The organism is Vibrio kasasachensis (assembly GCF_050337565.1).
Taxonomy (GTDB): Bacteria; Pseudomonadota; Gammaproteobacteria; order Enterobacterales; family Vibrionaceae; genus Vibrio; species Vibrio kasasachensis.
The window spans coordinates 57,672-161,111 of the sequence record NZ_JAKJTB010000017.1 but is presented as its reverse complement, the minus strand read 5'-3'; the positions used below and the strand labels follow the sequence as shown (position 1 = coordinate 161,111).

The window sequence follows — 103,440 nt, the reverse complement described above, 5'->3', positions numbered from 1 at the left end:
TGTGTTGCTGTTTTAGACGGCAACAAGCCACGCGTAATTGAAAACGCGGAAGGCGAGCGTACAACCGCATCTGTTGTAGCCTACACAGACAGCGAAACGCTAGTAGGCCAACCGGCTAAACGCCAAGCAGTGACAAACCCAACTAACACGCTATATGCAATTAAGCGTCTTATCGGTCGTCGTTTCGAAGACGAAGAAGTTCAGCGTGATATCGAAATCATGCCTTACAAAATTGTTAAGGCTGACAACGGTGATGCATGGGTAGAAGCGCAAGGCCAAAAAATGGCGGCTCCTCAAGTTTCAGCTGAAATCTTGAAAAAGATGAAGAAAACGGCAGAAGACTTCCTAGGTGAAGAAGTAACGGGTGCTGTTATCACTGTTCCTGCTTACTTTAACGATGCTCAACGTCAAGCAACGAAAGATGCTGGTCGTATCGCAGGTCTAGAAGTTAAACGTATCATCAACGAACCAACAGCAGCAGCGCTAGCTTACGGTCTAGACAAGTCAGGCGGCGATCGTACTATCGCAGTTTACGACCTTGGTGGTGGTACATTTGATATCTCTATCATCGAAATCGATGAAGTTGAAGGCGAGAAAACTTTCGAAGTTCTAGCAACTAACGGTGACACTCACCTAGGTGGTGAAGATTTTGATAGCCGTCTAATCAACTACTTAGTAGACGAATTCAAAAAAGAGCAAGGTATCAACCTTAAGACTGATCCACTAGCAATGCAGCGCGTTAAAGAAGCAGCAGAAAAAGCGAAAATTGAGCTTTCTTCTACTACTCAAACAGACGTAAACCTACCTTACGTAACTGCAGATGCRACTGGTCCTAAGCACATGAACGTTAAAGTKACTCGTGCAAAACTAGAAKCTCTAGTTGAAGACCTAGTACARCGTTCACTTGAGCCACTAAAAGTTGCTCTAGCAGATGCTGAGCTATCAGTAGGYGACATCACWGAYGTTATCCTAGTTGGTGGTCAAACTCGTATGCCAATGGTTCAAGCTAAAGTTGCTGAGTTCTTCGGTAAAGAAGCTCGCCGTGATGTAAACCCTGATGAAGCAGTAGCAATGGGTGCTGCAGTTCAAGGTGGTGTACTTGCGGGTGAAGTGAAAGACGTACTACTACTAGACGTTACACCTCTGTCTCTAGGTATCGAGACTATGGGCGGCGTAATGACTAAGCTWGTTGAGAAGAACACGACKATYCCAACAAAAGCGAACCAAGTWTTCTCTACTGCAGAAGACAACCAGAACGCGGTAACTATCCATGTTCTACAAGGTGAGCGTAAGCAAGCGTCATACAATAAGTCTCTAGGTCAATTTAACCTAGAAGGGATCCAAGCAGCTGCACGTGGCATGCCACAAATTGAAGTAACTTTCGACCTAGATGCGGATGGTATCCTGCACGTATCTGCGAAAGACAAGCAGACTGGTAAAGAGCAGAAGATCACGATTCAAGCTTCAAGCGGTCTAAGCGATGAAGACATCGAGAAAATGGTTCAAGAAGCAGAAGCTAACAAAGAAGCGGACAAAAAGTTCGAAGAGCTAGCATCTGCACGTAACCAAGCAGACCAAATGATTCACGGTACTCGTAAGCAAATTGAAGAAGCTGGTGAAGCGCTTCCTGCTGATGAGAAAGAGAAGATTGAAGCTGCTATCACTGAGCTTGAAGAAGCACGTAAAGGTGATGATAAAGAAGCGATCGATGCGAAAGTTCAAGCGTTAATGGCTGCTGCTCAAAAGCTGATGGAAATTACTCAGCAACAAACTCAAGCACAACACGCTGAAGATGCAGATGCTGGAGATCACTCTAAGAACGACGATGTTGTTGATGCAGAGTTTGAAGAAGTGAAATAACGCCTAAGCTCAACTATTTGTTCTCTCTAGAGTAGCTGAGCGGTATAACAACATTGGTATTTAGGGCGTAAGAGGCAACTCATACGCCCTTTTCCATGGCAGTTAGGAATAAAAGTAAGAGGCTAACATGTCCAAGCGAGACTATTACAACGTGCTAGGTGTCTCTAAAACAAATTCAGAAAAAGAGATTAGAAAAGCCTATAAAAAGCTAGCGATGAAGTACCATCCCGACAAGAACCCCGGTGATGCAACGGCAGAAGATAAATTTAAAGAAATAAAAGAAGCCTACGAGACACTCACGGATACTGACAAACGTCGACAGTACGACCAATTCGGTCATGCTGCTTTTGATGGCAGTCGCGGTGGTTTTGGTGATCACTCTCAACACAGTAATGGCGGTTTTGATGATTTCTTTGGCGGCGGTTTTAGGCAGCAAGGTGGTGGATTTAGTGGCGGATTCGGTGGTTTTGAAGACATCTTCTCCCGAAGTAATCGCGTGCAAAAAGGGCAAGACCGAGAATTTACTTTAACCGTTGATTTTGTAGATGCAGTTCAAGGTGCTGAGAAAGTCGTCGAGTTACCGATCAATGGTGAACAGAAAAAAATCAACGTGAAGATCCCTGCGGGCATCAAAGATGGCGAAAAGATTCGATTTTCTGGTAAAGGTGGTATAGGCGTAAACGGTGGTCCAGCTGGTGATCTGTTGCTTGTGATCACCACTCGCTCACATGCTTTCCTTAAACGTGATGGAGATAACCTAGTCTGCACCACTCATGTTGACATGATCACTGCAACGCTAGGGGGCGAAGCAGAAGTTCATGTGTTGGATAGCCATTTTAAACTAAAAATTCCTACGGGCACGCAAAGTGGGCGCAAGTTTAAAATTCCAGGTAAAGGTGTCACCAACCGAAAAGGAATAACGGGCGATTTATTGGTCAGCATTCAAGTGGATACACCAACAAACCTGACCGAACAACAGCAAGATCTCTTGCAGAAATTTAGATCCACACTCTAAAGCTGCCCTTATCTTAAAGAAAACGGTCCAAATTCAGGACCGTTTATAAACTCACTACCGTATCTCAGCAATTGTCATGTTGCCGCTAGGACAAGAGTGAAAGAATCGGCTATATGCCATCAAACTTTAGGTTTCTAAAATAATACTCTTTATCTCTCTCGGAGATGTCTCTCATCACTCGGCATGGATTCCCAACCGCGACGACGTTTGCTGGTATGTCTTTCATCACAATGCTTCCCGCACCAATCACACTATTTTCGCCAATGGTCACTCCAGGGAGCACCACCACATTGGCGCCAATCCATACGTTATCGCAAATAGTAATGGGGATATTAAATTGAGCAACCTTACGACGTGAATCTGGGTCTACTGGGTGCCCTGCTGTTGTCAGTGTCACGTTGGGACCGATCATGACATGATTCCCAATCATTATTTTGGTGTCATCGACCAGAGTTAAGTTGAAATTTGCATAGAAATAATCGCCGATGACAGTGTGCTTACCCCAGTTCGCATGCAATGGGGGCTCGATATAACACTCTTTCCCAGCCCCACCCAATAAGCTGCGCGCCAACTCATCACGTAATTTAACTTCGCTTGGTCTTGAATGATTAAAATCGTAGAGAACCTCCAAGCACGCTCGTTGTTCTTCAAATAGTAATGGGTCATCACAATAGTAAATTTGACCACTGTGCATTTTTTTTCGGCAATCCATACTGCTCATCCCAGATGACTTAATTACTAAATTACTAAATTACTAAATTAACGCAGCGTACCTAAAGGTGTGCCGGATATGATGCTCTGCTTACCAATTTTATATAAACAGTGACATTGTAACTCGTGGTCTTCTGGTAACTTCGGGTGATTGAAGTCCATGCAAGTATTGACCATGCCTAAGCGTTTCATCACCATTTGTGACGGGATGTTTACTTTGGCGGTAAATGAGTAAACATCATCAACACCCAATACAAAAAAGGCGTAACGAATGGCTTGCTCAGCCGCTTCAGTTGCGTAGCCTTTATGCCAGTGTTGACTTGCCGTGCGCCAACCAATCTCGAGCATTGGTGCATTAGGGAGCCCACTTTCACCATCTTGTGCATTCAAACCAACAAAACCGATAAACTCACGCGTACTTTTGAGCTCTACCGCCCAAAAACCCCAGCCATTCTTATCAATCAGTGCGCGGATCCGATCAGCCAATTGAAAGCTTTCAGATTCCGTAAGCACGCTGGGGAAATATTTCATCACTTCTGGGTCGGCGCACATACGTGCAAAGTGAGGATAATCCGCATCCTGCCACTGCCTAAGTATTAATCGTTTTGTTTCTAACATACAGCCTCATAATTCGCTGGTTAACTTAGCTATATTCAGCTTTGATCCAGAAGAAAACTAATTTCATAACAATATGATAGCAGTAACGGTATTCGAAATTTAACGGTTTCTAATACTAAAGTAGAGAAAAGGGATACTCGACGCATAAATCTGCTTAATTAATACGACAAAAGATTATGGGCTGTCATCACGCAGTAGAAATGTCACAAAGCCATCTTTAAAACAACGTCATTCTGCTACCCTTCTCACTTATTGAGTTGATTCAGGTCTCCAAGCCAACCAAATGAATCGACGAGAAACGACTCCGCTTGCGATTCTATGATCTCACCATGGGACATAATAATTCGCTGTGGATGCCAAGAGAGAATCGTCAACATATGTTCGCGGGCGATCTTTTTATGAAATTGAAACGTCAATCGCCAGTCTAGTGGCATCTTTCCATTTGGTGAGAGTATACCAACTACTTTGGCGATGTTTCTTTGCAGCGGTTTAAATCTCTGTGGATCAAAGTTCTCAATCAGGTCCGTCACTATCAGCGTGTTCGTCTCTTTATGGAGGAAGACACTTTCTTGCATTACTGATGAACCAGTAAACAACAAATGCTCTATCTCCTCATCCCAAGGAAACGTCGCAGATTCCGCTAAAGAGTTTTCAAAACGTAAATCCTGCCTTTTTTTTATGACTTGCGCGGTACCGTAGGTAAGCGCCTGTGGATATTGTGCCTGCCATTCACCAACAAATAAGTGATGCAAATGATTAGGCGCGATAAGAAAACAAACATCGCCTAATTGATCTATTTGTTCTTTTAAATAAGGATTCAATGCAATTGGGCTGTGCACCCAAAGCCGACCGTCGTTTAAACGGATAACGGTCATACGAGTGGAGAAAGGTAACCCTAAAAACGGCACATCTTTGCCATCAAATATCCATACGTTGGGTTGAATCTCATACATAACATTTCCCTCTACACTAACGGTGATACTTCAGCATACACTTCCTTGTTAAGGATTGTTTTCGCAATCTTATTTGCCACACTAATGTATGATTAATAGGGATGGGCTTCACATTTTCCATTGATATTTCTCAGCTAAACGTAACAACCGCGTTTGCTCTTTCTCAAATAGACATTGCAGCCATTGCAGCAAGTCCGCAGAGATCTCGCTCTGTTGAGGAATATACGCAAAGTACTGCCACGCACTTGATCGAATAGGCGCCAAATTTGGAGTACGCAAATAGCCTCTTTCTAGTTCAGGTAACACCAGAAGCAAATCCGTTACGGTTGCACCATAACCCGCTAAACAAGCACTTATCGCCAGGTCCAAACTCACAAATGACGTATCTCGGCTTTGTTTTACACCGTTGTCTTGCTCCTGTGCGAGCCAAGCACTCCAATCTAGATGATCATCCGTTGCGTGAAGTCGGGCCATTGCCAATACTTCATGCAGTTCCTTATTACTTTGACCTTCGCTCAGAGTATAAATGGGCGCCATATACTCATCACGCAAAAATGTGGCTTTCGGGTGCCCTCGATACAGCTCGGGCTGCCGTGTATTAATGATCGCCAAATCGCTATGTTCATGGGTTAAATCCCAATCCCCTTCGATTAGCGGAATAATGACAATTTCATAGTCTGGGTACCTTTCATTGAGTTCCATTAGCCTTGGGATCAAAATTCGAGTAGCAAAGCTCACTGCACTCTTAATCACTAAACGTTTTTTCTCTGGCGCTGACCATTTTTCGAGTAATGCTTGCAGCTCTAAATAGTTGCTCCTCAGTACTTCAAACAGAGCCATGCCTTTCATGGTCAATTCAATTGAGCGATGTTTTCTTACGATCAGAACAACATTTAGTTCTTGTTCGAGGGATTTAATCTGCCGACTTACGGCGCTTTGCGTCACGTTCAACTCCTGTGCGGCTTGAGTAAAACTCAGTAGCCGAGCCACAGACTCAAACACCTTAAGACTGTTTTGACTATAAGGTAAATGGGGATAAGGCTTCATAATATAACTCACATAACTTCAACTCATAACAGATTGACATATTTATCATTTGATAGCGAAGCCGATTGATCGTTAAATTGGCGAAAATCGCATACCTATTATGTCTTTCGTCTTTTATTTCTGAGCACTTATGAGAAAAATTCTCTTTTTAGCATTCCCTCTTATCATCTCTCAACTTATCTCTATGGCCTTGGTATTAACCGATGTATGGATGATGTCTCGATTGAGTATTTCCGCTCTTGCCGCTGGTGGTCTAGGAGCCTCAATCTATAGTTTTGTTTTTATTGTTGCGAGTAGCACCGTGGGATGCGTGGCAAATCTAATTGCCATTGCTTACGGTCAGAGAGTGGCAAGACCTGAGTTCGGCAATCAACAAATTCGCTTTGCCCTTAAAGGGGCAGTGCTTTTAGCGCTGGTGCTTTCCGCAATGCTGTACGTCTGCTTTTCTTTTGGAGCGGATTTACTTCGTTTGGCCAATCAGCCTGAAGAAATTATTGCACCAGCAATGCAATACGTCGATGCCTTAAAATGGGCAATGCTACCGTCGCTACTACTACTCATCTTGCGCGGACTCACCAGCGTATTTGGTAACGTTCGGTCAATATTGCTGATGTCCGTAATGACGATATTGCTCAATATACCGATCAGCTACGTACTTGCATTTACTTTTGAACTTGGGCTCGCAGGCTTAGGGACTGGTACGGCATTAGCTTCAGCTATTGTCACCATCGCTTATGGTTACTGGGTGTTTACTCGTCCTGAGTTTGAATCGTTTGCACCATGGAAAAACCTAAACGAATACTCCGTTTCGCTGGTTAAACCCTTGCTTGCGATGGGATTTCCGATTGGATTAGCCGCTTTGCTTGAACACGGCTTGATTTACGGCGGTACTTTAATGGCAGGAACCGTGAGTATTTCAGCACTAGCACTACACCAGATTCTACTTCAGTGCCTTGGCTTTACGTGGAATATAAATTTCGGTTTATCTCAAGCTGCCGCCATTTTAGTTGGCCAAGATTTTGGCGCTGAAAATTATACTGGCATAAAAAAAACGGCGATTCGAAGCTTCACTGTAACCACTGTTATCAGTATTGTGTTAGCGGGAGGTTTTATGTTGTGGCCAGAATTTATCGCCGCTCTTTTCAATCTCGATATTCATCTTACTGATTTACTAATTTCAGTACTGTGGGTAGTGGCATTAGCCTTCGTGGTCGATGCATGGCAGTTGCTCGCCATTAACCTGCTACGCGGAATGAAAATTGTCATAGCGCCGACCATTATGACAGCTATTGGTTATTGGGTATTTGGCTTGCCTGCTGCTTGGTTACTACTTGAAACCTACCAACTAACCGGTATATGGGCAGGGATTGGGATTGGATTAGCGGTAACGGGTGTGTTGTTGCTAGCGCAGTTAGTGTGGTCGATTAAACGTCAACATGTCTAGCAACTCGGCATCAAAACCGTGAGGATTACGTTCTTGCGATGTATTTCAATATTATACCCAAAAAACTTGAAGATGTAGGTAGGCGGCAAGTAAAAAGTCCCCTGTGCATAGGTAAACTATGTGATTGGGGCGCACGAATACAGCCAACACCGCTGCAACTTCAAGTATGACGGGGATAGATGGCGAAATTGTTACGAATATCTGGTATTTTTTACCATAAACAACGCTTAGAAACCCAAATGAACGACACCGATATTGAATTTGAACACCTAATGATCGAAATCACAGCTCAACGCTGGACGATGGTTGAGCGTTTTCTACTGAGTTATTTCTGTTTTCGTGAAGGCTATGCTTCGAAATTAGGTAAACCGGATTGGCAAATGGCGAGAGAGCACTGCCCACGCTCAGGCTCGGTCATTACCACTAAACATGCGGAACTTGAGCCGTTAGTGCCGTTGGCGTCCATTATTGGTGAGCTAAAACGTTACCAACGTGATGGTGAATTGTCTCGCCAATCAGCAAGACGCATAATCCATGGCTTACTGCAGTTTGCGGTGATCAGTAAAACCGAAAAGCAACGATTAAAAACGATGGGGCTTTCCGATGCCATGCCCGCAGATTGGTATCACTCCATCGATAAAAATCCCAGTGCACGATTTCTTGCTGCTCGCATAGCTCTGTAGCACATAAACAACCACTTTGATTAAATTTGTAGTGATATTCCTTATCTATGCTAACCGTTTCTAGAATCAGAACTTCTGTCCATTTTTAGCGAGCAACTCTTGCTAACCGCCACACCTATGCTCGTATGGCTCGCTCAATCTGCCAGTAAAAACCAAATAAAAGATAAGACCAATATCTGTTGGCATTATCTTACTAATGTGCCCTCCCTCATCCATGCGTATCGTATGATTTCCATTTGATACAATGATGCCTTCAATCACATACAAGCACTATTTCCTGATCAGTATCTCGCCAACTAAATGGTATAATAAACCAATAAAATCAATAGCATAATCACCTAGGTGCACACTTTGCCCTTAGGTAAATTCTCTTTTTTTAGAAAATTTTGCGCCCTATCCCACAAAAATAGTTATTAATAATATTGTTAATCCGTTTTTACACAACAGGTCACACTATTTGATGGTTAATTTCAATATAACTACGCGCTTTCATAAGTGAATACACTAATTAAATCAACGCGTTTTCGTTGCAAGCTTTCAAACAGGACTCGGTAATATGTTGTTAGATAAAACCACTCTTAAAACACGGCTCATTTTAGCCGTACTCACGCCATGTTCAGCGTTACTCATTATTGCCGTTATGGGTCTCAACACTATGACTCAAATTCAAGGAAAAACAGAGTCTATCTACTTAGGGACAGCTGACCCGATGCGCTCCATGGCAGAGGTTACTTCTCGCATCCCACGTATGCGCGTCGGTATTGATATGATGCTTCTGCAACAAACCGATTACCTAAAAGACGGTAAAGGGGTAAAAACTCGTATCAAAGAAGCGAGAACAGAAGATATCCCTCAACTTATCGCCTCTCTAGAGCACGCCTTGTCAACGCAAGTTAACCCGCAAATGCAGCGAGATGTAAGATCACTAAAATCAGCAGCAGAGAGAATGATTAACCAAGAGCTAACGCCAATGCTGGAAGCTTTTGAGAGTGGGGACATGGCAACAGCAAGCCAAATTTACCGCGACAAATATGCGAACAGCTACGGTACATTACGTAAACAAGCCGACCAAATTTTAGACCGTCTACTAGTGGAAGCAAAAACTCATCACCAACAAAGTGAGCAAACAACTGCTTCAGCAAAATATGCCATTTATACCGCTATTACATTTGGTCTATTACTCTCGATTTTGATTTCATTTGTTGTAATTAACGGCTTAAGAAAAAAGGTCGAAACTTTAAAGCACAGCATGAATCAAGCTGCACAAAATCTTTCCTTAGATGCACGCCTTGATGTCTCTTCAAACGATGAACTTAGCGACGTAGGGCGCAGTTTTAATACTTTGATGGAGCGCATGCATCAGTCATTCGCCGAGGTCGCATCAAGCAGCTTTAAAATGTCTGAAGCGGCAGATAAAGTCGCACAACAAGCGCAGCATACTCAACGTATTTGTGTCTCTCAGCGTGATCGTACCACTCAAGTCGCTACTGCCATTAATCAACTAGGAGCTACAGTCGCAGAAATCTCGTCAAACGCAGCCAATGCCGCTGATGTCGCACTAGAAGCGAAAGAAGGGGCGAATACGGGTGTAAGAGAGGTATTAAACGCGAAAAATAATATCGATAACCTCTCAAACGGTCTTGATAATACGAAAATGGTGGTTAGCTCACTGGCACAACAAGTGAATGATATTAGCTCAATTCTTGAAACAATCCGCAGCATTTCAGACCAAACGAATTTACTAGCATTGAACGCAGCGATTGAAGCTGCGCGTGCTGGCGAACAAGGACGCGGTTTTGCCGTTGTTGCTGATGAAGTGCGTAATCTTGCAAGCCGCTCTGCTGAGTCAACTGAAGAAATTCAAGGTGTGATTAACCGTTTGCAACAAGAGTCTCAAAAGGCAGTTGAATCAATGAGTTTAGGTCATGAGCAAAGTGGGACAGTTGCTGAACAGGCAGAAATGGCGAACCAAGCATGGCAGCAAATTCACTCCTTCATTGAGAAGATCAACGACCAAAATACATTGGTTGCAACAGCAACAGAGGAGCAATCAAGCGTGGTCGAAGACATTAATCTCAATATTAGTGAAATCAGTAACTTGACCGATGAAACTGCCTTATCTGCCGATCAATTGTCTGCGAGTAGCGAAACTCTCAATGCGTTGTCAACACAACTTGAGACGTTAACTAGCAGATTCAAAATCTAATAAATCGTTCTATGTCAGCCTCATTAGAGTGCTAATTAAACAAATCCCAACGCATGTTAAACGTGCATTGGGATTTTTTGATCCAAGACGGAAAAACCACGAAAAACAACCACAATAACCACTAGCTCTACTTCATCTACCGTTGCCTCGCCAAATAGTAATCCACCAAATTCGAACCAAGCGGAAGTTTTTCTTATATTTATTGCGTACTCCATCCCATTTAATTAATTTATTAAAGTCGTTAATTCTACAACCCCCTTTATGTCACATTCTAGTGCAATAAAGTTTCATATAAATATAGCTTTAACGCAGGCGACTCAAAAATCCATAATCTAATATTGAGAGCCTTACATATCATCCAGCCTTAAGCTCTTCGCTTTCAAACAGGAAAACCCATGCTTTTAGACCAAACAACCATTCGAGCACGACTTATTTTAGCCGTTCTTTCACCATGTATAGCGCTGCTCGTGGTAGCATTTATGAGCCTAAGCTCAATGAATAAGCTTCAAACCAAAACAGACGCCATCTACCAAAATACTGCCGATCCAATGCGTGCCATGGCGGAAGTTGCATCACGAATTCCTCGCATGCGAGTGGGCATCGATATGATGCTTTTGCAACAAACTGATTATTTAAAAGATAAGAAAGGGGTAATGACTCGCGTCAAAGAGACCCGAGAAGAGGATATTCCACAGTTGATAGCTTCTCTCGATCAGGCCGTCGAGGCGCAAGTAAATCCGCAAGTGCAGCAAGAAGCCAAAGTGCTAAAAAAGGCAATGGAGCTGATGGTTTCGCAAGAACTGAATCCAATGCTTGAAGCTTTCGAGCGCGGAGACATGGCAACGGCTAGCCAAATCTATCAACAAAAATACGCAAAGAGTTATGGCTCTCTGCGTAAGCAAGCCGACGAAATTCTAAACAACTTGTTGCTTCAAGCGAAAACCCAACACGCGGAAAGTGAGGAAGCCTACCTTGCAGGAAAATATGTTTTATTGACCGTTATTATTGTCGGTCTAATCATTTCATTTGCTATTGCTTTCTTAGTCGTTAGTGGCTTGAGAAAGAAAGTCGATTCGTTAAAGCAGAATATGAATCAGGCAGCGCAAAACCTTGCCCTAGACTTACGTCTCGACGTTTCCTCCAACGATGAACTAAGCGATATTGGTAGAAGCTTCAATACACTAATGAGCCGTGTTCATGAGTCGATAACTGAAATAATCTCAAGCAGCCACCAAATGTCTGAAGCCGCAGAGAAATTATCACATCAGGCTCAGCAAACACAGCAAATTTGTGTTGCTCAACGTGATCGAACAACACAAGTTGCGACAGCTATAACCGAGCTTGGTGCCACCGTTGGTGAGATTTCTTCTAACGCAGCGAGTGCCGCAAATGTTGCGAAGGATGCAACACTAGAAGCAAACTCAGGCATGAAAAACCTCGAAGAAACAACCGGTGCAATTGAGTTTTTATCTCAAGAAATTGATGGCGCGAAGAACGTCGTCAGTACCCTAGCCATTCAAGTTGAAGATATCAGTTCAATCTTGGAAACCATTCGTAGTATCTCTGAACAAACTAACTTACTCGCTCTAAATGCAGCGATTGAGGCTGCACGCGCAGGTGAGCAAGGGCGTGGATTTGCGGTGGTTGCCGACGAAGTTCGAAACCTAGCTAGCCGCTCTGCTGAATCCACAGAAGAAATTCAAGGGGTGATTAACCGCCTACAGCAAGAATCAAGCAATGCGGTTGATTCAATGTCTCGAGGGCATGACCAGAGTTTAGTCGTAGTTGAGCAATCTGAAGTGGTGAGCAAGTCACTGCAACAAATAAATACATTTATTGATATGATCAACGATCAAAACACGCTCGTTGCAACGGCAACAGAACAGCAATCAATCGTTGTGAACGACATCAACGTGAATATTAATGAAATTAGTAGCCTAACCGATGAAACAGCTCAATCCGCGGACCATCTATCTGACAGCAGCGAAACGCTTAACGCACTTTCCACTCAACTTGAAGAACTAGCTAAGCGCTTTAAGATTTAGCCTCTAAACAAAAAAACCTGCCTATTCGGCAGGTTTTTAGTTTCAATCAATGTGAGAATTAGTCGCGAAGTGAAGCGTCAAATTTCTCTGATACATGAGCAACGATAGCTTCTACTGCACCAGCAATATCCGCATCTTCAAGTGTACGCTCTAATGATTGTAACGTTAGCGCAATAGCTAAGCTCTTCTTGCCTTCTTCAACACCTTTGCCGACATAAACGTCAAACAGTTTCGCGTCTTTTAGGAACTCGCCGCCTTGCTCTAGGCAAGCCTCTACGATATCACCTGAAGCTACTGTTTCGTCGACCACTACTGCGATATCACGACGGTTTGCAGGGAACTTCGATAGTGCAGCTGCTTCTGGAATTACGCGAGTGTTGATCGCGGACCATTCAATTTCGAATACGATTGTACGACCATTCAAGCCAAACTTACGCTCAAGCTCTGGATGTACTGTACCGATGACACCAACCGGGTTGCCATCAACAATGATTGCCGCTGATTGACCAGGGTGAAGCGCTGGGTGTGTCACTGCTGTAAATGAGTAAGCTTGTTCGTTTGAAGTTAGCTCAAGAACCGCTTCTAGATCCGCTTTAAGATCAAAGAAATCAACAGTGTTCGTTGCAATGTCCCAGTGCTCTTCGCTGCGTGTACCAGCAATCACACCAGCCAGCATTGGTTCTTGAAGCATACCGTTTTCAGCCGTTTCACACGGGACAAAACGCAGACCATACTCGAATAAACGAACGCGAGGCTGCTGACGTTTTTGGTTGTGAACCACTGTATTCAATAGACCTTGAATAAGACCAAGACGCATTGCTGACATGTCTGCCGAAATTGGATTTGGCAGGACAAGTGGTGCAACATCTGGCACAGTCAGCTTTTGTTGCTCAGGCTCTACAAAGCTGTAAGTAATCGCTTCGTGGAAACCGCGATCAACAAGTAAATCACGTACACGTTTTAGCGGTTGATCCGCTTCAACGTGGTTGTTCATTTTAAGCGCTGCCACTGGATGTTGATTAGGGATGTTATTGTAGCCGTAGATACGACCAACTTCTTCAATCAAATCTGGTTCGATTGCGATATCGAAACGCCACGTTGGTGCGGTTGCAATCCAACCTTCTGCATTCGCTTCAACAGCCATACCTAAGCGTTCTAGAATTTCAACAACGTCCGCATCAACAATATGGTGACCAAGTAGGTTGTCTAATTTTGTACGACGCAATAACACTTTCTTAGCTTGTGGTAGATCAGCTTCAGATTCAACCGCAACGATAGGAGCAACTTCACCACCACAAATTTCAACAAGTAGCTGAGTAGCACGCTCTACTGCGTTAAATTGTAATGCGTAATCAACACCACGCTCGAAGCGCATTGAAGAATCAGTGTGTAGACCGTAGCTACGAGCACGACCACGGATATGGTCTGGAGCAAAGAATGCACATTCAAGTAGAACATCTTTAGTTTCAGTCGATACGCCTGAACCTTCACCACCAAAGATACCTGCGATAGCAAGTGTTTTGCTATGGTCAGCGATAACTAAAGTGTCTGCGTTTAGCTCTGCTTCGTTGCCGTCTAGTAGAGTTAGCTTCTCGCCTTGCTCAGCCATACGTACCACGATACCACCATCGATGGTCGCTAGATCGAACGCGTGCATTGGTTGACCTTGCTCTAACATCACGTAGTTTGTCACGTCTACTACAGGGTCAATTGAACGCATGCCGCAACGGCGTAGTTTCTCTTGAATCCAAAGTGGTGTTGGAGCTTGTACGTTAACATTTTTGATCACACGACCAAGGTAACGAGGACAAGCTACTGGCGCTTTAACTTCGATAGAAACTGTATCGGTAATGGTTTCAGCTACTGTTTCTACAGTAGGCTCAGTTACGTCGGCACGGTTTAACACGCCAACTTCACGAGCTAGACCACGAATGCTGAAACAGTCAGCGCGGTTTGCTGTTAGATCAACATCTACCGTTACGTCATCTAATGCTAAAAATTCACGGAAATCTGTACCAATAACTGCGTCTTCTGCTAGTTCCATTATGCCATCAGACTCAACATCAATACCGAGTTCAGTAAATGAACAAAGCATGCCGTGAGACGGTTGACCACGAAGTTTTGCTTTTTTGATTTTGAAATCACCCGGTAGAACAGCACCTACTGTCGCTACCGCTACTTTTAGACCTTGGCGGCAGTTGGCTGCGCCACATACGATGTCTAGAAGCTCTTCTTCACCCACGTCGACTTTTGTAATGCGCAGTTTGTCCGCATCTGGATGTTGACCACATTCTACAACGTGACCAACTTTTACGCCGTTGAAAGTGCCAGCTACAGGAAGAACGTCGTCAACCTCTAGGCCAGCCATGGTGATTTGATGTGTTAGTTCGTCAGTGGTAATCGCAGGATTCACCCACTCACGAAGCCATGATTCGCTGAATTTCATTGTGATAGATCCCCTGGATTACTTAAACTGTTTTAGGAAACGAAGGTCGTTTTCAAAGAACGAACGCAGATCGTTTACACCGTAGCGAAGCATCGTTAGACGCTCGATACCCATACCGAATGCAAAACCAGAGTATTTCTCAGAATCAATACCTACGCTACCAAGTACGTTCGGGTGAACCATACCGCAGCCTAGAACTTCCAACCACTTACCGTTTTTACCTTTCACGTCTACTTCTGCTGAAGGCTCAGTGAACGGGAAGTAAGATGGACGGAAACGCACTTCTACTTCTTCTTCGAAGAAGTTGCATAGGAAGTCATGCAAAATGCCTTTTAGCTGTGCGAAGTTTACGTTTTCATCAACCAGAAGACCTTCCACTTGGTGGAACATTGGCGTATGCGTTTGATCGTAGTCATTACGATATACGCGTCCCGGCGCAATGAAACGGAATGGTGGTTTACCATTTTCCATTTTACGGATCTGTACGCCAGAGGTATGAGTACGAAGCATCAAGTCTGGGTTAAAGAAGAAAGTGTCGTGATCAGTACGCGCTGGGTGATCGGCTGCGATGTTCAGAGCATCGAAGTTGTGGAATGCATCTTCGATCTCAGGACCTGCTTCAGTATTGAAGCCCAGCTCACCAAAGAACTGTTCAATACGCTCAACAGTACGAGTAACAGGATGTAGACCACCATTCTCAATACGACGACCTGGTAGAGTTACGTCGATTGTTTCAGCTGCTAATTTCGCTTCTAACTCGGCACTTTGCAGTGCATCTTTACGAGCCGCGATTGCTTGCTGTACTGCGCCTTTCGCTTTGTTGATCTCTTGACCAGCTTCACGGCGCTCTTCTGGTGGCAATTTACCTAAGGTTTGAAGTTGAACAGTTAGCTCACCTTTCTTACCTAGGTACTGAACACGCACTTCATCAAGTGCGACTAGCGATTGCGCAGCTTCGATTGCTGTGCTCGCATTAGCAATGATCTCTTCTAGATGTTGCATCGTTTCCTCATCTACCTATGCCCTAGCTCGAGATAAACTCAGATACAGTGGCATAAGTGGTAGTGTCCATAAGCGTCCCGACAGGGATCTTGGGGCTTTAAATAGCTATACATAGTAACGAATGCCAAGTCTAAATCCAATCTGAAATCACGAATCTCACCGCCTTTGCGTGAAAATTCAGCTCTAATGTTGATTGTTAGTAGTTTCACACCCATATCAACAACACAATACAAACAAAAAGGAACAGCAAATGTCGTTAGTTATTTCTCCAATCACTAAAGAGTACAATCACGAAATTTGCCAAATAATCAAAGCGGTAGGTAAAGAGTTTGGTGCGATCGGTGAGGGCTTTGGTCCTTCAGATCCTGAAGTGACCGCGATGAGTGAGTTTTACAGCTTAGAAAACAAAAGTTTGTATTTGCTTGCCAGCTTAGATGGCAACATTGTTGGTGGGTGTGGGCTTGCACCTTTTAATGGTTCAGCTCAAATATGCGAGCTTAAAAAGCTGTTTTTGTTACCACATGGACGGGGATTAGGGCTAGGTAGACAACTGAGTGAGCATTGCCTAAAGTTTGCCCAGCAACAAGGATTTAATCAATGCTATCTTGATACGCTAAGTTCAATGACATCTGCGATTGCTTTATACGAAAAACTGGGCTTTTCGCACCTAGAAGAACCGATGGTCGGTACTGAACATAACGGCTGTGATGTATGGATGATAAGATCAGTCTGAATCTTTTCATCTGATGCCTATTCAGTACTTAACCAAGCAGACACACGATCTCTCCCTTCTGATTTTGAACGGTAAACGGCATTATCGGCTGCTTTAATTAAACTGTGATAATTTCTCATTTCATCATCACGCTGGGCAACTCCCACGCTGATACTGCCATACCAAAATGCTTGTCCTAAATCCAATTGCAGTTCAGAGATAGACTCTTGCGCCTGACGAGCCACGTACATCCCACCAACTTGGTCGGTATTGGGGCAAATAATAAAGAACTCATCACCACCGAGACGACAAACCACATCATCATTACGGAAATGATGCCTAAGCATCGTGGCTATTTCCTGCAAAACCAAATCACCCGCATCATGCCCCGCAGTATCATTAACCTCTTTAAAGTTGTCCACGTCGATCATTATCGCCACCAGCGGTTCATTTTTAACCACCGAAATTTCCCACAATTGATTAAGTTGGCGCATCGCAAAGCGACGATTAGGTAACTGAGTCAATGAATCCGTTAATGACAACTCTTCAAGTTGTTTATTGGCCATCACCAATTGTTGGGTTCGCTCGTCAACCATATCTTCCAAGCGTTGATTAAGATCGAGCAACGCTTTATTTCGTTCCGACACTTGTTCAAACAAACCTTTTAGAGCGGCGAGCAATGGCTCCGTACTGCTATCTTGCGATTTTTCTTCTTCTTCGTAAGCAATTTGTGGATCAACGCCAGCCTTAATTTTTGCCAACTGGCGCGACATGTTCTTATCAATGCCTAGAATATGATATGCTAACCAATGAATAAGGAAGTTAAGTAGCAATTCCGAACCTTGTTTATCCTCTTCTGAGACAAATGCTTGCATGCTGATGATCTCAGTCATAAATGCGCGATGAACTTTGATGTGTTTTTCTAGATGAAGCGGATGAATGCCAGTTTTGCGCATTAACGCTTCTTCTTCACAAAAATGGAACTCTGAATATTGGGAAAGTTCGAAAAGGATGAGTTGAAGGTCTTGGGTGGAAATATTGTTTTCGGCGACCAGAACACCATAACGATTAATGATATCAACAAGAAATTGATGCTGCTCATCCACTTCATCGATGCCCGTTTCAAAGCAACTGCCCCATTGGAATGAATTCATTGGCAAACCTCTAATATTTGGACACTTTTTATGCCATCAATTTCTCATTAAGTTTTAACATTCTATCCAAATTAGTGTAATAACTCATACTTTATTATAAAAAAAGGGAGCTCGATCTGCTCCCTTAGTTTATTTTTATACTCAAACTAATTTATATCAAATATAGGCATATCTAAAAGTAATATTCTAACGATAATTCAACAAAATCATCTTTTCGCCCAAAATAGAGTAAATCTGTTGGAGTATTATTTTCAAATAGCCAAGCATCTAAGCGCCATTTGAGGTGATTATTTAGTCGACTTGTTGCCTCCAATTTAGCGTTGAAAACGTCGCTATGATCTAAATCTTGAGTGACTCCGAATAGAAACTCGGTTCCTGCTTCGTCATTAAGTACAAAGCGGCTGCCAGCAAACAGATCATTTTGCGCTATGGTTTGTGCATTATTACCGCGACTGTCGTATAGATACTCAGAGATCAATCCTATATCCCAGATTGATCCGAATACACCGACCCATGTATATTCAAAGCCACCAACTAAGCCAGTATGATGGTCAAAACTGTCGCGATAGACACCTTCAAACTTCCATAGCCAATCACCGATAATTCCCTGAATATCAAGCCCCACTTGCTTTGACTGAGCATAATATGGAGCGAGAACTTGCCCCGTACCTTGTTCAACAACTTGATAGAATGGATCTCGATTCGTTCCTTGGAAATAACTCAAGCCAAGGTCCCAATCATCCAGCATTACGCTATACCTCAACGCATAATCAATATGTTGCTGCTCGCGCGTGGACTCGTAGATAGCTGGACCTGAAACAGGGATAAGTGGACGTAAGCGTCCATCTTCACCGGCAAACGTGCGCTCTCGGAAATATGGTAACAACAGCACGTCAACAGTGCCCCACTCTTTTATTGCAGAGAAATGCACCATGGGCTGGCCAAGCTTATCTTCACCATCAACCGATTCAATTTGATCTGTTTGGTTAACGACATCAACCAAGTGAGCGGACTCTGTCACTCCCCAAAACACTTTGCTGATACCGATTCGCAGTTCATAGTCATCCCAATAGGTCAGATACAAGGCTTCACGAATATCACCGTGGCTACGTTCGCTATCTAAGCTGTCGTAACGGTAAAATGGGGTAAAGGTAAAACTGGCTTCACCACCAAATAGTTCCCAATACAGCTCTGGCTGTGCCACCAATGAAGTTTGTTCATTGCTTTGCCCTTGTAAACCGTCGCTAATAAACTGACGGTGTTCAAGGTTAATTTGCCCAGCAAACTCAACAGCGTTCGCAGTAGAAACGAGTGCAGCGAATAAAAAACCACTGGCTATTTTATTGTGTATAGAGATACCACTTTGCCTCATGCTCCCCCCTACCTAACACGTTTAAGAACATTCTTTTGGAAGTCTTTCTCCGTTAGCCCTGTTTGAAACTCCAAAGCGCTAGTTTTCAGTTCGGTACTCTTTCCAGACAGGTGATTAACCATCACCATCTTATGCGCTCGCCAGTACTTACTTAGATACTGCTGGTAGTCACTAAAGGTAAGGGTTTTCAATATCGCACCACGTCGATCATAAAATTCGACTTTAAGCGGTCGATAATGCTCGCTATCAAGCCAAGTAATTTGCTTGGTATAACCAGAATGCTTATCTGTGGGGATCTGCTCTAAAACAAAGGTTGATACGTCGCCTAATCGCTCATCTTTAACAAAGCTGAAGCTGTATTTTTCTAGTTCAAACGAACTGAGATCTTCGTATGAAAATTCACTGCCCATAAAGGGACCCGACTTATTGCGCGATGAGATGCGCTTTACGCGCTTTAACGCTGGAAGATATAACCATTGATCATCAGCTTCTGAAATATGCGAATGATTCAAAAATGCGGTACCTTTTACATCCCTAGGCTGGTCAAAAATGGTCAAACCTTTGTCACCATCACCATGCATTTCAAAATTTTTCAAACGCATCAAACGCGTACTGCTGGCTCCTTGCGAGTCGGTGAGTATCATTTCCATCGTTGCGATAGAGTCACCCCATCCTTCGTCTCGAGCTTTACGCTCTTTGGCAATCTCAAGACCTCGCTCAACATTTGCATATACCATATTACTTAAACTAACCGCAGCTATCGAAGCCAGCGCGAGAGTTTTGACCCATTTTTTAGCCATCATTTTCATTGTCTAATTCCTTCTAAATTCTGCTTAGCTGTTTACAGGTGAAAGTGGCGTGTTGTCAGATCGAGGCTGATCCTCTATTGCTGGATATTCAGCTTTATCAAACTTCATCAACAATGCTGGTAGGAAAATGAAATCCACCACCAAAGCGATGAAGACGACAATCGCACTCAGTAGGCCCATATCGGAATTTAGCCTAAAGCTCGACATCGCCAAGACAGAGAAACCCGCAACCAGTACTACTGTCGTAATCCATAAAGCGCGACCAACTGTGTGGAAGGCATATCGAACCGCTTGCTCTGCGTTTTGTCCCATTTTTCTCGCACGTTGATATTTGGAGAGAAAATGAACAGCATCATCAACAACAATGCCTAGAGTCAATGTCACCACTACGGATAGACCAAGGTTAATTTCGCCAGAAATTAACGCCCAAAGACCAAAACCAATAATGGCGGGAGCGACATTTGGCATTAGACTAATTAGGCCCAGTCGAAATGATTTCAAAGAAAAAACCATTAATGCTGATATCATTAATAAGGTGATAGGTAGCGTAGTTAACATACTTGCCATGTTCGTTTCGCCAATATGAGCAAACATCAAATTTGGGCTAGACGCGACTACTTGATACTGCGGTGCATTGCTGGCGAACCACTGGTAGATACGCTGTTCAAGATCGACTAATTCAACGCTGCCAAGATTCTTAGTCGTAACCACCACCTTCACTGAAGACTTGTCGATATTAATTTGATTATTTAGATCTAAACCAAACGGCAATGACATTTCATATAACAGAAGATACTGTGCCGCCAATTCACGCTGATCCGGCAGACGATAATAGCTATCCTGATCGCTATGCATGTTTTTGTTTAATCGCTTGTAGGTATCAGACAGCGAAGCGACATGATCAGTTTCTGGTTGAGCACGAAGCCACTGAGTAAAATCACCCAAGGCTGTGATTAACTCTGGCGCAGCCACACCTTGTGAGTCACCCGTTTTAATCGCAATACTGATATTGGTCATACCGCTGATACGTTGTTCCATAAAATCAGCCGCTTGACGAAACTCACTGCTTTGATCAAAGTATTTTACCGAGTCATCATTCACTTTGTTTAATGGGATCGCCGCCGCCGCTAAGGCGATAACAGCCATCGATACGGGCAACAACACAGTTCGATACGCCACGACGGTATTTGCCAACTTATCCATGAAACTTGGATTTTGTTTGTTTGAATCTGGTTCGCTTTGAACTTTTATCGGTAACACTTTCAATAATGCCGGTAGCAAGGTCATTGAAAGTACACAAGCCAACATTACCCCCAGCGCCGCGACATTGCCGAAATCACGCAAAACCGGTGAATCCGACATGTTCATCATTAGAAAGCCAATTGCCGTCGTGATAGAAGTGATGAATATCGGTAACGCATTGATTGCAATGCTGTGATTGATGGCATGTACCTTGTCATCGCCTGATTTCATCCGTTGGCGCATGGTGGCAATGACATGCACACAGTCAGCGACTGCTAACGTCATCACCAATGTAGGGATATTGACGGTTGCGGTGGTAATGAACATCCCAGCCCATCCCGTCAACCCCATTGTTGCCGCCACCGAGCCGATAATCACAACAAGAGTGGCAAGCACACTAAGAATCGAGCGAAGCATTAAGGTAAGAAAGAACAGGATCACTAGGAACATTGCCGGAACTAGCGTTGCGCTATCATCTTGAGCGGCGACCATAAATGCATCATTTAGGGCAACCACACCAGCTTTGTAGAAGTCGACATCTGGATAAAGGGTCTGATACTTCTCGATAAGCTGGTCGACAAACTCAATGACCTCAACCGATTCGGCGGTTTTGTCGACTTCCGGCATTTGGATGGTGACATTAATTACAGATACATCACCTGCATGAGAAATCATTGAGCCAACCAATGCAGGCTCATCAAAGGCGATTTGTTTTACTCGTTCGATCCTTTCAGAGGTGTGAGAATATTCCTCGAATAATAGATCTTCTACCAATAAATCGTCTTCAACCGCTTCAGTATGCTGAAAGTTTGATAATGAATCGACACGGCTAGAGTATGGGATTTGCCAAGCATCTTCAGTGAACTGCTGGATAAGCGTCAGAGTTTGCTTAGAAAAAATATTTCGATCACTTGGTGCAACCACTATCGAAATGTTATCTGACTTAGAGAAAGTCGCTTGTATTTCATCAAATGCTTGTAGCTGTTTATTTTCACCATCAAAGAAGACTTCATAGTCGCCTTCAAAGTACAGGTTTTTCCCACCTATTGTGGCAGCAACAACCAGTAACATCGTTAGGGTTATTACCCACCAAGTAAAGCGCGTTGGCCATGTAAACCAAGCTTTAGAATTGGGGTTAGTCGTGTTCATCACACTCTCCATTTGTGACGTTTCGTCAAAATAGTTCAAATAAAAAGCCAAAAAACATGGCTAATTAGTGAACTGACTGTGTTGGTCAAATTAAAAACTTCAACCACATCAAAAGTGACGATTCGTCATAAACGGTCATTTTAAAAGCCCCTAAGGGCTTTGATGCTCTAACGACCTATAGAGTCAAGGAACTCAATTTCTTCTCTAAATAGTTCTCGCTCAACTCGCTGCCACGTTTTCCGATAATCCCACTGAGTTGAAAGAGGCTTCCAGTTGAGACCATCAAGTAACATATTAGCGTTATTTAGTACGGTGAAAGGATCTTGTAACCGCTTAATACAATGGCTGCGAGAAGCATTTTGAGCTAACGCATTGGAACCAAAAGCAATGGCCCAGTTAGCAAATACAATTGAGTCTGAGCCTATGCCTGACGAAAATCTAAGATCACCAGCCTCTACAGCCTGCAGAACTAATCCGTCAGCATACGCTACGACTTGTTCTTCCAACTCATTCATCTCTTTCACTCGTGCAGGCGAGGCTTTTTCTAGAACCCAAGGGCTTTTTGCCATTATCGCACATGTTGATAACACCGGCTCCATTCGAGCATATATGCGGTAACTAACATGCATGGCAACGACCTGCTCACGCGTACTACCACTGAACTGGTTAGTCCTTGAGAATAGTACAGCCTCTGATTTGAGTGAGTGAATACACAACGCTATAATCACATCTTCTTTGCTGCAAAAATGATTGTAGATCGTCCCCTTTGAATAAGGACTTAATGCCGTTAATTTATCCATGGTTAAATTACTAAAGCCTTGTTCTTGAACCAAAGACTTAGCAAGTAACACAAGTTCTACTTCGCGATCGGCGATGGATTGTTGTTTTTTACTCAACCCAAACGAACAACCTGTGACATTTTTTTGCTCTTTATTTTTACAGCTGAAACCAAACATGATTTTCTTTGCCCGTATATCCGTACTCCCTGACCTTCGTATTATAACACGGTTCGATCTCTCTACCGAACTCATTTTATGACGACTCGTCATTTCTGACGCTTCGTCATATTAATCAACATATGCACTTAGTTCAAGTTGTTTCACAAATTACTTTAATGCTATTGATTAGTATTTGCTTTACGTCCAATTTGCTAAGATAACAACATCACACCTTGCTATGGATGGCGTTTATATGAAGATAGTTAACATACTGCTGTTACTTTTAGTTGCTAGCGCTGTTGATGCAAAGGCGTGGCAGGCTCATATGATTACTTCTAAGCTTGACGTTCCTTGGGGTATGGCAGTAGTGGATGAACAACACTTATTAGTCACTGAGCGCAATGGACGAGTTGGGATACTTAACCATCTATCAGGTCAATACAAAAAACTTATACATTTCCCTCATGTTATCGCCAAAGGTCAAGGTGGATTACTTGATGTGGCCCGCTCCCCATTTGAAGCCAATACTTATTATTTCACTTATAGCCGCGACACTAGCACAGGCATTGAAACCTTACTTGCTAAAGCGGTACTAGAAGAAAACAAATTAATCAATTTAACCGACATATTCGTCACGCAATCAGGATCAACCTTAGGGCAACATTTTGGTAGTCGCATTACCTTCGACAAAGAGTATATTTACTTCTCCGTTGGTGATCGTGGTATGCGGTCAAATGGTCAAAATTTACAAACCCACGCTGGAAGTATCATGCGACTAAATCCAGACGGTAGCATTCCGAAATCAAATCCATTCTTTGAGCATGGGGAAATAGCGAGTGCTATATGGAGCTATGGACATCGAAATCCACAAGGTTTATTCCACGATGGTAAAACCAATCAACTGTGGTCTATAGAACATGGTCCAAGAGGTGGTGATGAGATAAATCTTATTTTGAAAGGGAAGAATTACGGTTGGCCTATAACTTCTCACGGCAAAGAATATTGGGGACCAGTCCAAGTTGGACAAAGCGAAGAAATGGAAGGCATTGCCTCACCGAAAAAAGTTTACGTGCCATCTATCGCACCAAGTAGCATGATCCTGTACCGCGGCGAGCGCTATCCCAATTTAAAAAATAAACTCATTATAGGTTCACTTAAACTAGCGCATATAAACGTCATCACTTTATCAGGCAACAACGCCATTGATGAGCAGAGAATTTTACAAGACTTAGGAGAGAGAGTTCGCTCGCTTGTTGTTACGCCTGCTGGTGACATTATTTTTTCCACAGACGCTGGTAATATCTATCGCTTAGCTCTTAGCTTAGAGTAAATCACTGTTACTTTGGTACTAAAAACATTTGCCCAAGCAGAACGATTACGCCCTGCTCTTTTACTTTCATATAGCGCATTATCTGCGGTAGTAAATAGAGACTCAACCAAGTGTTGGAAATCGATATCGTCAGAATTTAGGCTATCAATATGAGCGAAGGAAGCACCGATAGAAACGGTGATTTTTTTGAAGATAGGATTGCCGCTGTGAAACAAGTTACTGTTTTCCACTGAGCGTCTTAACAACTCACTCACTCTTTCAAGTTCATTTCTATTGTGTCGACTGCACAGAATGACGAACTCTTCCCCACCGTAGCGAAATGCCATATCCACATTGGTGAGTGGAGCTTGAAGCTGAGTCGCGACATTGACTAACGCGTTATCACCTTGCATGTGCCCATAAATATCGTTGTAGGCTTTAAAATTATCGATGTCACATATCATCAAGCCAACGACTTTACCCTCGCTTACATTGCGCTGAATATAAGAGGTCGCCGTTCGAGCGTATTTATATCGAGAACCGAGCCCGGTCAAAGAGTCAGCATCTGATTTAGCTCGCAGTGAATCTAACTGCTGATCAATTTTTAATAGCAAACCTCGATAAGCTTGAGCTAACTGACCAATTTCGTCATGACGATCTAATTCCGGAAGCGCGCCAAGATTGCGATAACTCACAGAGCCGCCCATACTTTTCGCTAATTTTTTTAGTGGATGAACGATCCAATGAGCGACCCAAAAAACAATAGATAATGCAACCAACAACGCGATTAACGCCTCGAGTGCGATAGAGTCAGTCAAAGTACTCCTCACATCTTTTAACTCTTGAGCATCAAACACCGCCCATATTGAGCCACCATTTTTATTGCGTAGAGGTAAAACAACGTGCAATACATAATTTTTATCATCAAGAAAATAGTCTTCTTTTACGCTTGACGGTTTTTTCCAATCCACAGAAGAAGACGCGACCATTGCGTCACTATCTTCAAGTAATCGATGTTCAGAGCGCGCTTTTTCGAGCAAATAGTTGAGCTTACGCGACTCAAGCGTATTGTGATACTCAACTCTTTTAAGGCGCTCTTCTAGCTTATTTATATGTTCAATCGATGCAGTCATTTCACCGAGGACCACGTCAGTTCGCCACACAGCTCTCGCTGACGGAATATAGCGGACAGTAATCGACTTATCTGAATAGTCTGATGTTCCGCTCACTTCTACAAATAATGCATTTTCGATAGCCGACAACGTATCTACCGTTGAGGACAAAGTCATCGAAGCATAGTTCTCTCTAGAAACAGCGGTAGAAAACATGTGTATTTGCGATTGAAGAGACTGCTTGGCGAGCACAGCAGAGAAGTTAACCTGCCGGTGCCACTCACTCTGATACCTGGCAACACTCATACCAGAAATTATTAACAGCGCGAGCAAAAGATGAGATAGAAACAGAGTTTGACTAACTGTTAACCTTTTTGCCAATGCGATCATTTAAGCATACCCTGCGGCGACGTAGTTTCATGCTCTTCTAGAACCGAGCATATTCCATGTGAGCAAAATTCTTGATACGCAGTGAAGCAACAGTCACAACACTCTGACTTAAGGGAATAATGCATATGACTAATGTCTCCACCTGCATGTTATAGGAACCCAAATTGCGTCGCCACTAAGTGTAGCAAGTCAACCATACGTATCCACTGTGCCCAATATGTTATTTAACAACAATATGTTAGGTTAAATGCGCTCCGATTAACAACGTTTTAGGGGATTGTGTACGCCTACTCATCGACCCTGTGTAGCAAGTCAAGTTCTATGCTTACTGTTTCACACGTTTCAAATTTATACTATATGTATGACAACCAATTATCGTAATTCAAACAAGCGATAACGCTAACGTGAGAGTGAGTTTTTATTCGTGGGAAAGGAATCACTAGATACAAAAATGCCCCGACGATTGTCGAGGCATTAAATTTGTGCTGAATCTTATTGATTCAACCTGACAACATTACACATATCGTCCATGTTGTACTGATTAGGTTAGATGGTGCCCCGGGCCGGACTTGAACCGGCACAGCGCGAACGCCGAGGGATTTTAAATCCCTTGTGTCTACCAATTCCACCACCAGGGCACACAAATCTAAATTTGTAATGGAGACACCATCTTCGCAATCAACTTCAAAGTCAATTCCGGTAAAATTTGGAGCGACACATCGGGTTCGAACCGATGACCTCAACCTTGGCAAGGTTGCGCTCTACCAACTGAGCTAGTGTCGCATTCTCTCTAAGAAGAGAGATGGAGGCGCCTCCCGGAGTCGAACCGAGGTCCACGGATTTGCAATCCGCTGCATAGCCACTCTGCCAAGGCGCCGTTTTGTTCCTTCCAAGCATCTCACTGAGTTGCTCTTGGGTACGGGATGCATTTTACGGATTCACTCTTATGAGTCAACACTAATTTTTGAATTTTAAATCGTTTGGCCAAATTACCATCAATAGTGCTCTATTTACTTACTTTTCTTCATTTCAATAGCTTAATTTGATGACTTTTAAACACATTCTAGATTCAGATAATAAAAACGGGCATGCGCCCGTTTTATCAATTTTTTGTTATTGATGCTCTTCACTAAGCAGATCATCTTTCGCAGCCATTAAATATTGTGCCATTGACCAATACGTTAAAAATGTAGCGATATAGATAGCGGCGTAGCCTACCCAAACCATCCAATCATCATAACGCCAAATTAGCACCCACAATGCAAACATCTGAGCTAATGTTTTAAATTTTCCTACCCATGATACTGCCACATTTGCGCGCTTACCTATTTCTGCCATCCACTCACGCAACGCAGAAATAATAATTTCGCGACCTATCATGGTTACCGCTGGAATGGTAATCCATATACTATGATAATGATCAGTAATCAAAATCAGAGCCGTTGCAACAAGCACTTTATCTGCTACTGGGTCAATAAACGCTCCAAATCGCGAGGTTTGCCCTAGTTTTCGAGCCAGCATACCATCTAGCCAATCAGTAAAACCTGCCACCCAAAAAATCATAGCTGCAGCAAATGGTGCCCAACTATAAGGTAAGTAAAACGCTACGACAAAAACTGGAATAAGAAAAAGTCGTAGTAAAGAGAGAATGTTAGGGATGTTGAAACGCATATTTATTAGCTCTTATGGTGCGCGCTGTTTGCTGCCTAAAAACAGGCTCTTATGGTGCTCGATTTTTACTATTGTTTCAATGCTTGATAAATATTTTCTGCTAAAGAATGACTAATGCCCGGCACTTTGGTGATTTCTTCAACAGTTGCTCGTTTTAACTCTTGCAAACCCCCCATATACTTTAGAAGTGCTTGTCGTCGTTTAGGTCCGACACCTTCTATGCCTTCTAACGCACTGGTACGCCGTGTTTTTCCTCGCTTCGCGCGATGTCCGGCAATCGCGTGATTATGGCTCTCGTCTCTAATATGCTGCATCAAATGCAATGCTGGAGCATCACTGGGGAGGTGAAACTCATCACCATCTGTTGTGATCAGCGTTTCTAAACCTGGCTTCCTCGTCACGCCTTTTGCAATACCAATCAATCGTGGACGCTTGGGCCAATCAGTCCAATATTGACCAATCACTTCATGTGCCCGATTGAGCTGACCTTTACCACCATCAATAAAAACAATATCGGGAATTTTCTCAATATCTAATTGCTTGGCATATCGACGCTCTAACGCCTGCCCCATCGCTGCGTAATCATCCCCACCAGTAATACCCTTGATATTATATCGGCGGTATTCTTGCTTCACGGGCCCCTCAAGATTGAATACAACACAAGATGCGATAGTACTTTCTCCCATCGTGTGCGAGATATCAAAGCATTCCATCCGTTGAATCGATTCTAAATCTAATAATTCTCTCAGCTCTGAAAAACGTTGGGATATGGTCATCTTGTGATTGATTTTGGTGGTTATCGCAGTCAGAGCATTGGTATTGGATAGCTTGAGATAACGGGCACGCGTACCAGTAGGGTTAACATGAAACTGGACTTTTCTGCCGGCGATTGAAGACAAAGCCTCTTGCAATGGCGATGCATCATTCAATAGACCTTCATTCAAAATAATGCGCGTAGGTACCGTCCTTGCCTCATTATGATTCAAGTAATACTGGCTTAAGAAGCTGTAAAAAACTTCTTGCTTAGTGGTGTCGCTAGGGATTTTAGGGAAATGACTGCGGCTACCTAATACCTTACCTTGGCGGATCATTAAGATATGAATGCAGGCGATGCCATTTTCTTGCGCAAAACCTAACACATCAAGATCATCCATTGAGTCTTCGGAAACAAACTGCTGCTCTTGAACTCTGCGGATCGCTTGAATTTGGTCACGAAACTTAGCCGCCGATTCAAATTTTAGCTCGCGGCTTGCCTCTTCCATCTTACCGACTAAGGTTTCCAAGACTTGCTTATCTTTGCCACGCAAGAAAAGCCTGACGTATTCGACCAATTCTTGATATTCGTCATCGGAAATAATGGTGCTAACACACGGTCCGGCACAACGACCAATCTGATACATCAAACAAGGACGAGTACGGTTACCGTAAACACTATCTTCACATTGACGAACGGGGAATATCTTCTGAAGAAGATGCAACGTTTCTCGCACGGCACCAGAGTCTGGATACGGTCCGAAATATTCTCCTTTGCGTTTTTTCGCCCCTCGATGCATCGAAAGACGCGGGTGCTTATGAGCACTGATAAAGATATAGGGATAGGATTTATCATCACGCAGCAGCACGTTGTACTTAGGCAAATACTGCTTGATGTAGTTATGCTCAAGGATCAGCGCTTCTGTCTCGGTATGGGTCACCGTCACATCGATTTTGGTAATATGACTCACCAATGCGCGGGTTTTCTCACTGTCGACTTGCTTGCGGAAATAGCTGGTGAGACGCTTTTTAAGATCTTTGGCTTTACCAACATAAATAACAACCAACTCGGCGTTATACATACGATAAACGCCGGGTTGATTGGTGACTGTCTTTAAAAAAGAAACCGAGTCGAAAGAAGGGGTCACTACAATGTCTCGGTATCTAGCATCCCGTGCCGGATAGCGAGGTGGGTTAACTCAACGTCACCACTGATGCCAAGTTTGGCGAACAGTCTGTAACGGTAACTGTTAACCGTTTTTGGACTCAGGCTAAGTTGTTCAGAAATATCTGTCACTTTTTGCCCTTTGGTAATCATCATCATTATTTGCAGCTCACGTTCAGACAGCTCGGCGAAAGGATTCTCCGATGCTGGTGAAAACTGGCTTAACGCCATCTGTTGAGCTATTTCAGGCGAAATATAACGCTGACCGCTATTCACTACTCGAATAGCGTTAACCATTTCGTCAGGACCAGCACCTTTAGTTAAGTAACCACCAGCACCGGCTTGCATCACTTTAGTTGGAAACGGATTTTCCGTATGAACAGTTAAAACGATGATTTTTACATCCGGATTGAATCGCAAGATTTTTTTGGTGGCTTCCAGCCCCCCAATACCTGGCATATTCATATCCATTAGTACGACGTCAGCATGGTTATTTCTACACCATTTTACTGCGTCTTCACCGCTTACAGCTTCCCCTGCTACGTTCATCCCACGGACGTCTTCAATAATACGTCGTATCCCTGTGCGAACCAGCTCGTGATCATCTACAAGGAAAACACTAATCACACTTGTATCTCCACACTATTAAAAATTGGTTCTGCACCCACTGATCAGAGTGGATAGCAACTAGTTGCCTAGTTTAACTCAAAAATGAAAAATTCATCACTCCGAAATATGTGCGCAAACGCAAAGTTTAGCAAGTACTAATTTTCAGTTATGAAGTTAGTACTGCAATTATTTTTACTATCAGTAAGTTACCCTCTAGTTGCATTGAATGTAGACAGTACGGCGTTTATCTCTTTTTATTTTGTAACATTCATTGAAAATGAAACCAATTTCATTTATTTTTCACCCCATGATAATTTCTTATTATCATGCGCATGAATGCTAACAAGTAAATGTTAGCTCTATATAACGATTAAGGACATATTATGAAAAAGCTACTAGCGGTGGCAGCTCTTGCTGCAACACTACCTCTGTCTCAATTTGCTATGGCTGATCAAGACATCGGTTGTGGTCTAGGTACTATGATTTTTGATGGCAAATCAGGCAAAGTATTTAAAGTGCTAGGTGCAACTACCAACGGTACTTCAGGCAACCAAACTTTCGGTATCACTTTTGGTACTCTAGGTTGTGACGGTACTGGTACTATCTCTTCTTCTGAGAAGCTAGCACTATTCATCGATGGCAACATGGACAACCTTGCTCGTGATATCGCGAAAGGTGAAGGCGAAACGCTAGCAACTCTATCTGAAGTATGGGGCGTTCAAGAAGCAGACAAAGCAGCTTTCAACACTCTAGCTCAAGAAAACTTCGCAGAAGTATTCAAATCAGAGAACGTAACTTCTCAAGAAGTATTTGCTAACCTAAACAACCTAGTAGCTCAAAACGATGCTCTAGTTGGTTACGCAATCTAATTTAAGCTTAGCTTGAGTTTGAAGTGCCCTTCTGGGCACTTTTTTATAGCTGTTTAAATAGTTAAGCGCTTTTGTTTCTCTTTAATAAGAAAGAGCGATCAACTATCTAAATACAAAGACAGTTCTACGGATTTGAATGAAACTTTCAGTTATATCTAAAGCGCTACTCATGGGATGTGGGTTATGTGCGTCTTCCTTTGCATTCTCGGCAACTTCCCTCAATGTAGAACAGCTTGCTCAAGACCCTTATTGGCTTAAGCTTGGTCACTATATCCCAAACACCTTTTCTGGCTTTAAAGGAACGGTCGATAGTGAAGAGTTCTATTTGTCTCCGCAAGGAGCTAAATCGCCAGAGCATGAGCTACAAGCAACCATTGACGCTCTGTATAACAACGATGGGTCTATCGCGCTTCAAAAGCGATGTGAGTACCCGGCTCGCTATACATGGATTCAATCTAAGCTTGGGAAAGAAACGCTGCTAGATTGCCCAGAACTTGAAACATGGCGAGAGGTACTTGACCCTGAGGGAATGACATTGGTTTTCCCAACTGCCTTCATGAACAATCCCTCATCGATGTTTGGTCATACACTGCTAAGAATTGATGCCAAAGATCAAACTCGTCATAAAGAGCTGGTGGCTTTTGCTATCAATTTTGCAGCAGAACCTGAAACACAAGATAACGCGGCTCTATACGCGGTAAAAGGTTTGGTAGGCAGTTATCCAGGTCGTTTTACCGTTATGCCCTACTACCGCAAAGTGCGTGAATATAACGACATTGAGTCACGCGATATTTGGGAATACAAACTCAAACTAAATGAACAAGAAGTTGAGCGAATCTTGCTCCACCTATGGGAAATGCAACGCGCTGAGTTTGACTATTATTTCTTAGACGAAAACTGTTCATATCAACTGTTGGCACTACTGGAACTCGCCCGAGATGACTTACAATTGATTGACCAGTTCCCATTGCATGCAATTCCATCCGACACTGTTGAGGTTCTAAACAGCGCGAAATTGCTCGAACGTCCTGCCTATCGTGAATCGTTCGGAACTCGCCTGCTCCATCAAGCCAACGAAATTAACCCGGAACTGTTTGATGCAGCGATTCAAGCCAAACAAGGGGATTTTCCTAACGACGAGCAATACTCAGCCAAAGAACGCGCAGCAATACTTGAATTTGCCTACGAATGGCTTAATTTTGAGCTATATGATGTGGGATTAGAGCGCGACCCCACGGCCAAACGTTTAACTGAATTGTTGTACCAACGAAGCCGCATTAAGGTCGACTCACCATTTAGCGATGTACCTGTACCTGAGATATCACCCGAGAAAGGTCACGCATCCGCTCGTACAGGTCTCAGCTATCAATACAGCGACCAATTAGGCGCAATGATGACCTTTGAAGGGCGAATTGCGTACCACGACTTGCTGGACTCACATAAGGGCTTTATTCCCGGTGCAAAAATCAGCTTTTTAGATACTCAGTTAAGTGTTGATGAGCAAGGCAGTTCGCGTCTAGATCGTTTCTATTTTATTGATGCCATGGCACTAGCTCCAAGCAACCGCGTGTTTGATAGCCTAGCTTGGAATGCTCGCATCGGTTTTGACCGCATGCCAAACGATGGCAAATTGGAAAGCCGTTGGTTTGGTCAAGGTGGCTACGGAAAAGCCTGGGGAGATGCCGAGTCTTTGCATTTTTACGGTCTACTTTCTGGGGAAATCAGTGGTGGTGAGCTGACAGATTATGACGCAACCTTAGGTGGCGGTATCGAAGCAGGAATGGTTTACCAACTCGCTGATAGCCACCGCGTTGCGGTCCAAGGTCAATATCTTGCCCTAGTAGACAGTGACGCTGAACAAAATGCAAAAGCCACCGCAAGTTGGCATTGGCAACTGGATCGCAATATCGCTTTGCGCAGCCAAGTTAGTTACCTACATTGGGGTGAAGAAGAACTGAGTGGTAAGTTAACCGCTTACCTCTACTTCTAGAAGCGATTGACAATGGATCACTTCTAATCATTTACTTCTGACAGCAGAAAACTATTATAGGGCGAGCAATCGCCCTTTTTTATTGGTGCTATATACCCAAAAAACTTGAAGATGCAGGTAGGCGGCAAGTAAGAAAGTCCCCTGAGCATAGGTGAACTATGTGATTGGGGCGCACGAACACAGCCAACACCGCTGCAACTTCAAGTATGACGGGTATAAACCGCCCAATCACAGGATATATAGTTGACCATTCAGCAAGGCTTTCTACTCACTCGCCAAGCGCGTGATATTCAAGGTTCAACGCAAGTTGAACTGTGGCTGACCACCGAGCGTGGACCTTATCAATTACTGATAAATGGTGAACAAACAGTATTTTTTGTCGCACAAGAAAGCCTCAACCAAATCATCAGTATTGCTGCAAAACTCAATATACCCTGTGAGGTCAAGCCTCTAGCCTTAAAGCATTTTGACCAAACGCATTTGTCAGCTTGCTATTGCCGAACCATCAAAGACTCACAACATTTAGCGCAAGAACTTGAACTGCAAGATATCAATACATTTGAAAGTGATATTCGCTTAGCTGATCGCTATTTAATGGAACGCTTTATTCAAGGCGGTGTGGAATTTACTGGCAACAGCACTCCTTTGCATAACTATCACAGAATTACGCAAGCAAAATGCCGTAAATCTGATTACTCACCGCAACTTAACGTGGTCTCTTTAGATATCGAGTGCTCAGAAAAAGGCATTTTGTATTCCATCGGTTTGGATAGCCCAATGGATAGCCGAGTAATCATGATTGGTGAGCCTCAACCGTCACCTGATACTCCAATCGAATGGGTAAAAGATGAAAAAGATCTATTAGTCGCTTTAATTGATTGGTTCAAACAATTCGACCCTGATGTCATCGTTGGCTGGAACGTTATCGACTTTGATTTTCGCTTACTGCACAAGCGCGCGGAGTGGCATAAGATGAAGCTACTACTTGGGCGCGCTAACCAACCCAGCTACTTCCGCACTTCCAATACCACGCAACAAGCGTTTATATCCATTCCTGGTCGCGTGGTGATGGATGGTATTGATACTCTCAAGACGGCCACCTATCACTTTCGCCGTTGGTCACTTGAGTCTGTATCACAAGAGTTGCTAGGCGAAGGCAAACAGATCCACAATGTGCACGATCGCATGGCAGAAATTAATCATATGTTCCGTCATGATAAAATATCTCTTGCACGCTATAACTTACAAGATTGTGTGCTAGTGAATAAGATTTTTTCCCATACACACTTACTAGAGTTTGCTATCGAGAGATCCAAACTAACAGGGGTCGAACTCGACCGTATTGGTGGCTCTGTAGCCGCGTTTACCAACCTCTATTTGCCACGACTTCACCGGGCAGGTTATGTCGCCCCTAGTCTCCACCCTGAAGACTGGCTTGCCAGCCCTGGTGGATATGTAATGGACTCTATTCCGAATTTGTATGATTCCGTGTTAGTGCTCGATTTCAAAAGCCTATACCCTGCAATCATTCGCTCATTTCTTATTGACCCTATGGGGTTAATAGATGGATTAAAACTAGAAATAGGAATCGGTTCAGATCAAGCGGTACCTGGATTCCGAGGCGGTCAATTTCATCGCCATCATCATTTTTTACCAGAAATGATTGAAAATCTCTGGGCTGCGCGCGATGAAGCCAAGCGCAACAATGAGAAAGCCTTTTCTCAAGCAATTAAAATTATCATGAACTCATTTTATGGGGTGCTTGGATCTTCCGGTTGCCGCTTCTTTGACACTCGCCTTGCTTCCAGTATTACTATGCGCGGCCATGAGATCATGAAGCAGACCAAAACGCTAATCGAAGCCAAAGGCTACCAAGTGATTTATGGTGATACAGACTCGACTTTTGTTTCGTTAAATGGGCAATTCTCTCAACAAAAAGCAGATGAGATTGGCTCGGCGTTAGTGTCTCACATTAACCAGTGGTGGACGCAACATTTAACCGATGAGTACGGGCTTAACTCGATACTGGAACTGGAGTATGAGACCCATTACAAAAAATTCCTCATGCCAACTATTCGTGGGCAAGAGATCGGTTCAAAAAAACGTTACGCAGGTTTAATCGAAGATGGGCAACAGGAGCGGATCGTATTCAAAGGATTAGAAAGCGCGCGAACTGATTGGACACCCTTAGCACAGTCCTTCCAACAGCAACTTTACTCTATGGTCTTTCATGGTGAAGACCCAGCAACATTTGTCCGTCAATTTGTCGAAGATACATTAGCGGGGATCTACGATGATCGCCTGGTTTACCAAAAGCGTCTGCGGCGCAAACTCAGTGAATATCAGAAAAATGTTCCGCCACAAGTAAGGGCTGCACGAATGGCAGATGAGCTCAACGCTCAGCTTGGTAGACCGCTTCAATATCAAAATCGCGGGCAAATAGAGTACTTAATCACTCTCAATGGTCCAGAGCCAAAAGAGTACCTAAAAAGTGGGATTGATTATCAACACTACATCGACAAGCAGCTCAAACCTGTAGCTGAAGCCATTTTACCGTTCATAGGCTTAGATTTTAAAACCTTAAGCGAGCCTCAGTTAGGACTGTTCTAACTCAACATTCACGACATTTCGCGTTGCGATGTATTTTCTCAATGCTTTCAAAGGAATGGATTTACTGTAATACCAGCCTTGAATCGAAAGATGATTTCTCAACGGAATACGCTCTAATTGTGTCTCTGTTTCTACCCCTTCAACCACCACCGATAAATCAAGATCTTGAGCGACGCTGATCAAGCCATTGAACACCTTCTGACCTTTTTCATTCTCAATGGTGTGTATAAAACTGCGATCAATTTTTATGGCATCAACATCGAACATGGTGAGATAGCTAAGAGAAGAAAAACCTGAGCCAAAATCATCGATATATATTGAAGCCCCTACTTTATGCAACGCATGCAACGATGCCGATACTTTTTCTCGGTCTTTAAGCAGAGATTCTTCGGTAATTTCTACATTCACATACTCACCAACTCGGCTGATGTATGCGGTGATTTGATTCATCAACTCAGTATCCAATATGGTTTCAGGCGTCAAATTCACACTAGTTGGGATTGCCCACCCTTCTGCGATGGCAATTTTCAGATCATGAACCACTTGGGTCACTGCCCAACGGTCAATGTCTTTCATCAATCCCGCTTGCTCAAAAGCAGGCAAAAACATACCGGGATATTCAATGCAGCCCTGCTTATCCATAGAACGAATTAGCGCCTCACAACCAATGACATTTCCGGTAACTCGGCAAATCTGCGGTTGGTACTCCATGCAAAATTCTTTGTCGCTGAAAGTATGTAATGTAAGTTCCAAATCCTGCTGCTGTTTATTCGCTATCACAAACTGACTAACACGATCATCACTTAAAGTATGTGCTTCTTCGGCTCTGCGTGAATATGTGGTATCCAGTGATGAAAACAATATCGTTTTATCGCTCGTCATCCGATTCATCAGCAATACAAACGGAGTATAGATCACGCACGAAACACCAATATTGAACAATTGCAATAAGCTGGCGTTCAGATCCCCTTGCGTCACAATCCATGCATTAACAAATACTGGGCTACTAAAAGGCATACCTGTTACGGGAGGGGCAACCAAACCAAAACTGACAGCAAAGTATGCAACCACGGTATTGGCAACAGGAGCAAGTAGGAAAGGAAAAAAAAGCCGTGGATTAAATATTATCGGTAAGCCGAATAGCAATACTTCATTGATATTCAACATACCCAGCGGCAAGCTCGCGATTGCGATCAGCCGATAAGCTCGGTTATTACTAAACAGTAGCAATGAAACCACTAGTCCAAGCGTTGCTCCTGCACCACCGACAAAGGAAAACACTCCCATGAACGAGTGGTTCACAAAATAATCGGTAGTACCACTCGTCACTAAATCAAGCTGAGCGACACCCACCGCATTTTGTAAGATATCGACTAAAGGTAGCAATGCATAATAGCCATGAATGCCGAGGAACCAGAAAAACGAATTCACCATGGCAAAAATAGCGCCAAACTCCAACGGTGAATCGCCGTAATTAAGAGAAAACAACGTCAATACACTGCTCGATTCAATCGCTAAAATTATCGAGGCATTGACCGTCAGAACGACGATACCGACAATAATACAAGGTAAAATTAGATTGAGTGACTCTTTAACAATTCGTCCCAAATGATTGTTGGTGACAAACTTAATCCATCTAAGTCCATAAATGTAGGCGATCAACGGGACCGCATAGAGTGGAGTAATGACAGAGATCAGTAACTCGAAAACAACTGTACTACCAGTAACACTAAACAGCTGATTGAACAGCGACAGATAGACGATCAAAACCAACGCTATAGGCGGACGAGGTAATCGCCATCGCATCGCGAGAATAAATGCCAGAGCCGCTGTTAATAAGATAGGAAAAAGATCGTTAACGAAGTAGTGGAGTTCAAACAGGGTTTTCACCCACGCTTCATCTTTACCGAATATGAATTCACCAATTGAGGCAACGAATAGGATCAAGGAAATAATCATCAAGCAAGGCAGAATCCAAAGCAACCCTTCCCTGATGGCTTGCAACTGTTCCGCTAATAACTTTTTGAATCCTTCAACGTACTGACCGACTATACTCAACAACCTAGTAGCTCGCCCTTGAATAACACTTAAATATGATAGTAAATCAATAATTTGGAACGAGTTGTGAGTCGAATCAATTTAAGTAGCACTTTAGCCTTAGGCTCATGGGATACACATCAATTGCGTCAAATTGTGTGAGGCATCTCTAGCATCGCTAACCGATCCTAAATTCAGTCTTTTTATACTCCTTTGCCAACCATTCGCCGTATGAATCAATTACGCCAATGATCGATCGTTTAGCAATCACTCGCTGTGATAGCATGATCACTAAACGTTCAATTTCTATTTGCATTTCAGGATGATATCGCAAGAATTGTTTGCCACATTCAATTGGCGAGTCATACCATGCTCGGTCTTTAGGGATAACCAAAGAATAACTTGCTCTAAGCATTTTTTTAGCAATGATATGCTGTGATTTAAGCACTTCATTCTCTTTATCTCGAACAATTCGGTTGCGATAAACCGCTAACCAGTCTTCAACATCCATATTCCAGTGCTTTGCGATCTCCCAGCTAGGTTCGTAATCACCAAAACACTCAGAAAGATCCTCTCCATACACACACGTTGCACAGTGGCGCAATAGAAAGCCCCAAGAAAAAAGACTGTCGAGTGAGGCAACCTCGTTGACTAACGCGGTTTTAAAGCTGACTTCTGTCACATGAGGATAGGATTTTTGAAATCGCCACCTTATCGTGTTGAACAATGTTGTACGCTGCTGGTTAAAGCTGTTGTGCGTCACTACAATCACGTCAAGATTAGAACGAAAAGGAACCGCTGTTTTTCTCGCGACGCTACCGTAAATATATACACTGTGGAGATTTCCACCCAGCCCAGAGCGCAAGAAACTTACGAGTTCTTGCACCACCTGACTATAATCGTTTTGGAATGGTTGTTTGGGATCGAGTATCGATAAAATCATCAAAGAATCTGAAGCTATTTCACTTAATTCACCATGTTCCCTTACTGCGCGCTTTCAATCAAGATAATCACGTGGCAATTTACACATTTCATACGATTTCAGAGTGAGTTGAAATAGCATCTTGCATTTACTTGGGTATATAATGCCGCCCTTACAACGCATATGAAGGAAACTGTTCATGCCTAAGGCAAGTGAGCTAAAAAAAGGTTTTGCTATCAACTCAAACGGCAAAACGCTACTAATTAGAGATATCGAAGTGACTACTCCTGGTGGTCGTGGCGGAGCTAAAATCTATAAGCTGCGTTGCGTTGATTTGAATACAGGTGCACGTTCTGACGAGCGCTTCAAATCTGACGACGTTGTTGAAACAGTAGATATGTTTAAGCGCGCTGTGTCTTTCTCTTATGTCGATGGCGACGAGTACATTTTCATGGATAATGAAGATTACACTCAGTTCACATTTAAGGAAGCTGACATTGAAGATGATCTAATGTTCATCACAGAAGAAATTCAAGGTGTGATGGTTGTTCTCGTTGACGGTAACCCTGTTGCCATTGAACTACCAGCAACAGTTGAACTATCAATCGAAGAAACTGACCCTTCAATTAAAGGGGCTTCAGCTTCAGCGCGTACAAAACCGGCTCGCCTGTCAACAGGCTTGACGGTACAAGTTCCTGAATACATCGCACCAGGCGATCGTATCATTGTGAACACTGCAGAACGTAAATACATGAGCCGTGCATAATTATGATTGAACTGATTTCTTACGATGATGCGATTGACACCGCTTACGACATTTTCTTGGAAATGGCACCCGACAACCTAGAAGCCGTCGATGTCATTCTATTTACTGCGCAATTTGAAGACCGCGGAGCAGCCGAGCTGGTTGAAACAGGCGACGATTGGGCAACCCACGTTGGTTTTGACGTTGATAAAGAAGTCTATGCGGAAGTTCGTGTTGGTCTAGTTAACGAAGAAAACGACGTTTTGGATGATGTGTTTGCACGCTTATTAGTAAGCCGTGATCCTGACAACAAGTTCTGTCATATTTTATGGAAACGCGATTAGTTTCGTTTCGATAGATGCAAAAACACCCAAGCATGCTTGGGTGTTTTTCTATCACTTAACATGTATCTAAAATTCGCACGAACAATAGATACTTTTAAGTAACAGTAGGAAATCGATCCATCGATAACGCTTTAACTTTCGCCGTGAATCGTCTCAACACGGGCTTTCAGTTTTTGCCCAGGACGGAATGTTACGACACGGCGCGCGCTGATTGGAATGTCCTCACCTGTTTTAGGGTTTCGACCAGGACGTTCATTTTTCTCGCGTAGGTCAAAGTTACCAAATCCTGAAAGCTTCACTTGCTCGCCATTCTCTAGCGCTTTGCGAATCTCTTCAAAAAATGCCTCAACCGTTTCCTTGGCATCTCGTTTACTGTATCCAAGCTTTTCAAACAGGTTCTCGGCCAAGTCGGCTTTTGTGAGCGCCATAGAATTATCCTCAAAAGCTGTGTTAAACATCGCTGTCTCGCGACAGCGCCAAAGCATTTCGCCTCGTCAATCAATGACATAGGTACATCAATTGGAAGTGTATGCCAACCTTATGATTTTCGCCAACTTTTTTATGTTAAGATCACGAAAATTCTTACAAATCAGTTAGATATATTTACTATATTAGCAAAAAAAACAAAACTATCACAATGAATGGTCATAAATACCAGTTATTTTGTCTATAAATTACCAACAAGGCAACATATAAGACTAACATGTAAAAACGATAAATTTGTGAGATCAATGTAAGTATATAAATTATATCTGTTTATCTTTCCAGCAACTGCCCATACGCTAATTCCAGCTAAAGCAACGCCTCACTAGGCTCCCAGTATTCATCCATCCAATTTAGCAATAAATCTACTTGTTAAAAAACTAATGGATAATGCGACATAGAACGCATGACAGTAGTTTACAAAACAGGGCAAAATGTGGATAAATTTACAGCAAAAGTAGTAATTAAACGTAAATCTGGTTTATATGAATGTACTAGAGCTGGCTAATCCTCAACAGCAGCCAACGAGTAACCACTTAAAATATAGAGTCAAATTCAATGGAGTGGCGGATGTTTGACTCTATTCTGCACCCCATTTTCATGATGTTGAGCGGTGTTGCAACCTTCATTCTAGGGTGGAACGTATACTTCATTCGCTCATTTCGAATCTCCTCATTGGGATTTAATAAACGAATTAGCACTCCTTACATTTTATACTCTTTGTCACTCTTTATCTGGGTACTAAGCAATGCGTTTTTTTATTCGCCTCTTTTACCCCAAGTTGAGGAATCCACAGCACTTGCTGTCGCTCTATTTACAAACATCGTCTCTTTCTCCAGCTTTGTTTTCGTCTGCGCCATTACTCAGGTTCTCGTTTCAGACATTGATAATAACTGGTCACGAAAAGGACAATCACTGATACTTATATCTCTATCCATTTTAGCGGGCTACTTAAACTACCTACCAGGTCGAACGATCAATCACATTTCTATCAAGGGTGTTGGTCGATTTACGATTGAACTCGGACCCGAAGCAATATGGTTTTTCTTCTCCATCGTCATACTACTGGCACTAACAATCCGCAATATTTGGCTCTATTCGCGAAAAACACGAGCACTCCAGCAGATAAGATCCATATACATGTTCGTGAGCATTTTCATTTTGATGCTATCCCCCCTGATATTCAACGATGCAATTCCAATAATTTGGCGTGACTTCTCCATGATTTGGCTGCCAGCAACTTTCGCAATAGCTTCAATGCTTCTGATTGGTTATGCACTGATCACCTCTCGTTTTTATAGCCATCGGTATGTCGCTTACTCAATGTTAGCATTCGTGTTTTCTAACCTAATCATCATGATGCCGCTGGCATTGATCATCAATAGCCTGTCTTCCGAACATATTAACTTCGCTATCATTGTCAGTTGCCTTCTAACAGGGTTTACTTGGCAAAAGATATATCAATCAACTTTGCGCTACTCAAGCCAACTGGTTTACGGTCAAAAACTGTCACCTGACAACAAGATTCGCTCGCTGAGCAATGAATTTCAAAAGTCCACCTCCAATGCCTTCACTGAAATCGCAAAAACTCTCGGTATAGAGCAACATGATTTACAGCTTGTTTCTAATCTTCAAGATGAAAAAATCTATACCTCACAGCTATACGGACAAGATAGTGTTTTGATATACGATGAGATTGAAGAGCTGATATTAAACAACCACTCGATCAACAAGATGCTGGAAAATATCTATTACAAAATGAAGTCGGAAAACGTCGCATTAGTTCTGCCAATTTTCGATTACAACAATAGTATGAGTCATTTGTTACTAGTGAAAAAAAAGCGCGTCGGTCATCTCTATTTTTGTGAAGAAGTAAAAGCCCTACAACACGTTCTGATAAGAGCTCAAGGCTACATTAATGCCGACAGGAAAGTACACCAGGCGCAAGCTCTCGCAAACTCCATCGCCCATGAAATGCGCAATCCCCTCGCTCAGGTTCAATTCCAATTTGAATTATTGGAAGCCAAGTTAGAACAAAGTAGTTGTCAACAAGAATTGAGTAAAGAGCTCACGAACGGAAAAATGGCGATCGAAAGAGGACGCCAACTTATTGATATCATTTTACGTGAAGTCAATGATTCAGCACTAGAGCACGAACCAACCCATGAAACTTCAATTAGATCTTCGATCACTCAAGCCGTTGAGCGATACGCCTATGAGTCAGGTGATATACGCGAACGTATCGAAATTAACATTAATCCTGATTTCTGCGCCAAGGTAAATGAAACCCTATTTAACTTTGTTATTTTCAACTTGTTGCGTAATGCGATTTACTATTTCGATTCATATCCCGATAGCATGGTCGAAATAAAAACCTTGTCAGGCAAATACGAGAACTTTCTCATTATCCGTGATACGGGACCAGGTATTCCTACTTCGTTACTCAAACGTATTTTCGATGACTTTTTTACTTACAGCAAAAGTGGCGGTAGTGGGCTTGGGCTTGGTTATTGTCGTCGAGTAATGAAGTCGTTTGGCGGTTCAATACAGTGCTACTCCAAGATAGGTGAATACACTGAATTTCACTTATCTTTCCCAGCAGGCACACTACCTTCATCACCGAGGTACCAACCTGAATTAAATCAGGACTTATTATCTTTAGAAACAAATGCCAAAGTAACATTGCCTCCCCAAATCCAAATGCCAACCATAATGGTTGTGGATGATAAAGAAGTGCAAAGACACCTAGTTAAACTGCTGCTCAATCAATTAGGCTATGACGTTATTTTGGCGAACAACGGTCAGGTCGCAGTCGATACAATTGCAGTGCACAACGTCGATTTTGTCTTCATGGACATTCAAATGCCCGTAATGAATGGTTTTGAAGCCGCCTCAATGATAAGAAAAATGCATCCCGGTCTGCCAATTTATGCACTCTCCGGTGAGTCGGGATACATAGAGCTAGAAAAAATCCGTCAAACAATGGACGGTCGACTAACGAAACCGACGACGAAGGAAGCGCTGAAACAAACTATAGAAAACGCTTTTTTGTCACATAACTAGTAAATATATGGCTATTCCACGTCGTTGTTTTCCTTGAACTAGTACCAGTAACAAGCCTCTAAATCCTGCATCTTGAAGTCACTTGGGTATATATTGGCATCCAATATGCTTAATGTAGTAAACGCGGTAATAATCTGCCGCATTTTGCTAGGAGGCATTATCATGAATCGTCACGCATATTATGATCTTATCCATCATGGCATTAAAAGTTTACTCACCGATCGCATGGGGCAGTTTTCAGAACCCGAATACCCGCAATACTTGAGCTTAATCATAGGGAAAGACAGCTGTTCTTCTATGAGTGATGAAGAATTAATTACCGCTGTTGATAGCCTACGCAGCGAAGGTTACTTGGAAGATATGAAGGCTTTCATCCCTCATTGATATGAAACCTTAGACTAGAGTTTGTCTCATAATGCAACGAACTGCTTTGTCTTACTCCATGATTTGGGTAGACTGAAGGTATCTCGTTAGAAATTGATATAACCAATGAAACAACTGATAGACTTTATTCCTTTAATTATCTTTTTCGTGCTCTATAAGATGTTCGACATTTATGTCGCAACTGGCGCACTGATTGTTGCAAGTGCAATACAAATTGTACTGACCTATGCGTTGTACAAAAAAGTTGAAAAAATGCAGCTTATCACTTTCATCATGGTGGCTGTGTTTGGTGGTATGACAATCTTTCTCCATGATGATAACTTCATCAAATGGAAAGTGACGATTGTCTATGCAATATTTGCCATTGGTTTGACCATCAGCCACTTAATTGGCAAATCAGCAATCAAAAGCATGTTGGGTAAAGAACTAACTTTACCGGATCACGTTTGGGCAAAGGTTACTTGGGCATGGGTTGGTTTCTTTTCTGCTTGTGCGGCGTTAAATATTTACGTTGCTCGTGAGTTGCCACTAGATGTCTGGGTAAACTTTAAAGTATTCGGTCTGCTGGCCGCTACGTTTGCCTTTACGATTATTTCTGGTGTCTATATCTATAAACACTTACCTAAAGAAAGCAAAGAAGAATAACCGCTTGGCTAGCAGATGATTTTGCTAACAAGTGAGGTATAATTGAAAAAATAGAGCGACCAATGCTGGTCGCTTTTTAGTTATTAATCGAACCGATCACTCACCGCAGTGACGTCATTACGTTGTGGATGTCAAAATGAGTCAGGAAACATGCTCTCCTAGAGGACAACTTCTTCTCCGTACCCTTGCAATGCCAGCCGATACCAATGCCAATGGTGATATCTTCGGCGGTTGGATCATGTCGCAGTTAGATTTAGCTGGCGGTATTCTGGCTAAAGAAATTTCTGGCGGTCGAATCGTTACCGTGTCTGTATCTAGCATTACATTTAAAAAACCGGTCAGAGTAGGTGATGTGGTTTGCTGCTATGGTGAATGTACTAAAATTGGTCGAACATCCATGAGTATTGATCTAGAAGTTTGGGTGAAACCCGTCAAAGAACACGGCCTAGAAGATCGCTTTATGGTTTGCGATGCTACATTTAATTATGTTGCGATTGACAGTAATGGCAAACCACGTGCGATAAACTGCTGATAATCATAAATTCAATCACATTTTCGATAATCAAAATTTTTGATAGCGCAACTATGCGTTAGAGTTAGTTAAAACGAACAAGAAACGACCTAATCAAAAGGAAACCCGCATGTGGTATGTTATTTTCTCACAAGACGTTGAAAATTCACTTGAGAAACGCTTAGGTGTTCGCTCTGAGCACTTAGCAAGATTGCAAAAACTTCAAGATGAAGGTCGCCTTCTTACTGCAGGACCAATGCCCGCCATCGACTCAGAGAACCCTGCAGATGCAGGCTTTACTGGCTCAACAGTCATTGCACAATTTGATTCATTGCAAGATGCTCAACTATGGGCTGATGCTGACCCGTACATTGCGGCTGGCGTTTACCAGTCTGTTATCGTTAAGCCATTTAAGAAAGTTTTTTAATCATGAGATTACGTGTCTTTATCAGCCTAATCACATTGATGACAATCGCAGGCTGCGCCAGCAACTCAGACCAAAAGCAACTTGAGTTACTCGCCAATAATCGTGCAAGCGTACTTGCCGCCGAGCTACCACTTGAAGCGGGTCCATTGTCTATCATGCGAGCCAATGCAAAAGGCAGTACGATAGAAATAATGATGATCTATAACCAAGATCAGTTGGGAGCCAAACCAGCCAATAACGTACTCAGTAATGGAATTAGCTACTACTGCTCAAACAGAGACACCAAAGCAAACCTAGAAGCCGGTTTAAGCTATCGTTTGAAAATGCGCAACACCCGTGGGCAACTAATTCTTGATGAGTTTGTCACCAAGGATACTTGTACAACTCAGTAACCCACCACAGCAACTCTTCGGACCTTGGCAATAACGCCAAGGTCACACCATTCCTTAGTACCGTTTTTCCCCATACGCGACACTTCATGCCTTACTGTCAATCGATGACAATAATATGAATTTTTTCTTTCAGTGTAACCAGACACAAATGACTATTAACCAGCTGAAATATTTATATTTCAGCAAAAAGCCATGCTCTCAAGCAGCAATAATTTATCAAAAATGAAGAAAAAATGTCCCGATCTTGATTGACGCTGAATCTCTCCAGTTCTAAGTTTTTAGAGGCTGCTCAACAAAGGACAACGCTATGAAACGTGCAAGCAATTTTTATCGTCTTCAATTAATTAAAGAAGTTGCGACTAGACAAGATCGGCTGCATAGCGATGACCCTTTCACCACTCATATACAGAAACTGCTTGATGATGAACCAGAAATAGATAGAAACGTCGGAGCCAATCAGCGCTTCTCAGGCTGCCATTTTGATGATAATGCAGGCGGATGGGTCAGTGACAAATGGGGTATGAAGTGACTTACTGAGAGTCCCGTTCTATTTAGTGAGCAATTTTTATTAATGTCACCAAACTTATTCTTCAAATAGTGTTTGTTGTGGGCTGTTGCTTTCTGGTTGGGTGGAACTCTCCACAGTAGAGATGACCTGCATTTTACGACGATAGCGCTGACGGCACAGTTTCAACACATACAACTGTTCTGCTGGCGTCATCGACAACCAATTGAAACGCTCGGTTCGCTTGCGCATACATCCCATGCAGTACCCTTTCTCATCCGCATTACAAACCCCCACACATGGGCTAGCAACAGCAAAAATTTCAAGTTGCTCCATACTGCCTCCATAAGTCCGTGAATTTGTAAACTAAACGAGAAACCATGACTAAATACTGACACAATTACCGACTTGTTGCCTATAATAAGAGGCGATGAAAGTTCATCGTGGTGTACATAGATACACCTTATTGTTTTTTGGAGTTTAATACTATGAAGTTTAGTTTAAAAACATTACTTGCTGCGCTCTCTCTTCCGGTTCTATTGGCAGCTTGCGCAACCAATGGTGACGATGTGAAAACTATTACTCAAACTGATCTACAACACCACAACTGGTCACTTACCGAAATCGACGGTAAAGTAATCCAAGTTGAGGAAGGTCAACAAGCACCAAACTTAGAAGTGGGCGAAAAAATGACAGCAAACGGCAACGCTGGTTGTAATACATTTTTCGGTCAAGCTGAGCTTAAAGACAATCAATTCCGCATCGAAAAAATGGGCATGACCATGAAAATGTGCATGGGTGAGTCTATGAACGTTGAAAGCGCTTTCTCTAAAACGCTTTCAGATTGGAGCGACATGACGCTCACTAAAGACAGCTTAACTCTAACCAGTGAAGCACATACTTTAGTATTCAAACTAAGCGATTGGAAAAGCTAATTCCCAATTCTAAAAATAGAGAGCAGCCAATCGCTGCTCTTTTTTATATCACAGCACATTTTCAGAACAACTAAGTAACAATAGACACAAATATCTAAAAAGTTTCAATTTTTTTAGGTCATAATGAATGAAAATATTGCTAACCTCGGTCTAGCAATTCATTAAGCACTCCAATTTCTATAGGAAGCATTATGACAAGGCTGTTTACCCTACTCTCAACCCTGTTAGTCACCTTCACAGCTGTTGCTGCAGATGGTTGGCAAACTGTTGTTGACCAATCAAAAGGTCAAACCGTTTATTTCCATGCTTGGGGCGGAAGCCAAGAGATAAATAATTATCTTCGCTGGGTTTCCAATGAAGTTAAACAAAAATATGACATTACTTTAAAGCAGGTCAAAGTCACCGATATAGCTGAAACCACTTCACGTCTAATCGCAGAAAAAGCCGCAGGAAAAAACAGTGCGGGAAGCGTTGACATGGTTTGGATAAATGGTGAAAACTTCAAGTCAATGAAAAATAATGATCTGCTGTATGGACCGTTCGTCGAGAAGTTGCCTAGCTGGCAATACGTGAACAAATCACTACCTGTCGATAGTGATTTTTCAGAGCCAACACTTGGGCTTGAAGCACCATGGGGCGTTGGGCAGTTAGTGTTTATACATGACTCTGCAAGCCTTAATAATCCACCACAATCCTTTGCCGAGCTATTGAGCTACGCCAACGCATTCCCGAATCGGATTAGCTACCCTCGCCCACCAGAATTTCATGGCACAAGTTTTCTTAAGGCACTACTCATTGAACTCACTAACAATGACCCTTCATTAAGCTTACCAGTCAATGAAGCTGACTTTAGCTCAATCACAGCATCACTATGGCAATACTTAGATAGCTTACATCGAGTGGCTTGGCGTCAAGGCAAACAGTTTCCAGCCAGCTCGTCTGAAATGACACAACTGCTGGATGATGGTCAACTCGATCTCGCGATTACATTCAACCCCAATGCAGTTTTTTCTGCACAAACCAGCGGTAAATTAGCACCAAGCACGACAGCCTATGCAATGGAAGCTGGTGCACTGTCTAACATTCATTTCTTAGCGATTCCTTGGAATGCAAACGCAAATCAAGGAGCACAAGTCGTGATTAACTTCCTCCTGAGCCCAGAAGCACAATCGCGCAAAGGTGATCTCAATATCTGGGGTGATCCGTCAGTGCTAGACAACCAATATTTACAAGGTTCAGCGAAAAAAACCACGTTATTTAAATCCATTGCTGAGCCTCATCCAAGCTGGCAAGTTGCTCTAGAAAAAGAGTGGCTACAACGATACGGTAACTAACCGTACAGATTATTTCATGCTTAGATTTAGTTACTTTATTTTAATCCTAATTTGCAGTGTACCTATGATCCCCGGTTTGGCGGGGGTCATAGTTTCTTCGCTGGGATTTATTCCGCCTTTAGCCATGACAGAGCTAACACTGGCTGGTTATATTCAACTGACGCAATGGAACGGATTAATACAATCAATAGGTTCCAGCCTACTAAGCGCGACATTAAGCACAGCTCTATCTGCTCTATTTTGCTTTGCTATATTACAACGCCTTTGGCTAAGCAAATACTGGCACAAGGTTGAGACGGTTCTTGCGCCTCTTCTCGCACTGCCTCACGTTGCTTTCGCGATTGGTTTTGCCTTTTTATTTGCACCTACTGGCTTCATTGCCCGACTAGCTTTTCAATTACTTGGCTGGCAAAGTGACGCTAGTAACAGCGCACTATTAGTTAATGACCCATATGCACTTGGGCTTACCCTAGCGTTAGCGTTTAAGGAATTACCGTTCTTGCTTTTAATGAGCATATCGGTATTGCATCAACTCAAACTGGAACAAACTTTTAAGGTTGCTAGTATGCTGGGTTATGCGCCACATCAAATGTGGTGCAAAGTTATCTTCCCTCAGTGGTTCACTAAAATGCGCTTTGCTCTGTTTGCAGTGATCACCTACGGTGTCTCCGTAGTCGATATCGCATTAATTTTAGGACCTTCCAACCCACCCACTTTTGCAGTATTGGTTTGGCAATGGTTTAGCGACCCTGATTTATCCCTACTCCCCCGAGCGTCTGCGGGCGCGGTGATGCTATTTGTTTTAGCCAGCTTACTGATGGGTATAGTGGTTATAGTCGAAAAAATGACCATAAAATGGTGTCAGCAATGGCAATACTCTGGGCGCTCCGGCTTTTCACTACCCGGCATGAGTATTCTTTCAACGTCCGTCGCTCTGGCTACCGTCGTTTTGCCTCTACTCGCGATTTGGAGCTTTGCTCAACGCTGGCGTTTCCCCGACCTAGCTCCTAGCCAACTCAGCTTACGTTTTTGGCAATTTGAATGGATCAACATCATACCTACGTTACTCAATAGTATTTTGTTGGCCACAGTAGTTGCTACTTTGGCGTTAATCCTAGCTTTGATAGCGCATGAATATAAACTTAAGCATGCTTGGCATTTGCCCGACTACCTCATCGCAATGCCAATGCTGATCCCACAGCTTTCAATGCTGTTTGGTATCCAAGTGGTTGCTTTGTATGTCGCGAGTGACAGTTTTTCTCTTTGGGTAGCGTGGGCGCATGTCTTTTTTGCATTTCCTTTTGTTTACTTAGCGCTAGATGGACCATGGAAAAGCTATGACCATAACTTCACCAAAGCAGGTTTGAGCCTTGGAAAATCTCCTGTTCAGGTTTTGATTTTAATAAAATTGAGAATGCTATTGCCTGCTCTGCTTTACGCATGGGCGGTAGGCGCCAGTGTTAGTTTAGCTCAGTACTTACCAACTTTAATGCTTGGAGGTGGGCGCATAACAACAATAACCACTGAAGCAGTAGCCCTTTCAAGTGGTTTCGATCGCCGCGTGACGGCGATTTATGCACTATGGCAGGCACTGCTACCACTATTCTTTTTCTCCACCGCATTATTCATTAGTCGTTTAACCACTCGACGTTCTTCATCTGTAGTTAAGGTACGAACTTTACATGACTCTTACTCTAAACGACCTCACCGCTTATAAACACGGTGAAGTCCCAATATTTGAACATCTGAATATCGACATCGCTCCTGGAGAAATCGTCGCTATTATGGGTCCTAGCGGTTGTGGTAAATCAACCTTACTAAACCTTATTGCAGGTCACTTAGCCCATGATTTCCATTTTAGCGGCAAAATCTCACTCAACGATATTGCGATAGAAAATGCGGAACCGCACCAGCGTAAAGTTGGCATTTTATTTCAAGATGATCTGCTTTTTCCGCATCTAAATATTTGGCAAAATCTCGCCTTTGCTTTGCCAAATTCAGTACCAAAAACAGATCGCAAACGCCAAGCCATAGAGTGCTTAGAACACGTACAACTTTCCGTACTGGCTGATTCATTTCCGGAACAGATATCAGGCGGACAACGAGCGAGAGTCAGCTTACTACGCATGTTGTTAGCACAGCCTCAAGCTGCACTGCTAGACGAACCCTTTAGTAAGTTGGATAAAGCGTTAAGAGGACAATTTAGAGATTGGGTTTTCGAACAGCTGATACAGGCCAACGTACCAACGCTACTTGTTACTCATGACATTGACGATGTTCCACAAGGCGCAAAAGTGTTCCATTGGCCATGGGATACCACTAACGAGCAGAACAAATCAACTAAAGTCACACACGATTAGAAAAGACAAGATTAGAGAAAAACCATGCTAGATAAATTCAGTATAAAGATAATTCGTTCACCGTTAGCTAAAGCCGCCGCCATGATGAGCGTTCGTGGCGTAACAGCGAATCAAACAACCTTAGCTGGTTTTGTTATTGGCTGTATGGCATTACCCGCTTTGGCTACTGAGCAATATGAGCTCGCACTTCTATTCATCACCATCAACCGAATTTGTGACGGCTTAGACGGTGCCATCGCACGAATTCGTGGCATCACCGATGCTGGTGGCTTTCTTGATATTAGCTTAGATTTCCTATTCTATTCTTTGATTCCATTTGGTTTCGTTCTCGCCAACCCTGAACAAAACGCCGTCGCGGGTGCATTTCTTATTTTTTCCTTCATTGGAACAGGCTCTAGCTTTCTTGCCTTTGCCGTTATGGCGGGTAAACGAGGCATTGAAAACCCCGTGTATAAGAACAAATCACTTTACTACATGAGCGGCTTAACCGAAGGGACAGAAACCATCGCGTGCTTTGTTCTCTTCTGTTTATTTCCACAGCACTTTGCGCTCATTGCATATATTTACGGCGCAGCCTGTTGGTTTACGACTTCAACAAGGATATGGGCAGGATACAAAACGCTTAGTTGAAAAATAACCTCAAGGGCAAGAGTGTATACCCAAGTCATCTCAAGATGCTTAGTTCAGCGAGAGTTGTTTTCCTTGAACTGGAACCAGTGACAAGGCTCTGAATCCTGCATCTTGAAGTCACTTGGGTATATGTAGGCAATAGAAAAGCTTTTCTACCAATTATACGATCGATAAGCAGTGACTCAATATAGTGAAGGAACTCTGCTGCTGATGCCGTTATCTTATCAAACGCCGCCGAACACCATCGCACAATTTACTATGAAAGAGATGGCTTCGGGATTGTTATACATTAGGATTTAATGTTGGCTGCACAATGCTCAATCCTTCTTTGTATGCGTCTTATCTGCTACTAAAAGCGAGGGCGATACCTGAACTAATAAAAATCCCACCTATAGTACGCTGAAAATACTTACTAACTACGGATTTAGATAGCAGGGATACAAGTTTCTGTCCGCCTATAGCGTAAATCATGAAACAGACAAAAGCTACAACAGAGCAAACCGAAGTAAGTATTACTGACTGGATTAAGAAAGCACCTTCTGGATTAATAAACTGTGGAAAAACAGCAGTAAAAAATACGATTGCTTTTGGATTCGAGGCTGTGACTAGAGCAGACTCTACGAACATCTTAATCAAAGATGTATCCTGCTCCTTGCTCTCACAACCCTCAGACTTTGGAGATGACTTGGATGATATGAACAAACAAACGCCCATATAGAGTAAGTATGCAGCTCCTCCCCACTTAATAATCTGAAAAGCTGTTTCGGAAGCAACTAAGACAGCTCCTAGCCCAATAACTGAAATTAGGGATTGTATGAAAGTGACGGTTACATTCCCGAACGCAGAAGCAAGTGTCTTCCTCGCACCATGATACATACCATGGGTTAACGCCAACAGCATGCTTGGACCAGGAATGATAGACACGACAAATACGGTTGCCATGAATATCAGCACTAAATCAAAAGACATACTATTACCTTCTTACAATGTGATTAATGTTACACGCTTCGGCGCATAATGAGCACAATAAGTTGCACTACGATAAACTTACCAAGCAAACTAAACTCCCTACTAAACGGCGGAGTAAAGGCGCAACTTAATCGTTTTAATGAACCAAGCGGCAGAGTGAAATACCTCAACATCCATGCTTTCAGTAGCGCCTTTATGTTAATGGTGATGACATAAATTCAACCAAACAACAACGCTACGATGCCATTTATCTACAGTACATTACCAACTTAGCCCTGCAAGGAAAACGACCGGTCACCATTGATACCTATTCTCGTGCGGTTCGTCGTATTAACGATGATTTTGACCGTTCACCTGATACATGACCGACTGAAGATTTAAAGCAGTTTTTATGGAGTACAGTTAGACTGGGTAGGTGGGGAGTCCAATTATCTTGTTATATTTAAGTTTGTCTTAACCCTAATTTTTCGATCCACTCTAACCACCCTTTTGACATAACTATCGCCTCAATAGAAAAGTGGTCACCGTCCCATTTTGATAATGTTACAGTATCTCCGAAATTACTCTCGACAAAGTCCTGAACTTTAACAAATGGAGTAAACTGATCATAAGATGCATGAATCACATGAAGAGGAACTTCTAGATTTGTCGGTGGTAACTGCGGTAATTCTGAATTGATAACTGTGGCTGTTCGAATATCGGCATATTTCAGCAGGTATTCATATATACCTTCACCACCTCGGCTGTAACCAATGAGATCAATTTTAGCATCAGAAAAACAAGAACTTACTTCATTCAAGTATAACTCTAGAGAATCTGGTAACCAAGACGAGCCATCCATACAACACGCAATTATAAAAGGATGCCTTAATGAAATTTCGCCATCTCTAAGTAATGTTGCAAACCCTGGATACTTATATTGACCATCAAAGCCTTGACCAAACTCACCAGCGCCATGAAGGTAAACATATACCCTTTCGGTATTTTTATACTCGCCATACAAAATTGACTTTATTCCATTTACGTCTGATATCTGTCTAGATTTCAAACTCGTACTCCTTGATTACCTTAGTACTATAACGAATGGCATGGATTCTCCCTATCGAGGATCTGCCACACTTATATCGTGATTATCAGAGCCAGAGGCACAATATCTAATTACTCTTTCTACTGCGGAATAGATCTAGCCAAAAATCACTTGAGTCTTCATGCCATTTACTCAAAAGGTAAAATCTTGATTCATAAATCTGTTTTACGCGCTAAATCGCTAACCACCATAGTAAACATGCCACCAATGCGTATTTCCCATTGGCAATGAGAAGGCTCATGTCTATTGTGTGCGTACTTAAAGTTTTCTTCCTAGACGTTTTTCAATTTGACGCTTTTCCCATTTGGCACCAAAAAAGTCAAAAACTTCAAAGGCATTTAAACCATGGTTTATGATGCCAATTCCCCAGCCCATCGCTGGCCACCACGCCCAAATATAGCTCGGGTCTGTGATAAGGTTTATCGCAAACAATAAAACTATTACCATCACATATGTCATTACATGGGAATAAAAGCCTTTAATCGCTCTCACTTGATCAATTACTACTTGTTCTTCGTCGGTAATTTTCACTTCGTTTGTCATTTCTGGCTCCTGCTGAAGTTCTGACACGCTAGTTTCAAAAACAGCAGCAAGAGATTTTAATGACTCAAGACTCGGCTTTTGACCTCGTTCAATTCGTTGAATTGTGCGAATGTTTAGGTCGCTTAACTCTGCTAGTTGCTCCTGAGACCAACCATTCTTCAGCCTGAGTTTTCTAATTATCATTACAATAATCCTTTCTGCTGTATCGACTTAGAAGTTACCAATAGTATACAGAAAAGATAACGGCACAAATGCGGCAATCTTGCGACAGATCTTATATTTCAGTAGCTTACGAAAGGAAACAACGCCGTGTTAAGTAATGAGAAACGCTACCACCCTACCTAAACCCTTGTGACATAAACATTGCCAGCGTTATGAAAACGGTGTTACGTGAACCCGTTGAGGAACCTTCACTCCAGGCTCTATTGGAAAATACATGTGAGACTCTTCAACAACGCTTCCATCCCCAACTAAATTATCAACTTTACCTAAGTATAGAAAACCAAGCTTTTGATATAATGAAAAAGCCCTATTATTATTCAATACCGTTGTAAGTTCTATCGCTCTGCAATTATTGCATCTAGCATCTTCAATTAGAATTTCAATCAGTTGCTTGCCTAGTCCTTGTCCTTGATATTTCTGTATAATTCCAATGCCTAACACTGGAAACTCAGACGAATACCACCAAAGGAAAAAATATGCCGTAACTGACCCTTCTCTATCTAAAACTATATACACACAGTCTTTATCAGCAATTGAACGCGACACCACTTTATTCATTGTTTCATCATCAGAAGCATGTGGCGTAAAAAAGCCATGGGCATAGTTTGCCATCTCTTGTTGAAACCTTTTAATTTTGCATTGGTCTCCATCTTTAAGTCGACGATAAGTTAATTTTTCACTACTGCTCAATACTAGTTCATTCATAAATCTACCAATTCGAGAAATGAAGCATATATACCCGTCACACTTGAAGTTGCAGCGGTGTTGGCTGTGTTCGTGCGCCCCAATTACATAGTTCACCTATGCTCAGGGCACTTTCTTACTTGCCGCCTACCTGCATCTTCAAGTTTCTTGGGTATAGACTTAATGCCTTGTTAAGGAATGAGACACGCAATACGATGGTTCCGTATGACACCTTAACCACTAAACCTAAAATATAGTAAAAATGCCACGCCCACCGCTCACGAGCGCACAATTTACTATAAAGAGAAGGCTTCGGGCTTGTTCAACACTAGGGATTTAACATTGGCAGCGCAAAGCTTAGTCTTTATTAATTTTGTGCTAATTAGTTGCAGATACGGCAACTTTGATGCCAAAACCAATAAGAACCGCACCCATCACTCTTTCAATTGACTTCTGAGCCCGCAAAAATCCCGTTTTGATGCTTTCTTTATTCAAAAAAACTGCAACTAACGTAAACCACACTAAGCATGAAATCGACACTATCGCACCGTAAGTGATTTGGATACCTAATGGCGTTGCGGGACTAACCAACTGAGTAAATAAACTAACAAAAAATAGAGTGGCTTTTGGGTTTAATACATTATTTAGAAAGCCTATTTGAAACGATTGAAAATCACTTATCGATTTACTAGATTTAGAACCTGTGACTTCTGTAAGATCACTATTACTCCTAATACAACTTACACCTAAGTAAATCAGATAAGCAGCACCAAGATACTTAACAATAGAAAACAACAGAATGGATTTAGAAAGAAGTATTCCAATGCCAGCTAACGTGTAAAAAATATGTACCCACACCGCAGATGCAACACCGATAGCTGTCAGCACACCAGATCGCTTCGAATACGTTAAGCTATTTCTAGCAACAATCACGAAATCAGGCCCAGGAGTAACAATAGTTAGGATGGTAATAGATATAACAGCCAAGAGTTCAGCCAAATATTGTGTAAGTATCAGTTCCATTGATAAATTTCTCATTCATTGATCGTGAATGGATAATTATGCAGCAAATCTCAGCCAAACGCAGCAATCATATGCACATAATGTCGAAATCTTACCAATTCGTTATAATTGTCAATATAAACAATTAGTTACACTGAAGTTTATGCCTTTAATTTATATCGTAAAATACATAAAAACCATTGGAAGGTACGATGCGCGATATTCAAATTCTACAGCAAACCATTCAAAATCAATGCCCGACAATTTCACCACAAAAAACGACAGTGGCACAAAGCCAACCACGCTATTTATTCAATGCATTCACGCTGGCTAAATTATGGCGCGTAAGAATAAGGAGAATGGCAGTAATTTTCAGGGGAGACTAACCAACACAGAGACGAACTGTTAAAGTAAAACATTAATAAAGTACATATTATACAGCCTTTCTCACGCCTCTACTCCCCTTGAAAAAAAGCTCTAAGCGAAACGCCCACCGCTCACTAGCGCACAATTTACTATAAAGAGAAGGCTTCGGGCTTGTTCAACACTCGGGATTTAACGTTGGCTGCGCAACGCTTAATCCCTTGTTAAGGCACTTTTTATAGACTTGTGACTTTAATATTTCGCTTACTTTTTTTTGTCTCACGCCAAACTTCCACTCTAAATTGATCTGTTACAGGAGCTGGACGCTTAGGCTGAGGGTTTCTGGGCTTTTTAGGCTTAGGATCTTCAGTTGTAAGTTCTTCGCCATCCGAATCCACTAAATGCAATTCCATTTGTTTAGGAATTACTGAAACTTGTTCTAGTGATTTCTTTAGATCAGACATGAACTCAGGGGCTTCCTCAACCTCGGCACCGAATATGGCTTCGGTTTCCTGCATTGCTATTTCAACGGTCATTTCACCTCGTTGAACTTTGACAAAGAGGCTTTCTAATCGTGCTAGAGATTCCCCACGATTTCGTATTTTAGGTTTAGCTAAACTTAGGTCGAAGGGTGAGCTAGCTCTTTCTCCGAAATACTCACCAACAGCCCTAACTTGATTATGTATCGTCTGAAGACCAGAAACAAATGAACCGTATTGACCAATACCAATATAGAGAACCCCAATCGCAGCAAATATTTTACCCTTTGCTTTAATTGAACCCTCTTCCACTTCGAGCACAAGTGAGAAATCACTCAATTGTAAATACTCTCCGATATAAGCCTCCCACTCATCGAAAAGCTGGGTCGAGTAAATTTCAAATTCTTCACGAGGTAAAATAGGCACTCCAAGATAGAAGTCAACCGTACCTATATTTGCCATTATTACTCCTTTCACCAGACTCTAAGTGCCCTAACATCTTATTAGCGGGCAACTTACCCGAATAGTCCGCTCGTATGTATACGCTTATACCACATACTTATTTAGTTTCAGCAGGTTAATCCAAGCTCCCGTGACAAGAAGTGCAAAAATCGGGCATCTCGCCTTTATAGTAATTCGATTTTAACTAGATGGCTCTCCTATGCATATATACCCAATAAACTTGAAGATGCAGGTAGGCGGCAAGTAAGAAAATCCCCTGAGCATAGGTGAACTATGTGATTGGGGCACTCGAACACAGCCAACACCGCTGCAACTTCAATTATGACGGGTATACACAGTCGAATATTTATACACTCTGCATGAGAGTGAGCGTCAAATTAACGAGTTAGGAAAGTTGTATAAATAAAACTGATTGCGTGTTGGAAATGGTAAACAAGAGGAATTAAAACCGCCCTAGCAATAGCCGTGGCGGCAGATGATCTACTTGTTGATAATTTACCTTTAAAATCACAGCGTGTGATAGAAAAGGTCTATCGTGATCACTTTTGCGATTTTTTGAAAACTAAACACTTCAAGGACGCTTGTTCATCAATATCGGCAAACTCTTCAGGGTTAGCTAATCGCTCTACAAAAGTCAGCTCTGGGGCTGCTTCTGCCATTCCATCAATAAGGAAATTACAATCCACCGCAGGCGAGTTTACACAGGCTAATACCGTTCCTTGCTCTGTCAATAAATCCGGCAGGCGGCGTAAAATTTTTGCATAATCTTTCGTTAGGGCAAAACTGCCTTTTTGGAATGAAGGCGGATCAATAATGATCAAGTCGTAAGGACCTGACTTCTTAATCTTGCCCCAAGATTTAAAAATATCATGCCCCATAAATCGAATTTGATTGAGGTTATGTTCATTCAATTTATGGTTCTCTCGCCCTTTATTAAGTGACGATCTAGCCATATCAACGTTAACGACTTGGTCGGCTCCACCAGCTATCGCAGCAACAGAGAATCCACAGGTATAAGCGAACAGGTTCAACACATTTGCATGCTTGGCATTATCTCGTGTCCACTCTCGACCTAAGCGCATATCAAGGAATAACCCAAAATTCTGGTTGCGTCCAATATCAAGTTGGTACTTAAGCCCCAACTCCTCAACTACAGGTCTCGTGTTTAGTTCACCTAAGATGACTTCAGATGGCGCACCATCCGCGTAACGATGTTGCAGTAGGATCACGTGTCCTTGGCGCTCTTTCCACACATCAGAAGTGGATAGGGTTAATAAACCAGCTTTGAGTTGTTCTAAGAACTCGTCATCAACAGATTTAAATAGATTGACGATCAACTGACCTTGCAGCCAGTCACATGTCAATTGATCTAAATCTTGCCAACAGCGACCACGCCCATGGAAAAGACGACGAACTTCATTCGGCACGCTGTGCAACTGTTGCTCAACATGCTTGAGAAAAACGGGAATTTGATTGGATTGCATAACTAAAACTACTTCTTAATTGTCGGCCATGCTAGCTGCCAAGGTTGCAACCAAGCTTGAATACCTTGTTGAATTTCATCTTCTTGCCATTTTTCACCAAGGGAATCACCCTCTCTTGGATCACAAACAAACTGATACGGTTCATTTTGATAGGAAAATCGCAACGCAAAAGCATGCAAATAACCGCGATCAGCGTGATTACCTGCGTTGTAAATTGGGTCACCAACGATTGCTGAACCAATCGATTTTAACGCAACTCGAATTTGATGGGTTTTACCCGTATGTGGTTTACACAGGAAAAATCGTTCTCCTGGTTTTGCACTCGCCGAGAAAAACTGGGTAACGGCTGGATTGTCCTGAGAACTATTCAGTTTCCATGCTGAGCGACGAGTACGTTCCATATCGCCACTTACCAAACCTTGTTTTTTCTTGGGTTTCTTGGCACCAATCGCTACATAATATTTTTCTACCGCTCTATCGGCGAACGCTTTGGAGAGTTCGCTAGCAGCTTGCGCGTTTCTTGCTAATAACAAAATACCTGAAGTCATCTTATCTAAGCGGTGTACTAAATAGAGTTGCTTATCGCCACTCGCGTTAGCCACTTCGGCAAGCAGCATGGTTTCGCCCGTATCTTTATGAACGGAAACGCCCGGATGCTTATTGATGATTAGGAAATCATTGTGGGTGTATAAGATATCAAACATGAAAACGGCTCCAGTTAGGAGCCGAGAGTATATACTTAAATGGTCAGTGCCTAAATACTTGCTTGCATCACAAGGCGGGGAGCTTGCAATGAAATCTTGATATCAAGCCTCGTTTTGATTCAATTTCCGCTTATACCTACGATTGATGTCAATCAGCAACCAATTTTTCAGTAATCATTCTTACTCGCCAGCTGGCATGCCATTCGGCAAGTTGATCCGCTGGCATTGGTCGCGCAATAAAATACCCCTGCCCGAATCCACCACATAGCTGGCGAAGTTTATCCCATTCGGCTTTAGATTCTATACCTTCAGAGACTATTTGCATGTTCAGTTTTTCAGCAAGGAAAATGCTTGTTTCAACGATCGACAAAGCCGTACCACTCTGGAGCATATTTTTTATAAAACTTTGGTCAATTTTAATTTTATCAAAAGGCATATCATCCAGAAGCTTAAAGGATGAATAACCTGTACCAAAATCATCGACTGAAAAAGAAAAGCCAACTAAACATAGACGAACAGCAGAAGACAATGTGTAACCCAAATGTTCAATAACGTCATTTTCAGTCAGCTCGAAGCGTATTCTTTTTGATAAACTCGGGTTCGTTCGCGCTAATTCGATAACACTCTCAACAAACTCTTCATTCATCAAGTCTTGAGCTGAAATATTCACACTGATAAGCGTACCGCAAAGCTTAGGAAACTCTTTGATGACGTTATCCAACATCAATTTTGAAAGTTCACTTGTAAGACCAAGTTGCGTAATTCGGTCTAAAAACCATATCGGCGATAGCAATCCATATTGTGGGTGCTGCCAACGAACCAACGCTTCGCAATCACTCCATTGCCCCGTAGGGAGTTGCACAATAGGCTGATAATATGCAATCAACTCTTTGCGTTCAAAGGACTTAATAATATCTTCATCACTAATAGTTGGTTCAGTAAAATAAGTATTACTCTTAGGTTTATCCAATTGAAGTAATACCGATGCTAATTTGCTATGAGTCATTGGCTTACTAATGCTACCTCGCAAATTCATATTATAGGCTTCGCACATTCGCGCGGCAGCCTTCAGCACCATCTTCCCGACAGCGCTAGAAATAACAACTTCACCATCATAACCACTTTCAGCAAGCAGCCTTAACAAGGTTACTCCGTCGATCATTGGCATATTAAGATCGCAGATAACCATATCTGGACGTTCATTTTCCAGATGTATTAATGCATCACTGGCACTACCTACGGACGCGACACTAACGTTCTCAAATTTCTCAAGTAATGTAAGCAATACCATACGCTGAAATGGATGATCTTCTATAACCAATATTTTTTTAGGCATTCTATTAGTCCACTATCATAATCTCTTATTGATACAGTCATTCTTGTACAGCTTGACCCAAAAATAGTCACATTCGATAACAACCGAATATTTAGATCATTAACCTTCAGATACTGACGTTAATTATTTTCAATCCTACTCACTTTCAAAACAAGCGAATTTACAGAGTTATCAATATGATCCAATATCACTTGCTTAACCGTTCTCAATAGCGGAGAAACCTCCTTCTCAATATCGAGTTTTAATATTCTACTTAAGAATCGAGTCCAATCTGATTTATTGTGCTTTTGGCTAAGATAATATTTAACTAAATGGACTTCAAATGACGAATTCAGATCCAAGTTTTCTATCATTTGATAGTCGAGAGGCTTTTCATCATTGCTCATTAGTGAATCGAGTAATTTAACATACTCATATTCAGCCTTACCGACAGAGCGACCTTTCATTAATGTCTGCCATACGTCTTTCGCCTCTTCATGCGAAACATTATCTTTTATTTTCAGAATCGCCCAAGCTATGCACAGTTTATTGTCCGCCGAATCCCAAACCGAACCTTTAGACCACTTCAACCATGTATCCAATGCTTTTTTCAAACGAGATTTATCAACTAACCCATTAATTAGTAGCAATATATATGCATATGCATATAATAACTGGTACGGTGATTTTTCATACAACTGCTCAAGTAGATCTGCCGCTTTGTCATATTCTTTATTTAATAATAAACACCTAGCTTCTATGTCTAGTTGCCCAAATGCGGCAAGAGAATTATTATTTGTACTATGTAGATATTTGCCTGCATCCTCTATTTCGCCTTGAGCCAAAGAGACTTCGGAATACAGTTTTACGGCAGTAGTCGACTGGTTGCTCTTCAAATAACCCTCTAATAGCTTTTTCGCCACATTAGGCTGTCCAAGCGACCAAATATGAGCACATAGTTTGGTAATCGTAAGGTCATAGGATTTTTTTGTTTTCACTAACTTTAGCGACTGTAAAGCGTGTGGTAACCCTTTATGTTGATAGATTTCTATTGTTTGGTTAATCGATGATTTTTCTTCAATACAAGCATAAAGTGTTTTTTTAAGAACTTCAGGTTTTAACGGCTTAACTAATATTCCACTAAGATCAAAACCAAGAAACCCATGAATAACAGGAGAAGAGTTATTCGCTGTAACAACTAATATAATTGAATCATTCGTAATTAACTGCGTTCTATACAGTTTTTCAAGTAGCTGTAATCCAGTGCTCCCCTCCCCTAAATTAAAGTCTACGATAAATAAATCAAACTTGCTTTTCATGCACTCTAGGTAAGCTCTAGAAGCACTACTAGCCATTACAATATTACTAGGTTTAAGACCAATATTCATAAATATTGCTCTTGTCGATTGACGAATAATTTCACTATCATCAATGATTAATAAGTTCATATCTTCTAAAGATTTCATCGTAACCTCAATATCCAATTCTTATATTTATTTCTTGTCTAAGAAGATGTGAAAGTTCATCCAACCGCTCGGTACATTCTCGGTAGTGTTCGACAATGCCTTGTTGAGCAAGCCGTTCCAGTTCAGTTGCTACAATCTCTATTTGATTTGACCCTAATGTACTGGCTGCACCTTTAATTCGATGGGCGATATTTTGTACATCATCATGATGATGGCTATCCTTTGCTGAAATTAGACTGTCGACATCATTTCGATAACTTTCATAGAACTGTCGAATCATGTCATGAGCAATGTCTTTATCGCCAAAGATCTCTAGAACAACCTCAAGGTCAATAAGATTATCGTTCTCTTCGTTTTTCAAATGACGATTAGTCACCGGCTCCGAGTCGACAATCTCTTCTTGGTCAACAAACCCCAAATCAAAATCAAAGCTTTCTATAGCTATGTCAGTGTCACTAGCGCCACAAGTTTTTACTGAGGGGTTAATTGGAGGTAACCATTTTTCCAGTGTGTCTCGAAGCCTCTCTTTTTTCACCGGTTTAGTTAAAAACTCCGTCATGCCTAACTCTAAACACCTTTCCGCCTCACCATGAATAGCGTTGGCTGTTAAAGCAATAATCGGTATTGGACTTTTGTTCTGTTCACATTCCTGTGCTCGAATCACTTTAGTCAACTCATAACCGTCCATTTCAGGCATATGGCAATCGGTAAGCAACAAACCGTACTGTCTTTTTTGCAGCTCTTCATACGCCTGAACACCATCATCAACAATATCAGCAACATAACCAAGTTGATGCAACATCGTTTTGATCACTTGGCGGTTAATTGGGTGATCTTCCGCAACCAAAACGAGGCGATTATCATTCAGCGCTTCATCCCTAGTTTGCGTAACAATTTCTGGTTGAACTGGGGACTCTATCTCCTGCTCAATGCTTGATACCTTATTGGTTAAACAATGGTATAGCTGATCAGGCATGAGAGGGCTGGCTGATAGTTTCCAGCAGTCGTCATATGGTTCTGGTGAAAATAAGGGGGCATTCTGAACTAGAAGCGTATTAACTTCCGGAAGTTCGCGGCTCAACCACTCTTTACTTAATCCAAGCTGCTGATAAGCACTATCTGATATGACTATCTGTCGAATCTTAATTTCAGACGCTGCACATCCAAGCGCAACCTTATTGTCAAAATCACTATCTACAATCGTTGTTTTTGAACTGCTCAAATATCTTTTCAAGTCTGATTTCTGATAGAAATCACCAACGACTAGCACTGGTTCATCTGTTAATTCAACGGGTTTATGCGGTTCTTGAACCTCAACTGGAATGAGTATTCGGAAACAAGAACCTTGGTTCAATTTGCTGGTGACAGTAATTTTTCCACCCATTTGCTCAACCAATTGCTTGCTAATCGACAAGCCTAAACCGGTACCACCAAACTTTCTCTGTGTACTTTCATCAGCCTGGACGAAGGGTTCAAATAAGTTGCGCTGACACTGCTCATCCATGCCAATACCGGTATCACTGATGGTAAAGCAGACTGTCTGCAAACGGTTCTCAACATGGAAACTATCAACCGCTAAGCGAACTTTACCTTTCTCAGTAAACTTAATCGCGTTATTAGCAAAGTTATTAATTATCTGGCTAAGCCTTACCTCGTCGACAATAACGACGTCGCAGACATCTTGCGCCAACCAAAATTCAAAGGTTAACCCCTTTGAATAGGCATGGCTTGATTGGGTCTGCGCCATACGTAGTAGCATTGAATGCATGCTCGCAGCGACAGGGGCAATTTCTAGTTTTCCTGCTTCGATTTTAGAAAAATCAAGAATGTCATTGACGATGTGTAATAAGTTATTCGCGGATTTGGTCAGACTTGAATGAAGCTTGATCGCCTCAGACGGAAGTGAGTATTCCGTAAATAATTCAAGAAGACTAATAATGCCACCAATGGGGGTTCGTATTTCATGACTCATATTCGCTAGAAATCGGGACTTAGCTTCCGTTGCCGCTATGGCACTGGATTTAGCCGATTCAAGTTCTTTTTGCTGAGCTTTTAACTCAGTAATATCAGTCAGTACTGTATTCCAAATAAATCTCTCATTGCGTTGCGTAATCTTGCTCTGCAGTTGAATCCATTTATCAAGCGAATGAATATGAAACTCATGGGACATTGTTCCTTGTTCAGCAGAACAACGAGTTTTGATAAGGAAGTCTTCTAACTGATTCTCATCCATTAAATCGAAAAAGATATGGTGGTCATTTACCATATCTTTAGGCGTCACGCCAACCAGGTCGAATATACCAGCACTAACAAAGCTAAATTCGAGTGCATCTCTATCATTCTTAGATTGAAAATGCTGAATTACCGCACCGTTAACATTATCAGCCAAATACTGAATGCCTTGCTCAGCTTCTCTTGCTCTGATCTCCGCATCTCTTAGCTCTGTAATATCATGAAGAATAGTCACGGTACCCGTTGCAGTATCAGCCACATCTAAGATGTAGGGACACTTCCAGTAGGCAAAGTGCTTATCCTGCTCTGAAAATACAATCCGTTTTTCTTTACCTTCAATACTCTCTCCACACAACACAGACTGATCTTCTACCGAATCGTAGATGATAGAACCCAGCTCACTTGCTTTCAGAGAAAGTTCATCGATTTGCTCGACTGCACTATTTTCTTCTTTTGTTAGTTTATGTACGGTGCGATTGACGGCGACTACTTTACCATCTCTATCTTTAACGATGATTGGAAATGGAATTGCATCTAAAAGGGAACGCTCAAATTTAACTTTTTGCTGAAGTGCAGTTTCAACCTCTCTCCTCTGCTCAACTTCCCGCTGTAATTTTCGGTTGGAATAAAAGATCAAACCAATGACCAGCGACGACATTCCCAATATTAGAGAGATCCAAACAACCACTTGCTTTGTTTGCACACCCGTTTGATACGAGGTTCGCATCCAACGTTTTTCAATCGTCACCAATTTACTAGGAGGAATGACTGCGATTGCCTTATTGATAATATTGAGTAAGGTTTGGTTACCTTTGTTAACCGCGAACGCAACAGGGATAAACGAGCGATCACTAAGGCTATTGATAACTTTTAATTGCCCAAGATATTGCCCCTGCATATATGGTTGAGCGAGTAATAGTGAGCTCATACCTGCATCTATTGAGCCTTCCATAATCGCTTCAATCAGCTTCTTCTGTGAATCAAACTTGATCACAGTGCAGCTTGAACACAGCTCCTTGTACATACTCAAGCCATAAGTTTCTGCCACAACGCCAACCGTGTCGTCACTATCTAAGCTAAACCCAGACAAAACCGTGTCATATTCACTTGATCGACCTAATACAACCCAAGGCTCACGCATAAATCCCTGAGTAATAAGCATTTGGTCTAAGCGTTGGTCTGTAGGAGATATTGCAGCCATCATAGGGAAATCCCCTTCAAGAAACGCTTGATAGGTCTGCTTATGTAAAGGGTAGCTAATGTGCTCGAATTGAATACCAGTTAATTTGCTTACCTCACTTAATACGTCAGCAGCAATACCCTGATATGTCCCATTGATCACCTCTTCAATCGGTGACCAATCCCTAGCAACACCAATATCAACGACAGGATGATTGTCTATCCATATCTGCTCTTCTGAAGAAAGCGTCAACGACGTCGCTTTTCTGATGAACTCTTGCTGTTTCTCATCAAGCCAGCGATGAATGATGCGCGTATATTCAGGCATTTCATTGACAACTTTAATCGCAGCATTCAAATCTTCTAACAACAGTTTTTCTGACTTTGGTACACCTAGATAGAGAGTATCTACCGGAAGCTCGTCAAGTATGAACATGTCAACTTGATCTCGGTATGGGCTATTTTTATAGTGCTCATATAACATAACCCCATCACCAATCTGAGCGTCTGCTAATCCGAGGGCGACCGTGCGGATCGCTTCTAGGTTACTAGGTACAGATAAAGATCTAGCACTTGGAAGAATATTTTTTAGGAAGCTTTCATCAGCAAAACCTTCAATTGTTGCGACAGTCTTATTTTTAAGTTCTTCATAACTACCAATATGCTGAGCGCTAACTGCTCCGCGTCTGATCGCTAAAATTGGCTCAGAAAAAGTCATGATTGACTCTCTCTCTAGTGTCGCAGTCACACCAATCATCACATCTAAATCACCTTTGATGTATGCCGCCATGACATCGCTAAAGGTTTCATAGCTTTTAATTTTTACATCGTAACCAGCTTGATTTGCATACTTTGTAAATAGTGCAGGGAGTAAACCATCGATGTGACCCTTTTCATTTTTGATCGCCAAAGGCTCGATGTATTTGTAAGGAAAACCTACGATTAATTGCTTGTTATTCTGAGGGGATGAGTGGGAGTTCTCCGCTAGTGAAACTGCAGGAGAAACTAACAAAAATGCAACTAAAAGATACAGTGTAAACTTTGCCATCTTCTCTCTTAATACTCTATGTTTATGAACTGACCATCACTATCTAACTGAGTTGACTTCCATGTAGGTTTGAATGATATCAGCTCACTCAAAGCACATAAAGTGCATTGCTCTTTATGTGCTTAATTAATTTGTTACTTCGTGACTTAGAAGCAGAGCAAGGGGGGTATTTCAAAGGCTATTTCTACGTCTAATTAACACTGGGCTATTGAAAAGAAGTAAATGGCAAACGGAAGGAAATTTGATCAAATTCAAAGATAGAGAGTTACTCTTTCATTCCAGTACTCACACCGAAAGATTAATGTAACTCTCATATTATCAATTAAATACTGTAATTCTACAGAGGTAAATGGCGATTACACTAAGCGGAATTTACCCATAAGTTCTTCTAATTCCAGAACCTTGTCGTTCAAATCTTTGATATCACCAGAACTATCACTCGCAAGTTGCAATGATTGATTAGAGATATCACTAATCATCGTAATATCTGCGGTAATTTCACGTGTCACTGCTGTTTGCTCTTCTGCCGCTGTCGCGATTGAATTGATCATACTCTGCACATGCGCCGCACCAGCCACTATTTCTTCTAACGCACCAACCGCACCGGTACTTTGACTTACGCCAATTTCAACCAAGCGACGATTATCCTCTGTGCATGTGACAGCTTCTTGAGTGCCAATCTGAATAGCTTGGATAATACCCGACACTTCTTTGGTTGCACTTGTGGTGCGCTCAGCAAGCGCGCGTACTTCATCAGCAACTACCGCAAAACCACGACCAAACTCACCCGCTCGCGCCGCTTCAATTGCCGCGTTAAGTGCAAGTAAGTTAGTTTGCTCTGCAATGCCTTCAATCACTTTAATCACAGAACCGATTTTTTCTCCGTGACTACCAAGCGCATTCATTTGTGAAGACATTTCTTCCATTTGACCACTCACTTGCTGGATGCTGGCAACCATCTCAACAATGATGTCTCGTCCTGTTTGTGCCACACCTTCCGAGCTACGAGCTTGCTCATATGTTGTGGTACTTTGGTGCGCAACTTCCGAAATTGTTTGACTTAACTCTTCAGATGCAGTGGCAATAAGATGTGCTTTGTCGGCCTGTTCAGAGGCGCCTTGAACCAAGCCTTGGCTAACTGTGGTTAGTTCCGCAGTGACCGTTTTAACTTCCCCCGTAACGGTATTAATTGAGCCAATAAGCGATAACAAAGAGCCTTGCATTCTATTGATAGAAGAAGCCAAACTAGAAAGCTCATCACCTGATTTATCAACGATAGGATCTGACGATAGATCTCCATCCGCCACTTTTTGCGCAACTTGCTCAAGGTTAGTCAAACGTGTCGTAATCGAATGAGACAATAAATACGCAATAGCGCACGACACAATAATAGTGATAGTAGACAGCACACCAATTGTATTTTCAATTGTGGTAAACGAGTCACTTAGGCTACCAATCACTGTTTGTGAATTATCCACTTCTGCGCTCGTGACCTCGTCAAGTAGCGTTTCAAGCGGATAGAGATAAGCGTCAAAGTATCCGCTCACCTGTGGAAGCACTTCAGAATAACGGTAGTCTCCTTTTATCTGAGGGAGCACGTTACTCTCAAACTCTTTGGTAAACTGCTCCATGTACTGCTCCATATCGAGCAAACGTTGGTAACCAGTCGAACCTGAACCTTGATAAGATTTCAACTCTAGCAATACATCTGCGAATTGATTTTTATTGCTATAGTAACCATCTAGTGCACCTTGAACGCCAGAGACCGCACCTACCGCATCTCGATAAACATCACCCATTTGATCAAGCAACGTTAAGTAAGCGACAACCTCGGGTACAACATTAGTACGAACATCTTCAGCAACCGCATGAGATTCAACAACTTCATACGCAATAATAGTCACCATAAGCGTCAGCAACGCTAAAATGGCACCAAACCCTAAGTAGAGTTTCTTCCTTACTGATAAAATCACAATACACCTTCAAGCATTAAAAACAGATTTCGAATATACCGACAGGAACGTACGGTAAAAGGCGGCGATTATGCAACTGCAGCGTGAGATTAAATAGTCGAATATGTAACATTTCGGATGTATTTTACGATGAATCATCTAAATTTAGACGCTATGCGACACAAGTCACACTAAATCTAAGATGCAGAACATTGAACTCTTCACCAATAATCAGTCTCACTACCGAGATAGTTCATTGAAAACAAAAAAATGCTCGTTGAATTGCGCCTTACGGGACTTCAACGAGCATTTACTGGTTTAACGTTTACTACTTAGTATATTTCACTAAGCCGAATTATAGCTTCTTCGAGAGTACCCCAGCCACACCAATAATAACCAAACCGACCAACATTATTTCCCCTTTACCACTATCAAACCCGGCTTTCACACCAGCTATGGCAACGATGGCAATCGCAAACGGAATAACGTACTTAACTAAGTTGTACCATAAGCCAAACAATGGGAATTTGATTGTGCCGTCATTGGTTATTTCTTTCTCTAGCTCAGCACGATTTAAACGCCAACCCGCAAAAATACAAACCAGCATACCGCCAACCGCTAAGAAAATTTTATCTGTTAGCAAGTCGAAAATATCAAACGCACCCGTCGAGAATAACGTTGGTCCTGTTCCCCCTAGGGAAAGAGACGCAAAGACACACAATATCGCCATCACTGCGCTCGCACTTAAAACGGCAGTTGGACGCTTCATGCCTTTTTCATCAATGAGATAAGACACAACGACTTCCAGTAAAGATACTGACGAAGTCAGTGCAGCGACACTCAATCCGATGAAGAAAAGTAACGCAAGCAGCAAACCAATTACACCACCCATCTCGGCGAACAATTGCGGTACCACAACAAAGACTAAACCGGGTCCCGCAGCAGGCTCCATACTAAATGCGAACATCGCTGGGAACATTGCAACACCAGCCAACAACGCAACACCTGTGTCCATCGCCGTCACCATCGCCGTCGTTTGCACTAAGTTCTCTTTGCGCTTCAAGTAACTACCATAGGTCATCATACAACCCATACCAAGGCTCAAAGAGAAGAAGGCTTGACCTAGCGCAGCAAGAACAACACTACTGTTTACTTTTGAGAAATCCGGTTGAAACAGAAACTCCAACCCAGCCATTGCGCCCGGTAGGCTTAAGCCTTTAACAGCAACAATGATAAGGATCACAAACAACAGTGGCATTAAAATTTTGCCCGCTTTCTCAATACCACCGGAAACGCCACGGATCACAACGAAGATATTTAGGAGTAGATACAAACCCATCCACATCAGCGGTTGTACAGGATCAGAGATGAAACTACCAAAGCTATCACCGATTACTTCTGGCGTGCTCAGCAGCCCCGTTGAAATTTTGTAAATATACGCCACTGCCCAGCCACCAACGACCGGATAGAAGCCCATAATCAGTAATCCACTCAACACACCGATCACGCCAACAAACGTCCAGCGACGATCTGTTGATTTAAATGCACCAACGGCTGATGTTCCTGTCTTTCGACCTATCGCGAATTCGGTCAGCATTACACTGAAACCGATAAAAATTACAAATAAAAGATAAATGGCGACAAATGCACCACCCCCGCTTTCCCCTGCGGTATATGGAAACTTCCATATATTACCAAGACCTACTGCTGAACCAGCAGCGGCCATAACGAAGCCAAATTTTGACCCCCAGCTATCACGGGGTTTTGTGGTAGTAGTTGTTGTTGCCACATTATCACCATCTATTCTATTGTTGCGTTTGTTTAATGCTGGCGCCTAAAGGTTAATAGTGTATTTAAAAGTTTACACCATTGAAAAATTTATGTGACGCTCTATGTATGGCAAGTAAAGCAGCTTGAGAGTAGAATTGGAACCCCAGTAGTCTATTTTTCCACTCAAAACTCTCTTCACAGCAGTTGAGTGCTGCATTTTTGTTCAAGCCGAACATTTTATAACAACATTTCTTCATCCAATAACAGATAAATCTCAAGCAATAAACATTGGAATACAACTTTGTTGAGTAAATGATCATATTTTTCTACGACATTTTGTTCAGCTTCAGCTGTTATCCATTTTCAATTCAGCTTAGTATTTAACTAATTGTTCTGACTAGGATCATTAATGGAAAAGTTTTACCATTTTGTCACACTGGCAAGTATCGTTCTCTACTGGGTATTAGTCGCAGGCGTAACACTACGAGTTGTACTAAAACGCAGAGCGGTCAGCGTTTCTCTGGCTTGGCTAATGGTGATCTATATCGTCCCAGTTGTCGGTGTTGCCTGTTATTTCTTATTCGGCGAGCTTAATCTGGGTCGAAAACGTGCTGACCGAGCAAAAGAAATGTTGGCGCCATTTATCGAATGGTTCTCCAAATTAAGCAACTGTAATGCACATTCCCCCGAGAACTTTGGTCGTCACATCTATCGCATTGATGAATTGTGTAATAATCGGTTAGGTCTGCCTGCTTTAAGTGGCAATGAACTCTCTTTACAAAACTCACCTAAAGCCATCATGCGTTCGGTGATTGAAGATATCGACCAAGCACAACACAGCATTAGAATGGTCTTTTATATCTGGCATCCGGGAGGCATGGCTGACGATGTCGCCAATGCGCTTATTCGCGCGGCAAAACGTGGAGTAGAGGTAAAGCTATTACTCGATTCTGCTGGTAGCCCGCGTTTTTTCCGTAGTGATTGGTTTACCAAAATGAAGCAAGCTGGCATCAATGTAATCCAAGCACTTGAAGTTAGCCCTTGGCGTATATTTTTGCGCCGTCTCGATCTGCGGCAGCACCGGAAAATAATCGTTATAGATGAGAAAGTTGCCTACACTGGTTCTATGAACATGGTGGACCCAGCCTACTTCAAGCAAGACTCGGATGTGGGACAATGGATAGACATCATGGTAAGGGTGACGGGCCCAACCGTAAATGTATTGTCGGCGATTCATTGTTGGGACTGGGAAGTCGAAACTGGAGAGCGAGCTTTTCCTACAATTCCTGAATGTAAGCTTGATGAGCATAGCTCTCAACACCCAATACAAGTTGTTCCTTCAGGTCCGGGGATGCCTGAATACTTAATCTACCAAGTACTCACACTCGCAATTAACCAAGCAAATCAATCAGTACGAATTACCACGCCCTACTTTGTACCCAGTACAGATCTACTCGAAACCTTAAAAATGACAGCGCAACGAGGCATCAATGTCGAGCTCATCATCCCGCATAAGAATGATTCTTTGATGGTTCAATGGGCCTCAAAAGCTTTCTACAGTGAATTGCTGCTTGCCGGGGTCAAAATCTATGAGTTTTATGGTGGTCTGCTACACACTAAATCAGTTGTGATAGATGAACAATTCTGTCTAGTTGGCACTGTAAATATGGACATGCGTAGCCTGTGGCTCAATTTCGAAGTCACTTTGGCGATTGATGACCAAGAATTTACCCAGAAAATGCATGAATTACAAAATGATTACATCGCCCAATCGCATCCCGTTTCAATTGATAAATGGCGTGAGCGTTCTATATTCTCTCGTTTTTTAGAGCGAACTTTCTACCTGTTCAATCCACTCCTTTAATCATCAATGACCGAGCCTATACTCGGTCATTTTTATCTTAATACTCAAACAACTTGAAGCTTCAGATAGGCGGCAAGTTAATTCATTCCCATGAGCATAGATAAACTATGTGATTGGGGTGAGTGAGCGCAGCCAACACAGCTGTAGCTTCAAGTAGGAAGGGTATATCTCCAAACACTCTAAGTGTTAGCCTTGCTTTGTCAGCGCGAGCATGTTTTAAATATACCTATGAACTAGCCCAATGAAGACAAGGACTTAATATGTCAGAAGGCAAACAGACTAAATATGTCACCGCAGGACGCGACAAAAAATGGACTAATGGCGTGGTTAACCCACCGGTACAACGTGCATCTACTGTGGTTTTCAACACAGTAGCTGAGAAAAACCACGCTATTGCAAACCGTGCGAATAAAACCTTATTTTACGGGCGACGTGGTACCCAAACCCACTTTGCCCTGCAAGACGCTATGGTAGAAATTGAAGGCGGTGTCGGTTGCGCTCTTTACCCTTGTGGCACCGCGGCTATTTCTAACGCTATTCTGGCATTCGTTGAAACGGGTGATCACATCTTAATGGTTGATACTTGTTACGAACCTACCCGTGATTTTTGTGACAAAATCATGAAGAAAATGGGTATAGAAACCACCTACTTCACCCCTACTATTGGTGACGAAATACAAGATCTCATTAGACCAAACACCAAAGTCTTGTTTCTTGAGTCTCCTGGTTCTATCACCATGGAAGTACAAGATGTCCCCACTCTTGCAAAAATAGCTCATCAACATAACATCATCGTTATGCTTGACAACACATGGGCTGCCGGCGTGAACTTTTCACCATTTGAGCATGGTGTCGATATTTCTATTCAAGCCGCAACAAAATACATTGTTGGGCATTCTGATGTGATGCTAGGCACCGCTGTCGCCAATGAAAAGTGTTGGGATCAACTGCGCGAGCAAAGTTACTTAATGGGACAATGTATCTCAGCAGACGATGCTTACTTAGGTTTACGAGGTATTCGCACTCTTGATGTTCGCTTACGTCAGCATGCTGAAAACAGCCTCAAAATAGCGCGTTGGTTGCAATCTCGACCAGAAGTCGACCATGTTCGTCATCCCGCTCTCGAAACCTGCCCGGGTCATGAATTTTTCGAACGCGATTTTACTGGCGGCAATGGTTTGTTTTCGTTTGTGCTTAAAACCAGCGATTCAAAAGCCACTACAGCCTTACTTGATAATATGCAGCATTTTAGTATGGGGTATTCTTGGGGCGGGTATGAAAGTTTGATCCTTGCCAATGAGCCAAAGAGTTTTAACAGCTTACGTACCGTGGCACACCCTCACTTTGAGGGAACCTTAATCCGACTGCATATCGGTTTAGAAGATGTAAATGACCTCATTGTCGATCTTGAAGCAGCATTGGCTCGTTACAACACCGTCATACTCGAAAAAGCAGCCACTCTATAAAACTGTTATAAAAAATAAGCCCGCTAAATTCATCAGCGGGCTTAATTTTAGTTATTTTGTTTTTTCGGACAACCAACAAGGTGGTCGTCCACCATTCCGGTCGCCTGCATAAACGCGTAACAAATCGTTTCTCCAACAAACTTAAAGCCACGTTTTTTTAGAAACTTACTCATCGCTTTTGATTCGTCTGTAGAAGTGGGCACCTGCGACATTTCATGCCAATGATTCACCTTTGGCTTGTGATCAACAAATTGCCAAAGCGCATTCGATAAACTGCCATATTCATCGATAAGTTCTAATGCTGCTCTCGCATTCGAGAAAACCGAGGCTATTTTCCCACGGTGCCTTACAACTTCAAACTGCTCAATGATCGCCTCAACACGCGATTGATCTTGCTGGCTCAACATTTGTAAATCATACCCTTCAAACGCCAATCGATAACCTTCGCGCTTTTTCAAAATCGTAATCCAGCTAAGCCCAGCCTGCGCCCCTTCCAGGGTGATAAATTCAAACAGTGTGGTGTCATCATAAACAGGAATGCCCCATTCTAGATCGTGGTATTCCCTTTCCAATGGGTGGTTCATCGCCCATGCACAAGTTTGTTGTTCCATTGTTATCTCTTTATTCCAATCATCAGCTTATACCCAAGAAACTTGAAGGTACAGGTAGGCAGTCCCCTGAGCATAGGTGAACTATGTGATTGGGGAGCACGAACACAGCCAACACCGCTGCAACTTCAAGTATGACGGGTATAGATTAACTCGGAATCGAAACTCGATGGAAGAGACGATACAAAACAGGCACTACAATCAACGTCAGTACCGTCGCAAATCCCAGACCAAACATTATGGTTACAGCCATCGGCTTAAAGAAGATATCCGGTAGCAGCGGAACCATACCCAGTACTGTCGTAATTGCAGCCATACAAACTGGTCTAACACGGCTCAATGCCGCTTCAACAACGGCGCTGTAAGGTTCTTTACCGGAATGAATTTCTATATTGATTTGATCCAACAATACAATGCCGTTTTTCAATACCATACCAGACAAGCTCAAGAAGCCAAGTAACGCCATAAAGCCAAATGGCGTATTGAGTGCTAATAGCCCCGTCGTTACCCCAATAATGGCTAATGGCACAGTGCACCAAACAATCAGTGGCTCTTTTACCGAGTTAAACAAGAAGACGGTAATTAAGAACATAAACAGGTAACCCAAAGGCATAGTCATGAACAACGAGGCTTGAGCATCACCAGAAGATTCATATTCTCCTCCCCATTCCAAGCTATACCCTGACGGAAACTCTATCGACTCTACCTGGCTTTGTATGCGTTTTTGCAATGTCGCCGCGGTTTCTTCACCTAAGATATCTGGGTCTGCCATAATCGTTAGCACACGCTTACGATCTTTACGCACAATGATTGGGTCTTCCCAAAACATTTCATAACCAAGGGTAACTTGTTGCAATGGAATATATTCGCTTAGCGCAGGGCTCCATATCTTCATCCCTTCTATATTACGAATATCAACACGCTCGTCTTCTGGTAAGCGCGCCACAATTGGCATCAATGTTGTGCCATCACGGTAAACGCCCACGGCTTTGCCTGCGAATGACATGGCTAAGAAATCGTCTACATCCGATTTGGTAATACCATAACGTCTTGCTTGGCTCTCATTAAACTGAGGCTCTAAGATTTTGGTGCGCTGACGCCAGTCATGACGAATATTGGTTGCGCCAGAATCGGCATGCATGATGGTCTCAATTTGCGCCGCAATTGAGCGCAGTACCGTTGGATCAGAGCCAATCACTCTCGCCTCAATTTTAGCCCCGCCACCCGGACCCAATTCGATTTGCTTAAGCTTGTAATTGATTTCAGGGAAGTTTTGTTCTAGATGCTCACGAAAGCGAGCCATTAAATCAGGCAAGGTTTCATGATTTGTCACCCGTGTGGTTATCTCACCATATGCTGCATAACTCTTTTCAGGAGCATACGTTAGCATGAAGCGCTGTAACCCCTTTCCAGCGGTCGTCGTCACATGTTCAACACCACTTTGCTCAGAAATCCATACTTCTAGCGATTTTAACTTGGTGTTAGTTGCTCGAATGTCTGTGCCTTCCGGAAGCCAAACATCCACTTGAAAGATGGGTGTAGTCGAAGAAGGGAAGAATGATTGCTTCACATGAGTAAAACCGTAAATACTCGCGACTAACCCAAGCACTAAGACCGCCATGGTCAGCCAAGCACGCTTCATACAAAATTCAAGAAACCCCTTATAGACGACGAAAATCACACCGTTATACGGGTCACTGCTCTCATCACCCTGAGGTGCTTTCTGCCCTCTGAAAAAGATATCTGCAAAAAATGGGGTGAGTGAAATAGCGGTAAACCAACTCAACATCAGTGATATCAATAGAACGGTGAATAATGTACCGCAATACTCACCTGTCGAGTCTTCAGAGAGACCGATAGGAGCGAAAGCTGTCACGGCGATAATAGTGGCACCAAGTAAGGGCCACTTTGTCTGGGTAACAATGTCGGTGGCGGCTTGTAGCCTCGTCCTCCCTTTCTGCGTTCCGATTAATATTCCCTCAACCACCACTATTGCGTTGTCCACCAGCATCCCAAGCGCAATAACCAAGGCACCAAGTGATATTCGCTGTAAATCGATTTGGTAGTACTTCATAAAAATGAAGGTGCCTGAAACAGTCAGCAGCAAAATTAAACCAATCAATAACCCTGATCTCAGCCCCATAAAGAACAGCAGTACAATAATAACTATCGCTACTGCTTGCCCAAGACTCACGACAAATCCACGCACCGATTTATCAACTTCCTTTGGCTGGCTATAAATTTCCGATATATCAATACCAACAGGTTGCTGGTATTTCAGCTCAGCTAAACGCCGGTCAAAACGCTCACCAACCTTCACAACGTTGATCCCTTGAGCAAAAGACACACCGACATTCAACGCTAGTCGCCCATTGAAGGTAATGACATTCGTTGGAACATCTATATCACCCCGCTTTATTTCAGCCACATCACGTAAATAGATCAGCCCTTGTGCGCCACTCTCGGTAATAATCAAATCACCAAGTTGGTCAACGTTTTCAAACTCACCAGTAGGATGGATACGAATGTATTCACTGCCAATGCGCACCGCACCGGCCGGAGAAACAATGTTTTGTGTGGAGAGGAGATTGAATACTGTGGTTGGCGCTAAGCCCAAGCTGCTTAGTCGCTTCATTGAAATCTCTATGAACACCTGTTCTTGTTGCTCACCAGTCACCGATATTTTACTGACGCCGTCAACGAGCTCGAGCTCCCGCCGTAAATAGTCAACATAGTCCAGTAGTTCTTTATAACTGTAACCTTCCCCGGTTACCGCAAGCAAAATGCCATAAACATCGCCGAAATCATCGATGACTTGCGGATCATTCACCCCAGGAGGCAGCGAACCTTTTAAATCATTCACCTTTCGGCGTAATTCATCCCAAATCTGCGGTAAATCATCTGGACCATAATTATTTTTCATGGTCACGCTGATCTGCGATAAGCCACGGCTCGAAATAGAATTAATTTCATCGACATAGGTCAATTGCTGAATGGCTTTCTCTAGTGGGTAGGTCACTTCCTCCTCAACCTGTTGAGGCGTTGCACCGGGGTAAGAAGTCACCACCATGGCGTCTTTGATAGTAAATGCAGGATCTTCTAAACGTCCCAAGCCAAAAAATGAAGCTACGCCACCAATCAAGAAGATTAATGCAATCATCCAACTGATAACTCGGTTACGGATGAAGTAGGCAGCAATGCCGGTAATATCGTCGTCATTTTGAGGCGTTTCGACTTTATTATTCATTACCAGCCTCCTTGCCGATTATCTGCACTTTACTTCCCTCTGTTAATCGTGAAAGCCCTGCTGTCACGATCCTTTGGCCTGGCGTTAAACCCGACAAGACTTGAATTGCATTCTGGCTCACTTTGCCTATAACAACTTTTTGTTTTTTAACAATGCTGTTTTCATCCATAAGCCAAACATACTTACTTGCTCGTTGGAGAGCATCACCATCTTGGTTAAAGATCGCCTCGATTGGAATTTGTACTCCACGCTTCAAATCAAGCCCAACTTTTTCACTTCGAGAGGTTACCTCAACCGCCATGCCATCAAGAATGTATTCATCCTCCGGCATTGGTAGTGACAGGGTCACATTAAATGTTCCCGTTTGTGGGTCAGGCTCTGTGGTGAACTCTTTAATCGTCGCGTGATATTCATTACCACTCGGCACTCTTACTATCGCATCAATACGTGACAACTTGTCTTGATCAGGTTGATTAACATAAATTCTATCGGGCAATTGGATCAACACTTCGACGCTACTGACGCTGTGTATATTGACGACGTTCTGCCCGACTTGGATGTTTTCAAACTGATCCACCGAAACGCGCGAAATGATGCCATCAACAGGAGCTTTTAGTTGAGTAAATGACAGCCGCAATTGGGCTAGTTCCAACTCAGCAAGCGCAATGAGTCTTTGAGCCGCAATTTCATCAAATTGAGATTTAGCCAAAAGCCCCTTTTTAACCAATGGTTGAGAACGACGATATTGACTATTGATCACCGAGTATCGTGCAGACGCATTATCCACTTCTAATTGATAATCCGTCGGCTCTAACTCCGCAATTAGGTCTCCTTTCATGACCCTGCTGCCCTCTTTTACCACGATTTTGCTAATTTCTCCGGCAACTCGAAAGCTCAAGTGAGAACGCTCTGCCGCGTTTGCTACTGCAGGGAAGTACAGGCTATCTCCCTTAACCGTTTCTTCAATCTCCATCACCGAAACGTTGGGTAAACTAGAATCGTTATATGTTGGCTCTCCACCGCATGCTGCAAGTAGAAAGAATAGTGACGAGGTAAGTACAATTCTTATTTTCATACCGTTTATTTTCATACTACAACCCTCGCTCCTTTACCCACTCACGCACCTTGATTCCCGCATCTATACCACTTACACCTGAGATAACAATTTGGTCACCATCGCTAAGACCCGAAACCACTTGTTGTTTGTCGTTAAGCTCTATTGCGGCTTTTTCAACAATACCGCTTTGGTCAACTCGCCATACACAGGTCTTCCCGTTTTCTTTAAACAACGCAGAGGCAGGAATACTCGTAGCAGTTGAAGAAGCAGCAACAACACGAACTGTCCCAGACATTCCGGGCAGGATCCCTGTATTTATAGGTCGTTCCATCACCATGGTCACTTTATAAGAACCCGTCTTAGGATCTGCCTCAGTATCAATCTCTTGAAAAGACAGAGGATACTCGCTACCAGGAAAGGCATCATAAGACATGAAAGCTTCTGGATTCGCTCCGGTTGAGAATCGACTTAACAAATGATCTGGAAGTTGGAAAAAAACCTTCATCAATAAATTAGTCTGTATGTTCATCACCCCTTTCTTGGCTTCAATATACTCATGATTTTCTGCTGGGATGAGTGATATCGTACCATCATAAGGTGCAACCAACTTCGCGTAACGTAGGTTTGCATTGGCTTGATCGAGCATGGCTCGCGCAGAGTTTCGGTTGGCTTTAGCTTGGTCGAAATCCTGCTCGGATACGACTTTATCTCTACGTAGCTTCTTGTTCCTTTGATATTGAACATCGGCTAAACGATATTGAGCATTGGCTTGCTTTGCTAATAGTTCGTATTGGTCAGGATTGAGAGTTGCGAGTACTTGCCCTTTTACAACAGGCTGCCCAGCCACCACATCAATAGTCTGCAAAAGACCGGGGACACGAAAAGCAAGCACAGCTCGCTCACCCGCTTCGGTTGTGGCAGGGAAGCGACGTTCAAATGCAGAATTACCAACCGTTACAGAGAATAATTTGGCAGGACGAGAATCCGGCTCAGCTACAGGGGGGAGGTCCTTGCCGCAACCATAAAGTACAATGGTTACAACAAGCAATGACAAGGTCTTGAGCATAATCGATCATCCATTTGTTTGGCGGGCTTTTGAAGCCTTTAACAAAAGATAGATGAGCGATTTCTACTCTGCCACTTTACACAATATATTTATTAATAAAATGAACAACTTGAGAGGCAGCGCACGCCTCTCTCGTTGGAAGGAACTAAAGCTGACTGAACTCGCGGTTAACTTTGAATGTATCTGAGGTCACATACGCTTCCATCTTACGTACTTTACCTTCCAACTGTTCAAAATCATTATCCAGTGTATTAAGCAATTGATCCGGAGATTGACCAGCTTGCCATGGTTTATTTTTTAACTTGTGCTCTTGCTTTGTTTTTAAGCTCTCAACAAAATTTTCTGGCTGCTTCTCAACCATTAGCGTCAATGCGATATAAGCTAATACAACAAGGAAAGACCCGCCAAGTAATGCCGCTGAAATAACCAAAATACGCACCAGCCACACTTCCGCACCGATGTAATTGGCAAGCCCGGCACAAACACCAGTTAACTTACCATTAATCGTGTCACGATATAGCTCTTTACTCATAATTGCGCCTCCAGTTAGGCGACTCCGCATCGAGAATTCGTTCTAATGTATCGACACGTTTTTGCATCGATTCTGCACGTTCAGATAGAGTCTGTAGGCGTTGATAGTCTTCTTGAGATAAGCCGCTGCCAGTTTTTCGCTTACTGCGATAATGAAGAAACAGCCATAGTGGAGCCACAAAAATCAGGAAAACGATCAGTGGTCCAGCAATAAAAAACGATGACATAAGTAACTCCTAAATCAATTCACAAAAGGCAGGCTACCCTGCCTTAAAAACGAAACCTACTTCTTTTCTTCCATTTGTTGCTTAAGTTTAGCTAACTCTTGCTCTATCTCATCTTGAGCTTGCAACTCGGCAAATTCTTGATCAAGCGATTTACCATTGCCAGTCTTCGCATACAAATCAGCTTCTGCTTCCAGTTCATCAATCTTACGAGAATACTGGTCAAATTTCGCCATAGCTTCACTCGTACGAGCAGTATGTAAATGACGTTGAACATCACGACGATTCGATGCAGTCTGGCTGCGGATAGCAAGTGCTTGCTGTTTAGCTCGAGTTTCTGTGATCTTGTTTTCTAATTTACCTATTTCGCCCGTCAATTTATTGATGGTTTCTTCGACTAAGGTTTGCTCGGTATGTAAACCTTTAAGAAGGTCTTGTAACTTTTGCTTCTCAATCAAAGCAGCGCGAGCTAAATCATCTCTTTGCTTAGTTAGTGCAAGAGTCGCTTTCTGTTGCCACTCTTGCACTTGATCATCAATGGCATCGACTTTACGCGCCAACTCTTTTTTGTCAGCCATTGCTTTTGCTGAATTAGTGCGAACTTCAACCAGCGTGTCTTCCATTTCTTGAATAATCAGACGGATCATTTTTTCAGGATCTTCCGCTTTATCCAGTAAAGCGCTGATGTTTGAATTCACGATATCGGCGAAACGAGAAAAAATACCCATGGACGACTCCTTCTACATTTAATCATATTGAGTATGGACATATTTACTTAATCAATTCTCATGCCAAGTTTTAAATTCTTTAATATTCAGCATGTTAACAAAAAAACCTCAAATAATCGCTTGTGTGTGTGAGGAGTTTGACCAACTATAGGTTAAATTTACCAACCTCAGTGAGCCGTGATTGACCATGCAGCAAAATTTGATTGGCGAGTCCCCTGCTTTTCTCTCGGTACTGGATAAAGTATCGAAACTTGCGACCATCGAAAGACCTATACTCATCATAGGAGAACGAGGAACGGGTAAAGAGTTGATTGCACAGCGACTCCACTACCTATCGAAACGCTGGGATCAGCCTTTAATTTCATTAAATTGCTCGACATTGAGTGAAGGGCTGATTGACTCGGAACTATTTGGTCATGAATCTGGCTCATTTACAGGCTCAAAAGGACGGCATAAAGGACGCTTTGAGCGCGCAGAGAATGGCACACTCTTTTTGGATGAGCTCGCCACAGCACCTTTGCTTGTACAAGAAAAACTGTTACGTGTCATTGAGTATGGTCAGTATGAGCGCGTCGGTGGGCACGACTTACTCAGCGCGAATGTACGCTTAGTTTGTGCAACTAATGCCGATTTACCAGCAATGGCAGAAAATGGGACGTTTCGCGCCGATCTACTTGATCGGATTGCTTTCGACGTTATCCATTTACCGCCGCTCCGAGAAAGAAAAGAAGATATTCTGCTGCTTGCGGAATACTACGCGATAAAAATGTGTCGAGAGCTAGGCTATGACTATTTTGTTGGTTTTAGCTGGCAAGCACAACAGAACCTACTTGAGCATCCATGGCCAGGCAATGTTCGAGAATTGAAAAACGTTGTTGAACGAGCGGTTTATCAGCACGGTCAATCTGAGCATGCTATTGAGGATTTAATCTTTAATCCATTCGCAAATTCTGCCACTCAAAACAATGACATCGTAAATGAAGAACGATTGCAAACGACCAATATAGAATTCCCACTGGATTACAAAGAGTGGCAAGAACAGCAAGACCAAGTATTACTAGCAGCTGCGTTAGAACAGAGTAAATACAATCAGCGTAAAGCAGCAGAGTTACTCGGATTAAGCTATCACCAATTAAGGGGCATGGTGAGAAAGTATAATTTGACTCGCGAGAGTAAATAATACTACCCACTAGCTAGTTAAATATACATTTAAGGAAGCGCTTGGTATCAACAAGTAGTAGTCAATGCTATAACCCTTGAGGCATAATTGAGGGTTCCATTGCGCTATAGACGCTAAATCTTATGAGAGCATTCATACATTTGACAATAAGTTTCTTTGCTGCTGGTTTTTTAACTGGCTGTGGTGAGGAAATTAGTCACGAAAAAGCACGCCAAACAGGGTTCGTATTCTGTGGTCAAGCTGGTCCTACGACATTTAACCCTCAATTGGTCAATAGTGGGATTACGTCTGAAACGTTAAGCTCACAACTTTTCGATACTCTACTGACGCTTGATTCGGACACCTACAAGCCAAAGCCAAGCATTGCTGAGAGCTGGGAAGTTAATGATACAGGGACTGAGTACCTATTTAATCTCAAACAAGGGGTCTCTTTTCAAACCACCGCTTGGTTTACGCCATCGCGTTTTCTGACGGCTGATGACGTTGTGTTCAGTTTCCGACGTATTATTGATCCACAGCATCCTTTCCATAAGGTTGGCGGTGGTCTGTATCCGTGGTTTAGTGGCATTGATTTCCAAAACTTGGTTGTTGATGTAAGCGCCATCGATCGGTACACAGTGAAATTTGTACTGGCAAAGCCCGATAATACCTTTTTGTCTAATATCGCCACTAGCCATGCAGTCATTCACTCAAAAGAATACGCGCTACAGCTTCAATTGGCTGACGAACTCAGCATGCTTGATCGAAATCCTGTAGGTACCGGCCCATTTTACTTAAATGATTATCAGGTCAATGACTTAGTTCGTTTGAAACGCCATCAAACGTACTGGGCAGGTACAGCGAAGATGGAGCAAGTGGTGTTTGACATTTCACACCGCGGTACTGGCACCTTGGCCAAATTATTACGCAATGAATGTGATGTGTTGACCTCCCCTCGTTCAAGCCAAATACCGACCATTGAAGCCCATGATGAGCTGACTTTAACGGTAAAACCGGCCATGAACATCTCATACATTGCCGTGAATACCGAACACCCAGCACTTAGCGATGTGCGAGTTCGTCGAGCACTGAATCACGCAATCAATCGGCAAAACATTTTGGACTCGGTGTATTACGGAACGGGTAGCCAAGCATTTTCTGTATTGCCGCAGAACTCTTGGGCGTACAACGGAGATAGCATTCAGATTCGTTATGATCGCAACTACGCCATTGCTTTGTTACGCGATGCCGGTTTTGCTGACGGACTAACGCTCAATATGCTCGTACCGTTAGAACCTCGATCTTATAATCCTAGCCCGCGAAAAACAGCTGAACTAATCCAAGCAAATATGTCCGATATCGGAATTACGCTGAACCTGCTAACCGATGATCGATTTAGCCGCCAAGCGACTGGCAACGAGGAGAAAATCGATCTTTACCTAACGGGTTGGATTGCAGACACTGGCGACCCCGATAACTTCTTGCGACCTCTACTTTCTTGCAGTTCAGGACGAGCTGGCCTCACTATTTCTAGCTGGTGTAACACTGATTTCGATTTCTTGCTTGATTTAGCATTAGAAGTTGAAACACCCCGCTACCGTACAAACTTATATAAACAGGCTCAGAACATTTTGAACACTGAGTTTCCAGTGATACCTCTCAACCATGGTATGCAGTTCCAGGCACATGACAGTTCGTTAGTAGGTTTTAAAATGAGCCCATTCAATGCTCAGCCATTCGACCAAGTAGAGAGGATCAAATAGATGTTTCTCTATACGATACGACGGCTGAACTTATTTATTATCACTTTATTGATCCTGACGATTGTTGGCTATGGTCTTCTGCGCCTTGACCCAAGCTCTCATTGGGCAATGCAAAGTTTCTGGGGAGGCTGGAGTTCATATTTAGGTGAGCTTTCTCAATTAAACTTTGGCGTAAATAAAGCTGGGGTACCCATTCTCGACGAACTTAAATTGGTTTTTCCTGCAACGTTAGAGCTCTGTCTCATCGCGTTTTTAATTTCGCTGATTATTGGTATTCCAATTGGAACACTAGCGGGAATGAAGCAAGGTAAATGGGTTGATACAGTTATCTCATTTACTTCAATGTCAGGTTACTCTGCGCCTATTTTTTGGGTCGCTCTGCTCATGATTATGGCGTTCTCACTCAACTACCAAATATTTCCTGTTGCAGGTCGGTATGATCTTCTTTATCAAATTGAACATGTGACTGGCTTTGCGTTAATTGATGCGTTTCTGACGGAAGGACCACAGCGTGCTTATGCATTACAAAGTGTTATAGACCATCTCATTTTGCCTTGTTTGGTATTGGCATTAACACCAACAACGCAAGTTATTGGCTTGATGCGCACCTCCGTTTCAGAAGTCATGACCAAAAACTACATTCGCGCAGCTCGTATTAAAGGTCTCTCTACGCGTGAAATTGTGACCCAGCATGTATTACGGAATGCGATTCCGCCAATTATTCCCAAAATTGGCGTGCAGTTGTCCAGTATGTTAACACTCACCATTGTGACCGAATCGATTTTTAACTGGCCAGGTATTGGTCGCTGGTTACTTGATGCTCTTTCGAATCAAGATTATGTTTCAATTCAAGCAGGGGTCATTGTGGTGGCAACGTTAGTTTTAACTGCCAACATTTTATCTGATTTAGTTGGAGCTATGATTAACCCGCTAGTAAGGAAAGATTGGTATGCTAACCGATAACATCTATCAAGAAGAACGCATTCCAACTCAATTTGAGCGATTTTGGCGTACTTTTCGCACCAATAACCTAGCGATGTTTGGCTTATGGTGCCTCATTCTGATCGTACTCATCACCATAGTGGCACCATGGATCACACCACATGATCCTCAGCTTCAAAGTGGAGAGTTACTGTTACCTCCTTCATGGAATCCTGCCGGAACGGTAGAGTATTTTCTCGGCACCGACGACTTAGGTCGAGACATTCTTTCACGTTTAATTGTCGGCTCTCAACCTACCTTTGCCGCAGCGGTTATCATCACCGTTATTGCTGCTACCCTAGGCTGTGCTATTGGGGTTCTCGCAGGGATGACTAAAGGGTTGATTTCAAGTACGCTCAACCACCTACTAGACACTGTCATGTCTATTCCATCCCTACTGCTTGCGATTATTTTTGTCGCATTTCTCGGCTTTGGTGAATTCAATGTATTGCTGGCCATTTGCATTGCTTTGATACCACGATTTGTTCGCTCAGTTTATCTCGCAGTCCACAATGAAGTCGAAAAAGACTATGTGATGGCAGCACGCTTAGATGGGGCAAACAACTTCTATTTGCTGTGGAACTCGATTCTACCTAACGTCTTAGTTATATTTGCCACGGAATTTACTCTCGCACTTTCCATTGCCATTCTCGATATCACCGCTCTCGGGTTTCTTGGATTAGGCGCTCAAGCTCCAAGTGCTGAATGGGGAGCGGTTTTGGGTGATTCTGTAGAGCTAATTTACTTAGCTCCATGGACGGTAACTCTGCCGGGACTCGCTATTATGTTTACTGTTGTTGTCGTAAACTTAGTAGGTGAAGGCGTGCGCCAAGCTCTCAATGCAGGAGTTGAATAATGCCATTACTCGATATTCGACATTTAACAATCGAGATTGAAACACCGCAAGGGATGGTGAAAGCCGTCGACCGCATGAGCATGACACTAAATGAAGGTGAAATCCGAGGTTTAGTTGGTGAGTCAGGTTCAGGCAAAAGCCTAGTTGCAAAAGCAATTGTTGGTGTTTGCAAAGATAACTGGAAGGTCACCGCCGATCGGATGCGCTTAGGTAATCTTGATTTACTGCAACTGACACCACGAGAACGACGCCGTGTCATCGCACGTGATATTGCAATGATTTTTCAAGAACCTTCTACCTGTTTAGACCCTTCTGAAGAAGTGGGCAATCAGTTACTTGAAGCGATTCCTTCTCGCTCATTCGATGGAAAATGGTGGCAACGTTTTCAGTGGCGTAAAAAACAAGCGACCGCACTGCTGCATAAGGTTGGTATTAAGAACCACCGCCAGATAATGAGCAGCTACCCTTACGAGTTAACCGATGGTGAATGTCAAAAAGTGATGATTGCGATGGCAATTGCAGCAAAACCAAAACTGCTGATTGCTGATGAACCAACCAATGACCTTGACCCAATTACACAGTCACAAATTCTGCGCCTTTTAAGCCGTATGAATCAGATCAACAACACCAGCATTTTGCTTATTGGGCATGACCTAACCACTATTACCCAATGGGCTGACCGCATCACAGTAATGTACTGTGGACAATCGGTGGAATCTGCCGACACAAAAAAAATACTCGAAAAACCAAAACACCCATACACCGCGGCACTATTGAAAGCGATGCCAGATTTTTCAGAGTGGATCCCGCATAAGCAGAAACTACAGTCACTGCCGGGTAGCATTCCACCTTTGCAGCATCTGCCTATTGGCTGTCGCCTTGGTCCTCGCTGCCCCTATGCACAACGTCAATGCGTAGAAATACCAATGCCACAAAGAATTAAAAATCATAAATACTCTTGTCACTTCCCACTCAACATGGAGAAAAAAGGATGAGTGCACTATTAGAAGTGACGGATCTATCAAAAGTATTTGTTACGCGTCCAGGCTTACTTCGCAAGAGAGAAAACTACGCGGTTAAGCCTGTCAGCTTTACATTAGAAGCTGGGCAAACCATCGGTTTCATTGGACAAAATGGTTCGGGTAAATCAACTCTGGCACGAATGTTAGCCGGCATGGTTGCACCAACTTCTGGTGAAATACGCGTAAACGGCGACCTACTTGAACACAAAGATTATTCCACCCGGTGCAAGCTGATTCGCATGATCTTTCAAGATCCAAACACCTCACTTAATCCTAAAATCCAAATTGGCAATATTCTTCAAGGACCACTCAAGCGTAATACCAACATGACGCCAGAAGCGCGCGTGAAAAGGGTAAAAGATACGCTACTCAGAGTGGGGCTATTGCCTGAACACGCCTATTTTTATCCGCAAATGCTAGCAACGGGACAGAAACAACGTGTCTGTTTGGCTCGCGCTTTGATCCTCCAGCCATCTATCATTGTTGCCGATGAAGCGTTAAATGGTCTGGATATGGCCATGCGTTCGCAAATCATCAACCTGTTCTTAGAGCTACAAGAAGAGATGGGCGTTTCATTTGTTTACGTTTCCCAGCATATCGGAACAGTAAAACACATTACTGACAAAATCATGGTGATGCATGAAGGTGACGTCGTTGAATCAGGTGATACTCACAAAGTACTGAGTGATCCACAAAACCCTATTACTCAACGCTTAGTCGAGAGTCACTTTAATACGGCTCCAAGTTTTAAGTAAGGAACCAGACAATGGCAAGGATCGCCTGTCTTATATTCACCGTTTTTTGCTCGTTAAGCGCCAATGCCACCGAGTATACTTGGCTCGATCCAATCTTTATTCAGCGTGCCTTTTTGGAGGTCGCGCTTAAAAATGAGTACTCGCAGGGTGATAAACCGCTGGTGAAATGGCGGCAACCTGTAAAGATATGGGTGGAACATAAAGTGGGAGATAGCGACCTGCATGATCAATTGGTCGATGCGCATATCACTCATCTGCAACAAATTATAGAGCATCCGATTTATCGTGTTGATTCAAGGCAGGATGCCAATGTTATTTGGCTGTTCACGCGAGAGTCACTATGGCGGCAAGATATTCAACAAGAAATCGGCAAACACGCACTAAAAAACATTCACGGAGCTATTTGCAAAGCTGGCTACGACCTCTCTCCAATCGATCAGCAAATCGTTCGAGCAAGTATCATCATTCCTGTTGATCAAAGTCGAACGCACGGAAAGTTACTCGCTTGCGTGGTAGAAGAAATTACACAAGTACTTGGGTTGCCTAACGACTCTGAACTCGCCTACCCGTCAGTTTTTAATGACCAGACTCCTGATGACTTACTCTCACCACTCGATGTTATATTACTAAAACTGCTTTATGAGCCGGAATTGGTTAGTGGGATGAAACGCCAACAAGTGATACCACTATTGGACAAGTTGATTCTGCGCTATCAACGCGAGGGGGTATTAGATAATGCGGTTAGTCTTGCTCGCGGGGCACCGCTACGTAAAATGTTGGAGTAATAAAAAACCCATCCGAAAGATGGGTTTTTATTACTTAAACAATTGAGCAATTAAACAAGCTCTGCTTGTAGCCACGGCCAGCCTTGTTTCTTACGGCTTAGCGTGTTTTCCATCATAAGCGTGCCATCGATTTCATGCTTAACTAGCTTCTCAGCCCACTCACCTTTGTAAAGAAGACGAGTTTGAGCCGTGGTGATATCAGTTAACATTACAGCGGCAAATGCGAGTGACTCTTCACTACAACGACGCTCTAGATCGGCTTCTAGCGCTTCGATCATGCCATCAACTTGATCTAAAGTAGCCAGTTCAACTTGACCAACCACTACGTCACGACCGTTAAAAGGATAGCCTTTAAGATCTTTTTCTACCAATTCAGCTGCAGAAAGACCTTCTATGTCTGTTTTCGCGATCAGTAGATCTTTAATGAATGCATCAACATCTGCTACATCAGCAATTGTCGCAAGCTCTGTCACTGCATCTTTATCTTTTTGAGTACAAGTTGGAGATGCAAAACCGACGGTGTCTGAAAGAATTGCAGACATCATAAGTTTAGCGATCTGAGGCTTGATCTCGTGACCTTCAATTTTGAACATATTGAACAGTACTGTGTTTGTACAACCAACAGGCCAGATCCAAGCTTCCATTGGGTTTACTGTCATCACATCACCTAGACGGTGGTGATCAACAATACCTAGAATTTCTGCTTCAGCCACATCATCTGGTGCTTGTGCTAGATCTGAGTAATCAACTAACCAAATTTGCTCACCCGCGACAGAAGTACGTAGTACTGGCGATTCGGCACCAGCGACTTCAAGAATGTGCTGAGTTTCACGATTGATTTCACCTTGGCGAATTGGCATTGCTTCAACGCCGCGTGCTGTTAGTAGCTCAGTTGCTACGATTGCACTACAGATACTATCACTATCAGGGTTCTTGTGACCTACAACTAGAATCATTGCTCTTCCTATTCAACTCTTATTGCTTGCCTGTAGAAGCACACCTGTGCTTGCGCACTTTGCTGGTGAGATCAGGCTATTTGTTCATGAAAGCGGATACTTTACCTGATTTTTACAATTTGTCATGGCTTTCAGCTTCTGGCTTTCAAAAAGAAAAGCCTAAGTGTATTTTTTTGTTGCAAATAATTCTCATTTGCATATAGTGCTAATGAGAATCGTTACCATTGGGATGCAACTATGACCCCTTCTATTTCTACTAAGATTTTGAGCTCGCTTTCATTCAATCAGTTTCATCTTGCTTACAAACGAATGCTAATTCCAGTAATCCTGATTGCTCTTGTTGCTTCTGATATTACTCAGAACGTCACTGTAAATACCCTTTCCGATGCATTTTGGGCGGTATCTTGTTACGTAGCATTCACTTTAGCGATCTATCACTATGTCTCTATCTTTATTAATAAAGATAACAAAATCGTTAACCTCTATAATCAATCTCGCACTTATCAGGTAATTTTTGCCGCTCTATTAGGCGCTTTACCTGGCTGTGGCGGTGCTATTATTGTTACTACACAGTTTGTTGGTGGTAGAGTTGGCTTTGGTGCAGTGGTTGCGGTTTTAACCGCTACAATGGGCGACGCGGCTTTCCTATTGCTTGCGAGTAAACCAGATATTGGCGTATTTGTCGTTGGCGTCGGGGTTGTTGTCGGTTGTCTTTCGGGCTTGATTATAAACGCTATTCATAACGACGATTTCTTACGCCCCGCGCTTAAAGAAGCGCTTTCTCTCGAGTGTTGTAAAACCAACCATACTCATACATCAACTGAACAAAAAGCCATCAATATTCAAGGCGCTTTTTGGAAATGGCTTTTAATACCTGCCACTATCATTGCTGGTCTCGGGTCGTTCCAAGTCGACATTAACCAATTGCTACATATTTCCCCAATGAGTATTGAGTGGATTGGAACAATACTCATTATTACCAGCATGTTGCTTTGGTCAATGACCAAAGAAATCAAGGATTACGAGTCAACCGTTTCCGAAGACCGAAAAAATATTGCTTCACACCCAATACAAAAAGCAGCGCAAGACACGAACTTTGTCACCGCTTGGGTTATCGTCGCTTTCATGGCATTTGAACTGATTACTTATTTCGGTCATATCGATTTGCCCACCGTTTTTACCGGCTGGGGCGCCTATATGCCTCTGATGGGACTTGCCGTAGGGATGTTACCTGGTTGCGGTCCGCAGATTTTGGTTACTAGCCTTTACATCTCTGGCGCTGCCCCACTATCGGCACAATTGGCTAATTCGATTTCTAACGACGGTGATGCTTTGTTCCCTGCCATCGCCCTCGCTCCTAGAGCAGCCCTTGTCGCAACCATTTATTCAGCCGTTCCGGCGCTCATTGTTGGCTATGGCTACTACTTCTTATTTGAAATGTGAACCTGAATAAAAAAAACCGCAACTATTCGTTGCGGCTTTTTAATTTCGGCTATTCGTTTTCTGGTTGTGCGATTCTATTTGTGACGCTCTTTAAGCTTGTTAATCACATCATTAAACGACAAGCCTTGATCTTGTAGCAACACAAACAAGTGATAGATGAGATCCGCAGATTCACACACTAACTCCGCCTTATCACCCGACGTCGCCGCAAGCGCGACTTCAACCCCTTCTTCGCCCACCTTCTGCGAAATACGTTTGGTGCCACGTGCATAAAGGCTAGCGGTATAAGAGGAGTCAGGATCGGCATTTTTACGATCAGCAAGTAACTGTTCAAGTTGATGAAGCCACACTAACTGGGATTCTTCTTGTTTATCCGCATCCCAGCACGTTGTTGTGCCTGTATGACAAGTAGGCCCAACCGGAGTCACTTTGACCAGTAAAGTATCGTTGTCACAATCTAATGAAGCATTAACTAGATTGAGCACATTTCCAGAGCTCTCACCTTTAGTCCAAAGACGCTGCTTAGTACGAGAAAAAAAAGTCACGTGACCAGTTTCACCTGTTTTGACTAGCGCATCTTGGTTCATGTAGCCCATCATGAGAACTTGGCTAGATAAAAAATCTTGAACAATCACAGGTAAAAGACCATCGACTTTCTGCCAGTCTATACGCTCATTCAGCGCGGCTAGCTCACTCACTTGAAAACTCATAACTTCACCTCTACTGGTCGAGCTTCGACGCCTTGTGCGATTAAATACTGCTTCAACTCGCCAATATTGATCACTTGTTTGTGGAAAACAGAGGCAGCTAACGCGCCATCCACATTCGCTTTTTGGAATGCTTCAACAAAATGTTCCATTGCACCCGCACCGCCTGAGGCAATAAGGGGAACTTTACACACTGCACGCACCATATTGAGCTGCTCTATATCATAACCGTTGCGCACGCCATCTTGGTTCATCATGTTTAGTACGATTTCACCAGCACCACGCTTTTGAACTTCTTGCACCCAATCACGAGTTTGCCATTGAGTGGCTTTAGTGCGAGCTTCATCACCCGTAAATTGATAAACCTGATATTGACCTGTCTCTTTGTCGTAATATGAGTCGATACCAACCACAATACATTGCACACCAAACTTGTCCGCGAGATCGGTGATCAATTCTGGGTTCGCTAATGCTGGTGAGTTTATTGAGACTTTATCCGCTCCAAATTCTAAAATACGCGCTGCGTCTTCTGCTGACTTGATACCACCAGCAACACAGAACGGAATGTCAATCACTTCAGCAACACGCTTAACCCAGCTTTTGTCGACTACTCGCCCATCACTTGAGGCGGTAATATCATAAAACACCAGCTCATCTGCGCCTTCTTCTGCATAACGTTTTGCTAGGGGAACGATGTCACCGATAACTTCATGATTGCGAAATTGTACACCTTTCACCACTTGTCCATCTCGTACATCAAGACATGGGATTATTCGCTTTGCCAACATGCAAATGCCTCCTTCGCAGTAAATTTACCATCTAACAGTGCGCGACCCACGATAACGCCAGCAACCCCAGTATCTTTGAGCGCTTCAATATCAGCAAGGTTGCCAATACCGCCCGAAGATTGGAAATTCACCTGTGGATACTGTTTGCATAAATCAACATACAGTTCGACGTTTGAACCGGCTAAGGTGCCATCTCGTGAGATATCAGTACACAGCACGTGCTGAAGACCAACGGTAAGGTAATCGTCAATTAATGCTTCTATGGTTACGCCTGAATCTTCCTGCCAACCTGAGATTGCCACTTTACGAGTGCCTGAAGAATCGATGTTTATGTCTAAAGCCAGTACGATTTTTTCAGCACCGTACTTCTCCATCCAACCTTTGACTAACGCAGGTTGCTTAACGGCTGTAGAGCCGACAACGACACGCTGTGCACCGGCCTCTAGTAAATCCACCACATCTTGCTCATTGCGAACACCGCCACCAATTTGAATCTTGGCCGGGGTGCTTGCGAGTAGCTTTGCAATAAGCTCCAACTGTCGCGCTGTTGTGTCTTTGGCACCAGTAAGATCGACAAGGTGGAGCCAATTGGCACCCGCTTGATGATAAAGATTAAATTGCTCGGCCGGATCGACCTTGTATTCTGTTACTTGACCGTAGTCTCCTTGGTAAAGACGAACTACCTGTCCTTCAATTAAATCTAGAGCTGGAATGATCACGTGTAATTCCCTTTACAAGTTCAAAAAATTCTCGATAAGTTTGGATCCTGCAGCGCTTGAGCGCTCAGGGTGAAATTGAACACCATAATAATTGCCACTTTGGACAGCGGCGGTAAATGGTTGTCCGTAATCACATTCTGCAATGGTGTACCCTCCCACAGGCATCGCAAAACTATGCACAAAGTAAAAATACTCGCCCTCTTCTATCCCTTTGAATAAGGGATGTTCAGGCACTGATTTGACAGTATTCCAACCCATGTGAGGCAGGGGCAATTCTCCCGTATCCATTAGCTTCACTTCACCATCGCATAATCCCAAACACTCGACTTGCTCTGTCGCTTTTTGCCCTTTCTCTTCCGAGAATTTTCCCAGCAATTGCATGCCGAGACAAATACCGAGCAATGGTTTTTCAACTTGCTTTACCAGTTCAATCAAATCGCGCTCTTGGAGGTTTTTCATCGCCTCGCTTGCCGTACCAACGCCGGGTAGAAAGAGCTTATCTGCCGCTAATACCACCGCAGGATCTTTAGATATCGTCACTTCATGATCTAGACGCTCTATCGCAAACCTTACCGAAGAGACATTGGCACAACCGGTATCAATAATGACAACTTTTTGTTTGCTCATAATCCCTCCTACAGCACGCCTTTGCTGCTTGGTAATTCATTGCCTTCGACTTTAATCGCTTGGCGCAGTGTACGTCCAAACGCTTTAAACAGGCTCTCAATAATGTGGTGATCGTTGTCGCCTGATGAAGAAAGGTGCAGCGTACATGCTAAGGTATCCGTTAGGGAGCGGAAGAAATGCACCACCATTTCAGTGGACAAATCCCCTACTTGATCGCGGCTAAACTGAGCATCAAATTTCAGGTATGGGCGACCAGATAAATCTAACGCACATTGCGCTAAACATTCATCCATAGGTAAGCTAAATCCAAAACGACCAATACCACGCTTATCACCTAAAGCATCTTTTAATGCTTGCCCTAAAGCCAGTGCGGTATCTTCAATTGTGTGGTGATCGTCGATGTGTAGATCACCCTCCACTTGGCAAATCATTTGGAATCCACCGTGAGTGGCGATTTGATCTAGCATGTGGTCAAAGAAGCCAAGCCCAGTGGAGATTTGATTGTCGCCTTGATCATCAAGATTGACCTTCACTCTGATATCTGTTTCTTTGGTGGTACGAACGACTTCCGCCACACGCGCTTTTACCGTGAGATCTTTGAGGATCTGAAGCCAGCCCATATTTTCTGGGTGATACTGAATGCCGCGAATCGCCATATTTTCAGCCAATTGAAGATCCGTTGCTCGGTCACCAATCACAATTGAATGTTGAAAATCTACCTTACCGTTTTGCAGGTACTCTTTAACCATACCCAGTTTAGGCTTACGGCATGAACAATTGTCTTCTTCGAAATGCGGACAAATCAATACATCGTCAAACTTCACGCCTTGGGATTCAAATATCTCCATCATCATATTCTGTGGAGCATCGAAATCAGCTTGGGGGTAACTGTCTGTGCCTAAGCCATCTTGATTGGTTACCATTACTAAACGATAGCCTGCGTCTTGTAACGCTAGGAGGCTAGGAATAACAAAAGGCTCCAGCTTCAGCTTATCAAGGCGGTCCACTTGGAAATCAATTGGCGGTTCAACGATTAAGGTACCGTCACGGTCGATAAACAAGATTTTTTGCTGCTTGTTCATTTAACATCCTTATTTAATTTAAGCGCTCTCGCCTGACGCCAGAGCACATTATCTGTACTAATTTCAAACAATTTATGCGTAATAATTGCGAATAAAGCCGACGGTTTTTTCGCACTCGTCTCGATTTCCAACACTAATACGAACGCAACTTTCTATCGGTGAGTTACGCAGAATAATTCCGCTATCCCACGCCGCTTTAAACACCGCATCCCCTTCAGGGAATTTCACTAATAAATAATTACCCCAGCCTTCAAACACTTCGACGCCCGGAATCATTGATAGCCCGACTTGTAGGTAAGCACGGTTTGCATTGAGATCAAGCACTTGGAATTTCGCTCGCGCAAGTCCAGCTTGTGACAGAGCTTGGACAGCAATATCAGCAACTGGAATCGGCACAGGATAAGGCGCAATCACTTTATGCAGCACACTAATGAGTTCTTCATTGGCTAACGTAAATCCACAGCGTAAGCCGGCCAATGCGAAGGCTTTTGATAGCGTACGTAGAATGGCAAGGTTGGAATATTGTTCAAGTAAATCAACCGTTGATGCCTCTGGGCAGAAGTCGATATAAGCTTCATCCATAATTACGATCGCACGGTCTTTGGTCATTTCAAGCAAAGTGACAATATCTTCGCGTTTAACCAAATTACCCGTTGGATTGTTTGGGCTACAGACAAAGACTAATTTTACGTTATCTAAATTCTGTTCAATTCCAGCCAAGTCAAGTTGCCAATCCTCTGTGAGTGGCACGGTTTTTCGTTCCACACCAATCGTTTCAGCGCTTATGGCATACATGCCATAAGTTGGTGGACAGTACAGTATTGCATCTTCACCCGGTTCACAGAATGCGCGTACCAAAAGTTCGATACCTTCATCAGCACCTCGTGATGTAAGAGTTTGCTCTGGCTTGACGCCCGCATAAGCAGCGTAAGCGTCAATCAATAGCTTAGGCTGGCACTCGCTGTAACGATTTAGGCGAGTAAAATCAGTTTTGTATTCGTTATCAAATGGGGACTCATTGGCATTCAGCCATACATCACCACAGCCACCAATACGACGTGCAGATAAGTACGGTGTTAATTGCTGGATCTGTTTACGAGCTAATTTTTCCATCATGCTTCTCCTCGTTGAAGCAATTTATCAACACGAATTGTCACGGCGCGTTTGTGTGCATCTAGACCTTCAGCTTCTGCCATTGTTATGACTGTTGGAGCCAATATTTGCAGCCCTTCTGCAGATAGTTCTTGCACGGTCATCCGCTTCGAAAAATCAGCTAAACCTAAACTTGAATACGTACGGGTATAGCCATAAGTCGGCAATACATGGTTTGTGCCAGATGCGTAATCTCCCGCAGATTCTGGTGACCAATCGCCCAAAAATATCGAGCCCGCGTTATCAAGCAATGGCAACAACTCACGAGGGTTCTTAGTTTGAACAATCAAATGCTCAGGACCGTAATAGTTAGAAATTGACACCGCTTGAGTAAGAGACTCAGAGATGATAATCAAGCTAGAGGCTAATGCTTTCTCGGCAATATCGGCTCTTGATAACTCTTTGAGTTGACGCTGTACCGCGTCAGCAACTTGGTCTGCGATGATTGGGGATGGCGTCACCAATATAACTTGTGAATCAGGTCCATGCTCAGCTTGGCTCAACAAATCTGCCGCAATAAAATCTGGATCGGCAGTCTCATCGGCAATCACCAACACTTCCGAAGGACCCGCTGGCATATCAATTCCCGCACCACGAAAGTCATTACTTACCTGACGCTTCGCTTCTGTCACGTAAGCGTTACCTGGACCAAAAATTTTATCTACTTTCTTCACGGTATCAGTACCGTAAGCCATGGCAGCAATCGCCTGCCCACCACCAACGTTATACACTTCATCTATATTGCATAACTTGGCGACATATAGTATTTCGTCTGCAATGGGTGGCGGAGAGCAAAGTACCACCTTCTGGCAACCGGCAATTTGTGCAGGCACACCCAGCATTAATACCGTAGACGGTAACGGTGCGCTGCCACCTGGAATATACAAGCCGACATTTTTGATTGGGCGTGTCACTTGTTCACACACCACTCCAGGTTGAGTCTCAACTTTGATCGGCTGAGGTTTTTGCGCTTTATGGAACTTAGCAACATTGGCATAAGCTTGCTCTAGTGCTTGCTTCATTTTATCGTTCAAACGTCCGGAGGCGGCGTCTATGTCTGCTTTTGATACACGGATCGATTCCGGCTTTACACGGTCAAACTTTTCGGTCAATTCAAGCAGCGCGGTATCACCCTGTTCACGAACTTGTCCGATAACTTTAGACACTGTCGCGGTGATATTAGCCCCTTCGACTATCGCTGGACGCTCAATAACAGCATCTTGTTGAACTTCGCTTAGTGACTGCCAAACAACTGTTCTCATGATTTACTCCATCATCTTCTCAATTGGCAATACTAGGATCGAACTGGCACCTAGTTCCTTTAGTTGCTCCATTGTTTCCCAAAAAAGATTCTCGGTACTCACTAGGTGCACTGCCACTTTCTGTTTTTCTGCTGACAATGGCAGTACTGTTGGATCCTCTGCACCCGGCAGCAATGCTTTGATTTGTTCAAGTCTGTCGACTGGCGCGTGCAGCATAATGTATTTAGACTCTTTCGCTTGCTGTACGCCGTGCATGCGAGTTAGAAGCTTTTCAATTAGCTCTTGCTTGTCTGCATCAAATTCACCAAGGCGCTGAATAAGCATTGCTTTTGAGCGGAAGATGACTTCAGCTTCTTTTAATCCGTTGGCTTCTAGAGTCGCACCCGTCGATACTAAATCAGCAATCGCATCCGACAATCCTGCTCTTGGGGCAACTTCCACAGAACCCGTTAGCATACAAGTCGAGAATGGAACGCCCTGCTGATCCATATAAGCTTTAAGCAATTGTGGGTAAGTAGTGGCAATTCGTTTGCCCGCTAAATCTTGAGGACCGTTGTACTCTTCATCTTTATTAATTGCGATTGAAAGACGACAACCACCAAAATCTAATCGACGTAGCTGTATAAACTCACAAGGTTCGCGCAATGCTTTGCGGTCTAAACGAACTTCTTCAAGTTCATTTTCACCAATAAAGCCAAGATCAACCACCCCATCCATAATCAAACCTGGGATATCATCATCACGAACGAGTAACAAATCAATCGGCATATTAAGTGAATGAACCACTAAGCGCTCACCCATAATATTAAACTTTACGCCACACTTTTTGAGCAGCAACTGGCTCTCTTTGCTTAGGCGACCTTTTTTCTGAATTGCGATTCTTAGGCGTTGTGTTTGCATTGCGATATCCCTGTGCAAGTATTTGAATTTTATAACGTTTGCATGCCGTAAAACTGAAAAACCCTCGGAAGATGCTAGTCTCCCGAGGGTTAATTCTTAAATTCTTTGACTTAAGCCTCCGGGAGATTCCTGCTCCCGGGTATGCGTACATCTCCCGAAAGACTACATTGGGTGATGGTGATGATGAATATTCATTACTAAATTACGCATACTTATTAAAGCTCTTCATTTTTTACTGATTAATAACCACACTAACCAACCTGCTTACATTTTTCAACACCTATTTAAAAAAACATTACATTTCATTTTTAATTCAATGATTTTATTATAAAAATTAGCTTGCCGTTCAATTGCTATTTACATTCTCAAATTCAAGACAATTGACATTCATGCCCCTCTGCCTATTGATGAATCAGTCAGTACTGTAAAAATCAGACTAAAATACCTCTATAACCCGAACTTTTGTTTGATATAAGAAAAACCATTATGAAGTTCCATGCTCGCAACCCAATGACCGATAAACTTTTGATTGGTAACAGCCCTCAAATCAAATCCGTCTTGGTATTACTAGAGAAGTATGCAATGAGTGATGCTGAAGTGCTGATTCAAGGAGAAACGGGCAGCGGAAAGGGAATCTGCGCCAGACTGATTCATCAGCTTTCCTCACGCAAACATCACCCTTTTATTGAAGTGAACTGTGGTGCAGTGCCGAGTGGATTAATCGCATCAGAACTATTTGGTCATAAACGAGGGGCATTTACTGGTGCTCTTTTTAACCATGCCGGTTTTATTAAACGAGCAGAAAGAGGGACCTTATTCCTTGATGAAGTGAGTGACATGCCTCCAGATCTTCAAGTGAGCTTATTACACTTTCTCGATCAGAAAAAAATTCTCTCGTTAGGCAGTGATACTGAGACTGATGTTGATTCTCGCATTATTGCCGCCTCTCATATTGATCTAATCCAGCAGGTTGAATCCGGAAAATTTAGGGAAGATCTCTATTATCGCTTAAACATACTACCGCTAAACGTGCCACCGCTTAGAGATCGAGATGGCGACATATTACAACTGGCTAATTTTTTCTTAACGCAAATACACGCATCTCAAACACATAAGTTCTCACCTCAAGCGGAAGCTAGACTATTGGGCTACCATTGGCCTGGGAATGTCAGAGAGTTAAAAAACGTACTAACTCGAGCGGTTGTATTATGTGAAAAAAACTTGATTAGCGATGAAGATTTAGGATTACCTGAACAAAACAATAGAATACCAACGTGCTCTTTATCCAAATCGATAGTAGAAAATGCGATTGAAAAAAGTCACCACAACATGAGTGCTGTGGCTCGTCAGCTAAACATCTCTCGCACCACACTCTATCGTTTAATGAAAAAATATCAAATCCCCCTTTACTAACAATAATGTCTTAGCCTAACTGTTTACTGTGTCCTGTTACAGGTTGTCCAGTATAGCGACAAGCACATCAAGCACTTACCTTTTTACTCAATAAAACGTTCCCTATCTTCCTTTATTTTCAGGTAGTTAGTTACGGCACATCTTTTGCCATATTGGGTAGTTCACTAAAGGTAGAGGCAATAAATATGGACACAAAGAATTCTATCACATTACCCAAATACCTAATGACAACAACAATCATTAGTACGTTACTATTGAGTACCTCAGTTTTCGCTCGGCTTGATGGTGCGATTTTTACTACTACCCCTAGCGGAGAAATCGTCAACGAGAACGTTCGCTACGAGTCGAAGCTAGAAGTATTCCTTGATGGTGGTCCCGGTCCTAACGCGCCTGGTTCTGCAGCTGCACTGCCCGAAGGTTTTTATTACTTTCAAGTCACCAACCCTTCAGGTAAATGTTTACTTTCTAGTATTGACCCTGATGCCGGAGTCAATGGTGGTACGTGCTACGAAGATGTAAAAGGAAAAGGGGGACCAAAAAACAGTACCACTTTTAGCGCTGAGCCTCTCGAATGTCGTCTAATTCATTTTGATGGAGAGGACCGAATTTCTGTCGTTAACCAAACCTATACCACAACGGTTAAATACCGTGGGAGTGTCGTAACTGTAGAGGAGCCTTGTCAACACTTGCTCGGTAGCGAATATCTTGGAGGCAGTGGAAACCTAACTGAAGGTGAAACGGTACAACTCTTCCCATTCGCCAATACGCCAAATTCAGGCGGTGTTTACAAAGCTTGGATTGCCACTGAGCAAAGTGTTATAGACGCTTGTGACGCAAAAGGCGGCGTTAACAACGGAGCCACTGGTGAACAATGTGGCGGCTTCTTTGGTTTTATTCCACGGTTTTCAAAAACAGATAATTTCAAAGTCAAACTGGGTGGCAAAGAAAACCCACAAGACTTCGAAATTGCACTGCGCTCTTTCCATGATAAAAACCTCAACTGTCAATATGACCCGAATTACTTGACACCTTCGCTTGGTGACGAACTCATCGAGAGCTGGGATTTTGGCGTGACAGATCCACTAGCAATGCGCAATATCTACCGCACAACTGATTCAGAGGAATTCCCTGTTACTTTTAGCGTACTTGAACAAGAAACGCTTTCATGGGCGGTCGATCGCTTTATGTGGTTCGCAGACCTTAATGGCGTTAATCCACTTAATACGCCATTTAGCCACTTCACCACTTTTGCAGATCTAAGAGATTATGCTCCACAACACAATGATGGTGCCTTGTTTAGAGAGTTTGTTTCACCATTGGCGTGCTTACAACAAACGACGACCGAACTAATCGCTAGAAACTCTGGAGAACAGACCGATGATGGATTTATTCCATCTCAGCATGGAACGGTTCAACAAGGAACAAAAGGCGTCGACCCTGATCCGGTACTGGTAGTCAGTTTTGGTCAAGTGGGTATCGCGAATATTAAAGTGTGCAAAGCCTTTGATATTGCGCAAGATGGCTACGATGAAACAGATCCTCTTATCAGCAACTGGAAAATGATCTTAACCGTACCAGAAAGTGTCCCACTACCTGACAATATTAATGCAACAGACACGCCTGATTTATGGACAAAATTAGTCGATATTTTCGGTCCGAATTTAGGAGAGTTAATCAACAGAAAAGTTGAGAAAACCACTGGCGAAGATGGCTGTGTAGAATTCTTAGCCTTAGTACCAAATGTAAAAGGCGATCTTGCACAATATATCATCGAAGAAGAGGTGCCAAACGGACCTAACTGGCAAGCAACAACCGCAACCACGATTAAATTCTCAGTCCGTTCAGTATTAAGCTATGACCAAAATAACCTGCCAATTATCGATGGTGAAGTATATTCACGTAGCGATAACATCGACTCCGACAAATTTGTATTTAACAATATTTGTAAACTGATTGTCGATTTTGATACCAAAGGCTATTGGCATAATAAAAATGGTCTCACAGAATTGACGGTAGCGGATAGAGATTATGTTAATAGTCTCGCGCCATACACACTGCCATCGAATTACTTCTCTGCTGGGGATGAGCCTTTTGATGGTGAGTTTGAAAATGGAACACCAGTATCTGAAGCTTTTAGTGGTAGCGAACCTATTTGGTCTGTTGGCACATGGCAATCAGAAATATCTCAGTTCCTAATAGATAGTAATAGTAATGCGGATATTAACTTACATAAAGAACAGCTTGCCCAACAACTATTGGCGTTTATTCTCAATACTCGCCATAGATTTGGATCCGCTGGAGTGTCAAACACGGCAACCATAGAGTACAAGGGAAATTGGCTAACTGCTGAACAAATCATTTCCGCAGCAATTGATGCTTGGAATTCATCGAACGCTGAATTAATCGTTAACGTAGCCCATATCCTTGATGGCTTCAACAATAATAATGCCCTACCCGTAACGCCAGGTAGCTATGAAGACTGCCCTGAGCCTGTCTTCACTCCCTAGAGATTATTCTCCTTAAAAAGTGACAATCTCTAAATAACAAAACTCCGCTAAATAGCGGAGTTTTTCTTCATCCAACAAGCATTTTTAGCTATGCAACTTTATTATCGGTCATTTTCACTTTCGAAAACACGCTCAGCACAAAACACACCGCCACAAATGCTACGCTCGCAGCGCCAAAAGAAATAGTTAATGAATCAGTCATACCCAACACGATAAAACCAACACAGGAGACGAGTGCAACTGACAATGCGTAAGGCAACTGAGTTGCTACATGGTCAATATGATTACAACGAGCACCTGTTGACGACAAAATCGTCGTATCTGAGATAGGTGAGCAGTGGTCGCCAAATACCGAACCCGCTAACACGGCACTTAGCATCGGCAACATTAATGCGATATCTGTATTGCCCGCCATATCACCAGCAATTGGCAACATGATACCAAAAGTACCCCATGAACTACCGGTTGAAAACGCCATCACACCAGACAACAAGAATAGGATGACAGGCAACCATTGCGGGTCAATATTACCTTGAGCCAAGGTTGATAGGTAACTACCTGTTTTCATATCACCAATAACGGTACCAATAGACCAAGCAAACACTAGGATCAAAATCGCGCCAAACATCGACTTTGCACCAATCCACAATGTGCGACTGATCTCCACACCTGCAATGCCCTGTTTAGCCACAGTGAACAAGGCAACAATCAGACCAACCAAGCCACCGTAAATCAGCGAGATACCAACATTGGTATTTTCAAATGCGCCTAACAATGCAAATGGTTTGCCTACTTCAGCTAGCGCTTGACCGCCGGTGTAAAGCATTGAAGTCACAGTGGCAACGATAAGCAGAACAATCGGCAAGATCAAATCAGATACTTTGCCCTTTTCGCTTTCACGAATATCCAGTTCTTCATCTAAAGCACGTGCTTCTTCAAAGTCATCACTTGCATTTTCATCAAATCCACGACCTTGAGAAGCCGCAATTTCATGGTCACGCATTTTACCAACAGTTAAACCAAACCATGCAACCGCAAAGACCATTAGCAGGGCGAAAATCGCATAGAAGTTCATCGGTACCAAACGCATATATGCGCCGAGTGCTGAGTACTCTGTAATACCATGGGAAACAAGAATGCCGCTGATAATTGTCATGATGTACGCACCCCAGCTTGACGCTGGCATAATCACACACATAGGTGCAGCGGT

The 103,440-nt window shown here is 42.8% G+C and carries 86 protein-coding genes, 3 tRNA genes, 1 pseudogene and 1 other annotated feature (1 of these 91 cut by a window edge); of the genes and pseudogenes, 38 read left to right on the top strand and 52 right to left on the bottom strand.

Going from position 1 to position 103,440, the window contains the following annotated elements; genetic code table 11:
• Both dnaK and L4C38_RS14960 read left to right on the top strand, forming a co-directional pair.
• Positions 1–1,860 (top strand): molecular chaperone DnaK (gene dnaK, locus L4C38_RS14965; protein ID WP_428798361.1); only part of this gene is annotated, 1,860 nt, incomplete at its 5' end.
• A 127-nt stretch (positions 1,861–1,987) separates the two neighbouring features.
• Entirely contained in the window at positions 1,988–2,875 is an 888-nt protein-coding gene (locus L4C38_RS14960; RefSeq protein ID WP_428798360.1) for a DnaJ C-terminal domain-containing protein, read from the top strand.
• Between the two features lie 109 nt (positions 2,876–2,984).
• Here the strand turns inward: L4C38_RS14960 and L4C38_RS14955 are convergent, their stop codons facing one another.
• The 4 genes from L4C38_RS14955 to L4C38_RS14940 all read right to left on the bottom strand — a co-directional run bounded on the left by L4C38_RS14955 (position 2,985) and on the right by L4C38_RS14940 (position 6,204).
• A complete protein-coding gene (locus L4C38_RS14955; protein WP_428798359.1) occupies positions 2,985–3,587 on the bottom strand; it encodes a sugar O-acetyltransferase in 603 nt (200 codons plus the stop codon).
• A 47-nt stretch (positions 3,588–3,634) separates the two neighbouring features.
• Positions 3,635–4,204 carry a GNAT family N-acetyltransferase gene (locus tag L4C38_RS14950; RefSeq protein ID WP_428798358.1) on the bottom strand — a complete coding sequence of 190 codons (570 nt, stop codon included), beginning with the start codon at positions 4,202–4,204 and terminating at the stop codon, positions 3,635–3,637.
• A 245-nt stretch (positions 4,205–4,449) separates the two neighbouring features.
• Positions 4,450–5,157 (bottom strand): DUF4336 domain-containing protein, encoded by a 708-nt coding sequence (locus L4C38_RS14945; RefSeq protein WP_428798357.1) that lies wholly within the window; start codon positions 5,155–5,157, stop codon positions 4,450–4,452.
• A 108-nt stretch (positions 5,158–5,265) separates the two neighbouring features.
• Positions 5,266–6,204 (bottom strand): LysR family transcriptional regulator, encoded by a 939-nt coding sequence (locus L4C38_RS14940; protein WP_428798356.1) that lies wholly within the window; start codon positions 6,202–6,204, stop codon positions 5,266–5,268.
• 130 nt (positions 6,205–6,334) lie between these two features.
• Between L4C38_RS14940 and L4C38_RS14935 the strand changes: the two genes are divergently transcribed.
• The 4 genes from L4C38_RS14935 (at position 6,335) to L4C38_RS14920 (ending at position 12,582) form a co-directional block, all read left to right on the top strand.
• Positions 6,335–7,648, top strand: a complete 1,314-nt coding sequence (locus tag L4C38_RS14935) for an MATE family efflux transporter (protein ID WP_428798355.1) — start codon at positions 6,335–6,337, stop codon at positions 7,646–7,648.
• A gap of 179 nt (positions 7,649–7,827) precedes the next feature.
• Positions 7,828–8,331, top strand: a complete 504-nt coding sequence (locus L4C38_RS14930) for a hypothetical protein (RefSeq protein WP_428798354.1) — start codon at positions 7,828–7,830, stop codon at positions 8,329–8,331.
• Positions 8,332–8,887: 556 nt separating this feature from the next.
• Positions 8,888–10,537 carry a methyl-accepting chemotaxis protein gene (locus L4C38_RS14925; RefSeq protein ID WP_428798353.1) on the top strand — a complete coding sequence of 550 codons (1,650 nt, stop codon included), beginning with the start codon at positions 8,888–8,890 and terminating at the stop codon, positions 10,535–10,537.
• A gap of 395 nt (positions 10,538–10,932) precedes the next feature.
• On the top strand, positions 10,933–12,582 hold the full coding sequence (locus L4C38_RS14920) for a methyl-accepting chemotaxis protein (protein WP_428798352.1): 1,650 nt from the start codon (positions 10,933–10,935) through the stop codon (positions 12,580–12,582).
• A 58-nt stretch (positions 12,583–12,640) separates the two neighbouring features.
• Here the strand turns inward: L4C38_RS14920 and pheT are convergent, their stop codons facing one another.
• Both pheT and pheS read right to left on the bottom strand, forming a co-directional pair.
• Positions 12,641–15,028: a phenylalanine--tRNA ligase subunit beta gene (gene pheT / locus L4C38_RS14915; RefSeq protein ID WP_428798351.1), complete on the bottom strand. Its 2,388-nt coding sequence runs from the start codon at positions 15,026–15,028 to the stop codon at positions 12,641–12,643.
• Positions 15,029–15,046: 18 nt separating this feature from the next.
• A complete protein-coding gene (gene pheS, locus L4C38_RS14910; protein WP_428798350.1) occupies positions 15,047–16,030 on the bottom strand; it encodes a phenylalanine--tRNA ligase subunit alpha in 984 nt (327 codons plus the stop codon).
• A 250-nt stretch (positions 16,031–16,280) separates the two neighbouring features.
• Between pheS and L4C38_RS14905 the strand changes: the two genes are divergently transcribed.
• On the top strand, positions 16,281–16,763 hold the full coding sequence (locus L4C38_RS14905; RefSeq protein WP_428798349.1) for a GNAT family N-acetyltransferase: 483 nt from the start codon (positions 16,281–16,283) through the stop codon (positions 16,761–16,763).
• Positions 16,764–16,780: 17 nt separating this feature from the next.
• On the opposite strand, the gene L4C38_RS14900 is transcribed toward L4C38_RS14905, so the two are convergent.
• The 5 genes from L4C38_RS14900 to L4C38_RS14880 form a co-directional block, all read right to left on the bottom strand.
• Positions 16,781–17,896 (bottom strand): GGDEF domain-containing protein, encoded by a 1,116-nt coding sequence (locus tag L4C38_RS14900; protein ID WP_428798348.1) that lies wholly within the window; start codon positions 17,894–17,896, stop codon positions 16,781–16,783.
• Positions 17,897–18,068: 172 nt separating this feature from the next.
• Positions 18,069–19,268: a hypothetical protein gene (locus tag L4C38_RS14895; RefSeq protein WP_428798347.1), complete on the bottom strand. Its 1,200-nt coding sequence runs from the start codon at positions 19,266–19,268 to the stop codon at positions 18,069–18,071.
• 8 nt (positions 19,269–19,276) lie between these two features.
• Positions 19,277–20,077 carry an outer membrane lipoprotein-sorting protein gene (locus L4C38_RS14890; protein WP_428798346.1) on the bottom strand — a complete coding sequence of 267 codons (801 nt, stop codon included), beginning with the start codon at positions 20,075–20,077 and terminating at the stop codon, positions 19,277–19,279.
• Between the two features lie 24 nt (positions 20,078–20,101).
• Complete coding sequence (locus tag L4C38_RS14885) at positions 20,102–22,468, bottom strand: efflux RND transporter permease subunit (protein ID WP_428798345.1); 2,367 nt, start codon at positions 22,466–22,468, stop codon at positions 20,102–20,104.
• 167 nt (positions 22,469–22,635) lie between these two features.
• On the bottom strand, positions 22,636–23,424 hold the full coding sequence (locus tag L4C38_RS14880; protein ID WP_428798344.1) for a TetR/AcrR family transcriptional regulator: 789 nt from the start codon (positions 23,422–23,424) through the stop codon (positions 22,636–22,638).
• Between the two features lie 235 nt (positions 23,425–23,659).
• Between L4C38_RS14880 and L4C38_RS14875 the strand changes: the two genes are divergently transcribed.
• Positions 23,660–24,736 carry a PQQ-dependent sugar dehydrogenase gene (locus L4C38_RS14875; RefSeq protein ID WP_428798343.1) on the top strand — a complete coding sequence of 359 codons (1,077 nt, stop codon included), beginning with the start codon at positions 23,660–23,662 and terminating at the stop codon, positions 24,734–24,736.
• On the opposite strand, the gene L4C38_RS14870 is transcribed toward L4C38_RS14875, so the two are convergent.
• The 7 genes from L4C38_RS14870 to uvrY form a co-directional block, all read right to left on the bottom strand.
• On the bottom strand, positions 24,709–26,217 hold the full coding sequence (locus L4C38_RS14870) for a sensor domain-containing diguanylate cyclase (RefSeq protein WP_428798342.1): 1,509 nt from the start codon (positions 26,215–26,217) through the stop codon (positions 24,709–24,711). The two genes, L4C38_RS14875 and L4C38_RS14870, sit on opposite strands and share 28 nt — an antisense overlap.
• A gap of 551 nt (positions 26,218–26,768) precedes the next feature.
• Positions 26,769–26,855, bottom strand: a tRNA-Leu gene (locus L4C38_RS14865).
• A gap of 69 nt (positions 26,856–26,924) precedes the next feature.
• Positions 26,925–27,000 (bottom strand) — tRNA-Gly (locus tag L4C38_RS14860).
• Between the two features lie 20 nt (positions 27,001–27,020).
• Positions 27,021–27,094: transfer RNA gene (locus tag L4C38_RS14855), tRNA-Cys, on the bottom strand.
• A gap of 236 nt (positions 27,095–27,330) precedes the next feature.
• Positions 27,331–27,888 (bottom strand): CDP-diacylglycerol--glycerol-3-phosphate 3-phosphatidyltransferase, encoded by a 558-nt coding sequence (gene pgsA, locus L4C38_RS14850; protein ID WP_428798341.1) that lies wholly within the window; start codon positions 27,886–27,888, stop codon positions 27,331–27,333.
• A 68-nt stretch (positions 27,889–27,956) separates the two neighbouring features.
• Positions 27,957–29,789, bottom strand: coding sequence for an excinuclease ABC subunit UvrC (gene uvrC / locus L4C38_RS14845; protein ID WP_428798340.1), 1,833 nt, complete (start codon positions 29,787–29,789; stop codon positions 27,957–27,959).
• Complete coding sequence (gene uvrY, locus L4C38_RS14840) at positions 29,789–30,433, bottom strand: UvrY/SirA/GacA family response regulator transcription factor (protein ID WP_428798339.1); 645 nt, start codon at positions 30,431–30,433, stop codon at positions 29,789–29,791. Before uvrY ends, uvrC begins: the two co-directional genes overlap by 1 nt.
• A 365-nt stretch (positions 30,434–30,798) precedes the next feature.
• Here uvrY and L4C38_RS14835 point away from each other — a divergent pair, with 365 nt between their 5' ends.
• The 3 genes from L4C38_RS14835 (at position 30,799) to L4C38_RS14825 (ending at position 35,884) form a co-directional block, all read left to right on the top strand.
• Positions 30,799–31,284, top strand: a complete 486-nt coding sequence (locus tag L4C38_RS14835; protein WP_428798338.1) for a DUF3015 family protein — start codon at positions 30,799–30,801, stop codon at positions 31,282–31,284.
• Between the two features lie 136 nt (positions 31,285–31,420).
• On the top strand, positions 31,421–33,274 hold the full coding sequence (locus L4C38_RS14830; RefSeq protein ID WP_428798337.1) for an Lnb N-terminal periplasmic domain-containing protein: 1,854 nt from the start codon (positions 31,421–31,423) through the stop codon (positions 33,272–33,274).
• A 243-nt stretch (positions 33,275–33,517) separates the two neighbouring features.
• Positions 33,518–35,884 carry a DNA polymerase II gene (locus tag L4C38_RS14825; protein ID WP_428798336.1) on the top strand — a complete coding sequence of 789 codons (2,367 nt, stop codon included), beginning with the start codon at positions 33,518–33,520 and terminating at the stop codon, positions 35,882–35,884.
• On the opposite strand, the gene L4C38_RS14820 is transcribed toward L4C38_RS14825, so the two are convergent.
• Together L4C38_RS14820 and L4C38_RS14815 are read right to left on the bottom strand one after the other, a co-directional pair.
• Positions 35,870–37,945 carry an EAL domain-containing protein gene (locus tag L4C38_RS14820; RefSeq protein ID WP_428798335.1) on the bottom strand — a complete coding sequence of 692 codons (2,076 nt, stop codon included), beginning with the start codon at positions 37,943–37,945 and terminating at the stop codon, positions 35,870–35,872. The genes L4C38_RS14825 and L4C38_RS14820 overlap by 15 nt on opposite strands.
• 154 nt (positions 37,946–38,099) lie before the next feature.
• Entirely contained in the window at positions 38,100–38,864 is a 765-nt protein-coding gene (locus L4C38_RS14815; RefSeq protein WP_428798334.1) for a nucleotidyltransferase domain-containing protein, read from the bottom strand.
• Between the two features lie 178 nt (positions 38,865–39,042).
• On the opposite strand from L4C38_RS14815, the gene yeiP reads away from it, so the two are divergent.
• A complete protein-coding gene (gene yeiP, locus L4C38_RS14810) occupies positions 39,043–39,609 on the top strand; it encodes an elongation factor P-like protein YeiP (RefSeq protein WP_428798333.1) in 567 nt (188 codons plus the stop codon).
• Positions 39,610–39,611: 2 nt separating this feature from the next.
• Positions 39,612–39,932: an HI1450 family dsDNA-mimic protein gene (locus tag L4C38_RS14805; protein ID WP_428798332.1), complete on the top strand. Its 321-nt coding sequence runs from the start codon at positions 39,612–39,614 to the stop codon at positions 39,930–39,932.
• A 131-nt stretch (positions 39,933–40,063) separates the two neighbouring features.
• On the opposite strand, the gene ihfA is transcribed toward L4C38_RS14805, so the two are convergent.
• Positions 40,064–40,360 carry an integration host factor subunit alpha gene (gene ihfA / locus L4C38_RS14800; RefSeq protein ID WP_428798331.1) on the bottom strand — a complete coding sequence of 99 codons (297 nt, stop codon included), beginning with the start codon at positions 40,358–40,360 and terminating at the stop codon, positions 40,064–40,066.
• A 625-nt stretch (positions 40,361–40,985) separates the two neighbouring features.
• Between ihfA and L4C38_RS14795 the strand changes: the two genes are divergently transcribed.
• From L4C38_RS14795 to L4C38_RS14765, 7 genes are all read left to right on the top strand, one after another.
• Entirely contained in the window at positions 40,986–43,478 is a 2,493-nt protein-coding gene (locus L4C38_RS14795; protein WP_428798330.1) for a hybrid sensor histidine kinase/response regulator, read from the top strand.
• A 162-nt stretch (positions 43,479–43,640) separates the two neighbouring features.
• A complete protein-coding gene (locus L4C38_RS14790; RefSeq protein ID WP_428798329.1) occupies positions 43,641–43,862 on the top strand; it encodes a hypothetical protein in 222 nt (73 codons plus the stop codon).
• Positions 43,863–43,967: 105 nt separating this feature from the next.
• The gene (locus L4C38_RS14785) at positions 43,968–44,507 is read left to right on the top strand and encodes a septation protein A (RefSeq protein WP_428798328.1); all 540 of its coding nucleotides are present in this window, start codon (positions 43,968–43,970) and stop codon (positions 44,505–44,507) included.
• 136 nt (positions 44,508–44,643) lie between these two features.
• Complete coding sequence (gene yciA / locus L4C38_RS14780) at positions 44,644–45,039, top strand: acyl-CoA thioester hydrolase YciA (protein WP_428798327.1); 396 nt, start codon at positions 44,644–44,646, stop codon at positions 45,037–45,039.
• A gap of 109 nt (positions 45,040–45,148) precedes the next feature.
• Positions 45,149–45,445: a YciI family protein gene (locus L4C38_RS14775; RefSeq protein WP_428798326.1), complete on the top strand. Its 297-nt coding sequence runs from the start codon at positions 45,149–45,151 to the stop codon at positions 45,443–45,445.
• Between the two features lie 2 nt (positions 45,446–45,447).
• Positions 45,448–45,837, top strand: coding sequence for a GspS/AspS pilotin family protein (locus L4C38_RS14770; protein WP_428798325.1), 390 nt, complete (start codon positions 45,448–45,450; stop codon positions 45,835–45,837).
• 307 nt (positions 45,838–46,144) lie between these two features.
• On the top strand, positions 46,145–46,366 hold the full coding sequence (locus tag L4C38_RS14765) for a hypothetical protein (RefSeq protein WP_428798324.1): 222 nt from the start codon (positions 46,145–46,147) through the stop codon (positions 46,364–46,366).
• 54 nt (positions 46,367–46,420) lie between these two features.
• On the opposite strand, the gene L4C38_RS14760 is transcribed toward L4C38_RS14765, so the two are convergent.
• On the bottom strand, positions 46,421–46,678 hold the full coding sequence (locus L4C38_RS14760; RefSeq protein ID WP_428798323.1) for a DUF1289 domain-containing protein: 258 nt from the start codon (positions 46,676–46,678) through the stop codon (positions 46,421–46,423).
• 152 nt (positions 46,679–46,830) lie between these two features.
• Between L4C38_RS14760 and L4C38_RS14755 the strand changes: the two genes are divergently transcribed.
• The 5 genes from L4C38_RS14755 (at position 46,831) to L4C38_RS14735 (ending at position 51,601) form a co-directional block, all read left to right on the top strand.
• Positions 46,831–47,277: an META domain-containing protein gene (locus L4C38_RS14755; RefSeq protein WP_428798322.1), complete on the top strand. Its 447-nt coding sequence runs from the start codon at positions 46,831–46,833 to the stop codon at positions 47,275–47,277.
• Positions 47,278–47,468: 191 nt separating this feature from the next.
• Positions 47,469–48,611, top strand: a complete 1,143-nt coding sequence (locus tag L4C38_RS14750) for an ABC transporter substrate-binding protein (RefSeq protein WP_428798321.1) — start codon at positions 47,469–47,471, stop codon at positions 48,609–48,611.
• 16 nt (positions 48,612–48,627) lie between these two features.
• Positions 48,628–50,328 (top strand): ABC transporter permease, encoded by a 1,701-nt coding sequence (locus L4C38_RS14745; RefSeq protein ID WP_428798320.1) that lies wholly within the window; start codon positions 48,628–48,630, stop codon positions 50,326–50,328.
• On the top strand, positions 50,294–50,971 hold the full coding sequence (locus L4C38_RS14740; RefSeq protein ID WP_428798319.1) for an ATP-binding cassette domain-containing protein: 678 nt from the start codon (positions 50,294–50,296) through the stop codon (positions 50,969–50,971). The genes L4C38_RS14745 and L4C38_RS14740 overlap by 35 nt, the downstream gene beginning before the upstream one ends.
• A 24-nt stretch (positions 50,972–50,995) precedes the next feature.
• Positions 50,996–51,601 carry a CDP-alcohol phosphatidyltransferase family protein gene (locus L4C38_RS14735; RefSeq protein WP_428798318.1) on the top strand — a complete coding sequence of 202 codons (606 nt, stop codon included), beginning with the start codon at positions 50,996–50,998 and terminating at the stop codon, positions 51,599–51,601.
• Between the two features lie 339 nt (positions 51,602–51,940).
• On the opposite strand, the gene L4C38_RS14730 is transcribed toward L4C38_RS14735, so the two are convergent.
• Together L4C38_RS14730 and L4C38_RS14725 are read right to left on the bottom strand one after the other, a co-directional pair.
• Positions 51,941–52,570 (bottom strand): LysE family translocator, encoded by a 630-nt coding sequence (locus L4C38_RS14730; RefSeq protein ID WP_428798317.1) that lies wholly within the window; start codon positions 52,568–52,570, stop codon positions 51,941–51,943.
• A gap of 442 nt (positions 52,571–53,012) precedes the next feature.
• Entirely contained in the window at positions 53,013–53,618 is a 606-nt protein-coding gene (locus tag L4C38_RS14725) for a hypothetical protein (protein WP_428798316.1), read from the bottom strand.
• A 102-nt stretch (positions 53,619–53,720) separates the two neighbouring features.
• On the opposite strand from L4C38_RS14725, the pseudogene L4C38_RS14720 reads away from it, so the two are divergent.
• Positions 53,721–53,873 (top strand): annotated as a pseudogene (locus L4C38_RS14720) (IS110 family transposase); the annotation flags it as partial.
• Between the two features lie 42 nt (positions 53,874–53,915).
• Here L4C38_RS14720 and L4C38_RS14715 read toward each other — a convergent pair.
• The 11 genes from L4C38_RS14715 to L4C38_RS14665 all read right to left on the bottom strand — a co-directional run bounded on the left by L4C38_RS14715 (position 53,916) and on the right by L4C38_RS14665 (position 70,581).
• Positions 53,916–54,383: a 2TM domain-containing protein gene (locus tag L4C38_RS14715; RefSeq protein ID WP_428798315.1), complete on the bottom strand. Its 468-nt coding sequence runs from the start codon at positions 54,381–54,383 to the stop codon at positions 53,916–53,918.
• 189 nt (positions 54,384–54,572) lie between these two features.
• Positions 54,573–55,127 carry a GNAT family N-acetyltransferase gene (locus L4C38_RS14710; protein WP_428798314.1) on the bottom strand — a complete coding sequence of 185 codons (555 nt, stop codon included), beginning with the start codon at positions 55,125–55,127 and terminating at the stop codon, positions 54,573–54,575.
• Positions 55,128–55,484: 357 nt separating this feature from the next.
• Positions 55,485–56,129 carry a LysE family translocator gene (locus tag L4C38_RS14705; protein WP_428798313.1) on the bottom strand — a complete coding sequence of 215 codons (645 nt, stop codon included), beginning with the start codon at positions 56,127–56,129 and terminating at the stop codon, positions 55,485–55,487.
• Positions 56,130–56,707: 578 nt separating this feature from the next.
• Positions 56,708–57,412 (bottom strand): hypothetical protein, encoded by a 705-nt coding sequence (locus L4C38_RS14700; RefSeq protein WP_428798312.1) that lies wholly within the window; start codon positions 57,410–57,412, stop codon positions 56,708–56,710.
• 539 nt (positions 57,413–57,951) lie between these two features.
• Entirely contained in the window at positions 57,952–58,896 is a 945-nt protein-coding gene (locus L4C38_RS14695; RefSeq protein ID WP_428798311.1) for a class I SAM-dependent methyltransferase, read from the bottom strand.
• Positions 58,897–58,904: 8 nt separating this feature from the next.
• Positions 58,905–59,600 (bottom strand): TIGR01621 family pseudouridine synthase, encoded by a 696-nt coding sequence (locus L4C38_RS14690; RefSeq protein ID WP_428798310.1) that lies wholly within the window; start codon positions 59,598–59,600, stop codon positions 58,905–58,907.
• Between the two features lie 148 nt (positions 59,601–59,748).
• Entirely contained in the window at positions 59,749–60,936 is a 1,188-nt protein-coding gene (locus L4C38_RS14685; protein WP_428798309.1) for an EAL domain-containing response regulator, read from the bottom strand.
• 119 nt (positions 60,937–61,055) lie between these two features.
• On the bottom strand, positions 61,056–62,381 hold the full coding sequence (locus L4C38_RS14680) for a response regulator (RefSeq protein WP_428798308.1): 1,326 nt from the start codon (positions 62,379–62,381) through the stop codon (positions 61,056–61,058).
• A 7-nt stretch (positions 62,382–62,388) separates the two neighbouring features.
• Complete coding sequence (locus L4C38_RS14675) at positions 62,389–66,840, bottom strand: ATP-binding protein (RefSeq protein ID WP_428798307.1); 4,452 nt, start codon at positions 66,838–66,840, stop codon at positions 62,389–62,391.
• A gap of 356 nt (positions 66,841–67,196) precedes the next feature.
• Complete coding sequence (locus L4C38_RS14670; RefSeq protein WP_428798306.1) at positions 67,197–68,813, bottom strand: methyl-accepting chemotaxis protein; 1,617 nt, start codon at positions 68,811–68,813, stop codon at positions 67,197–67,199.
• Between the two features lie 334 nt (positions 68,814–69,147).
• Positions 69,148–70,581 (bottom strand): sodium-dependent transporter, encoded by a 1,434-nt coding sequence (locus L4C38_RS14665; protein WP_428798305.1) that lies wholly within the window; start codon positions 70,579–70,581, stop codon positions 69,148–69,150.
• A 390-nt stretch (positions 70,582–70,971) separates the two neighbouring features.
• On the opposite strand from L4C38_RS14665, the gene cls reads away from it, so the two are divergent.
• Positions 70,972–72,426 (top strand): cardiolipin synthase, encoded by a 1,455-nt coding sequence (gene cls / locus L4C38_RS14660; RefSeq protein WP_428798304.1) that lies wholly within the window; start codon positions 70,972–70,974, stop codon positions 72,424–72,426.
• 260 nt (positions 72,427–72,686) lie between these two features.
• Positions 72,687–73,892: a cystathionine beta-lyase gene (locus tag L4C38_RS14655; RefSeq protein WP_428798303.1), complete on the top strand. Its 1,206-nt coding sequence runs from the start codon at positions 72,687–72,689 to the stop codon at positions 73,890–73,892.
• Positions 73,893–73,939: 47 nt separating this feature from the next.
• Here the strand turns inward: L4C38_RS14655 and L4C38_RS14650 are convergent, their stop codons facing one another.
• The 7 genes from L4C38_RS14650 to pspA form a co-directional block, all read right to left on the bottom strand.
• The gene (locus L4C38_RS14650) at positions 73,940–74,503 is read right to left on the bottom strand and encodes a DNA-3-methyladenine glycosylase I (protein WP_428798302.1); all 564 of its coding nucleotides are present in this window, start codon (positions 74,501–74,503) and stop codon (positions 73,940–73,942) included.
• Between the two features lie 145 nt (positions 74,504–74,648).
• Entirely contained in the window at positions 74,649–77,747 is a 3,099-nt protein-coding gene (locus L4C38_RS14645) for an efflux RND transporter permease subunit (protein ID WP_428798301.1), read from the bottom strand.
• Positions 77,740–78,822 carry an efflux RND transporter periplasmic adaptor subunit gene (locus tag L4C38_RS14640; protein ID WP_428798363.1) on the bottom strand — a complete coding sequence of 361 codons (1,083 nt, stop codon included), beginning with the start codon at positions 78,820–78,822 and terminating at the stop codon, positions 77,740–77,742. Before L4C38_RS14640 ends, L4C38_RS14645 begins: the two co-directional genes overlap by 8 nt.
• Positions 78,823–78,838: 16 nt before the next feature.
• A complete protein-coding gene (locus L4C38_RS14635; RefSeq protein WP_428798300.1) occupies positions 78,839–79,870 on the bottom strand; it encodes an efflux RND transporter periplasmic adaptor subunit in 1,032 nt (343 codons plus the stop codon).
• Between the two features lie 145 nt (positions 79,871–80,015).
• Entirely contained in the window at positions 80,016–80,432 is a 417-nt protein-coding gene (gene pspC / locus L4C38_RS14630) for an envelope stress response membrane protein PspC (protein ID WP_428798299.1), read from the bottom strand.
• Entirely contained in the window at positions 80,395–80,628 is a 234-nt protein-coding gene (gene pspB / locus L4C38_RS14625) for an envelope stress response membrane protein PspB (RefSeq protein WP_428798298.1), read from the bottom strand. Before pspB ends, pspC begins: the two co-directional genes overlap by 38 nt.
• Before the next feature lie 56 nt (positions 80,629–80,684).
• Entirely contained in the window at positions 80,685–81,353 is a 669-nt protein-coding gene (pspA, locus tag L4C38_RS14620; RefSeq protein WP_428798297.1) for a phage shock protein PspA, read from the bottom strand.
• Between the two features lie 187 nt (positions 81,354–81,540).
• Here pspA and pspF point away from each other — a divergent pair, with 187 nt between their 5' ends.
• The 7 genes from pspF (at position 81,541) to L4C38_RS14585 (ending at position 88,674) form a co-directional block, all read left to right on the top strand.
• Positions 81,541–82,533: a phage shock protein operon transcriptional activator gene (gene pspF / locus L4C38_RS14615; RefSeq protein WP_428798296.1), complete on the top strand. Its 993-nt coding sequence runs from the start codon at positions 81,541–81,543 to the stop codon at positions 82,531–82,533.
• Between the two features lie 122 nt (positions 82,534–82,655).
• The gene (locus L4C38_RS14610) at positions 82,656–84,275 is read left to right on the top strand and encodes an ABC transporter substrate-binding protein (RefSeq protein ID WP_428798295.1); all 1,620 of its coding nucleotides are present in this window, start codon (positions 82,656–82,658) and stop codon (positions 84,273–84,275) included.
• Positions 84,276–85,238: an ABC transporter permease gene (locus L4C38_RS14605; RefSeq protein ID WP_428798294.1), complete on the top strand. Its 963-nt coding sequence runs from the start codon at positions 84,276–84,278 to the stop codon at positions 85,236–85,238. It abuts the gene before it with no gap.
• Complete coding sequence (gene sapC / locus L4C38_RS14600) at positions 85,225–86,112, top strand: putrescine export ABC transporter permease SapC (protein ID WP_428798293.1); 888 nt, start codon at positions 85,225–85,227, stop codon at positions 86,110–86,112. The genes L4C38_RS14605 and sapC overlap by 14 nt, the downstream gene beginning before the upstream one ends.
• Complete coding sequence (locus tag L4C38_RS14595; protein ID WP_428798292.1) at positions 86,112–87,107, top strand: peptide ABC transporter ATP-binding protein; 996 nt, start codon at positions 86,112–86,114, stop codon at positions 87,105–87,107. Before sapC ends, L4C38_RS14595 begins: the two co-directional genes overlap by 1 nt.
• A complete protein-coding gene (locus tag L4C38_RS14590; protein WP_428798291.1) occupies positions 87,104–87,889 on the top strand; it encodes a peptide ABC transporter ATP-binding protein in 786 nt (261 codons plus the stop codon). The genes L4C38_RS14595 and L4C38_RS14590 overlap by 4 nt, the downstream gene beginning before the upstream one ends.
• Positions 87,890–87,900: 11 nt before the next feature.
• Complete coding sequence (locus L4C38_RS14585; RefSeq protein WP_428798290.1) at positions 87,901–88,674, top strand: DUF2927 domain-containing protein; 774 nt, start codon at positions 87,901–87,903, stop codon at positions 88,672–88,674.
• 50 nt (positions 88,675–88,724) lie between these two features.
• On the opposite strand, the gene L4C38_RS14580 is transcribed toward L4C38_RS14585, so the two are convergent.
• The gene (locus L4C38_RS14580) at positions 88,725–89,630 is read right to left on the bottom strand and encodes a manganese-dependent inorganic pyrophosphatase (protein WP_428798289.1); all 906 of its coding nucleotides are present in this window, start codon (positions 89,628–89,630) and stop codon (positions 88,725–88,727) included.
• Between the two features lie 237 nt (positions 89,631–89,867).
• Here L4C38_RS14580 and L4C38_RS14575 point away from each other — a divergent pair, with 237 nt between their 5' ends.
• Positions 89,868–91,073, top strand: coding sequence for a putative manganese transporter (locus L4C38_RS14575; RefSeq protein WP_428798288.1), 1,206 nt, complete (start codon positions 89,868–89,870; stop codon positions 91,071–91,073).
• A 74-nt stretch (positions 91,074–91,147) separates the two neighbouring features.
• Here L4C38_RS14575 and hisIE read toward each other — a convergent pair whose 3' ends face one another.
• The 8 genes from hisIE to hisG all read right to left on the bottom strand — a co-directional run bounded on the left by hisIE (position 91,148) and on the right by hisG (position 98,310).
• A complete protein-coding gene (gene hisIE / locus L4C38_RS14570) occupies positions 91,148–91,783 on the bottom strand; it encodes a bifunctional phosphoribosyl-AMP cyclohydrolase/phosphoribosyl-ATP diphosphatase HisIE (RefSeq protein ID WP_428798287.1) in 636 nt (211 codons plus the stop codon).
• Positions 91,780–92,568 (bottom strand): imidazole glycerol phosphate synthase subunit HisF, encoded by a 789-nt coding sequence (gene hisF, locus L4C38_RS14565; protein ID WP_428798286.1) that lies wholly within the window; start codon positions 92,566–92,568, stop codon positions 91,780–91,782. The genes hisIE and hisF overlap by 4 nt, the downstream gene beginning before the upstream one ends.
• On the bottom strand, positions 92,550–93,287 hold the full coding sequence (gene hisA, locus L4C38_RS14560) for a 1-(5-phosphoribosyl)-5-[(5-phosphoribosylamino)methylideneamino]imidazole-4-carboxamide isomerase (protein ID WP_428798285.1): 738 nt from the start codon (positions 93,285–93,287) through the stop codon (positions 92,550–92,552). Before hisA ends, hisF begins: the two co-directional genes overlap by 19 nt.
• 12 nt (positions 93,288–93,299) lie before the next feature.
• The gene (gene hisH, locus L4C38_RS14555; protein ID WP_428798284.1) at positions 93,300–93,914 is read right to left on the bottom strand and encodes an imidazole glycerol phosphate synthase subunit HisH; all 615 of its coding nucleotides are present in this window, start codon (positions 93,912–93,914) and stop codon (positions 93,300–93,302) included.
• A gap of 8 nt (positions 93,915–93,922) precedes the next feature.
• Positions 93,923–94,996, bottom strand: a complete 1,074-nt coding sequence (gene hisB, locus L4C38_RS14550) for a bifunctional histidinol-phosphatase/imidazoleglycerol-phosphate dehydratase HisB (protein ID WP_428798283.1) — start codon at positions 94,994–94,996, stop codon at positions 93,923–93,925.
• Positions 94,997–95,068: 72 nt separating this feature from the next.
• Entirely contained in the window at positions 95,069–96,109 is a 1,041-nt protein-coding gene (gene hisC / locus L4C38_RS14545) for a histidinol-phosphate transaminase (protein WP_428798362.1), read from the bottom strand.
• Positions 96,109–97,410 carry a histidinol dehydrogenase gene (gene hisD / locus L4C38_RS14540; protein WP_428798282.1) on the bottom strand — a complete coding sequence of 434 codons (1,302 nt, stop codon included), beginning with the start codon at positions 97,408–97,410 and terminating at the stop codon, positions 96,109–96,111. The genes hisC and hisD overlap by 1 nt, the downstream gene beginning before the upstream one ends.
• 3 nt (positions 97,411–97,413) lie before the next feature.
• Positions 97,414–98,310: an ATP phosphoribosyltransferase gene (hisG, locus tag L4C38_RS14535; RefSeq protein WP_428798281.1), complete on the bottom strand. Its 897-nt coding sequence runs from the start codon at positions 98,308–98,310 to the stop codon at positions 97,414–97,416.
• A gap of 52 nt (positions 98,311–98,362) precedes the next feature.
• Positions 98,363–98,497: a sequence feature (His leader region), on the bottom strand.
• Between the two features lie 299 nt (positions 98,498–98,796).
• On the opposite strand from hisG, the gene L4C38_RS14530 reads away from it, so the two are divergent.
• Both L4C38_RS14530 and L4C38_RS14525 read left to right on the top strand, forming a co-directional pair.
• A complete protein-coding gene (locus L4C38_RS14530; protein ID WP_428798280.1) occupies positions 98,797–99,723 on the top strand; it encodes a sigma-54 interaction domain-containing protein in 927 nt (308 codons plus the stop codon).
• 185 nt (positions 99,724–99,908) lie between these two features.
• The gene (locus tag L4C38_RS14525; RefSeq protein ID WP_428798279.1) at positions 99,909–102,230 is read left to right on the top strand and encodes a hypothetical protein; all 2,322 of its coding nucleotides are present in this window, start codon (positions 99,909–99,911) and stop codon (positions 102,228–102,230) included.
• Between the two features lie 88 nt (positions 102,231–102,318).
• On the opposite strand, the gene L4C38_RS14520 is transcribed toward L4C38_RS14525, so the two are convergent.
• A protein-coding gene (locus L4C38_RS14520) for a Na+/H+ antiporter NhaC family protein (protein ID WP_428798278.1) crosses the window boundary here: on the bottom strand, positions 102,319–103,440 show its 3' portion. Its footprint extends 480 nt past the window's final position; the window shows 1,122 of its 1,602 coding nt (coding positions 481–1,602); its start codon lies beyond the right edge, outside the window; the stop codon is at positions 102,319–102,321.

Excerpts from the sequence above, each read along its gene's own strand:
- L4C38_RS14960 (WP_428798360.1), top strand. The coding sequence starts at position 1,988 with ATGTCCAAGCGAGACTATTACAACGTGCTAGGTGTCTCTAAAACAAAT.
- L4C38_RS14955 (WP_428798359.1), bottom strand. The coding sequence starts at position 3,587 with ATGGATTGCCGAAAAAAAATGCACAGTGGTCAAATTTACTATTGTGAT.
- L4C38_RS14950 (WP_428798358.1), bottom strand. The coding sequence starts at position 4,204 with ATGTTAGAAACAAAACGATTAATACTTAGGCAGTGGCAGGATGCGGAT.
- L4C38_RS14945 (WP_428798357.1), bottom strand. The coding sequence starts at position 5,157 with ATGTATGAGATTCAACCCAACGTATGGATATTTGATGGCAAAGATGTG.
- L4C38_RS14940 (WP_428798356.1), bottom strand. The coding sequence starts at position 6,204 with ATGAAGCCTTATCCCCATTTACCTTATAGTCAAAACAGTCTTAAGGTG.
- L4C38_RS14935 (WP_428798355.1), top strand. The coding sequence starts at position 6,335 with ATGAGAAAAATTCTCTTTTTAGCATTCCCTCTTATCATCTCTCAACTT.
- L4C38_RS14930 (WP_428798354.1), top strand. The coding sequence starts at position 7,828 with ATGGCGAAATTGTTACGAATATCTGGTATTTTTTACCATAAACAACGC.
- L4C38_RS14925 (WP_428798353.1), top strand. The coding sequence starts at position 8,888 with ATGTTGTTAGATAAAACCACTCTTAAAACACGGCTCATTTTAGCCGTA.
- L4C38_RS14920 (WP_428798352.1), top strand. The coding sequence starts at position 10,933 with ATGCTTTTAGACCAAACAACCATTCGAGCACGACTTATTTTAGCCGTT.
- pheT (WP_428798351.1), bottom strand. The coding sequence starts at position 15,028 with ATGAAATTCAGCGAATCATGGCTTCGTGAGTGGGTGAATCCTGCGATT.
- pheS (WP_428798350.1), bottom strand. The coding sequence starts at position 16,030 with ATGCAACATCTAGAAGAGATCATTGCTAATGCGAGCACAGCAATCGAA.
- L4C38_RS14905 (WP_428798349.1), top strand. The coding sequence starts at position 16,281 with ATGTCGTTAGTTATTTCTCCAATCACTAAAGAGTACAATCACGAAATT.
- L4C38_RS14900 (WP_428798348.1), bottom strand. The coding sequence starts at position 17,896 with ATGAATTCATTCCAATGGGGCAGTTGCTTTGAAACGGGCATCGATGAA.
- L4C38_RS14895 (WP_428798347.1), bottom strand. The coding sequence starts at position 19,268 with ATGAGGCAAAGTGGTATCTCTATACACAATAAAATAGCCAGTGGTTTT.
- L4C38_RS14890 (WP_428798346.1), bottom strand. The coding sequence starts at position 20,077 with ATGAAAATGATGGCTAAAAAATGGGTCAAAACTCTCGCGCTGGCTTCG.
- L4C38_RS14885 (WP_428798345.1), bottom strand. The coding sequence starts at position 22,468 with ATGAACACGACTAACCCCAATTCTAAAGCTTGGTTTACATGGCCAACG.
- L4C38_RS14880 (WP_428798344.1), bottom strand. The coding sequence starts at position 23,424 with ATGTTTGGTTTCAGCTGTAAAAATAAAGAGCAAAAAAATGTCACAGGT.
- L4C38_RS14875 (WP_428798343.1), top strand. The coding sequence starts at position 23,660 with ATGAAGATAGTTAACATACTGCTGTTACTTTTAGTTGCTAGCGCTGTT.
- L4C38_RS14870 (WP_428798342.1), bottom strand. The coding sequence starts at position 26,217 with ATGATCGCATTGGCAAAAAGGTTAACAGTTAGTCAAACTCTGTTTCTA.
- pgsA (WP_428798341.1), bottom strand. The coding sequence starts at position 27,888 with ATGCGTTTCAACATCCCTAACATTCTCTCTTTACTACGACTTTTTCTT.
- L4C38_RS14835 (WP_428798338.1), top strand. The coding sequence starts at position 30,799 with ATGAAAAAGCTACTAGCGGTGGCAGCTCTTGCTGCAACACTACCTCTG.
- L4C38_RS14830 (WP_428798337.1), top strand. The coding sequence starts at position 31,421 with ATGAAACTTTCAGTTATATCTAAAGCGCTACTCATGGGATGTGGGTTA.
- L4C38_RS14815 (WP_428798334.1), bottom strand. The coding sequence starts at position 38,864 with ATGATTTTATCGATACTCGATCCCAAACAACCATTCCAAAACGATTAT.
- yeiP (WP_428798333.1), top strand. The coding sequence starts at position 39,043 with ATGCCTAAGGCAAGTGAGCTAAAAAAAGGTTTTGCTATCAACTCAAAC.
- L4C38_RS14805 (WP_428798332.1), top strand. The coding sequence starts at position 39,612 with ATGATTGAACTGATTTCTTACGATGATGCGATTGACACCGCTTACGAC.
- ihfA (WP_428798331.1), bottom strand. The coding sequence starts at position 40,360 with ATGGCGCTCACAAAAGCCGACTTGGCCGAGAACCTGTTTGAAAAGCTT.
- L4C38_RS14795 (WP_428798330.1), top strand. The coding sequence starts at position 40,986 with ATGTTTGACTCTATTCTGCACCCCATTTTCATGATGTTGAGCGGTGTT.
- L4C38_RS14790 (WP_428798329.1), top strand. The coding sequence starts at position 43,641 with ATGAATCGTCACGCATATTATGATCTTATCCATCATGGCATTAAAAGT.
- L4C38_RS14785 (WP_428798328.1), top strand. The coding sequence starts at position 43,968 with ATGAAACAACTGATAGACTTTATTCCTTTAATTATCTTTTTCGTGCTC.
- yciA (WP_428798327.1), top strand. The coding sequence starts at position 44,644 with ATGAGTCAGGAAACATGCTCTCCTAGAGGACAACTTCTTCTCCGTACC.
- L4C38_RS14775 (WP_428798326.1), top strand. The coding sequence starts at position 45,149 with ATGTGGTATGTTATTTTCTCACAAGACGTTGAAAATTCACTTGAGAAA.
- L4C38_RS14770 (WP_428798325.1), top strand. The coding sequence starts at position 45,448 with ATGAGATTACGTGTCTTTATCAGCCTAATCACATTGATGACAATCGCA.
- L4C38_RS14765 (WP_428798324.1), top strand. The coding sequence starts at position 46,145 with ATGAAACGTGCAAGCAATTTTTATCGTCTTCAATTAATTAAAGAAGTT.
- L4C38_RS14760 (WP_428798323.1), bottom strand. The coding sequence starts at position 46,678 with ATGGAGCAACTTGAAATTTTTGCTGTTGCTAGCCCATGTGTGGGGGTT.
- L4C38_RS14755 (WP_428798322.1), top strand. The coding sequence starts at position 46,831 with ATGAAGTTTAGTTTAAAAACATTACTTGCTGCGCTCTCTCTTCCGGTT.
- L4C38_RS14750 (WP_428798321.1), top strand. The coding sequence starts at position 47,469 with ATGACAAGGCTGTTTACCCTACTCTCAACCCTGTTAGTCACCTTCACA.
- L4C38_RS14745 (WP_428798320.1), top strand. The coding sequence starts at position 48,628 with ATGCTTAGATTTAGTTACTTTATTTTAATCCTAATTTGCAGTGTACCT.
- L4C38_RS14740 (WP_428798319.1), top strand. The coding sequence starts at position 50,294 with ATGACTCTTACTCTAAACGACCTCACCGCTTATAAACACGGTGAAGTC.
- L4C38_RS14735 (WP_428798318.1), top strand. The coding sequence starts at position 50,996 with ATGCTAGATAAATTCAGTATAAAGATAATTCGTTCACCGTTAGCTAAA.
- L4C38_RS14730 (WP_428798317.1), bottom strand. The coding sequence starts at position 52,570 with ATGTCTTTTGATTTAGTGCTGATATTCATGGCAACCGTATTTGTCGTG.
- L4C38_RS14715 (WP_428798315.1), bottom strand. The coding sequence starts at position 54,383 with ATGATAATTAGAAAACTCAGGCTGAAGAATGGTTGGTCTCAGGAGCAA.
- L4C38_RS14710 (WP_428798314.1), bottom strand. The coding sequence starts at position 55,127 with ATGAATGAACTAGTATTGAGCAGTAGTGAAAAATTAACTTATCGTCGA.
- L4C38_RS14705 (WP_428798313.1), bottom strand. The coding sequence starts at position 56,129 with ATGGAACTGATACTTACACAATATTTGGCTGAACTCTTGGCTGTTATA.
- L4C38_RS14700 (WP_428798312.1), bottom strand. The coding sequence starts at position 57,412 with ATGGCAAATATAGGTACGGTTGACTTCTATCTTGGAGTGCCTATTTTA.
- L4C38_RS14695 (WP_428798311.1), bottom strand. The coding sequence starts at position 58,896 with ATGCAATCCAATCAAATTCCCGTTTTTCTCAAGCATGTTGAGCAACAG.
- L4C38_RS14690 (WP_428798310.1), bottom strand. The coding sequence starts at position 59,600 with ATGTTTGATATCTTATACACCCACAATGATTTCCTAATCATCAATAAG.
- L4C38_RS14685 (WP_428798309.1), bottom strand. The coding sequence starts at position 60,936 with ATGCCTAAAAAAATATTGGTTATAGAAGATCATCCATTTCAGCGTATG.
- L4C38_RS14680 (WP_428798308.1), bottom strand. The coding sequence starts at position 62,381 with ATGAAATCTTTAGAAGATATGAACTTATTAATCATTGATGATAGTGAA.
- L4C38_RS14675 (WP_428798307.1), bottom strand. The coding sequence starts at position 66,840 with ATGGCAAAGTTTACACTGTATCTTTTAGTTGCATTTTTGTTAGTTTCT.
- cls (WP_428798304.1), top strand. The coding sequence starts at position 70,972 with ATGGAAAAGTTTTACCATTTTGTCACACTGGCAAGTATCGTTCTCTAC.
- L4C38_RS14655 (WP_428798303.1), top strand. The coding sequence starts at position 72,687 with ATGTCAGAAGGCAAACAGACTAAATATGTCACCGCAGGACGCGACAAA.
- L4C38_RS14650 (WP_428798302.1), bottom strand. The coding sequence starts at position 74,503 with ATGGAACAACAAACTTGTGCATGGGCGATGAACCACCCATTGGAAAGG.
- L4C38_RS14645 (WP_428798301.1), bottom strand. The coding sequence starts at position 77,747 with ATGAATAATAAAGTCGAAACGCCTCAAAATGACGACGATATTACCGGC.
- L4C38_RS14640 (WP_428798363.1), bottom strand. The coding sequence starts at position 78,822 with ATGAAAATAAGAATTGTACTTACCTCGTCACTATTCTTTCTACTTGCA.
- L4C38_RS14635 (WP_428798300.1), bottom strand. The coding sequence starts at position 79,870 with ATGCTCAAGACCTTGTCATTGCTTGTTGTAACCATTGTACTTTATGGT.
- pspC (WP_428798299.1), bottom strand. The coding sequence starts at position 80,432 with ATGCGGAGTCGCCTAACTGGAGGCGCAATTATGAGTAAAGAGCTATAT.
- pspB (WP_428798298.1), bottom strand. The coding sequence starts at position 80,628 with ATGTCATCGTTTTTTATTGCTGGACCACTGATCGTTTTCCTGATTTTT.
- pspA (WP_428798297.1), bottom strand. The coding sequence starts at position 81,353 with ATGGGTATTTTTTCTCGTTTCGCCGATATCGTGAATTCAAACATCAGC.
- pspF (WP_428798296.1), top strand. The coding sequence starts at position 81,541 with ATGCAGCAAAATTTGATTGGCGAGTCCCCTGCTTTTCTCTCGGTACTG.
- L4C38_RS14610 (WP_428798295.1), top strand. The coding sequence starts at position 82,656 with ATGAGAGCATTCATACATTTGACAATAAGTTTCTTTGCTGCTGGTTTT.
- L4C38_RS14605 (WP_428798294.1), top strand. The coding sequence starts at position 84,276 with ATGTTTCTCTATACGATACGACGGCTGAACTTATTTATTATCACTTTA.
- sapC (WP_428798293.1), top strand. The coding sequence starts at position 85,225 with ATGCTAACCGATAACATCTATCAAGAAGAACGCATTCCAACTCAATTT.
- L4C38_RS14595 (WP_428798292.1), top strand. The coding sequence starts at position 86,112 with ATGCCATTACTCGATATTCGACATTTAACAATCGAGATTGAAACACCG.
- L4C38_RS14590 (WP_428798291.1), top strand. The coding sequence starts at position 87,104 with ATGAGTGCACTATTAGAAGTGACGGATCTATCAAAAGTATTTGTTACG.
- L4C38_RS14585 (WP_428798290.1), top strand. The coding sequence starts at position 87,901 with ATGGCAAGGATCGCCTGTCTTATATTCACCGTTTTTTGCTCGTTAAGC.
- L4C38_RS14580 (WP_428798289.1), bottom strand. The coding sequence starts at position 89,630 with ATGATTCTAGTTGTAGGTCACAAGAACCCTGATAGTGATAGTATCTGT.
- L4C38_RS14575 (WP_428798288.1), top strand. The coding sequence starts at position 89,868 with ATGACCCCTTCTATTTCTACTAAGATTTTGAGCTCGCTTTCATTCAAT.
- hisIE (WP_428798287.1), bottom strand. The coding sequence starts at position 91,783 with ATGAGTTTTCAAGTGAGTGAGCTAGCCGCGCTGAATGAGCGTATAGAC.
- hisF (WP_428798286.1), bottom strand. The coding sequence starts at position 92,568 with ATGTTGGCAAAGCGAATAATCCCATGTCTTGATGTACGAGATGGACAA.
- hisH (WP_428798284.1), bottom strand. The coding sequence starts at position 93,914 with ATGAGCAAACAAAAAGTTGTCATTATTGATACCGGTTGTGCCAATGTC.
- hisB (WP_428798283.1), bottom strand. The coding sequence starts at position 94,996 with ATGAACAAGCAGCAAAAAATCTTGTTTATCGACCGTGACGGTACCTTA.
- hisC (WP_428798362.1), bottom strand. The coding sequence starts at position 96,109 with ATGGAAAAATTAGCTCGTAAACAGATCCAGCAATTAACACCGTACTTA.
- hisD (WP_428798282.1), bottom strand. The coding sequence starts at position 97,410 with ATGAGAACAGTTGTTTGGCAGTCACTAAGCGAAGTTCAACAAGATGCT.
- hisG (WP_428798281.1), bottom strand. The coding sequence starts at position 98,310 with ATGCAAACACAACGCCTAAGAATCGCAATTCAGAAAAAAGGTCGCCTA.
- L4C38_RS14530 (WP_428798280.1), top strand. The coding sequence starts at position 98,797 with ATGAAGTTCCATGCTCGCAACCCAATGACCGATAAACTTTTGATTGGT.
- L4C38_RS14525 (WP_428798279.1), top strand. The coding sequence starts at position 99,909 with ATGGACACAAAGAATTCTATCACATTACCCAAATACCTAATGACAACA.